Genomic DNA, 111,549 nt, shown 5'->3' with positions numbered 1-111,549 from the left:
TTCCCGAGCATGTCGGTGCGGCAGAACATCGCGTTCGGCCTCACGGTCCGGAAGGCTGGCAAGGCCGAGACCGACCGCCTCGTGCGCGCGATGGCCGACCAGGTCGAGCTGAGCGCGGCCCAGCTCGACAAGAACGTGGCCGAGCTCTCCGGCGGGCAGCAGCAGCGCGTCGCCATCGCGCGGGCGCTCGTGCTCGAGCCGCGGATCCTCCTGCTCGACGAGCCGCTCTCCAACCTCGACGCCAAGCTCCGCGTGCAGCTGCGCGACCAGCTGAAGGGCCTGCAGTCGCGCCTCGGCATCACGACCGTGTACGTGACGCACGACCAGGAGGAGGCGCTCACCATGAGCGACCGCATCGCGGTCTTCGACGCGGGGCGCATCGAGCAGGTCGGCACCCCGGAGGACATCTACGACCGGTCGGCCACCGAGTTCGTCGCGACCTTCGTCGGCGCCATCAACGCGCTCGGCCCCTCGACGGTCGCGCGCCTCCGTGACGCCGGGGCGACCGACCTCGACTCCTCGGGCCGCGCCTACGTCCGGCTCGAGCGCGTGTCGGTGGCCGCCCGTGACGCCGCCCCCGCGGATCCGCGCCGTGTGCGCATCGACGGGGTGGTCGCCGAGCGCACGTACCACGGCTCGTACAGCACCTACCGGGTCGACCTCGGGGACGATGCCGTCGAGGCGCTCGTCGCCGAGACGGGCGCGCCGCCGCTGGCGCCCGGGACCGAGGTCGCCGTGGGCATCGACCCGGCCGCGATCCTCCGGTACCGGTCGTAGCCGTGCGCACCCCCGTCCGCGCCCTGCTGCGCTCCCCCCTCGGCGTCGTGGTGCTCATCGCCGCGCTCTGGTTCGTCGTCACGTTCCTGGTGTTCCCGAACGCCAACCTGCTCGTCACGACCTTCTTCCCCGACGGCGCGTTCAGCGGCCGGGCGCTCGAGAAGCTCCTGAGCTCCGACCGGGCGATGCGCAGCGTCGGCAACAGCCTCCTGCTCGCGGTGACCCTCGCGATCACGGTCAACGTGGTCGGCATCTTCATCGTGCTGGTGACCGAGTACTTCGTGGTGCGCGGATCCCGCGTCCTCTGGCTCGGCTACGCCACGACGCTCATCTACGGCGGCATCGTGCTCGCGGCCGGCTACGACTTCATCTACGGCCGCTACGGGTTCGTGACCGCCCTCGCGCAGCGGGCGTTCCCCGACCTCGATCCCGACTGGTTCTCGGGGTACTTCGCGGTCGTCATCGTGATGACCTTCGCCACCACCACGAACCACATGCTCTTCCTCCGCTCGTCGCTCGCGGCGATCGACCACCAGACCATCGAGGCCGCCCGGAGCATGGGCGCGGGCACCGGGCGCATCCTCTTCCGCATCGTGCTGCCGGCGCTGCGGCCCATGATCTTCGCGGTCACCGTGCTCACGTTCCTCACCGGCCTCGGGGCGCTCACCGCCCCCCTGGTGCTCGGCGGCACGGGCTTCCAGACGGTGGCGCCGATGATCGTGACGTTCTCCAAGAGCACGAGCTCGCGCGACCTCGCGGCCCTGCTCGCGATCGTGCTCGGCGTCGCGACCATCGTGCTGCTGGCCATCATGAACCGCGTCGAGAAGTCGGGCGTGTACTTCTCGGTGGCCAAGGTAGCGACCCCACTGCAGAAGCAGCGCATCCGGAACCCGGTCGTGAACGGCGTCGTGCACGTCGTCGCGTACGCGCTGTTCGTGGTCTACGCGCTGCCGGTGATCCTCATCGTGCTGTTCTCGTTCCTCGACTCGAAGAGCGTGCAGACGGGCACCATCACGTGGGACTCGTTCACCCTGCGGAACTACGCGACCGTGCTCGGCTCCCCCGACGTGCTGCGCCCCTTCATCGTGAGCCTCGTCTACAGCGCGCTGGCCGCGGTGATCGTCGTGGCGGGCCTGCTGTTCGTGGCGCGCCTGATCCAGCGCAACCGCAACTGGGTCACCGCGACGCTGGAGTACCTGCTGCACATCCCGTGGATCCTCCCGACCATCCTCATCGCGCTCGCGCTCCTGCAGACCTTCGACCGGCCGCAGCCGCTCATCGGCGGGCAGGTCCTCACGGGCACGACGTGGCTGCTGCTCGTGGCGTACATCATCGTCAAGGTGCCGTTCACGCTGCGCCTGCTGAAGGCGGCGTTCGCGAGCGTGCCGCAGTCGTTGGAGGACGCGGCGCGGATCCTGGGCGCGAAGTCGCTCACGACGTTCCGGCGGGTGCTGGTGCCGCTCGTGATCCCCACGGTCGCCGCCATCACGGCGCTCAACTTCAACAGCCTGCTCGACGACTACGACGCGGCCGTGTTCCTCTACCAGCCGCTGTACGAGCCGCTCGGCATCGCCATCAAGGCCAGCACCGAGGGCGAGGCGAACCTCGACTCGACGGGCATCACGTTCGTCTACACGGTGCTGCTCATGATCATCATGGGGATCACGATGTACCTCGTGTACGGGCGCTCGGGCGGGCGGAAGCGGCGCCCAGGCCGCACCGGGTCGCCCGCGGTCGCGACCACGGCGCCGGCGCTCGCCACATCCGATCCGGGCGCGCCCGCCCCGGCGGCGCCGCGCACCCCGATCGGCTGACCCCGGACAGGCAGAAGGCCCCGTCCTGATGGACGGGGCCTTCTGCCTATCCGGACGGATCCGGTCCTCGACGAGCGTGGGACATGCGACGCGATGGTGGAGATGCGGGGAATCGAACCCCGGTCCACTGCTGTAATCCTGCGCCTTCTACGGGTGTATCCAGGAAAGGCGTCCTGCTCGGCCCCGGAACTTGCTCCTGGCATCTGATCCGACGGGCCCAGCCTCAGTTCGAGTCCCGCGCGGCCCTGAGGCACGACCGCGCAGCGAGCTCCCTAATCTGACGCCGACTTACCGGTTAGAGAGCATCACCGGGTCGACGGTCCTGTTAGTGCGCTCGCTTAGGCAGCGAGAGCGAAGGACGACTGCTTGTTATTGGCAGTTGTATTTTGCAGAGAGCGTTTACGAGATAGCCCTGCATCCTCGACCCGCTTCTCGCAGTCATTCAGGCAATGTCGAAACCGATCATCCCCATGAACGGCCCAGCGCCTCGAGAGGCGCCCGAGCCGGGTCGCATGTTCCACGCTGTCGAGTTGTCAATCGCCGGTCGCGTCGTACCCGACCAGCCCTCCATGTTACCCGACCGGAGACGTGCCCACCACCGGAAGGAGCTGTCCTACTCGCCGAGGCGACGGTGGGACGACATCGCCCGGTCCGCCTCGCGCTTGTCCTGGCGCTCGCGAAGCGTCTGGCGCTTGTCGTACTCCTTCTTGCCCTTCGCGATGGCGAGCTCGACCTTCGCGCGGCCGTCCACGAAGTAGAGCTGGAGCGGGACGACCGTGTACCCGCCCTCCTTCACCTTGGAGTGGATCTTGAGGATCTGCTCCTTGTGCAGGAGGAGCTTGCGCTTGCGGCGCACCGGGTGGTTGTTCCAGGTGCCCTGGTTGTACTCGGGGATGTGCACCGCGTCGAGCCACGCCTCGCCGGCGTCGACGAACGCGTAGCCGTCGACGAGCGAGGCCCGCCCCTGCCGGAGCGACTTGACCTCGGTGCCCGTGAGCACGAGGCCGGCCTCGTAGGTCGACTCGATGGTGTAGTCGTGGCGCGCCTTGCGGTTGGTCGCCACCACCTTCTCGCCACGTTCCCTGGGCACGGTGGACTCCTCGATGGTTCAGGTGGATCCGCCCGGATCCGGGCAGCCCATCAGCCTAGCGGAGGATCAGATCCGGAGATAGCGGCTGATCGCGAAGTTCGCGGAGACCGCCGCGAGCACGACGCCCACCCCCAGGAGGATCGGAACCACGAGCAGCGCGTCGTCCATGTTCACGAGCGATATCGACGTGAGCCGCGTGCTCAGGAACCCCTGGACGAAGAACTTCACGAGCGCCACCGTGGCCGCGCTCGCGAGCACCGACCCGATGAGCGCCGCGAACACGCCCTCGAGGATGAACGGGGTCTGGATGAAGCGGTTCGAGGCTCCGACCAGCCTCATGATGCCCAGCTCCCTTCTGCGCGAGAACGCGGACAGGCGGATCGTGGTGGCGATCAGCAGGGCGGCGGCGACGAGCATGAGCCCGGCGATCCCCACGGCCGTGAGGCTGGCCGCGTTGAGGATCGAGAAGATCTGGTCGAGGTACTGCCGTTGGTCCGTGACGTTCTCGACGCCCGCGAGGCCGGAGAGGCTGTCGCTCAGGATGTCGGACTTCGACGGGTCCTTGAGGTTCACCCAGAAGGCCTCGTTGAGGAACTCCGGCTGCACCAGCTCGGTGACGGGATCGCCCTTGAACTGCTCCTGGAAGTTCTTGTACGCCGTGTCCTGGTCCTCGAAGTAGTACTTGTCGATGAACGGGGCGAGCGTGTCGCTGTCGAGCTGCTGCTTGACCGCGTCGATCTGCTCCTGGGTGGCCTTGCCGTTGACGCAGGTCTCGCTCGGCACCGACGTGTCGGTGCAGAAGTCGATGGCGACCTGCGCACGGTCGTACCAGTAGTTCTTCATCTGGCCGATCTGCATCTGCAGCAGGACGGCGGCGCCCACGAACGTGAGCGAGATGAAGGTGACGAGCACGACCGAGACGACCATGCTGACGTTCCGACGGAGGCCGTTGCCGACCTCGGAGAGGACGAGTCCGAGTCTCATCGCGTGGGCCCCACATCCTGTGCGCCGGTGTCGTCCGGCGACTCTCCTCGGGCGCGGAGGCCCAGCTTCTCGGCCAGGCCGAGCTCGGCGAGCTCGGCGTCGTCGCGTCCGTCGGCGGGCGCGGAGCCCTCTCCATCGGACAGGTCCGGCAGGCGGATCACGCCGGTGCCCTCGGGCAGCCGTCGGATGGACCCGGTGCTCGGGGCCGCGGGGGCGGCACCTCCGCCGTTGCGCCTGCTCGGCGGGGTGGGCGCGGACCGCGGGCCGTCGTCGACGGGCGCGGCCTCGTCCCGGCCGACCGGGGCGGCAGGCGACGGCGCCGGCTCGACGGGCTCCGCGGGGACACGCTCGGGCACGCGCGACTCCGGGCGGGCAGGGGCTGCGTCGCGGCGCTCCTCCGGGGAGGGGGCGGGCTGCTCGCGCACCGGCTCGCGCTCGGGGACGGGATCCACGCGCGCGGCCTCGGCGAATGCCGACGGGGCGTAGGCCGGGGCCTCCGGGCGGGATCCGCGGTCGGAGTCCACCGGGCGGGACGACGGCGCCGTGCCCGCGGGCTCGGAGACGCGGTCGGGCGAGGTGGCGGGCACGATCGGCACGGCCTCCGGGGCGGCGGCGGTCACGGGCACGACAGCGGGCGCAGCGGGCGCGGTCACGGCGGCCGGAGGCACGGCGTCGTTCGCCGGCTTCCGCGGCGCCTTCCGCGCGGCCTTGGCCGCGGCGGCCTGACGGGTCTCCTCCTCCTTGGCGCGGGCCTTCTCGTCGGCGCGACGCTGCTTGTCGCGCTTGGCCTGCTCGCGACGCTCGGCGGCGTTCGCGGGCTCCGCCGGAGCGGTCGGGCGCACGGGTGCCGGGAGCGGCGCGGCGGGAACGAACACGGGAGTCGGCGCGGCCACGGGCGGGTGCTCGGGATTCACGCCCACGGGGTTCTCGGCCGTGCGGGGCAGGTCGATGGCGGAGGTCTGGTACTGCCCACCGACCTCGTCGCGGACGACCTCGCCGCCGATCAGCTCGATGACGCGCTTCTGCATCTGGTCGACGATGCCGGAGTCGTGGGTGGCCATGATCACCGTGGTGCCGTTGGCGTTGATCCGCTCGAGCACCTGCATGATGCCCGCGCTCGTCAGCGGGTCGAGGTTGCCCGTGGGCTCGTCGGCGAGGAGCACGGCGGGCTTGTTGACCACGGCGCGCGCGATGGCGACGCGCTGCTGCTCACCGCCGGAGAGCTCGTGCGGCAGGCGCTGCTCCTTGCCCTGGAGGCCCACCATGGCCAGCACGTCGGGGACGGCCTCCTGGATGAAGCCGCGCGACTTGCCGATCACCTGGAGGGTGAAGGCGACGTTGTCGAAGACCGACTTGTTCGGGAGCAGCCGGAAGTCCTGGAACACCACCCCCAGGCTGCGCCGGTAGTAGGGGACCTTGCGGCTCGACAGCTGGTTCAGCTGCTGGCCCAGGACGTGGATCGTCCCTTGCGTGGGCCGGTCCTCCTTGAGCACGAGACGCAGGAAGCTGGACTTGCCGGACCCGGATGCACCCACGAGGAAGACGAACTCCCCCCGGAGGATCTCGAGGTCGACGGAGCTCAGCGCCGGTCGGGGGTTGCCGGGATACACCTTGGATACGTGGTCGAACCTGATCATGTCGGTACGACCCTAGGCACCAGACCCTCCGAACGCCGCATCGACTCACCGCGGCGGACGGTCCCCCGGACTCTCTCAGGCGCGGTCGGGCGACTTCCGCCAGCGGATCCCCGCGGAGATGAAGCCGTCGAGGTCGCCGTCGAACACGTTGGACGGGTTGTTGACCTCGTGCTCCGTGCGGAGGTCCTTGACCATCTGGTAGGGCGCGAGCACGTAGCTGCGCATCTGGTCGCCCCAGCTCGCCGTGATGTTGCCGGCGAGCTCCTTCTTGGTGGCCGCCTCCTGCTCGCGCTGCACCAGGAGCAGGCGCGACTGCAGCACCCGGAGCGCGGCGGCCCGGTTCTGGATCTGGCTCTTCTCGTTCTGGCAGGTGACGACGATGCCGGTCGGGAGGTGGGTGATCCGCACCGCGGAGTCGGTCGTGTTGACGGACTGGCCGCCGGGGCCGGACGAGCGGAAGACGTCGACCCGCATGTCGTTCTCAGGGATCTCGATCGACTCGGTCTGCTCGATGAGCGGCACCACCTCGACCGCCGCGAAGGACGTCTGGCGCTTGCCCGCGGAGTTGAAGGGGCTCATGCGCACGAGGCGGTGCGTGCCGGCCTCGACGGAGAGCGTGCCGAAGGCGTAGGGCGCGTCGATCTCGAAGGTCGCCGACTTGATGCCCGCCTCCTCCGCGTACGAGGTGTCGAGCACGGTGGCCGAGTAGTCGTGCTGCTCGGCCCAGCGGAGGTACATGCGCATGAGCATCTCGGCGAAGTCGGCGGCGTCGACGCCGCCTGCGCCCGCGCGGATCGTCACGACCGCGGGCCGCGGGTCGAACTCGCCGTTGAGGAGCGTCTGCACCTCGAGCTCGTCCATGATCTTCGTGATCCCGGCGAGCTCGACGACCGCCTCCTCGGCGGACTCCTCGTCGTCCTTCGCCATCTCGACGAGCACGTCGAGGTCGTCGAGGCGGCGCTGCAGCTCGTCGATGCGCTTGAGGTCGGCCTGGCGGTGGCTCAGGTCGCTCGTGACCTTCTGGGCCTTCTCGGTGTCGTCCCAGAGGTCCGGCTCGCCCGCCTGGGCGCTCAGCTCCTCGACCTCCTGCTGCAGGCGCTCGACGCCGATCACCGAGCGGATGTTGGAGTAGGTGTCGCGCAATTCTGTGATCCGCGAAGAGAAGTCCTGGTCGATCATGGTGCCGCCCAGCCTACCGTCCGGGTCGCGGGCGACGTCCGGGCGGGGTCCCGCCCGCGCGTAGGCTCGGGGGCGATGTCGACCCCCGATGCCCCCTTCTCCCTCCGTGCGGTCGCGCTCCCGGCGCTCCTGCCCGCGCTCCTCTTCTCCATCGGCGAGGGGGCGATCATCCCCATCATCCCGATCGTGGCCGGCAGCCTCGGCGCCACCCTCGGCATCGCCGCGTTCATCGGCGGCATGATCATGCTCGGGGAGCTCGTGGGCGACATCCCGAGCGGATCCGTGGTGAGCCGCATCGGCGAGCGGACCGCCATGATCGGCGCGGCCTTCGTCTCCATCGGCGGCCTGGTGCTCTGCCTCCTCGCGCCGAACCCGCTCGTTCTCGGAGTGGGCGTCTTCCTCATCGGCGTCTCGACCGCGGTCTTCGCGCTCGCCCGCCACGCGTTCATGACGAGCTTCGTGCCGCAGGCGTTCCGCGCCCGCGCGCTCTCGACCCTCGGCGGCACCTTCCGTGCCGGGTACTTCGTGGGGCCGTTCCTCGCCGCCGGCGTGATCCACCTGACGGGCGCGTCGCAGTCGGCCTTCGTGATCCACATCGTCGCGTGCCTCGCGGCCGCCGTGACGCTGCTCGTGCTGCCCGACCCGATGGACGTCGTGCGGCGCAACCGCGCGGCCGACCTGCAGAGCGCCGCGCCCGCGACGGCCGGCGAGCCGCAGGTCGACGAGTCGGTGGCCGCGACCGCGGGCGCCGCTCCCCCGGCGCGTGAGTCGGCCGGCCTGGCGCGCACGCTGTGGCGCTTCAAGGGCGTGCTCGTGAAGCTCGGATCCGGCGCGGCGCTCATCGGCGCGATGCGCGCGGGCCGCGGCGTGCTCCTCCCCCTGTGGGCCGTGAGCATCGGCATCTCGGACGCGAACACGGCGCTCATCATCGGCATAGCGGGCGGCGTGGACTTCGCCCTCTTCTACGCGAGCGGCCAGATCATGGACCGCTTCGGCCGCCTCTGGAGCGCCGTGCCGTCGATGGTCGGGCTGGGCATCGGCTACCTCGTGCTCGCGCTCACCCCGGACGTGCCGACGAACGTGCAGTGGTTCATCGGCGTCGCCATGTTCATGTCGATCGCGAACGGCGTGGGCTCGGGGATCCTCATGACCCTCGGCGCCGACCTCGCCCCGCGTGAGGACCCGGCCCCCTTCCTGGGCGCCTGGCGCTTCACGGGTGACGCCGGCAGCGCCGCCTCCCCGCTCCTCATCGCCGCGCTCACCTCCGCCGCGTCGCTCGCCGTCGCCAGCGGCGTGATGGGCGTGCTCGGGCTCATCGGCGCCGGGATCCTCGTGCGGTACGTGCCGCGGTACGTGCCGCGGAAGCCGCGGCCGACCGCCTGACGCACCTCGTCGTCCGACCGCCCTCTACCGGCCTCCGGCGGGTCCGACCTGCGCGGCGCCCGGCCCGACCAGCACGCTGCGGGCCGTGCTGGTGACGTCGATGCGCACGCCGTCGGGGGCGAACAGGGAGGCCACGGGCGGGATCCACGTGGCGGACAGGGTGACGCGGGCGCTGCGTCCGTCCGGGGTCGTCGCGTCGTCGACGTGGAGGTCGTGGATGCCCGCCGTCGGCTCGTCGGCGAGGAACGCCGTGACCGTGGAGGCGACGCCGGCGTCCGTGAGGGGCGGGAGCGCGACGCCGTCGTCGCCGATCGCGGCAGACGCCCCGCCGGCACCGTCCACGTCGAACGACTCGGCGCCCGCCAGGGCGGCCGCGTCGGCGAGCGAGAAGAGCCGGACACGTTCGAGGTAGAGCGAGGACGCCGCCGAGACCATCAGGATCACCGCGAGGCCCAGCGCGCAGGACGCGATCACGAGCGGCAGGATCGAGCCGTCGTCCTGGGTCGGGACCGTCGACGCGAGCGACGCGCGCCCACGCGGCGCCCGCGCGCGTCCGCAGGTCATCGGCCGCCCCGTGCGAAGACCGAGACCCGCTCGTCCGCGTCGCCGTGCACCGCGACCGATCCGGGCGCGTCCGGCCCGGCGACGGGCGGCGCGAGAGGCAGCTCGGCCGCGACGCGCACGGAGACGTGGACGAGCGACCGCGGCGCGTGGCAGCGGGCCGGATCCGGCGTGCACGTGATGTCGAGGGCGATCCCGTCGGGGGCGATCCCCTGGTCGGCGAGCGCGACCTCGACGGCCGACCGCGCCTCCCGCCGGCCGGATGCGTCGTCGTCCGCGCGCACGAAGACGCGCGCGGCCTGTCGCGCCGCACCCTCCGTGCCGAGAGCCGCCCCCTGGATCGCGGACAGGGCGATCACGAGGTAGACGAGCGGGACGAGGAGGAGCACGCCCGCCGTGATGAACTCGAGCGCCGCCGAGCCCCGATCGTCATCCCAGGCGCTCCACGGCCGCATGGCCTGTCACCTCCAGCCCGCGGTCGACGCCCAGGAGGCCGACGAGGGGGAGCGTCGTCCGCACGGTCACGCTGACGACCGCGTGACCGAGCACCGTGCCGGTGCCCGCCGTCACGTCCTCCGCGTAGCGCGCTCCCACGGCCGTCGTGATCAGCTCACGCGTCCGCTCGACGCCGTCGGCGCGGGTGGCCCCCGCGAGCGCCGCCGTGCGCGCTCCTTCGGCGGCCGCGTCGAGCACGGTCGTCCGCACGTGCAGCGCCAGGGCGAGCTGGACCACCGACAGGGCGAGGACGACGAGGAGCGCGCCGACCATGACGAACTCGGCGGGTGCCGAGCCGCGGTCGTCGCGCATCAGAAGGACGTGACCCGGTCGATGGCCTGGGTGAACACGTTCTGCAGCAGGGGTCCGGCGACGCCCCACAGGATGATGACGAGCCCCGCCGTCATCAGCGTGATGAGCACCCAACCCGGCACGTCGCCGCGGTCGTCGTCCCACGGGGTGCCTGCTGCGGCGTCGGCGCCCAGCGCGCCTCGTTCGTCGGTCATGTCGTGCCTCTCGGTCGGTGTCGGATCGGGGTGGATGCTCGGCGCCTGGCTACAGCCCGAGCTGCAGGACGACGACGCCGGGGAACAGTGCGAAGACGATGGTGAGCGGCAGGATGAGGAACACCAGCGGCACGAGCATCCCCACCTCCTTGCGTCCGGCGCTCTCGAGGAGCTCGCGCTTGGCGATCTCGCGGGCGTCCTGCGCCTGCGCGCGGAGGACCTCGGCCAGCGGGGTGCCGCGCTCGAGTGATCCGGCGAGCTGGTCGACGAGGCGGGACACGGCGGGCATCGCGAGGCGCCTGGCGAGCTCGTCGAAGGAGCGGACGACGGGGATCCCGGTGCCGACGTCGGCGACCACACGCCCCAGCTCCCCCGCGAGCTCCCCCGAGCCGACGCGTCCCACGCGACGGAGGGCGTCGAGCAGGCCCTCCCCCGCGGCCAGGCTCAGCGCCAGGAACTCCAGCACGGTGGGCAGTTCCGCCTGGATCCGCGCGATCCGACGTCTCGCGCGCCGCTCGAGCGCGGTGTCGCAGGCGACGAGCCCCGCGATGGCAGCGACCACGGGCACGGCGACCAGCTGGGTCTGCGGCAGCCCTCCCGCCGCGACCGCGGCGCCGCCCACCAGAGCGGCGATCACGATTCCCGTCGCCGTGCCGAGGACGAGGCCGACGAGCTGACGCGACCGATGCCGCTCGACGTCCTCCGTCGAGCCGGACTGGCCGAGCAGCCGCTCGATCCGCTCGGTGCCGCCGAGCACGCGCGCGATTCCGCGCCGCAGCGGGATGACGGCCGGCGCTCCGAGCGTGCCGAGCACGGGCAGCGGGTGCACCGTGGTCAGGGCCAGGTGCCGACGCGCGCCCTCGGACACGTCGAGCACGTGCGGGGCCACGCGGTCCAGCAGGCGGGCGCGGCGGAGGCGGGGAACCGCGCCCATCATCGTCCAGAGGCCCACACCCGCGACGAGACCGAGCACGGCGCCCCAGGACTCGATCGACGTCACGCGAACCACCTCCGGTCCTCCGGCAGCCGCCCGAGGGCCAGCATCAGCCGGTACGCGACGGCGGACACGACGAGCCCGACGACGATCACGACGGTGCCCGCCGGGGTGTCGTACGCGGCGACCGCCTCCGACCGGGTGGAGAGCAGAGCCAGGATGATCCACGGGGCCGCGACGCCGAGCTTGGCGGCGTTGACGACCCAGGACTGCCGGGCCTCGGCCTCGCTGCGGATCGCGGCTTCCTCCCGGAGGAACCGGGCGAGCCCGCGGAGCACGTCCGGCAGCTGCGTGCCGCCGACCTCGCGCGCCATCCGCAGGGTCTCGAGGATGCGGTCGGCCGTCGGATCCGCCAGCTGGTCCTTGAGCTCGTCGAGCGCCACGGCGAAGCTGCCCGTCGTGCGGTGGACGGACGCGAACTCCCGGAAGGCGGGTCGCAGGACGGCGGGACCGGCGACGGCGAGCGACGCCACCGCGTCCGGCAGCCCCATGCCCGCGCGGACCGCGCTCACGAGGTGGTCCACGACGTCGGGCCATACCTCCCGATGAGCCCGCCGGCGGGACGTGGAGCGGGCGCCCACGACCGCCCACGGGAGCAGCAGGCCCGTCGCCGCAGCGGCCAGCGCGGCGCCGTCCACGCGGAGGAGCGCCTCCGTCAGCACGCCCGCGGCGAGCCCGACCAGCCCGGAGACGGCCAGGAACGAGCTGACGGAGACCCGGCTGAGGCCCGCGTGCGTGAGCCGGTCGTGGATCGAGGCGGTGGGTCCGCGTCCGCGCGCCGCCTCGTCGGGTGAGCTCGGCCACAGGCGCGGCGAGATCAGGAGCAGGAGGCCCGCGCCGAGCGCGAGCCCGAGCGCGACGCTCACGGGGCCCCCACCAGGACGCGCAGCGGATCGAGCCCGGCCGCGCGGAACTTCGCCAGGTGCGCGGGCTGCCCGCCCGTGGCGGTGAGGACCCCGTCCTCCAGCGTGAAGACGGAACTCGCCTCGATCACCATCCCGGCGTGGCGTCCGCCGGGGGCGAGGATCTCGACCACCCGGCGGGCGCCGGACGGCAGCACCTCCAGGTGCACGACGAGGTCGACGGAGGTCGCGACGGTCGGCACGACGAAGGCGGAATCGATGTTGCGGCCGGCCAGCAGCGGCAGGGTGCACAGCTTGACCAGCGCCTCGCGCGCGCTGTTGGCGTGGATCGAGCACATTCCCGGCACGCCCGAGTTGAGCGCGATGAGGAGGTCGAGGCACTCGGCCTCGCGCACCTCGCCGACGACGAGCCGGTCGGGCCGCATCCGGAGCGCCTCCTTGATGAGCCGCCGCAGCGTGATCTCACCCGAGCCCTCGAGGCTGGGCTGCCGGCACTGCATGGCCACGACGTCGCGGCCCGCCGGATCCAGCTCGAACGTCTCCTCGACCGTGACGATCCGGTCCGAGGCGCGCGCCGCGGACAGGAGGGCGTCGATCATCGTCGTCTTGCCGGTGTGCGTGGCGCCGCTGACGACGATGGACAGGCCCGCCCGTACGCTCATGCGCAGGAACTCCGCGGCCTGCAGCGGCAGGCTCCCGAGGGCCACGAGGTGGTCGAGGTCGCGGATCCGCCGGGAGAACTTGCGGATGTTGACGGCCCAGTGGCGGCGCGTGACGTCGGGGATGACCACGTGCAGGCGGGACCCGTCGGGCAGGGACGCGTCCACGAACGGCGTCGACAGGTCCACCCGACGGCCGGAGGACTGCAGCATGCGCTCGACGAGGTCGCGCACCTCCGCGTCGGTGAGGACGAGCGGTGTCAGCTCCGGGACGCCCGACCGCGCGACGAAGACGCGCGTGGGGGCGTTGATCCAGATCTCCTCGATCGAGTCGTCGTCGAGGAGGGGCTGCAGGGCGCCGAAGCCCGTGATGCGCGCGAGCACCTGCCGTTCGGTGGCCGCCTCGTCGTCGAGGAGCCGGGAGTCGGATCCGAGCGCCTGCTCCGCGAACCGCCTCACCTCCTCGCGCACGACGGCCGCGGTGCCTGTCGGACCGGCCGTCGCGCCCTCGTCCCGCAGGCGCTCGCGCACCCGGCCGGCGATGGTGTCGAGGGGTGTCCGCGTCTGCACCCGCACAGGATGCTGATCAGGCGGTCATCCCGCCGAGCCCGTCCACAGGCCGACGCGACGTCGTCGCCCCTCGGCCGTCAGTACCCCAGCTCCGCCTTCGCCGCCGCGTACGCCGCGCGCACCGCGGGCACGCCCGGCGCGTCGAAGACCTCGTCGCCCGCGAGGGGCCACTCGGGCACCGAGCCGGTGAGGATCCACGCGGCCTGCTTCGCGGCGCCGTCGGCGACGAACTCGCCCGCGTCCGGCACGTGGATCGGCACGCCGAAGATGGTCGGGGCGATCTCGCGAACGGCGCGGCTCCTCGCCCCGCCGCCGATGAGGAGAACGCGCTCGACCTCGACGCCCTGGCGCGTGATCGCGTCGAGGCCGTCGGCCAGGCCGCACAGCATGCCCTCGACGTGCGCGCGGGCCATGGTCGCGGGCGTCGAGTTGCGGAGGGTCATCCCATGGAGCGACGCGGTCGCGTCGGGCAGGTTCGGGGTGCGCTCGCCCTCGAAGTAGGGCAGGAGCACGAGGCCGTCGGATCCCGCGGGTGCCTCGAGCGCGAGCTCCGACAGCCGCGCGTGGTCGACGCCGAGGAGGCGCGCGCCGCCGTCGAGCACGCGGGCGGCGTTGAGGGTCGCGATGAGCGGCAGGAAGTTGCCCGTGGCGTCCGCGAAGCCCGCGACCGTGCCGGAGGGGTCGGTGGTGGGATCCGCCGTGACGGCGAACACCGTCCCGGACGTGCCGATCGAGACGACCACGTCGCCCGGCACCGCGCCGAGTCCGAGCGCGGCAGCCGCGTTGTCGCCCGCGCCGGGGCCGACGGGGATGCCCGCGGGGACGCCGGGGATCCCGTCGCCCGTGACGCCGGCGGACTCGCCGGGGCCGAGCACCCGCGGCAGGCCGACCACGCGGCCGAGCGCGCGCTCCAGCAGGTCGAGGCGGTACTCCCCCGTCACGCTCGACCAGTACGCGGTGCCGCTCGCGTCGGAGCGGTCGGTGGCGAGGGCGGCGAAGTCCGGGGATCCGACGCCGTGGCCGAGGAGGCGCCAGGTCAGCCAGTCGTGCGGGAGGGCGACGGCGGCGACTCGGGCGGCGTTCTCCGGCTCGGCGTCGCGCAGCCAGCGGAGCTTGGTGGCGGTGAAGGACGCGACCGGGACGACGCCCAGGGCGCTCGCCCAGGCGTCGGCGCCGAGCTCGTCTCGCAGGTCGGCGGCGGCCGGCGCGGATCGCGTGTCGTTCCAGAGGAGCGCGTCGCGCACGACCGCGCCCGACTCGTCGAGGCAGACCATGCCGTGCTGCTGGCCGCCGACCGAGATGGCGGCGACGTCGTCGAGCCCTCCCGCGTCGGCGATGGCGGCGAGGAGGGCGTCCCACCAGACGCGGGGATCCACCTCAGAACCGTCCGGGTGGGACGCGCGGCCGGAGCGCACGAGGGCGCCCGTGTCGAGGTCGCGGACGACCACCTTGCAGCTCTGCGTGGAGGAGTCGATGCCTGCTACGAGTGTCTTCGTTGTCACGATCAACATATTAGGGGGCGTCCTAAGCTGGTCGGGCACCCGCGGGAGTGGTGGAATCGGTAGACACGCAGGATTTAGGTTCCTGTGCTTTCGAGCGTGAGGGTTCAAGTCCCTTCTCCCGCACCCGACGAGGACCGCGCAGCGCGGGATCCGCCCGGCGACCGCGCTCCGACCCCCACCGAGGAGCACCCGTGGACGAACGCCTCCGCCTCTGGACCGAGCCGACCCCCGTGCACGCGGTCCCCCGCCTCGCCGAGGCGCTCGGGCTCGATCCGGAGCGGCTCCTCATGAAGCGCGACGACCTCATCGGCTGGGGCGGCGGCGGCAACAAGGCGAGGAAGCTCGAGCACTCGCTCGGCCGGGCCGTCGCACGCGGGGCCACCACCGTGGTCACCACGGGCGCCGCGCAGAGCAACCACGCGCGCATGACCGCGGCGGCCGGCGCATCGCTCGGCCTCGAGGTCGTGCTGGTGCTGGAGGGCCACGAGGTGGCGGAGCGCGGCAACGTGCTGCTCGACGGGCTGTTCGGCGCGCGCATCGTGTGGTCGGGCGACGAGGACGCGGAGTCACGCGCCGCGTCCGTGATCGGGGAGCTGGAGGCGACCGGGACGCGCACGCACCGCGTGGCGTTCGGCGGATCCGACGCGCACTCCGTGCAGGGCTTCGTCGACGCGGGACACGAGCTCACCGGGCAGGTCGGCGAGGTCGACCACGTCGTCGTCGCCCTCGGCTCCGGCGGCACGATGGCCGGGCTGGTCGAGGCGCTCGTGCTGGTGGCGCGGACGACGGGGATCCTCCTCGATCCCACCTACACGGCCCGCGCCGCGGCCGGGCTGGCGGCCGCGGTCCGCGATGGATCCATCCGCTCGGACGACCGGGTGGTGCTCTGGCACTCGGGCGGCGTCCCGGGGCTGTTCGGCCACGCCGACCTGGATGCCTGACCCGCGCCGCGCCCCTCGACCGGGGGTGTCCCGGACTCGGCGAGCTGACGGCCGCTCCCGATATCCTGGGCTCTGCCAGGTCGCTCCGCTCACGTCGCGACCCACCACGACTGGAGCCACCACGTGCATCCCCTGCTCTTCGACTTCCTCGACTCGACGACCCTCATCGAGTCGTTCGGGGGATTCGCCCTCATCGGGATCTGCCTCATCATCTTCGCCGAGACCGGCCTGCTCTTCGGGTTCCTCTTCCCCGGCGACACGCTCCTCGTCATCGCCGGGCTGACGCTCCCCGGGATCACCGGCATCGACATCTGGTGGGTCTGCCTCGCGATCGCCTTCTCCGCCTTCGCGGGCGGCGAGGTCGGCTACCTCATCGGGCACAAGGCGGGACCGCGGGTCTTCGAGCGCAAGGACTCGGGCATCTTCAGCCGCCAGAACGTCGTGCGCACCAACGCGTTCTTCGCGCGCTTCGGCGGGCTGGCCGTCATCGCGGCGCGCTTCGTGCCCATCGTCCGCACGTTCGCGCCCATCGCGGCGGGCGTCGGCCACATGGACTACCGGAAGTACTCCCTGTACAACGCGATCGGCGCCCTCATCTGGGGCGCGGGGCTCACCTTCCTGGGCCACCTGCTCAACGGCTTCCCGCCGATCCGCGACTTCGTCACGCACTACATCGACTACGTGCTCCTGGGCGCCGTGTTCATCACGGTGGTGCCCGCGGCGATCCACTTCCTCCGCGCGCGCAAGCACGCGCACGACGGGGAGGCGGCCGGCGTCTCGCCCGAGGACCTCGCGCTCACCCCGGAGGAGTTCGACCAGGATCCCTCGAACGACCCGCGGCGCTGAGCCGCTCTCGCGCCCTGATCCGCGGACGCCCGGTCGGCGGCCGGATCAGACGTGATGGCGGTGCTCGTGCCCGGCGTGCTCCTCGGGCTCCAGCTGGAAGGTGCTGTGCTCGACGTCGAAGTGGTCGTCGAGGCAGCCGGACAGCCGGTCGAGCAGCTCGCCGGTGCGGCCGTCGCGGAACACCTCCTGCTCCACGACGACGTGGGCGGTGAAGACGGGCGACCCCGAGGTGATGGCCCAGACGTGCACGTCGTGCACCGCGGTGACGCCGGGCGTCTCGAGCAGGTGCGCGCGGATCCGCTCCGGCTCGGTGCCCGCGGGGGTGGACTCGTTCAGCACGTGCACGACGTCCCGCAGCAGCACGGCCGCGCGCGGGACGATGAGCGCCGCGATCACGAGCGAGGCGATGGCGTCGGCGCGCCCGAAGCCGGTGACCGCGATCACGACGCCCGCGACGATGGTGGCGACGGAGCCGAAGGCGTCGCCGAGCACCTCGAGGTAGGCGCCGCGCATGTTGATCGAGCGCCCCGCTCCCCCGCGGAGCACCAGGAGCGCCGCGATGTTGGCGACCAGGCCGATGCCGGCGGCGAGGAGCATGACGCCGGGATCGACGTCGGGGCCCTCCGGCGCGAGCAGCCGCCGGAAGCCCTGCACCGCGACGTAGACGGCGACGCCCGCGAGGATCAGCCCGTTCACCAGGGCGCCGAGCACCTCGCCGCGCTGGAAGCCGAAGGTGTGCCGGTCGGTCGCGGGGCGCGCGGCGACGATGGTGGCGACCAGGGCGATGCCGAGTCCGAGCAGGTCGCTCGTCATGTGGCCCGCGTCCGCGAGGAGCGCGAGCGACCCGGAGACGAGCGCGCCGACGACCTCGACCACGAGGACAGTGGCGGTGATCGCGATGGCGGCGACGAGGCGGCGACGGTCGGTCGTGGCCGCGCCGTGGTCGTGCGATCCGGAGCCCATGCGTCCACCGTACGGGCCCGCTGCCATGCGGATCCAGCCGGGAGCGCAGTCGGGAACGACTCCCGCTCTCAGCAGCGCGGGGAGGGCGCCTCAGCCCTCCCCGAGGAGCTCCCGCCGGACGACCGGCATGATCGCGTCGAAGGCCAGCGCGCGGTGGCTCACCCGGTTCTTCTCGTCGGCGCTGAGGGCCGCCGCGCTCGCGCCGCCGGTGGCCGGGCGGAAGATCGGGTCGTAGCCGAAGCCGCCCTCGCCCACGACCTCGCGGAGCACCGATCCCTCCCAGACGCCGAGGGCCGTGCGCTCCACGAGGCCGCCCGGGCGCGGGACGACGAGGGCGGCGGCGCACGTGAAGCGCGCGCCGCGATGGGCGTCCGGCACGTCGCCCAGCTGCCAGAGCAGGAGCTCGAGGTTCTCGCGGCTGTCGCGCGCCGGGCCCGACCAGCGCGCCGAGAAGATGCCGGGCGATCCGCCCAGGATGTCGACGCCGATCCCCGAGTCGTCCGCGAGGGCCGCGTGCCCCGTGTGGATCGCGGCCGCGCGCGCCTTGATGAGCGCGTTCTCCTCGAACGTCGTACCGTCCTCCACGGGCTCCGGGCCGTCGTAGGCGACCAGGTCGATCCCGTCGAGGCGGGCACCGAGTATGCGGCGGAGCTCCTCGACCTTGTGGGCGTTGTGCGTGGCGAGGACGAGCGGGATCACGACCGGGGCCTCAGCGGCCGAGCGCCTGCGCCTGCAGCGCGGTGAGCGTGGTGCCGCCGCCGAGCGCGAGGTCGAGCAGGGCGTCGAGCTCGGCGCGGTCGAAGGGCGCGCCCTCCGCGGTGCCCTGGACCTCGACGAAGGATCCGCTGCCCGTCATCACGACGTTCATGTCGGTCTCGGCGCGCACGTCCTCGACGTACGCGAGGTCGAGCAGCGGCTTCCCGTCGACGATGCCGACGGAGACCGCGGCGACGCTGTCCTTGAGCGGCGTGGCGCGCTGCGCGATGAACTTGCGCTCGCGGCCCCACTCCAGCGCGTCGGCGAGGGCGACGTAGGCGCCCGTGATCGCCGCGGTCCGCGTGCCGCCGTCGGCCTGCAGCACGTCGCAGTCGATGACGATCGTGTTCTCGCCGAGGGCCTTCATGTCGACGACCGCGCGGAGGCTGCGGCCGATGAGGCGCGAGATCTCGTGCGTGCGGCCGCCGACCTTGCCCTTGACGGCCTCGCGGTCCATGCGCTCGTTCGTGGCCCGCGGGAGCATCGCGTACTCGGCGGTGACCCAGCCCTGGCCGCTGCCGGCCTTCCAGCGCGGCACGCGGTTCGTGAAGGACGCGGTGCAGAGGACGCGGGTGCGTCCGAAGGAGATGAGCGCGGAGCCCTCGGCCTGCTCGCTCCAGTTCCGCTCGATGGTGATCTCGCGCAGCTGGTCGGCCGTGCGGCCGTCGTGGCGGGGGGTGTCGTCGGTCATGTGCGGCCTCAGCTCGGGTCGGGGGTGGTCGGGGTGCCGTCGGCGGCGGGATGCGTCGCCGCATCCGGTCGGGGCGGTCGGGGAAGCTGGATGGCGCCGGTCTCGACGAGCTCGACGTGCGTGACGCCCGTGCCGAGCATGCGCCGCGCGAGCGTCTCGAAGTCGGACGCGCTGCCGCCGGTGGCCTCGTACCGGATCACGGGCGGCGCGTCGGAGCGGCGCTCGAGGCCCGCGGACACCAGCTCCCGGTAGACGTCCTTGGCGGTCTCGGTGTCGCTGGAGACGAGGGTGACGTCCGGGCCCATGAGCAGCGAGATCGCGCCCTCGAGGAACGGGTAGTGGGTGCAGCCGAGGACGAGCGTGTCGATGCCGGCCGCCCGGAGCGGCGCCAGGTACTCCTCCGCGGCCGCCATCAGCTCGGGACCCGAGGTCTCGCCGCGCTCCACGAACCCGACGAAGCGGGGCGCCTCCGCGGAGGTGAGCGCGAGGTGCGGGGCGGCGGCGAAGGCGTCGTCGTAGGCGCGGCTCGTGACGGTGGCGTGCGTGGCGATGACGCCCACGCGGTGGTTGCGGGTGACGCTGACGGCCGTGCGCACGGCCGGCTGGATCACCTCGACGACGGGGATGTCGTAGCGCTCGCGGGCGTCGCGGAGCATGGCCGCCGATGCCGTGTTGCACGCGATGACGAGCATCTTCACGCCGCGCTCGACGAGGTCGTCGAGGACCGCCAGCGCGTAGCGGCGGACGTCCGCGATGGGCTTGTCGCCGTAGGGCGTGTGCGCGGTGTCGCCGATGTAGATGATCGACTCCCGCGGCAGCAGGGTCGCGACCGCGCGGGCCACCGTGAGGCCGCCGACGCCGGAGTCGAAGATCCCGATCGGCGCGTCGCTCATCCCACCAGCCTACCGGCGGGCCCGGACGCCCCCGGAGCCGGCGGCCGACGCGCGGGCGTCACAGCGACCGCCGCGCGTCCTCCTGGGCGACGAGCTCCGGCAGGTCCTTCAGCCGCCCCAGCCCGGCGAGCGGCTGGGCCATGCGCGCGTTGCCGCGGAGCCGCTCCCGGTTGCGGTCGAGGAACCACCAGTAGCCCGCGGTGAACGGGCACGCCGTGGGGCCGACGCGCACCTTCGGGTCGAACGGGCAGCCGCCGCAGTGGTCCGACATGCGGTCGATGTAGGCGCCGCCTCCCGCGTAGGGCTTCGTCGCCATGCGCCCGCCGTCCGCGTGCAGCGCCATGCCGACCACGTTCGCCGGCATGACCCACGGCGTGCCGTCGACGAAGGAGTCGATGAACCAGTCGTTCATCGCGGCCGGGTCGTAGCCGCGCTGGAGCGCGAGGTTGCCGAGGATCATCAGCCGCTCGATGTGGTGCGCCCACCCGTGCGTGCGGACCTTGTCCACGACGTGGGAGAGGCACGCGGCCTCGATGCCCGACGGGTCGAGCTCCTGCAGCGCCGTCGGCACGCCCCGGTGCGCGTCGAGCCGGTTCTGGGAGGTGTAGTCGTCCTCGAAGGCCCAGTAGAGGTGCCAGACGTAGTCGCGCCAGCCCATGATCTGCCGCACGATGCCCTCGACGCTCTGGATGGGCGCCCGCCCGGCCGCGTGCTCCGCGACGATGCGCTCGATGACGTCCGCCGGATCCAGCACCCCCATGTTCATCGTGGCGCTCAGGAGCGAGTGCGCCATGGTCCAGTCGCCCGCGAGCGACGCGTCCTCGAACGGGCCGAAGTCGTTGAGCCGGCTGGCCACGAAGTCGTCGAGCGCGAGGCGCCCCTCCTCCGGCGTGACGGTGAAGCGCCTCGGCCCGTCCTCGCCGACGAAGCGCACGATGCCCTTCCGCTCCCACTCGTCGAGGTCGGCGCGGACCTCGGCGTCGATGTCGTCCTCCTCGGGCCACCACGGCTCGGGCAGGCCGAGCGTCGCCGCGCCCTTCGGCGGGCGCTCGCGGTTGTCGTGGTCGTAGTTCCAGCGGCCGCCGACCGGGTCGTCGCCGTCCATGAGGATGCCCGTGCGGGCGCGCGACCACCGGTAGAAGTCCTCCAGGACGAGCCGGTTCGAGGTGCGCCCCGCCATCCACTCGGCGAACTCCTGCTCGCTCGTGACGAAGCCGCGGCTCGGCAGCACCTCCGCCCCGATCTCCGCCACGAGCCGCCGGAGACCGCGGGACGTCGGGTCGATCACCTGGAGGTCGTCCCTGCCCTCGACGACCTCGCGGTAGTGGTCCACCTGGTGGAACTCGACGCGGTCGCCCAGCGCCCGCGCGCGGTGCCGGATGCCCGAGAGGATGAGATGCGCCTTCGCCCGGTGGTACGGCCGCCGGGCCAGCAGGCCCCGCGCCTCGATGAGCAGCATGGGCCCGCCGTCGTCGAAGTGGTCGCCCAGCTGGTCGGCCAGGATCCATCGCGTGCGCTCCATGGCACGAACCTAGGCCGGACCCCCGTCATCGTCCCGGCCCGTGCGCGATGCGGACGGCGACCGCGACAGGCGCCGCCCTAGGCTGGGCGGGTGCACCAGGCGACCTCCCTCCTCACCGACCGCTACGAGCTGACGATGCTCGACGCCGCGCTCAAGGCGGGCACCCACGACCGCGACTGCGTGTTCGAGTGCTTCGCCCGGCGCCTCCCGAGCGGCCGCCGCTTCGGCGTCGTCGCGGGCACCGGACGCCTCCTCGAGCTCATCCGGGACTTCCGCTTCGGCGACGCCGAGCTCGAGTACCTGCGGTCCGAGCGCGTCGTGGGCGAGGAGGCCCTGGCCTGGCTCGCCGACTACCGGTTCCGCGGCCGCATCACGGGCTACCGCGAGGGCGAGGTCTACTTCCCGGGCTCCCCGCTGCTCACGGTCGAGGCGCCCTTCGCCGACGGCGTGATCCTCGAGACCCTCGTGCTCAGCGTCCTCAACTACGACTCGGCGGTCGCGAGCGCCGCCGCGCGCATGGTGCAGGTCGCCGGCGGCCGGCCGCTCGCCGAGATGGGATCCCGACGCACGGGCGAGCGCTCGGCCGTCGCCGCCGCGCGCGCCGCCTTCATCGCGGGCTTCAGCGCCACATCGAACCTCGAGGCGGGCCGCACCTGGGGCGTGCCGACGATGGGCACGGCGGCCCACTCCTTCACGCTCCTGCACGACACCGAGGAGCAGGCGTTCCGCGCCCAGGTCGAGGCGCTCGGCGCCGGCACCACCCTGCTCGTCGACACCTACGACGTGCGTCAGGGCGTCGAGACCGCAGTCCGCGTGGCCGGCACCGGGCTCGGCGCCGTCCGGCTCGACTCGGGCGACCTGCCCGTGCTCGTCGGCGAGGTGCGCGCGCAGCTCGACGCGCTCGGCGCGACCGGCACGCGGATCACCGTCACGAACGACCTCGACGAGCACGGCATCGCGGGCCTCGCGGCCTCGCCGGTCGACTCGTACGGCGTCGGGACCTCGCTCGTCACCGGATCGGGTGCCCCCGCTGCCGGGATGGTCTTCAAGCTCGTGGCCCACCGCGACGCGGGCGGCGACGACGGCTGGGTGTCCGTCGCCAAGCGGAGCACCGGCAAGCAGAGCCGTGGCGGTCTGAAGGGCGCCGTGCGCCGACACGACGCGCAGGGCGTCGCCACGAGCGAGCTCGTCACCGTCGGGCCGCACCCGGCGCCGCTCCCCGGCGACCGCGACCTCCTCGTGACACTCGCGGAGGGCGGTGAGCCGGATCCGCGCTGGCTCGGTCCCGCGGGCACCTCGGCGGCCCGAGCGCACCACGCCCGCGTCGTGCGCGACCTCCCGGCGCAGGCGTTCCGCCTGCGCGCGGGAGACCCGGCGATCCCGACCGAGGAGGGCGTCACCGCCTGACGCGCATGATGCGCCCGACGGGCCCTACTCGGGCTTCATGGTCTCGTAGATGCGCTTGCAGTCGGGGCAGACCGGGAACTTCTCCGGGTCGCGACCGGGCAGCCACTTCTTCCCGCAGAGCGCCTTCACGGGCTTGCCGCTGATGGCGGACTCGAGGATCTTGTCCTTCTTCACGTAGTGCGAGAAGCGCTCGTGATCGCCGGGCTCGATCGTCTCCTGCTCGAGGAGCTCCTCGAGCTCGCGGTCGAGCGTGTCGGTGCCGCCGCCCTGGGCCGGCCGGCCGGGGTCCTGTTCGATGCTGAGGATGACCATCCCGTCAGTCTACTTTTCCGACGCGCGAGGGCCGGCGGCGCGAATCGCGCAGCTCAGTGGCGCTGCGCGAAGGCCAGGAGCTCGGGGCCGCGCCGCTCGAACACGCGGCCTCCGCCGACCACGCCGGCGAGGAGCGTGAGCACGCCGATGCCGAGGCCCACCACGAGCGACCAGAGCGGGTACGGGCCGCCGTGGACGAGTCCCATCCAGCCGAGCCAGACGCTGGGCAGCGCGAACACGACGGTCGCGAGGAACGTGAGCGTGGGCACCGTCGATCCGCCGGCGCTCACACTCTGCGGCGCGTGGAACGGGCTGTCCCCCGGACGCGACGCGGGATACGGGAAACGCGCGGAGAAGAGCGACGACAGGCCGACGCCCGCGAGCAGGACGCCGCCGCTGACCCCGATCACGGAGGGCAGGACGGCCGGGTCGCCGTACCCGAAGGCGCTGAGCGGGGCGCCGATCGCGACGAGCGGGATGCCGATGGCGAGCACGGGCACGAGGCGGCCCACGCGATCGGCGACGCCACGGATCCCCGACACGACGTGCAGCCACACCGCCGTGTGGTCGTGCGCGGTGTCGTTGTGCACGCTCCAGCCCAGGAAGAGCGCCATCACGGGCAGCGGCACCAGGGCGAGCACGTGCGCGTCGACGTCCACGATCACGAGCGGGATGAGGAGCACGAGCGGCAGCACCGGGATCAGCACGAGCGTGGCGCGGTAGCGCGGGTCCCGGATCCAGTACGTGACGCTCCGCGCGGCCACGGCCCCCGCGGGCGAGGCGCCGAAGCGGCCGAACCAGCCGAGGCCGGTCTGCGCGCGGCCGCCGCCGGTGCGATCCGGAGCGGTGAGGGCCCACGGCACGACGCGGATCCACAGGAGCGCGAGCAGCACGGCCGACGCGAGGGCGACCAGGAGCATGCCCGCCGCGCCGCCCGCATCGCCGGAGACGGCGGCGGCGGGAGCGGCCCAGGCGGCGCCGAGCGGCGTCCACGCGACGACGCCGAGCACGCCGCGCACCGGGCGGAGGCCGTCGTCGAGGAGGTCGGCCTGGGCCAGGGCGACGACCGCGGGCACGAGCAGCACGGCCACGAGCCCGGCCGCGAGGCCGGTCGCCTCGCGGGCGCGGCGCGTGCTGAGCAGCACGGAGGCCAGGACGGTGCTGATCCGGGCGACGAGCACGCACGTGACGACGGCCGCGCACGCCGCGATGACCGCGACGAGGGCGGTGAGCGGATCGCGGGCCCAGGTGATCACCGTGGTCAGCGCCACGACGACCAGGACGACGCCCGGGACGCTGACGACCGCGGCGACGCCGAGCGCCGACGCGAGTCGCCGGGGCTCGATGCCGTAGGGGGCGAACCGTCGCGGGTCCATGGCGTCCTGGGTCCCGAGCACGAGAGGAACGACGAGCGATCCGAGGACGACGAGGGCGCCACCGGCGACGACGACGTCCCGCGCGGCGGCGACGTCGGCGTCGCGGAGGCCCGCCAGCGCGCCGACCGCGAGCACCGTGACGAGGATCCCGTAGACGGCCGCGGCGACGAGCCCGAGGACCTGCCAGGGGCTGCGGCGGAAGGCGTTGGCGAGGAGGGCGAGCCTCAGTCGGAGAACGAGTGCAACCACGAGAACCCCTCCGCCGTGCGTCGACCGCCGGCGAGGGCGACGAAGCGCTCCTCGAGCGAGCGGCCCGCGCGGACCTCGTCCATGGTGCCCGCGGCGAGCACCCGGCCGTTGACGATGATCGCGACGTGGTCGCAGATGCGCTGGATGAAGTCCATGCCGTGGCTCGACAGCACGACCGTGCCGCCGTGCGCCACGTAGTCCTGCAGGATCTCGACCACGTTCGCCGCCGACACCGGGTCGACCGACTCGAACGGCTCGTCGAGGACGAGCATCCGCGGCGAGTGGATCATGGCGCACGCCAGCGCGACCTTCTTGGTCATGCCCGCCGAGTAGTCGGTGACGAGCCGGCCGACGGCGTCCTCGAGCCCGAACGCGGCGATGAGATCCGCCGACCGGCTGCGGATCTCCGCGTCGTCGAGTCCCCGGAGGGCGCCCGAGTAGTGCAGGAGCTGCGCGCCGGTGAGGCGGTCGAAGAGGCGGAGCCGGTCGGGGAGGACGCCGATGCTCCTCTTCGCGATGAGCGGCTCGCGCCAGACGTCGATCCCGTTGACGGTGACGGTGCCGGCATCCGGTCGGAGGAGCCCGGTGACCATGGACATGGTCGTCGTCTTGCCCGCGCCGTTGGGGCCGACGATGCCGTAGAACGAGCCCGCGCGGACGGTGAGCGCGATGTCGTCGACGGCGACCTTCTCGTCGAAGCGCTTGGTGAGCCCGTCGATGACCAGGACGTCCTCCCCCAGCTCGGGAGCGGCCGCGCGGTCGCCGCGGACGGACGGCGTGAGCGCGGTCTCCGCCATCCCGGCGAGACCGGGACGCGGCGAGCGCGGCGCGGTGAGGCTGTCGGTGCGGACCGTGACGGCGCGGGTGGACGCGGGTTCGGCCGGGGACGCGGGCTCGTCCGCGGGACGCTCCGGCGTGAGGGGCGTCGCTGCCGCATCGACCTCCTCGAGGACCTCAGCGTCGACCGGCGCCGGGGTGTCGCTGCCGGTCGGGGCGCCGTCGTCCGTCGCGGGCTCGGCTGACGGATCCGGCGCCGGGTCCTCCGCGGTCTCCGCGTGGGCGACCACGTCGGACGCGGATGCGGGGTGATCTGCCGGAGCGGGTTCGAGGGCGCTCGCCGCGTCCTCCTCCTCCGGAGCGGCGACCGGCTCGACGTCCGCGAGCGGCTCCGCGTCCAGGTCCGCTTCGGCCTCGGGCCCGGGCAAGGGCTCGGTCTCTGCTTCGGGCTCGGCCTCCGGCTCCGCCCGATCCTCGGACGCGGGCTCGGCGGACGCGGGCTCGGGTTCGGGCTCGGGCTCGGGCTCCGCGAACATCCCGCGGAGCTCCGACAGGCCGTCCTGGTCCGGCTGAGCCGGCACGGCATCGTCGTGGGACTCCGCTTCGGGAGCGGACGTGGTGCCCGAGCCGGCGGCGGGGACCGCCTCCGCGCTCCCGGCCGCGCGCTGCACGCGCGTGCGCCGCCGGACCCGTGGGGCACGGCCCGTCGTGGTCGACGCATCACCGCCGTCCTCGCCTGCTCCGCCGGAGGGCCGCGACGCGGCCGGCGCGACGGGAGCCGACTTCACGCGGGGTGGAGTAGGCGCGACGACCACGGCGGGCGCGGTCCGCGGGGACGGCGCGGTGGCGCGACGGGGTACGCGCTGACCGGGGCGCGGAGGCCGGGGCACCGCAGCCGCGACCGTCGTGGGCGCGTGCTCCTCGCCGGCTGCCGGTGTGTCCGCGGCCAGCTCCTCCGCCTCGGCGGACGAAGCGCGATCGGCGTGTTCCCGGGGCTCCATCGCGGAGTCGGACGTGGCGTCGGGGGAGGTCGTCTCGTCGGGGGCGTCGGTCACGGCCCCACGTTAGCAAGGCCATCCTCCGTGCCCCATGCGCCGTCCTCGGCGGCCCGGCCACGAGCCCGCGTGGACCCCGGCGGACGGGCCGGCAGCGCCGGCTCGGGGGCCCGGCGAGATCACGAAAGGGACACGACCCCGCCTCTCATCCCGCCCATTTCCCCACCTGCGGCCTACGATGGTGGAGGCATGACGGAGTGTCGAACAGGAATCCCGCGGGTGAAGTCCCGGAGAACCCTCGACGTCCGAGCGTTCCCGATCGCACTCGGCACCCCGCATCGAACGGAGAACACATGACCACGCAGGTAGTCATCCTGGCGGCAGGCATGGGCAGCCGTCTCGGGCGCAGCCTCCCCAAGCCCCTCACCGAGCTGAGCGACGGCCGCACGATCATGGCCCAGCAGTTCGACAACATCCGCTTCGGCCTCGGCGACGACGCCAAGGTCAGCATCGTCGTCGGCTACAAGCTCGACCACATCATCGACGCCTTCCCGGACGCCGAGTACATCTACAACGAGCAGTACGACCAGACGAACACGTCGAAGAGCCTGCTGCGCGCCCTCCGCGCCTCGGGCCCCGGCGGCGTCCTCTGGATGAACGGCGACGTCGTCTTCGATCCGATGATCCTCCGCCGCGCGGCCGCGATGATCGCGCGCGACCAGTCCTTCGTCACCGTCAACACGTCGCGCGTCTCCGACGAGGAGGTCAAGTACACGACCAGCCCCGAGGGGTACATCCGTGCACTGTCGAAGACGGTGAAGGGCGGCCTCGGGGAGGCCGTGGGCATCAATTACGTGTCGAAGGCCGACAAGCCCGTCCTCATCCGCCAGCTGAGCCGGGTCGCCGATCAGGACTACTTCGAGCGTGGAATAGAGTTGGCGATCGAGCAGGACTCCCTGCTCGTCGAACCGGTAGACATCTCCGACCTGTACGCGGTCGAGGTCGACTTCGCGGAGGACCTCGAGAGGGCCAACCTCTTCGTCTAGACCGCCTCGGGGATGCTGATGCAGAGGATCCCCGCCGTGCCCGATGCCGCCCTCCCCGGTCGCGCGTCCCGCACCCCCGCCGCCCGGTACCGCAGGTCGCTCTGGCTCCTCACCACGCGCGACCTCAAGGTCCGATACTCCACGAGCGCGCTCGGCTGGTTCTGGTCGATCCTCGACCCGCTCGTCATGTCGGGCATCTACTGGTTCGTCTTCACGATCGTGTTCTCGCGCGACGTGGGCGAGGAGCCGTACATCGTCTTCCTCCTCGCGGCCCTCCTGCCCTGGATGTGGTTCACGGGTGCGACGAGCGACTTCACCAAGGCCTTCAGCTCGCAGGCGAAGCTCGTGCGCTCCACGCGGATCCCCCGGAGCATCTGGGTGCTGCGGCTCGTGCTCGCGAAGGGGTTCGAGTTCATCGCGAGCCTGCCCGTGCTCGCCGTGTTCGCGATCGTCGCGGGCGCCCGCCTCGACGTCCACGTGCTGCTGTTCCCCCTCGCCGTGCTCATCCAGGCCGCGCTCCTCCTCGGCATCGGGTTGATCATCTCGCCGCTCGTCGTGTTCTTCCGCGACCTCGAGCGCGCCGTGAAGCTCGTGCTGCGCTTCCTCTTCTACGCCTCCCCCATCGTCTACTCGTCGAGCGACCTGCCCGGCGACCTGCACCCCTGGGCCGCGCTCAACCCCCTCACCGGCGTCTTCGGGCTCTATCGCGCGGCCTTCTTCCCCGCCGAGCTCGACTGGTACGCCGTGGGCGTGAGCGCGGCCATCTCCGCGGTGCTCGTCGGCGCCGGCGCCCTCGTCTTCCGCCGCTCCCTGCCCGCCGTCCTGAAGGAGATCTGATGGTCCCGTCGCCCCCGTCGCCGGACGCGCGCACCGTCCTCGCGGTCGAGGACGCCGGCATCCGCTTCCGCCGCAACCGCAAGGCGAGACGGAGCTTCAAGGACCTGTTCGCGGGATCCGCCCGGCGCGCGCGACCCGGCGAGTTCTGGGCGCTGCGCCATGTCTCCTTCGAGGTGCGCCAGGGCGAGGCGATCGGCGTGGTCGGCCGCAACGGGCAGGGCAAGTCGACGCTCCTCAAGCTCGTCGCCGAGGTGCTCATCGCCGACGAGGGGTCGATCGGCGTCCACGCGGGCGTCGCGCCGCTCATCGAGATCACGGGCGGATTCGTCAACGACCTCACGGTGCGCGACAACATCTACCTCACGGCGGGTCTGCACGGCATGTCCAAGGCCGAGATCGACGCCCGGTTCGACGAGATCATCGCCTTCGCCGAGATCCCCGACTTCGTCGACACCCCCTACAAGCACCTCTCGAGCGGGATGAAGGTGCGCATCGCCTTCGCCGTGATCTCGCGGCTCGACGAGCCGGTGCTCCTCGTCGACGAGGTCCTCGCCGTCGGTGACCGGGCGTTCCGCGAGAAGTGCTACCACCGGATCGAGGAGATGCTCGCGGAGGGACGCACGCTCTTCTTCGTCTCGCACAACGAACGCGACCTGCGCCGCTTCTGCACGCGGGGCCTGTACCTCGACAAGGGCGCCCTCGTCCTCGACGGCCCCATCGACCAGGTGATGGACGCCTACAACGCCGACCACAATCCGCCGGCTCCGACCGGCACCTAGGCCGTCGCCCTCCCCTCCTCCCCAACCCCGCCCTTCCACAGGCCGACGAGCCCGCACGTCGCACGCCGCCTCTACCGTGCACGCATGCTGCGTCCGGTCCCTCCCCTGCCCATCCGTCCCGATCCCGAGCCCGCGTATCGCGTGCCCTGGCACTTCGATCGCACGCTCGAGCGGCCGCGCTTCGCGCTCGTCAACGTCGGGGACGAGGTGCTGCACGCCATCTCGCTGCACCTGCTCGGTTCCGGCACGATGCTGTCGCGCGCTCCCGTCACCGTCCGGCCCGGGGAGCGCCTCTCCACCACCATCCGGGGCGACGACCTGGCGCTCGACACGATCCTCGTGGTGCGCTGGTTCCGGCCGGACGGAGGCGAGTACCTGTGGCGGGTCAGCTTCTGACGGGCGTGGTGCCGCGGCGGTCGCGCTCGCGCTCCAGCCGGATCAGCTCGGCGGGCGAGTCCCCGTCGTCCTGCGGCAGCATGTCGGCCGTGAGGCCCGTCACGAGCAGCCCCGCGTCCACGTCGAGCCCGCTCGCGATCTTGATGATGTTGCGCAGGCTCGGGTTCCGCTGGCCGCGCTCGATCTTCCCCAGCGCGGTCCAGTGGATGCCGGAGAGCTCCGCGAGCGTCTCCTGGCTGATGCCGATGCGCTGACGCTGCTCGCGGACTCGGGAGCCGAACTCGGCGGCGGCGTCGGAGACGGTGGTGACCATGGCACATGCTTATCCGCCACATGGAGGAATGACCAGAGCGCCGACGCCCCATGCGTTTGTGCCCGCGCCTGAACGGATAGGCACCGCTCGGACATCTCCGTCCGCTGGACGACGAGGGGACGAACGGCTCAGGCGCCGCGCGTAGGCTCGGAGCATGAAGGACGCCTCCGAGCTCGATCCCGCAGTGGCCACCGGCATCGATCGTCTCCTGTCCGTGCAGCGCCCCGTCGTGCTCGCTCACATCCGGTCGATCCGCGCCCGCCATCCGGAGGCCTCGCCCGACCGCATCATCGCGATCCTCGAGAAGCGCTTCCTGGCAGCCGTCACCGCCGGTGGAGCAGCGGTGGGCGCCAGCGCGGTCATCCCCGGTGTCGGCACGGGGGTCTCCCTCGCGCTCACGGGCGTCGAGACGGCCGGCTTCCTCGAGGCGAGCGCCCTGTTCGCGCAGTCGATCACCGAGGTGCACGGCATCACGGTCGACGATCCCGCCCGTGCCCGGGCACTGGTCATGACGATGATGCTCGGCGCACCGGGTGCGCAGGTCATCCAGCAGTTCACGGGCCAGTTCTCGGGACAGCCCGTGGACCGGAACGCCAACTGGGGCCGCGCCATCACCTCGGGGCTGCCCTCGTTCGCCATCGGCCCCATCGCCGATCGCATCAAGCGGGCCTTCCTCAAGCGCTTCGTCGTGAACCAGAGCGCGAGCGCCATCGGCCGTGCGGTGCCGTTCGGCATCGGCGCCATCATCGGCGGCGCCGGGAACCGGATGCTGGGCGGCAAGATCGTCGCGAGCTCGCGCCAGGCCTTCGGACCAGCTCCCGCCCACTTCCCCGACGAGCTCGCGGTGCCGGAGAGGAAGCCGCGCGTGATCCGCGTCGCCGAGAAGAAGGCCGCCAAGGGCTGAGCCTGCTCCGGCGCGCGGCGGGAGCATGAGTGCCCCGGGGCTCAGGCCTCTTCGTCCTCGTCGTCGACCTGCTCGTCGGACGGTGTGCTGTCGCCATCCCGCGCATGGAGCGCCGCATGACGCTCCCACTCCCCCATGAGCTGATCGATCGCGCCGTGGAAGCGGGCGGTCGCCGCTCCGGGCGAGGTGTCGCCGAAGTAGTGGCGGACCCACGCCGCGAGCCGCCGATCCGCGGCCGCGTCGTGCTGCAGCGCATCCAGCCGCGTGACGATGTCGCGCGCGTCGTCCACGGTCAGCCACTCGCAGTCGGACAGGTAGCCGTCGGTGTCGATCTGCGCCTCGGGACGCACGGGCCGGGTCACCAGGAGCGGACGCCCCGCGGCGAGGCGGTCGTAGACCATGGCGGAGATGTCGACGATGGCGAGGTCGGCCGCGGACAGCTGCCAGGCGAGCTCGCTCGAGCGGTCGACGACGTGCTGCGCCGACGGATCCTGCGCGTTCGCCCGCTCGAGCATGGTCGCGATCTCGCGGTTCGCGCGCGCGTACGCGGGATCCACGACGCCCGAACGCGGGTGCGGTCGGTAGACCAGACGGTGCCGTCCCGTGGCGATGAGATCGCGGACGAGCGGCACCCCGTGCGAGGCGATGGACCCGTACGCGGCGGCGGCGCGGTCGCCCTCCCATGTGGGCGCGTACAGCACGACCGTGCGGTCGTCGGGCGCGTACGGGAGAGCGCCGGAGTAGTGATCCGCCTGCGGGCGGCCGATGGGGATGGCCCGGCGGTCGAGGTCGTAGTCCCAGAGGACCTTGCCGAGCCGGGCCCGGGCGGCGTCCCCGGCGATGAGGCTGTAGTCGTAGGCCTTGAACTGGTTGGTCGTCATGTACATCTTGTCGGACTCGCCGTGGTTGACGAAGACGTGCCAGCGGCGCCCGTACCGCATCATCTGGAAGTTGCGGGTGTTCTGGTTGACGTAGAGGACGATGCGGATGTCCTGCTCCGCGATGACCCGTTCGAGGTCCGCGACGCGACGCACGTACTCGACCGGCAGCGGGCTCTCGTCGAGGAGCGCGTTCGCCCCGCTCGGGTGCCGGCTCAGGATGACGACGGGATGCGTGCGCGCCAGCTCGACGAGAGGCCGGTACCACTGTCGGATCTGGTACATGTTCACGGCCGAATCCGCGAAGTACACGGCGATGCGGTACTCGCCCTGCGGCGAGGGCGCCCGGAGCGCGAGCTTGCGCTGCAGGGTCCCGCGCGCACGGCGCTGCTGGACCAGCGAGCGGACAGCGCGCACGCCGAGGCGAGCGTCGTTCAGGAGACCCATGCCTCCACCGTAGCCAGCGCTCCGGCCGCCTCCGGACGAGCCCCGGTCGGGGGCGCGGAACGGTGTGCGATCGTGACCGAGCGGAGCGGCATCACGATCAGATGACGGGCGGCCGGCCCGCGCGCGCCATGCGGATGACGGTGCGCCACGACATCGGGCGACGCTTCCCGGGCGACGTCGACCACCCTTCGCGCCAGCCGCGCAGCCACGTGCCGAGGCCGTCGCGGTTCCGCGCGCTGCGGATCAGCTGCACGGCGGTCCACGAGCCGACGTACACGGGGATGAGGAGCAGCGGCAGGTTCCGGCGTGCGAGCCAGACCCGGTTGCGCGCCGTGAGGCGGTGGTACTCCGCGTGACGTGTGGGGGCGACGGCGGGGTGGTGCGCCACGAGGTCCCCCGCGTACCAGGCGCGGTGGCCCTGGTCCCAGATCCGCCAGGCCAGCTCGATCCCCTCGTGGGCGTAGAAGAACTCCCCCGCCCAGCCGCCGGCCGCCTCGAACGCGTCCCGGCGGACCACGACGGCGCCCTCCAGCACGGACATCACCGGGCTCGAACGCGCGGGATCGCCCTTGCGGATGCGCGGGATCCAGCGTCGCGGCGTGGCCGCTCCCGACGGATCGACGATGCGCGGCTGGATGAGCGCGACGTCGGCCGCGCCGCGCATCAGCTCCAGGCAGTCCGCGAGGAACGCGGCGCTCGGCACGGTCTCGTCGTCGTCGAGGAAGAACAGCGTCTCCCCGGTGACGAGCGGGACGCCCGCGTTGCGGCCCGCGGGGATGCCGAGGTTGTCGGGGAGGTGCAGCCCCCGCACGCCGTCCGGGAGCCCGAGGGGATCCCAGCCGTTGCCGACCACGACCACGTCCGTCGTCACGCCCTCCTGCCGCCGCACGGACGCGATCGCAGCGGCGAGCCCCTCGGGGCGACGACCCTGGCTCAGGATCACCACGCCCACGCGCGGCAGACCGGCCGTCACGCGGAGGTCAGTCGTCGGGAGGTGACGATCATCACGAAGTGCCCGATGAGGGCGAGCACGGCGAGGGGGACGAGCGCGACGAGCAGGACCCGGTCGGTCGCCGGCTGTCCCGCCACGAGGCCCACGAGCGCCACGGCGAAGACCACGATCGTGAGCTCGACGGAGTGGAACATGCGGTGGAACGGCAGGAAGCGCGCCGCCCGCCGGGCGACCGCGATGAGCGAGTGCTGCGACGCGACCGTGCCCGCGCCGACGGGCGCCTTCGGCAGGTCGGCCGACGCGCGCGCCACGCGCACCATGTCGTTCAGCGCCTTGTTCAGCACGATGACGAGCGCCAGGGCGAACGCGAGGGTCGTCCACGGCAGGTCGCCCGGTGCCTCGAACGGGTACGCGGCGGCGCGGATCCCGAGCGCCAGCGCGATCAGCGTCTCGGTGGAGTAGTGCCCCACGGCGTCGAGGAAGTGCCCGACCGGCGACGACGTGCGGCGCCAGCGCGCGACCTCGCCGTCGCAGCAGTCCACCAGCATCTGCAGCTGGCCGAGGACCAGCGCGAGGGCAGCCCCCGCGATGCCGGGGATCAGGAGCGCGGCTGCGGCGGCCCATCCCGTGAGGATCATGACGACGGTGACGCCGTTGGCGCTGATCCTGGTCCGCAGCAGCAGCCAGGTCAGGTACGGCGACAGGTCGCGCAGGTACAGGTGCGCCGTCCAGTGCTCGGCGTTGGCGCGGAGGCGCACCTCGGGCGGCTGCGTCACCCGCCGCAGCTCCGCGATGGAGGAGGGCAGACCGCGGTCGTCGGCGCCGTGAGCGGTGCTCATCGGCCCGTGTGCCCGTCGAGGTCGTCGGTGAGCTCGAGGAAGCCGAGCACGAATCCGGTTCCCCAGCTGAAGTGGATGGACGGCAGGACCGCGGCGAAGCGCAGCATCGTCGCCGCGCCGTCGCGGGACGCCACCGACACCGTGCTCACCAGCACGAAGCCGGCGTACACGCCCGGCACGACGAACGCGCCGACGAGGCGGCGCAGTCCCGGCATCCCGAGCGCGGCGCCGATGAGGCCCGCGGTGCCGAGGACGAGTCCCGCGGCCACCCCGGCGACGGCGATCGGCGGCACGAAGTACCTCACCGAGTTCTGCCGCGTGTAGCGGCGCGCGAGCTCACCACGCCAGAGCCCGGTGGCGAAGAACTGCCGGATGAGCGACCGGAACGTGGAGCGGGGACGATAGGTGACCTTCATGCGCGGCGTGAACCACACGAGGCCGCCCGTCTGCCGCAGGCGGCGATTGAGCTCCCAGTCCTGGCCGCGGCGCACGCCCTCGTCGAAGAGCCCGACCTCGACGAGCCGTTCACGACGGAAGGCGCCGAGGTACGCGGTCTCCGCCGGCCCCTCCTTGCCGCCCACGTGATGCGCGGTGCCGCCGAGCCCGACCCGGGCGCCGTACGCGCGAGCGACGGCCTTCTCGAACGGCGTCCTGCCCTCGGCCGACATCAGCCCGCCGACGTTGTCCGCGCCCGTGGCCTGCAGGGTCTCCACGGCGATGCGCGTGTAGTCGCGCGGCAGGAGCGAGTGCGCGTCGACGCGGATCACGACGGGGTGCCGCGTGGCGCGGATGGCGGCGTTGAGGCCGCCCGGCGTGGATCCCGTGGGGTTGTCGACGCTCGTGATGCGCGGATCGGCCCGCGCCATCTCGCGGACGACCTCGGTCGTGCCGTCGGTGCTCGGGCCGAGCGCCAGGACGACCTCGATGTCGCCGGCGTAGTCCTGCTGCATCATGCTGTCGACGGCGGCACGGACGTGAGCCGCCTCGTTGAGGATCGGCATGACGTACGAGACGGCGGGAAGATCGCCGGGACTGCCGGCGACGGGGTCGCGTCGCGGGTGGTGCGCCATCTGAGCCGATCTCTTGGGGAGGTGCGGCCGGGGCCTGTCGGGGGCCGAGCCTCGCAGGAGTTTACCAGCCTCCTCGATCCCCATCCGCCGGTCGCAGACCACGAGGGGCGGACCGGCGATCGCCGATCCGCCCCTCGAGAAGCGCCCGCCTACTGCTGCAGCGTGCCGAGCTTCACGTCGACCTGCTGCTTCTGTCCGCGGCGGATCACCGTCAGCTGCACGTCGCTGCCACCCGCGAGGGACCGCACCTGAGCCGTGAGGTCGCTCGCCTTGCTGATCGGGATGCTGCCGAAGGCGGTCACGATGTCGCCCTGCTTCAGCCCCGCAGAGGCCGCGGCCCCGCCGCTCTGGACCTCGGCGATGAAGGCGCCGCCGACCGGGGTCGAGGAGTCGCCTGCGGCGACGTCGCGGACGCTGGCCCCGAGGAGCCCGTGCGACGCCGTGCCGTTCTGGATGATCTCCTGTCCCACGCGCTTCGCCAGGTTCGACGGGATGGCGAATCCGACGCCGATGCTGCCGGCGGTGGAGCTGGTGCCGCCCGCGTTGGCGATGGCGACGTTGACGCCGATGAGCTTGCCGTCGCCGTCCAGGAGGGCGCCACCGGAGTTGCCGGGGTTGATGGCCGCGTCGGTCTGGATGACGGCGAGGTTGATCGTGGCCGCCTGGCCCTGGGCGCCGGAACCGCCCTGGCCGCCGGATCCTCCCTGGCCGCCGGAACCGCCCTGTCCGCCGGATCCTCCCTGGCCCTCGTTGCCGAAGGGCCAGAAGTTGAACGGCGTCTCATCGCTCTGGCTGCCGTCGCCCGGGGTCGTGGGGGCCGCCGAGGACGCCACCTGGATGCTCCGGTCGAGCGCGCTGACGATCCCGTCGGTGACGGTGCCGGAGAGACCGAGGGGGGCACCGATCGCGATGGCCGTGTCCCCCACGTTGAGCTTCGACGAGTCGGCGAACTCGATGGGGGTGAGGCCGCTCGCGTTGTCGAGCTTGATGACGGCGAGGTCGACCACGGGGTCCGTGCCGACGAGCTTCGCCGAGTACAGGGCGCCGTCCGCCGTCTTCACCTGGATGGTGCCGTCGCCGGTCTGACCGTCGAGCGTCACGACGTGCGTGTTCGTGAGGACGTAGCCGTCGCTGGAGAGGACCACACCCGAACCCGTGCCGCCGGCCTGCGCACCCGCCACCTCGATGGTGACGACGGATCCGGAGACCTTCGCGGCGACGGCGGTGATGGGAGTCGCGTTGTCCGGGTCGTTGACGGTGATGTTCGCGGGCGACTGGCTGACGGTCTCGGTCGACGCGTCGTCGTGCGCGATGGCCCAGGTGGTGAGCCCGCCGGCGGCACCGCCGATGAGGGCTCCGACCGCCAGCATGGCGACGAGAGGAAGGGCCTTGTTCGACTTCTTCGGGGGAGCTGCGGCGGCGGTGCCGGCCTGCTCGGATCCCGCGGCCGTGGTGCCCGTCAAGGGTGCGGTCGCCGCGTGGTCCGTCGTCGCGGCGGTTCCGTAGGCGAGGGTGTCCCGCTGATCCGGGCTCGCCGGCGCGGGGTGGGACGAGGCCGCGGGGCCTGCTGGCGCCGGCCAGTCGGATCCGTCGCTGTGCGCCTGGGGGGTGGGTGACGACGACGCCTCCGTCGAGGAGCCCTCGGCTCGGCCGGCGACCTCGCGGCCGCCCTCGTGCTCGTCGTCGCCGTGGCTTCTGTCGGTCATCGGTGGTGCTCCTCTCAGGTGCTGCCAGCATTCAGGTCGAGTCTGGGCGTTCCCTATGGCCGCCCTGACAGCGCCCGCTCGTCGCGCCATGGATTCCATCGGTCGCGCGGTGTCGGACACGCGTCGCTCGCATGCTGGCTCGAGCGTACGGGTCCACGGCGTGCCGCCGCGCTCGGTCACGCGATGTGACTCGTCGTCCGCGTCAGCGCGCCTTCTCGGATGGCGGTCATGGGCAGCCCGGTCCGGCGTCCCGCTCCCCGCACGCACCGCCCACCAGCACCGTCGACCCCTGCACCACACGGATGGTGACCGGACCCACCTGCACCGGCAACGTCCCCGCGACCTGCTGCCACCCACCCCCGTCGAACCGATAACTCGCCGAATACACGATCGTCAACCACACCCGCCGATCCCCGACGGACCCGTACACATGACTCGTGTCCGTCTGCGTGAAGTCCTGCTGACCCAACTCCCGCCACGACGCACCCGGCCCTTCCACCGTCGCACTCGTCCCATCACCGTGATCCCACACGAACGACACCGGCACGAACCGCACCTGCGCCGGCCGACCCAACAACACCCCGCCCACCACCTGCGCCGACGCGTCCGAGAACAGATTCACCGGAGCACCCACGACCGCCCACCCATTCGGCTGCGACCGGATCGACGCATCACGCGGCACGAACTGCGCCACATCCGCCAACGACACCCCCGGCACCGCCGCCACGACCGGCATCGGATCCACCGCCTTCGCCGGTGCCTTCGCCGGCGGCAAGAACGCATGCTGCCCATCCGAACACAGAGAACCACCAGACAGGCGCGCACTCGGGGTGCACGGCACATCCACGTCCGCAGCCATCCGACCCCGCGGCACCGGAGGCGGCGAGACGGGAGAATGCGCGACATGCGGCTCCACTGTCGCCGGAGCCTGCCCCGACCTATCTTCGGTGCTGGCCGAAGCCGGTCCGTCTGTGGTCGTCTCAGCTCGGAGTTCGACCTCCCCCTCTCCGACAGCACCAGATGAGCAGGCAGGCGAACGCGCGTATCCGATGCCGCAGTACCCGTCTGCCGCCTCGCTTCTCGAAGACGGGGCGAAGACGGTGAGCGCAACGGCGATGACGAGCAGCAGCGCGCATCTCACCCGCATGCGTGCGTGTCCTCGTTGCGGACGGAGTCGCTGATCCGCCAGGAACCGTCGGCGATCTTCACCGCCTTCATCTGCAGAGCCACGGCAGCCTCACGTTGCGGCGTCACGTCATTGCCATGTTCGTCCACCGTCCTCGTACCGCTGATGTCGAGGCAGGCCTGTGCAGTCATGTAGTCCGAACCCAGCGCGTCGGAGCCTCGATCTGTTACCCGGAAGCTACGAGACGTCGCTTTTCCGATCACCTTCTGGTGGTTGTCCGCACTGTATTTCAGCGAGTCCAGCTCACCTCGAAGGGCCGACCCCGTGAGCAACGGGGTCAAATCCGCCTCGGTCTCGCGGGTGAGATCGATTCCGACGTAGCGTGCGAACAGATCTTGGAACGCGGCCTCGTCCTGCTGCTCTTGGGTGAGCGACGGGGCCGGAGCGGGCGTGGGCGCGGGCTCCGATGACGACGCGCATCCGGCGAGCCACGGGCACGAGACGAGAACGGCCAGCGAGAGGACGAAGGATCCGCCTCGTCGATGCAACGGAATGCGCGGTCGCTCGTTCACAGTCGTCTCCCCCGGGCCGTACGGAACCCGCGCGGACAAGCGGACGCGAGAGCGCCGGGCATCGCGGGTGGACGAAAGGTAGCCGGGGTCGGGGGACGCGGACCCCATCGCTCCACATCACGAGGAGCCCGTCCGGAGCTGTCGCCTGTGCAGGAGCGACGGGCGCGGGATGATGGGCGCATGACGATTCCCGGCGCGTGGGTGCGAGCGGCGCGCGGAGCCATGCTGCTGACGCCGGATGGGATGCCGGGCACCACCGTCTTCGCCGAGATGAGCGCACTAGCGGCGGCGACCGGCGCGATCAACCTCGGTCAGGGTTTCCCGGACGAGGACGGACCTCGCGAGGTGCTCGACGCGGCCCGGGCCGCGATCTCGGCCGGCATGAACCAGTACCCGCCGGGCCGCGGCACCCCCGAGCTACGGTCGGCCATCGCCGCGCATCAGGCCCGCTTCTACGGTCTCGTCGCGGACTCGGACACCGAGGTCCTCGTCACCGCCGGCGCGACCGAGGCCATCGCCGCGACGCTCCTCGCCCTGGTCGAGGAGGGCGATGAGGTCGTGACGCTGGAGCCGTTCTACGACGCGTACGGAGCGCTCATCTCGCTCGCCCGCGGGATCCACCGGACCGTGCCCCTCCGCGCTCCCGACTTCCAACCCCGCCTCGACGACCTCCGCCGGGCGATCACCGACCGCACGCGCGTGATCCTCCTCAACGACCCGCACAACCCCACCGGGACCGTGCTCAGCCGCGAGGTGCGGGAGCTCGTGGTCGAGCTCGCGGTCGCGCACGACGCGGTGATCGTCACGGACGAGGTCTACGAGCACCTCGTGTTCGACGCGCCGCACGTGCCCGTCGCGACGCTGCCCGGAGCCCGGGAGCGCACGGTCACGATCTCCTCGGGCGGCAAGACGTTCCGCACCACCGGCTGGAAGATCGGCTGGCTCACGGCACCGGCGCCGCTCGTGTCGGCGATCCTCGCGGTGAAGCAGTTCCTGACCTTCGTGAACGGGGCTCCCTTCCAGCCCGCCATCGCGACGGGTCTCGCGCTCCCCGACGCGGTCTACGACGGGATCGCCGACGACCTGCGGCACAAGCGCGACGTCCTCGCAGCGGGGCTGACCGCCGCGGGGTTCCGGATCCACCTCCCGGCGGCCGGGTACTTCATCGTCGCGGACGCCGCTCCCCTCGGCTTCCCCGACGCCCGCGACCTGTGCCTGCGGCTCCCGGAGCTCGCCGGCGTCGTCGGCGTGCCGCTGTCCGCCTTCTGCCACGCGCCCCTCGCCGCAGAGCACGCGTCGCTGGTGCGGTTCGCGTTCTGCAAGCGGATCGACGTGCTCGAGGAGGCGGCCAGGCGGCTCGGCGCACTGGCGGTCGGGACCGCCTGAGCCGGCACCCTGGTACCAGCGTCTCCGTCGGACGGGGGACGGAGGGGGGACGCCGTCGCGACGGGCCCACCCCTAACGTGGCTTCCGCGGGCGCTGGGCCCGCACACCCACCCTGAGGAGGCAGCGCGCATGATCGTCGCTGAGAACCTGACCAAGCGCTACGGCGCGAAGACCGCCGTGGACGGCGTGAGCTTCACCGTCCAGCCGGGCATGGTGACCGGATTCCTCGGTCCGAACGGTGCCGGCAAGTCCACCACGATGCGCATGATCGTCGGGCTCGACAGCCCCACGTCCGGCTCGGTGACCGTCAACGGCCACCGCTACCGCGACCTCCAGGCCCCGCTCCACGAGGTCGGCGCGCTCCTCGACGCCAAGGCGGTGCACACGGGCCGCTCGGCCTTCAACCACCTGCTCGCCATGGCGGCCACCCACGGCATCCCGCGCTCGCGGGTGGACGAGGTCATCGAGATGACGGGCCTCCAGCCGGTCGCCAAGAAGCGCGTCGGCGGCTTCTCCCTCGGCATGGGGCAGCGCCTCGGGATCGCCGTGGCGCTCCTCGGGGACCCGCGCACGCTGATCCTCGACGAGCCCGTCAACGGCCTCGACCCCGAAGGCGTCATGTGGGTCCGCAACATCACCCGCTACCTCGCCGGCCAGGGCCGCACCGTGCTCCTCTCCTCGCACCTGATGAGCGAGATGGCGCAGACGGCCGACCACCTCATCGTCCTCGGGCGCGGTCGCGTCCTCGCCGACGCGCCCGTCGCGGCGGTGGTCGCCGGGGCCACGAGCGCCATCGTCCGCGTCCGCTCCCCGCACGCCGAGCAGCTCGGCCAGGCGGTGGCACGGCCCGACGTCGTGGTCACCAGCGTCGAGCGCGACGTCATCGAGATCACCGGGCTCTCGGCCGCGCAGGTGGGCGACGCGGCGATGTCCGCCGGTGTCGTGCTGCACGAGCTCACGCCCGTCACCGCGTCCCTCGAGGACGCCTACCTGTCGCTCACGCAGGGCGACGTCGAGTACCACAGCGCCGCAGTCGGCCAGACCGAGCAGGAGATCGCACGATGACCGCCACCAGCACGACCTACGCGCCCGCCCCGGTGACCACGGGTCGGCCCACGCTCCCCCGGCTGATGCGCTCCGAGTGGATCAAGCTCCGGACGCTGCGCTCCACCGTCTGGTGCTTCGCGCTCGTCTTCCTCCTCCTCGCCGGCTTCTCCGCGCTCTTCACGCCCTTCGTCGTCGACCAGCTGCGGGAGCAGCTGTCCCTCCCCGGCGTCCCCGCGACGGACCTGCTGCTCCAGGTGGGTCTCAGCGGCGTCACCCTGTCGATGCTCGTCGCGGGCGTGCTCGGCGTGCTGGTGATCAGCGGCGAGTACTCGACCGGCATGATCCGCTCGTCCTTCAGCGCCGCGCCCCGCCGGCTCGGCGTGATCGCGGCGAAGGCGATCATCTACACGATCGTCACCTTCGTCGTGACCGCCGTCGCGGTGGCCGCAGCGCTCCTCATCGCCCGCGGGTACTTCTCGTCGGCCGGTGCGCAGGTCGACATGCTGGACGGCGACTTCCTGCTCGCCGCCCTCGGCGCCGTGCTCTTCGTCGTGCTCATCGGCCTCATGGGCTTCGGCTTCGGCCTGCTGCTGCGCAACGGCGCCGCGGGCATCGGCGCCCTGGTCGGTCTCGTGCTCGTCGTCCCGATCATCGGACAGCTGCTCGGCGGCGTGCTCGACTGGGTCGCGAAGCTCGGCCCGTACTTCCCGCTCAGCGCGGGCGGCCGGCTCTACAGCATCGCCACCGGGGCCCCCGGCGAGCTCGAGTTCTGGCAGGCGCTGCTCGTCATGGTCGGGTGGGTCGCCGTCATCCTCGTGCCCGCCCTGATCCTCGCCCGCAAGCGGGACGCCTGATCGACACGGGCAGGAGGGCGCCGTCGGGCGCGGCGATGTCCGCCGCGCCCGACGGCGTCCGCCTGCCCACCCCTCCCGGCGCCATACGCGGATGGATGGCGCGGCACCCGCGGGTGGTCGACGGCGCCATCGCCATCCTCTTCACCCTGGTGTCGGTGAGCGCCGCCCCGGTGGTCGGCAGCAGATCCCCCGGCCTCCCGGGCGGCATCGCGCTGGCCGCCCTCAGCGTCCTGACGGGCGTCGCGCTCATGTTCCGGCGCAGCCGTCCCGTGGCGGTCCTGGCCGTCGCGAGCGCGGCCGCCGCCGCCGCGGCCCTCGTGTCCGGCAGCTTCGACGGCGGGGCCATCCCCATCGCGCTGTACGCGCTCGCCGTCTACGGGTCGTCCCGGCGCGCGTGGATCGGGTTGGGCGGCGTGGCCGTCGTCATCGCGGTCGTCACTCCCGCGACGGCCGGCCAGGGGCCCATGGCGCTGTCGATCGCGACCATGCTCCTCGTCAGCCTGATCCTCCCGCTCATCGCGACGCTCATCGGCACCAACGTGGGCGGGCGGAAGCGCTACGTCGAGGCGCTGCGGGACCTCGCGGTGCAGCTCGCCCGGGAGCGCGACCAGCAGGCGCGGCTCGCCACGGCGGCCGAGCGGACCCGCATCGCCCGCGAGATCCACGACATCGTCGCCCACGGGATCACCGTCATGGTGACGCTCGCCGACGGGGCGGCCGCGAGCGCCGTCGCCCGGCCGGAGCTCGCACGGGATGCCATCCGCGAGGTCGCCGAGACCGGTCGCACCTCCCTCTCCGAGATGCGCCGCATGCTCGGCGTCCTCGCCGAGGAGCCCGGCGCGGACGACGCCGCGACGCCCTCGCTCCGCGCACCGCAGCCCGGGCACGCCGACCTCCCCGCGCTCGTCGACTCGTTCCGCTCCACGGGCCTCCCGATCCGCTTCACGAGCACGGGCGGGCCGCCGGACGACCCGGGACGCCAGCTCGCCGTCTTCCGCGTCGTGCAGGAGTCGCTGACGAACGTGCTCCGCTACGCGCCGAACGCCGACCGCGTCGAGGTGCGCGTCGACCACCGGCCCGAGGAGATCGTCGTCGAGGTCACCGACGACGACCTCACGGGGCCCGTCGTGCCGCCCGTCCCCGGCAGCGGTCGCGGCCTCGTGGGGGTCGCCGAGCGCATGGCCGTGTACGGCGGCACCGCGACCGCCGGACGGCGCGAGAACGGCGGCTGGCGCGTCCTGGCCACCTTGCCCAGCGGGCTCCACGACGTCCGGCCGGGCGACGTGTCCCGAGCGCCGGATCCGACCGACAGCCCCCGCGACCAGGAGGACCGATGACCGACAGCAGCACCCCCGTCCGCGTGCTCATCGTGGACGACCAGGCGCTCGTGCGCATGGGCTTCCGCATGGTGCTCGACGCGGAGCCCGGGATCGAGGTGGTGGGCGAGGCCGCCGACGGTCGCGCGGCGGTGGAGCGCACGGGAGAGCTCGCGCCCGACATCGTGCTCATGGACGTGCGCATGCCCGGCATGGACGGGATCCAGGCCACCGCCGAGATCGTCGCGCGGCACCCCGCGACGCGCGTCATCGTGCTGACCACGTTCGACCTGGACGAGTACGCGTTCGCCGGGCTCCGCGCCGGAGCGAGCGGCTTCCTCGTGAAGGACACGCGGCCCGAGCACCTGATGGAGGCGATCCGCGCGGTCGCCGACGGCGACGCCGCCATCTCCCCGCGGGTGACGCGGCGCATGATCGAGCTGCTCGGCCCGACGATGCCCCCGACCGGCGGGGCGTCCGGCACCGGGGAGGGCGCCGCCGACCCGCGGCTGCGGCCGCTCACCGCGCGCGAGCTGGAGGTGCTCACGGCGCTGGCCGAGGGGCTCACCAACCAGGAGATCGCGGGGCGCCTGTACCTGTCGGAGTCGACGGTGAAGACGCACGTGGGCCGGGTGCTCGCGAAGCTCGAGGTGCGGGACCGTGTGCAGGCCGTGATCCTCGCGTACGACTGCGGGCTCGTGCGGCCCGGTGCGTGACGGCCGGCCGGCGGGGTCGCCGAGTGCCCGCGCGGCAGGAGAGGATGGATCCACCGGCCGCTCGCCGGGACGACCCCACGGGAGCGCGATGACCACCACCGCAGCCGACGCGCGCACCCAGCGTCCCCTGCCCGCCGCCCGCCGTGCGGCCGACCCGCCCGCGGGCGATCCCGGATCCGGCACGCGCACGGGCTCCGACACGAGCCTGCTCGAGCGCGCCGCGACGCCGCCGGTGTGGAGCTGCGTGGTCTGGAACGACCCCGTCAACCTCATGACGTACGTCTCGTACGTGTTCCGCAGCTACTTCGGCTTCAGCCGGGAGCGCGCCGACGAGCTGATGCTGCGCGTGCACGAGGACGGCCGGGCGGTCGTCGCCACGGGGATCCGCGAGGAGATCGAGCGGCACGTGCTCGCGATGCACGGCTACGGGCTGTGGGCCACGCTCGAGCGGGTGGAGGCATGAGGGCCTTCCACGCGCGGCCGGACGGCACGGTCGCCGCGCACCTCGAGCCGCACGAGGTCGCCATGCTGCGCGGCCTCCTCGGCGAGCTCCGCGGGATCCTGGACGAGGGCACCGCGCCCGGTGGCGCCACGGACGGCGCCGCCCCCTCCCCCGTCGTCGAGCGCCTGCTGCCCGACGCCTACCCGGACGATGCCGAGGCGTCCGCCGAGTTCCGGCGCTTCACGGCATCCGACCTCTCCGAGGCGAAGGCCGCGAACGCCACCGCCGTCGAGGCGACGCTCGCCGAGGCCGACGCGCGCGGGGCCGGCCGGCGGGGGCTCCTCGTGGTGCTGGATCCGACGGGTGCGCAGGCCTGGCTCCGCACCCTCAACGACCTCCGGCTCGCGATCTCGGTGCCGCTGCGGATCGACGAGGCCGACGGCTGGCGCGACCGCGCCCCCGAGGAGAGCGCGAGCCTGTACGACTGGCTGACGTTCGCGCAGGGATCGCTCATCGAGGCCGTCGACCGCTGAGCGTCGGCCGCGGACCGCCCCGCGCAGGGGCTCCGCGGCGGGCGTCGGCGAGCATGATGGAGGGGACCCGCGGATCAGCCGGCCCGACGGGTCCCGTCCGCAGGAGAGGAGCAGCATGCGCGTCGTCGTCATCGGAGCGACCGGGAACCTCGGCACCGGGGTGCTGCGCCGTCTCCACGCCGCGGGCGCCGAGATCGTGGGCGTCGCCCGGCGCATGCCCGACGCCTCCCTCGAGCCCTACTCCCAGGTCACCTGGCGTCTCGCCGACATCGGCGCGGCGGGCGCGGTCTCCGGGCTCGCGGCGACCATGCGCGGCGCCGACGCGGTGATCCACCTCGGGTGGGCGCTGCAGCCGAACCACCGCGAGCGCGTGATGCACCGCACCAACGTCATCGGCACCGCCCACGTGCTGGAGGCCGTCGCGCAGGCAGGAGTGCCGCAGGTGGTCGTCGCGTCGTCGGTGGGCGCCTACAGCCCCGCGCCCAAGGACCGGCCGCGCGACGAGACCTGGCCGACGGGTGGGATCCACACCTCCCACTACTCGCGCCACAAGGCCGAGAACGAGCGCGCCATGGACGCGTTCGCCGAGGCCCACCCCGAGATCGTGGTCACGCGCATGCGGCCGGGGCTCGTGATGCACGACGAGGCCGCCGCGGAGATCGCCGGGCTCTTCCTCGGGCGGTGGATCCCCACGCGCTGGCTGGGGCTCGCCACCCGCACCCCGGTGCTGCCGCTCCCGCGCGAGCTGGTGTCGCAGGTGGTGCACAACGAGGACGTGGCGGACGCGTTCTGGCGCGCGGTCGAGCGGCGGGCGCCGGGGGCGTTCAACGTGGCGGCGGATCCGGTCGTCGACGCCGCGCTCGTCGGCCGCCTGCTCGACGCGCGCGTCGTGACGGTACCGCTGCCCGCGCTGCGGGCGCTCGTCTCCGTGAGCTGGCGGCTGCGCGTGCAGCGGACGGATCCGGGCTGGATCGACATCGCCGCGAACGTGCCGGTGATGTCGACCGCCCGCGCCCGCGAGGTGCTGGGCTGGGCGCCGACGCACACGGCGGAGGAGGTGCTGTCCGAGTTCGGCCGCGCCTTCGTGCACCGCTCCGGGCGCGACGGCTCGGCGCCGCTCGCCGGATGAGCGAGGACGCCGACTTCGTCGCCGCGGCCCTCGAGCGCGAGGGCGCGTGGTACCGCGCCGACGCGGAGCGGGAGCGGCTGCGCTCCGACCTGGAGTTCGTGGGCGCGTCCGTCGGCGCCGTGCGCGGGACGGTGCGCGACCTCGGCCGGCGGCGGCCGGGCATGACGCGGGACGAGGCGGTCGCGCTCGCGTCCGAGCTCTGGGGATCGCGCGTCTACGAGCGGCGGCTCGCGGCGGTCGTGCTGCTGCAGGAGCACGTGGACGATCTCGACAACGGCGACCTCACGCGCATCGAGGGCTTCGTGCGGGACGCGCGGCTCCGGGCGCTCGTGGATCCGCTCGCCCTCGACGTCATCGGGCCGCTCGTCGAACGGCTGTGCGGCACCGCGCGCGCCCGGGCCGACCAGGCGCTCGACCGGTGGGCGGGCGAGCAGGACGTGTGGCTGCGCCGCGCCGCGCTGCTGGCGCCGCTGCGGCCGATCCGGGCGGGCGGCGGCGACTGGGACGGGTTCCTCCGCCGGGCGCGCACCGCGCAGGCGGGGCCGCGTGGCGGGCACGACGTCGTCCGCGAGGCGGTCGAGCGCGTGCGCGATGCGGCACGGGAGACGCGGCCCGATCTCGCGTGACCGCGGCCTCGCGACCGAGCGCGGGCGCCCTCGGACGCCGGCGTCCGCGCGGCCCTACTCCGCGGCGGGTGCGGGCGGATCCGTGCGGAAGCCGACCAGCCGGTGCGTGCCGTCGCAGTAGGGCTTGATCGACGAGACGCCGCAGCGGCAGAGCGCGACGGTGCTCCGTGTGCGCGGCACCGGGCGGCCGGCGGGATCCACGATCTCGAAGTCGCCGCGGACGAGGAGCGGTCCGTCGGGGTAGGCGATGATCCGCGCCGGCTCGGGTCCGGCCGGGCGGGCGGATGCGGGGGCGGGCTCCGCGGAGTCGCCCGCCGACGGCGCGCTCACGCCGCGTCCACGACGGCGGCCGTCGAACCCGCGCGCAGCGACGACCGGCCCGCCTGCCAGCTGGCCAGCACGTGCGCGCCGACCCAGCCCTCGACCTCGAGGCACGCGGCCGCGCCGAACAGGACGTCGTCGAGGAGCTCGGGCTCCGACTCCACGAGCCCACCGGCGAGGTCGTGCGCCGCGATCTGCTCGTGCACCGCGTCGGCCTCGACGTGCTCGTCGTAGTACCAGGCGACGTCGTCGCCGAAGCCGAGGCGGCGGATCCCGCTCGCGTACAGGCGGCTCGGCACGCTCGAGGTCATCTCGAACGCGGCGAGGTGGCCGACGATGGCGCCGCGGAGGCGCCGGTGCAGGCCGAACAGCGACATCGCGTTGGAGGACGCGAGCGTGATCGCGGGCACGTCGTCGAGGTAGGCGCCGTAGCGGTCGTCGAGGCCCGTGCCGCGGAGGGTCGCGCCGAAGATCGTCGCGTGGACGCGCTCGGGCCGGCCGCCGCCGTACTCGTCGGCCTGGATCTCCACGAGCGCGGCCTTGGCGCGACCCCGCAGGCGCGGGATCGCCCAGGAGTGCGGGTCGGCCTCGCCGAGCGTGTAGATCGACCGATGCACGAGGAACTCGCGGAGCTGCTCGATGGTGGCCTTCCGCGCGACGAACCGCGAGAGGGACGGCCCGGAGTCGGCCGAGGTGAGCGCGAACAGGGCCGCCGCGACGCCCGCCGCCGTCGGCTCGGGGCGCTCGGGGACGGGGACGCGCTCGCGGAGGGCGGCCTCGAACGCGCGCTCGAGGATCCCGCGCACGGCGATGAGCCGCGGGTCCCACTCGCGGTCGTCGTCGACGCCCTCGAGGCCCGCGTGGTGCAGCTCGTAGAGGCAGAAGAGGGCCAGCTGGACGTCGTCGTCCCGGACGACATCGTCCGTCGCGGCGAGCGCCTCGGCGGCGAGCGCCGCGAGATCGGGGGCGGAGGATCCCCCGGCGAGGTCGGCGAGGAGGGCCTTGCTGAGCGGGCCGCGCGCGGCGGGGAGGGGCGACGGGAGGGTGCGAGCCGCTTCGTGGGCGGTCGCGAGCAGATCGGTCATGGGTCCAGCCTGCTCCGGCCCGAGCGGGCACGGCCGGGCGTGTCGCCGTCTCCCCCGGGCAGCGGTAAGGCCTGGCTCGGGCGACGGGCGCGGCGCGACCGCCGTGCGCGCATCCGGGATACTGCGAAGAGGCCCGCGCCCGGCGGGCGACGGCCGGTGCGAGGAGGTGCCCATGCGACGCGGCACCAACCTGCCCGCCATCGGCGGCTACAACCGCACGGTGGTGCTCGACGCGGTGCGCCGCGCGGCCGAGGGCGCCAGCCGCTCCGAGATCGCCGAGCGCACGGGCCTCAGCGCGCAGACCGTCACCAACGTCGCGCGCCGCCTCGTCGACGAGGGGCTCGTGCGCGAGGGCGGCACCGTGATCCGCGGGCCCGGCAAGCCCCGTACGCTCCTGCACCTCGTGGCCGACGGCCGCTTCGCGGTGGGCGTCCACGTGGATCCCGCGGTCATCACCTCGGTGCTGCTCGACCTGGAGGGCACGGTGATCCGGCACGCGAGCAGCCCGACGCCCTCGGCGTCCCGCCCCGACGAGGTGGTGGCGCTCGTGGCCCGGCTCGTCGACGGGCTCATCGCCGACGCGGGGGTCGACCGTCAGGCCGTGCTCGGCGTGGGGCTCGCCGCGCCGGGGCCCATCGACGTGGGCGCGGGCCTCGTGCTGGATCCGCCGATGCTCCCCCGCTGGCGCCACGTGCCGCTGCGCTCGGCCCTCAGCACCGCGACCGGCCTGCCGGTGCTCCTGGAGAAGGATGTGACCGCGGCCGCCGTCGCGGAGCTGTGGTTCGGCCCCGGGGATCGCCGCCACCTCGCGTTCGTCTACTACGGCACGGGCTTCGGCACCGGCCTCGTGCTGGGCGGCGAGCCCGTCCGCGGCGCGAGCTCGAACGCCGGGGACTCCGGCCACATCATGGTCGCGTCGCGCGGCCGGCGCTGCACGTGCGGGCGCGTCGGCTGCGTGGGCGAGCTCATCACCCCGCACGCGCTCGTGCGGCAGGCCGTCGAGGGGGGCGTGCTCGGCGCGGGCGACGTGTCCGACGCGGCGCTCGCGGAGGCGGCGGCGAGCGGCGACGCGGTCGACATGCGGCTGATCGGCGAGGCCTTCCACGCGCTCGCGGCGCGCGCGGACGCGGAGGACGGGCCCGCCCGCCGGATCGTGGAGGCGGCGGCCCGGCACCTGGCGCGCGCCGTCGTGATCCAGGTGAACCTGCTCGACCTCGACGAGGTGGTCTGCGGGGGCCCCTTCTGGCACCCGATCGCGCGCCTCGTGCTGGAGACGCTGCCGGAGGAGGTGCGGCGGTCCCCCGCGCTCATCGCGAAGCACCCCGTCCGGGTGGTCGAGTCGGCCATCGGCGAGGACGTCGCCGCCGTGGGCGCCGCGTGCCTCGTGCTCGACAACGCCTTCTCGCCGCGCCCGTCGGCGATGCTCATCCGCGGCTAGCGACCGGCGGCCGGCGCCCGGACGCTCGCGGCCCCGCCCTGCCCGCCGCCGGATCGTGACCAGGATGTCTTGACATGGATTAGTCCATACGTTTGGCTAACCCTCGACGGGCGGCGAGGACGCCGACCGTCCGAGCCAGTGGAGCAAGGGAGCACCATGACGAACCGCCGGACCCACCCGAGGACACGAGCCCGCATCCTCCAGATCACGGCGGCGTCCGTCGCCGCCCTCCTCCTCGCCACCGGCTGCTCGGGCGGCGCGGGCGGCGGAGGCGACGGGAAGACCCTCAGGGTCGCGTACCAGAAGTTCGGGACCTTCACCCAGATGGACGACCACATGAAGGAGACCGCGACGACCTTCGAAGCCGCGAACCCCGGCATGAAGGTCGAGTTCGTGCCCATCGCGGCGCAGAACGACGACTACTTCACCAAGCTCGCGCTGATGAACCGCTCGGCCTCCACCGCCCCGGACGTGATGTACGAGGACACGTTCAAGGTGAAGTCCGACGCGGCCGCCGGCTACCTCCTCCCCCTCGACGACCAGGTCGCGAAGTGGGACGACTGGTCGAAGTTCTACGACTCCGCCAAGCAGGCGGGCGTCGGCGAGGACGGCAAGGTCTACGGGATCCCGATGGGCACCGACACGCGCGCCCTCTGGTACAACAAGGACCTCTTCCAGAAGGCCGGCCTCCCGGTCCCGTGGGAGCCGAAGACCTGGGACGACGTGCTCGACGCGGCGAAGACCATCAAGCAGAAGATGCCGGACGTGATCCCCCTCAACGTCTACTCGGGCAAGCCCCAGGGCGAGGGCGCGACCATGCAGGGCTTCGAGATGCTGCACTACGGCACCCCCACCGGCACCCTCTACGACGATGCGACGAGCAAGTGGATCACGGGCTCGCAGGGCTTCGAGGACTCGCTCGGCTTCATCCGCGACGTCTACCAGGGCGGCATCGGCCCGAAGCCCGAGGAGGCGCTCGACACCAACATCGGCACCATCGTCGCCGGCCAGTGGATCCCGCAGGGCAAGCTCGCCATCGACCTCGACGGCTCGTGGCTCAGCGGCACCTGGCTCGACACGGGCACCAACCCGTGGCCCGAGTGGAGCGACGTGATGGGCCAGGCGCCCATGCCCACGCAGGACGGCCAGGCCCCCGGCGCCGTGAGCATGTCGGGCGGCTGGACCCTCGCGGTCGGCGCCAAGACGAAAGCCCCCGACAAGGCGTTCGAGTTCATCGCCGACGCGCTCGACAAGGACGGCTCGAAGTCGTACGACATCGCGGCCAGCCAGATCGCGGTCCGCAGCGACGTCGCCGAGGATCCGGAGTACGTCGCCTCCAACCCGACGTTCGCGTTCTTCTCCTCCCTCGTCGACGACACGCACTTCCGCCCGGCGACCACCGACTACAGCCGCATCTCCAACGCGATCACCGTGGCGATGGAGTCGGTGATGACCGGCCAGCAGTCACCCGCCGAGGCCGCGGCCGCGTACGACCAGGCCGTCGTCGGCATCGTCGGCGACGACGGGACGCAGAAGGCGAAGGGCTGACGCGTGTCCACCATCGCCCCCGTGCCGGTCGGCCCCAACGCCGACGTGCGGAGCGCCGACCGGCGGGGCGCGGCGGGGTCGGGCCCGGGCTCGGCTGGTCCGTCGCCGGTCCGGCCGGGCCGGGCCCGCGCCCGCGCGCTCCGCACCGGCGCGCGCACCATCCCGCTGCTGCCCTCGATGGTCCTGCTCGCGCTGTTCCTCCTCGGCCCCGTGATCGCGAGCCTCTACGGCTCCTTCACGGACGCGTCCCTCACCGGGTACGCCGCCGGCGGTGCGCAGTTCATCGGCTTCGACAACTACACGGCGCTCTTCGCGGATCCCGACTTCCCGAAGTCGGTGCTCCTCACGCTCGCGTTCGTCTTCTTCTCGGCGGTCGTCGGGCAGAACGTCGTCGGCCTCGGGCTCGCGCTCCTCATGCGGCAGGGCAACCGGGTCATCCGGGCAATCGTCGGCACCTTCGTCATCGCCGCGTGGGTGCTGCCGGAGATCGTGGCCGCGTTCGCCGCCTACGCGTTCTTCAACGACACGGGCACGCTCAACACGATCCTCGGCTGGTTCGGCATCCCGGGCGCGAACTGGCTCTACGGGCTGCCGCTGCTGTCGGTGATCCTCGCGAACGTGTGGCGCGGATCCGCCTTCTCGATGCTCGTCTACGCGGCGGCCGTGCAGGAGGTGCCGCCGGAGATCACCGAGTCGGCCGAGGTGGACGGCGCGACCGGATGGCAGCGGCTCGTCTTCATCACGCTGCCGGTGATCCGCCGCAGCATCTCGACGAACCTGATGCTCACCACGCTGCAGACGCTGTCGGTCTTCACCCTCATCTTCGTCATGACGGGCGGCGGCCCCGGCACTTCCAGCTCGACCCTGCCGATCCTCGCCTACCAGGAGGCGTTCCAGTTCTCGCAGCTGGGCTTCGGCACCGCGATCGCGACGATCATGCTCCTCGTCGGAGCCGTGTTCAGCGTGATCTACATCAGGGCGCTCCGCCCGGAGGTGGACTGACCATGGCCGTGACCACGATGACGCCGACGACCACGCGGCCCGCCCGCGCGAGGCGGTCGGGTCGGCCGCCGGGCTCCCGCATGACCTCGCCGAGCGGCCGCGTGATGCGCGCCGTGGCGAACGGCGTCCTGGTGCTCGTCGCCCTGTGCTTCGCCGTGCCGCTCGTGTGGCTCCTGCTCGCGGCCTTCGATCCGTCCGCGACACTGTCGGCGAAGGTGCCGAGCGAGTTCACGCTGGAGAACTTCCAGGCCGTGCTCACGCCGGAGATCTCGTTCATCCCGCTGATGAACAGCCTCGTGCTCTCGGGCGGCTGCGCGATCGTGACGGTGGTGGTCGCGATCCTCGCGGCCTACCCGCTGTCGCGGTACCGGATGCGGATCACCAAGCCCTTCCTCTACGGGATCCTGTTCGGCACGTGCCTGCCCATCACCGCGATGATGGTGCCCGTCTACAGCCTCTTCGTCTCGCTCGACCTCATCGACTCGATCGGCGGCACGGTCTTCTTCCTCGCCGCCACGAGCCTGCCGATGGCGATCTGGATGGCGAAGAACTTCATGGACTCCGTGCCGATCTCCCTCGAGGAGGCGGCCTGGACGGACGGCGCGTCGATGATGCGCACGCTCACCCACATCGTCGTCCCGCTCATGCGGCCGGGGATCGCGGTGGTGTTCATCTTCGTGTTCATCCAGGCGTGGGGGAACTTCTTCGTGCCGTTCATCCTGCTGCTGAGCCCGGACAAGCAGCCGGCCGCCGTGAGCATCTTCAACTTCTTCGGCCAGTACGGCAGCGTGGCGTACGGACAGCTCGCGGCGTTCTCGCTCGTCTACTCGGTGCCCGTCATCGCGCTGTACGTGCTCGTCTCGCGCACGCTCGGCGGGTCGAACGCGCTCGCCGGCGCCGTGAAGGGCTGACTCGCCCGCGCATCCCCGCACCACCACCACCGCACCACCCGCCGCGCGGACGCCGACGCCCGCGCGGCGCACGCGGGAGACACCCGCCCGCGGTCCGCCGCGCCACCGACTGGAGACGACCATGCCCCCCACCACCGCGCTCGCCGAGGCCCGCATCGAGCGGTTCGTCCGCGACCGCCTCACCCCGAACATCCACCGTCGCCGGATCCCGCTCGCGATCGAGGCGTGGGACGCGCCCGGCGAGCCGGTGCCGTTCGCGGAGGCCGTGCGCCAGGACTACCGGCCGTTCGCGGTCGGCACGCCGTGGAGCCGGGCGTGGGGCACCACGTGGTTCCACGTCACCGGGACCGTGCCGGAGGACGCCGACGCCGAGGGGACCGCGCTCGAGGTGCTCGTCGACCTCGGCTTCAGCGACCGCCAGCCCGGGTTCCAGGCCGAGGGGCTCGTGCACCGGCCGGACGGCAGCGTCGTCAAGGCCATCGAGCCGTACAACGGCTACGTGCCGCTCGTGGGCGTCGGTGCCGGTACCGCGCCGGGCACGCACATCGACCTCTGGATCGAGGCGGCATCGAACCCCGACATCGGCGGCGACTCCTTCCACGGCGAGACGCCGCTCGGCGATCCGGCGACCGCGGGCGACGACCCCATCTACGCGCTCCGCACCCTGGACCTCGCCTGGCGCGACCTCGCCGTCTGGGAGCTCGACCGCGACGTCTGGACGCTGCAGGGGCTCATGGGCCAGCTGGATCCGGCGTCGTCGCGGCGCGCGGAGATCCTCGCGGCCCTCGAGCGCATGTGCGACGCGGTGGATCCCGACGACGTCGCCGGCACCGCCGCCGCCGGCCGGAGGGCGCTCGAGGCCGTGCTGGCCGCGCCCGCCCACGCGAGCGCCCACCGGGTCACCGCGGTCGGCCACGCGCACATCGACTCCGCCTGGCTCTGGCCCGTGCGCGAGACGCGCCGGAAGGTCGCGCGCACGTTCTCGAACGTGCTCGCGCTCATGGACGAGGATCCCGACTTCGTGTTCGCCGCCTCCAGCGCCCAGCAGTACGCGTGGCTGAAGGAGGACCACCCGGAGCTCTTCGAGCGGCTCCGCCAGCGCGTGGCCGAGGGCCGCTTCGTGCCCGTCGGCGGCATGTGGGTCGAGTCGGACACGAACATGCCGGGCGGCGAGGCGCTGGTGCGCCAGCTCGTGCAGGGCAAGCGCTTCTTCCTCGAGGAGTTCGGCATCGACGCCCGCGAGGTGTGGCTGCCCGACTCGTTCGGCTACACGGGCGCGCTGCCGCAGATCGTGCGGGGCGCGGGCGCGGAGTACTTCTTCACGCAGAAGCAGTCGTGGAACGAGACCAACACGATGCCGCACCACACCTTCCTCTGGGAGGGCATCGACGGCAGCCGGGTCTTCACGCACTTCCCGCCGGTGGACTCCTACAACTCCGACCTCTCCGGCGAGGACCTCGCGCGCGCCGAGCGGCAGCACGCCGAGAAGGCCGTGCACAACGCGTCCATCGTCCCGTTCGGCTGGGGCGACGGCGGCGGCGGGCCGACCCGCGAGATGGTCGCGGCGGCGCACCGCACGCGCGACCTCGAGGGGTCGCCGCGCGTGGAGCTCGGCACGCCGCTGGCGTTCTTCGACGCCGCGAAGGCCGAGATCCGGGATCCGCACGTGTGGTCGGGCGAGATGTACCTCGAGTTCCACCGCGGCACCTACACGTCGCAGGCGCGCACCAAGCAGGGCAACCGGCGCAGCGAGCATCTGCTGCGGGAGGCCGAGCTGTGGCTCGCGACCGCGGCCGTCCGCGACCTCGTCGCGTACCCGCACGACGAGCTCGACGCGCTCTGGCGCACGGTGCTGCTACTCCAGTTCCACGACATCCTGCCGGGCACCTCCATCGCCTGGGTGCACCAGGAGGCCGAGCGCGAGCACGCCCGCGTGCAGGGCCGGCTGCGGGAGCTCGTCGCCCAGGCGCAGGGCGCGCTCGCGGGATCCGGCGACCGGCGCATCGCGTTCAACGCGGCCCCCGTGGACGCGGAGGGCGTCGGCGCGCTGGCGGCCTCGGTCGTGGATCCCGCGCCCGGCTCCCCCGCGCCGGTCGCGGACGGCGACGGCTGGCTCCTCGACAACGGCCTCGTGCGCGCGCGGTTCGCTGCCGACGGCACGGTCTCCTCGCTCGTCGACGCCGCATCCGGTCGCGATCTCGTCGCCCCCGGCCAGCGCCTCGGCCTCCTGCAGCTGTTCCGCGACACCCCGAACCAGTGGGACGCGTGGGACATCGACGACGCCTACCGCCGCAACCGCACCGACCTCACCGACGTCGCATCGATCCGGATCGACGGCGCGGCCCTCGTGGTCGAGCGGGAGTTCGGCGCCTCGCGCGTCACGCAGACGTGGACGCTGCCGGCCGGCGAGCCGGAGCTGCAGGTGGTCACCGACGTCGACTGGCACGAGCGGCAGAAGCTCCTCAAGCTGGCCTTCCCGCTCGACGTGCACGCCGACCGCGCCGCATCCGAGGTGCAGTTCGGGCACGTGCAGCGCGTCACCCACGCGAACACGTCGTGGGAGACCGCGCGCTTCGAGACGGTCGCGCACCGCTGGGTGCACGTGGGCGAACCGGGCTTCGGGGTCGCCGTCGCGAACGACGCGACGTACGGGCACGACGTGACGCGGATCCCCCGCCCGGACGGCGGCAGCGCGACCCTCGTGCGCCAGTCCCTCCTGCGCGCGCCCGTGTTCCCCGACCCGCACGCCGACCAGGGCCGGCACGTCCTCCGCTCCGCGGTGCGCGTCGCGCCGGACGTGCTCGACGCCGCCGACGCGGGCTACCGGCTCAACCTCCCGGTGCGCGAGATCCGGGGCGACCACGGCGTCGCGCCGCTCGTCACCTCCTCGAACGCCGCCGTCGTGATCGAGGCGGTCAAGTTCGCCGAGGACCGCTCGGGCGACGTCGTCGTGCGGATCTACGAGGCCCGCGGCGGCAGGGAGCGGGCGGTCGTGCGGGTGGATGCGGCAGCCGGCCTCGGCGACGCGGTCCGCACCGACCTGCTCGAGCGGCCCCTGGACGGCCAGGACGCGCAGGCGTCGGTCGACGGCGTCGAGCTGACGCTGCGGCCGTTCGAGATCGCGACCCTGCGGTTCGGGCGGCGCTGATCGAGCGGCACGCGGCGGGGCGCCGGGTCAGTCGACCGCGGGCAGCCCCGCCGCCTCGCGCGCGATGCGCGCGGCCTCCGCGTGCTCGGCCCTCCAGAACGCGGCGTCGCCGTCGGGCAGGTTGCCGTTCTCGACGCGCAGCCCCGCGGCTCCGTCGACGAGCTCGCGCAGGATGTCCGCGTGCCCCGCGTGCCGGTTGAGCTCGGCGATGAGGTGCACCGCGATCCGCTGCACCGTCACGATCCCGGCCTCCCCCGGCCACCACGGCACGCGACCCACGGTGTCGAGCGGCAACGCCAGCAGGGTCGCCTCGGAGTGCGCGCCGACGCGCGCGGAGAGGCCCAGGATGTCGGCGCGCGACTCGTCCGCCGTCGCGCGCATGTCGGCGTTCGGCGGCGCGTCCTCCTCCATCCACGGCAGCTGCTCGGGGAACGGCCGGCCGAAGACGAACCCGAGGTAGCCGGCCTCCACGCCCGCCGCGTGCTTCACGAGTCCCAGCAGGTTGGATCCCGTGGGCACGAGCGGGCGCCGCACGTCGTGCTCGCCGAGGCCGTCGAGCTTCCAGACGAGGGCCTCCCGCGCGAGGCGGAGGTGGCGGATGAGGTCGTCGCGCACGGCGTCGTCGCCGCGATGGGACGGGATCGCGGAGGAGGGCTGCGCTGCGGTCATGCCGCGAGCCTCCCAGGCGTGCCCGACGTGCGTCCAGACCCGATGCGCTCTCCGCCACCTGGACGGGGGTCATCTCCCGGACGGGCCCGGCCCGGATGCCCGGGAGGATGGACGAGGGCAGATGCCCGACGAGAGGGCAGCATGACCACCGACGACACGACCGTCCATCACCCCCCGGCGGCGCCCGCGGATGCGGATCCGGGCCATGGCACGCGCGAGCTGCTCGCGGCAGGCGGTCGCGCGTTCGCCGGATGGATCATCGAGGTCGTCACGCCGAGGCGCCGCGGGCTGGCCCTCTGCGGCGCTCTGGTGGTCGGCGTCGGCACGGCCCTGCTGCTCCGCTCCCTCCTCCTCGACGCGGATGACGCGGACGTCGACGAGACCGCCGTCGCGGCAGCCCTCGGCATCGTGCTCGGTGCCCTCGCGGGCGCGATCCCCCTCACCGCGTGGCTGGCGCGCGCCTCGCGTCGCATCGGCTCCGCCACCGGCGCCCACCCGCACTGGAGGGACGCCGCGCTCCTGGAGCGGTCCGTCGACCGTCGGGGCCGCGTCGCACTCGCGCCGGGCACGGCGGCGCGAGTGGCCGTCGAGTCCCGTCGCGCCATCGCCTCCAGCGCGGTGGGCGTGCCGGTGTCCGCGATCCTGCTCGTCGCGCTGCTCGTCGCGACCCCTGTCCTGCTGTCCGCCGGGATGGCCGTCATCCAGATGCTCCTCGTGCCCTTCTATGCGGTGATGTCGGCCTCGACCCTCGTCGTGCAGGCGCGAGCAGCAGGTGCGATGGCCCTCCTCCGCGACGCCGCCGACGCGGAGCTCGCCCTCCCGGAGGCGGAGCGCACGCAGGCCCCCTTCCGTCGATCCGCCGCACGGCAGCGGGCTGCCCTGACCCCGGCGTCCAGCGGTTTCCCCCACCCGGGTAATACCCTGGTGGGATGAAGGCGCTCCAGTACACCCGCATCGGATCCCACCCCGAGGTCGTCGAGATCGAGAAGCCCGTCCCCGGGCCCGGTCAGGTCCTCCTCCGCGTCACGGCCGCCGGCGTGTGCCACTCGGACGAGTACGTGATGGGCCTCTCGGAAGAGGAGTACCGCGCCGCCGGCTACCCCCTCCCCCTCACGCTCGGCCACGAGGGCGCCGGCGTCGTCGAGGAGCTGGGCGCGGGCGTCGAGCACCTCGCCGTCGGCGACGCCGTCGCGGTCTACGGCCCGTGGGGCTGCGGCCGCTGCCACGCGTGCGCCGAGGGCCGCGAGAACTACTGCGCCAACGCCGCCGCCGAGGGCATCCAGCCTCCCGGGCTCGGTGCCCCCGGCGCCATGGCCGAGTACATGATCGTCGACGACCCGCGCCACCTCGTGCCGCTCGGCGACCTCGACCCCGTCGCCAACGTCTCCCTCACCGACGCCGGCCTCACCCCGTACCACGCCATCAAGACGTCCCTGCCGAAGCTCGGCGCGGGCACCTTCGCCGTCGTCATCGGCACGGGAGGGCTCGGACACGTAGGGATCCAGATCCTCCGCGCCCTCAGCGGCGCCACCGTGATCGCCCTCGACGTGAACGAGGAGAAGCTCGAGCTCGCCCGCCACGTCGGCGCGCACCACACGGTGATCAGCGACCGGGACGCCGCCGCCGGCATCCGCGCGATCACCGGGGGCCGCGGCGTGCAGGCCGTCTTCGACTTCGTGGGCGCGGACCCGACCATGGCGACGGCCCTCCACGTGGTCGAGCCCGCGGGCGACGTGACGATCGTCGGCATCGGCGGCGGAACGGTCGAGGTCGGCTTCGGGACCATCGCGTTCGACGCCGCCGTGCGGATCCCCTACTGGGGCAGCCGCTCCGAGCTGATCGAGGTGCTCGACCTCGCGCGCTCCGGCCAGGTGACCGTCGAGACGCAGCGGTACGCGCTGGAGGACGGGCCGGACGCCTACGCCGCGCTCGCGGCGGGCACCGTGCGGGGTCGCGCGGTCATCGTCCCGTAGCTCCCCAGCAGCTCGTAACCCGCGGCTTCTCGGGGCGATGTGCGTCGTCGACAGCGACACGCCGTCCGCGCTGTGAGTATCCCTGGTGCGATGGCGCCGGCGCCATGACAGGCTGGGCCGTGGTTGCCCCAGAACCCGGCGCCGCGTCGCATCCCCGTGTGACGACGACAGACAGCGGCCCGCCGAGGCGTTCCGCTCCACCTGGCCGAGAGGCCACGGACGAACGAGCTGACCATGACTGACACCACCGCAGCCCCCCGGATCGTGCTGACCCGACCCAAGCGCGGAGGCGGGGCCAACCCCACCACCGAGTACTCGGGACTCCTCAACACCGTCCGCGACGCCGGTCTCCTCAACCGCCGCGTCGGCTTCTACGTGCTCATGTTCGCCGGCATCACCGCCGCCCTGGTGGGCCTCGGCGTCGGCTTCGTGCTCCTCGGCGACAGCTGGTTCCAGCTCCTCATCGCCGCGGGCCTCGGCATCATCTTCACCCAGTTCGCCTTCCTCGCCCACGAGGCCTCGCACCGCCAGGTGTTCGAGTCCGGCAAGGCCAACGACATCGCGGGCCGCACGCTCGCCAACCTCTTCGTCGGCATCAGCTACTCCTGGTGGATGACCAAGCACTCGCGCCACCACGCCAACCCCAACGTCATGGGCAAGGACCCGGACATCGAGCGCGACGTCATCTCCTTCACCACCGAGGACGCCGCCCGCGCGAAGGGCGTCTACGGCTGGTTCACCCGCCACCAGGGCTACGCGTTCTTCCCCATCCTCATGTTCGAGGGCCTCAACCTGCACGTGCACGGCTTCCGCACCGTCTTCGGCCGCGGCAAGGTCGACAAGCGCTGGCTCGAGATCTCGATGCTCTCCACGCGCATCATCGCGTACCTCGCGGTCGTCTTCTTCTTCCTCCCCCTCGGCATGGCGTTCGCGTTCGTCGGCGTCCAGCTCGCGGTCTTCGGCGTCTACATGGGCGCCTCGTTCGCCCCGAACCACAAGGGCATGCCCGTGCTGCCGAAGGACTCGAAGGTCGACTTCCTCCGACGCCAGGTGCTCACCTCGCGCAACATCAAGAGCACGTGGCTGACCGACCTCTACATGGGCGGCCTCAACTACCAGATCGAGCACCACCTCTTCCCGAACATGCCGCGCCCGGCGCTGAAGAAGGCGCAGATCATCGCGAAGGAGTACTGCGCGACGCACAACATCCCGTACACGGAGACCACGCTGCTGGCCTCGTACGGCATCGTCATCGCGTACCTCAACCGCGTGGGCCTCTCAGCCGGAGGCGACCCGTTCGACTGCCCCGCATCGGCGGCCTTCGGACGCTGATCCGGGCTCTCCGCACGACCCGACGCCTCCCGCTCGCGCCGCCCACCCGGGCCGCGACCGGGAGGCGTCGTCGTGCGGGCCGCCTGTCGCGGGCTCCCGCGTGCCCCGGTACGTCGCGGGCTAGCGCCTGCCCCAGTCCCACGACGGGGCGCTGAGGAGACCCTGGCCCCGCAGCACGGTCTCGCCGAGCGGCTTCTCCAGCACGAGCTCGCCCGCCTCGGCGTGCTCGGACACGGCCGCGGCCAGACCCGGCGCATGCGTGACCACCAGGATCTGCACGTGCTGCGACGCGGCCGCGATGAGCTCGCCCAGGGCGGGGAGCAGATCCCGGTGCAGGCTCGTCTCCGGCTCGTTCAGCACCATGAGCTCGGGCGGCTCCGTGGTGAGCAGGGCCGCCGTGAGCATGAGCATCCGCAGCGTGCCGTCGGAGAGCTCGGCGGCGTCGAGCACGCGCAGGATGCCCGGCTGCCGCAGCCCGAGCGACAGGACGCCGTCCTGGGAGCGGACCACGATGGTCGACCCGGGGAACGCGCGGTCGACGAGCGCGTCGAGCGCGTCGCCGTCCCCCCACTCCCGGATGGTCTGCACGGCGGCCGCGAGGTCCGAGCCGTCGCTCGCGAGGACGGGCGTGCGCGTGCCGACGCGTGGCCGACGGGCGGGCGCATCGACGTCGGTGCGGAGGTGGTCGTAGAAGCGCCAGCCGCTCATGCGCCGCCGCAGGATCATCGACTCCGGGCTGGTGACCGCGTCGGCCACCTCGCTGAGGACGCTGAGGTGCGGCGGCACCAGCGCCGGCACGTGCATCCACTCGCCGGCCTCGTCGCGGACGCGCACGTCCTGCCAGCGGCGCTCCAGCACGAGCGAGCGGGGACGCGCGACGGGCCCGCTGAACAGCAGCTCGCGCTTGATCTCCGGATCGCGGGCGAACATGCTGGCACGCGGGTCCCGCTGCGGGATGCCGAGGTCGACGAGGTAGCCGAGCTCGTCGCCCGCGAAGCCGAGCCGGAGGGCGATCGGGTCCTTCCGCTTGGTGCCCTGCACCTCGTGGTCGCCATCGCGCATCGCCCTGCTGAGCCCCTCGGGCCCGGCCCAGAGCACGGCCTCGAGCCCGCCCTCGCGGGCGAGCGCCCCGACGGCCCCGCCCTGCGCCATCTCGGCGATGAGGCGGAGCGCCCGGTACACGTTCGACTTGCCGCTGCCGTTGACGCCCGTGACGACGTCTAGACCGGTGAGCGGCAGCGCCAGGTCGCGGACGGACCGGTAGCCGGAGACGGCGAGGGTGCGGATCATGCCGCGACCCTCCCACGCACCGCCGACACGCGCCTGCGCGGCCGACCGACGGGGATCAGGAGTCCTGCGGCACCCGGACGGTCAGGCCGCCGGGGAGGACCTGGATCTTGAAGCCGATGGCGCGGCCGAAGGGATCGCCGTCGAGCTCGATGTCCTCCTCCTTCTCGAGACGGACCACGACCTCCTCGGCGGTGCGGTACTCGAGCGCGCGCACCTCCTTCTCCGGGCCCATCAGGCGGCGGCCCGCGGCGGTGCGGCGGACGACGCCGTTCTCCCACGCGACCTTGACCCAGATCTGGATCCAGCCGAACAGGCCCTCGGGGCGCATGAGCACGACGTCGAGGATGCCGTCGTCGACCGCGGCGTCCGGCAGCAGCAGGATGTTGGCGGGCAGCGATCCGCAGTTGCCGACGATGAGCGTGTGCGCGCGGCGGCGGTGCACGCTGCGGCCGTCGAGGCGGTAGCGCAGGCGGAGCTGGTCGCGGTCGCGCAGGGCCTTGAAGATCGCGTCGACGTAGGCGAGCCAGCCGACCCGCTTCTTCAGCTCCGAGTCGGTGTTCGCGAGCATCTTCGCGTCGATGCCGACGCCCGCCATGACGACGAACACGTGCTTGTCGCGGGACTCGTCCTCGCGGAGGATCTCGATCGACGCGAGGTCGACGGTGCGGTCGTGCCCGGAGAACGCGGCCTCCAGGGAGTGCTCGACGTCGTTGAGGGTGAGCTTGAGGTTGCGGGCCAGCAGGTTGCCGGTGCCGGAGGGCAGCAGGCCGAGCGAGACGCCGGATCCCGACATCCCCTCGGCGACCGCACGGACCGTGCCGTCGCCGCCGGCCGCGATGACCATGTCGACGTCGTGCGACAGGGCCTCCTCTGCGGCGCCCTTGCCCGGGTCGTCCTCGCTGGTCTCGAACCAGAGGGTCTCCTGCCAGCCGGCCGAGCCCGCCGCGTGCGCGACCTTGGTCCGCAGCGACGGGAGGTCGACCTTGATGGGGTTGTAGACGATGGCGGCCCGGCGGCCCGACCCGTCGGTGGGCGCGGGCGATGGTGCGGAGGCGGGGGTGGAGGTCGTCATCATGGTCACCCTACCGACGCGGGCGGCCGGCGAGGGGTCCGGGAGCCCCCGCGTGCTCCCGGTGTCCGGGAGACGACGATGCCGACCCGTGCGCGGGGCGCGGGTCGGCATCGTCATCGGGATCCGGTCGTCAGGAGCGCCGGGCCTCGTCCTCGTCGCCGAGGGGCTCGCGGACCTCCGTCTCGTCCGGCTCGACGGGGTCGACCGAGAGCTGGAAGTGGTCGCCGTGCTGCTCGACGCCGTTGACGACGGCGTCGCGCATCATCTCGACCGCGACCTGGCGGCGCACGATGAGCGGATCCGTGCGCAGCTCCTTCCAGAGCGCGTAGCAGGCCACGAGCATCACGATCACGAACGGCAGCGAGGCCACGACCGTGAGGTTCTGCAGGCCGGTGAGGGCCTCCGTGCCGCCCCCGCCGATGGCGAGCATGATGGCCGCGACCGCGCCCATCACGACGCCCCAGAAGATGACGACCTTGCGGCTCGGGTGGAGCGCGCCGCGCTGCGACAGCGTCCCCATCACGATCGACGCCGAGTCGGCGCCCGAGACGAAGAAGATCGCCACGAGCACCATCACGAGGACGGTGCTGACGCTGGCCAGCGGGTAGTGGTTGAGCAGCTGGAACAGCGTGTTGTCGCTGACCACGGCGCCGTCGACGGTCATGTCGCCGTCGGTCTGCTGCGCGTGGATGGCGGATCCGCCGAAGATCGAGAACCAGATGAGGGCCACGATGCTGGGCGCGAGGAGCACGCCGACGACGAACTCGCGGATGGTGCGGCCGCGGCTGATGCGCGCGATGAACATGCCGACGAACGGCGTCCACGAGATCCACCAGGCCCAGTAGAAGACGGTCCAGCTGGAGAGCCAGGCGCTCATCTCGTCGCCGCCGGTCGCCGCGGTGCGCGACGCCATCTCGGTCATGTCGCCGAGGTACGCGCCGAGCGTGGCGGGGATGAGGTTCAGGATGAGGAGCGTCGGGCCGACGACGAACACGAACACCGCCAGCACGACGGCCAGCACCATGTTGATGTTCGACAGCCACTGGATGCCGCGGGCGATGCCCGAGACGGCCGAGAAGATGAACGCGATCGTGAGCACGACGATGATGCCGATGAGCAGCGGTGCCGTGGCCTCGTCCACCCAGCCGTTGAACTCCAGGCCCGCGCCGATCTGCGTCGCGCCGATGCCGAGCGAGGCCGCCGAGCCGAAGAGCGTGGCGAAGATCGCGAGCATGTCGATGACGCGGCCGGCCCAGCCCTCCGTGCGCTTCGTGCCGAGCAGCGGCTGGAAGATGGAGGAGAAGAGCTGCTTGCGTCCCTTGCGGAACGTTCCGTAGCCGATGGCGATGCCGGCGACCGCGTAGATCGCCCACGGGTGCAGGCCCCAGTGGAACATCGCGGTGGCCATGGCGGTGCGGATCGCCGCCTCCGACTCCGGCTGCGTGGTGCCGGGCGGCGGGGTGACGAAGAAGCTGAGCGGCTCGGCCGCGCCGAAGAACATCAGGCCGATGCCCATGCCCGCGCTGAACATCATCGCGATCCACGAGACCGTCTTGAACTGCGGCTTCTCGTCGTCGGCGCCCAGCTTGATGCGTCCGTAGCGGCTCGCGGCCAGCCAGATCACGAAGATGACGAAGAAGCTCGCGGCCAGCACGAACAGCCAGCCGGTCTGGTTGATGACCCAGCTCTGCGCGGTGCCGGAGATCGTCGCGAGGCCGTCGGTGCTCACGATGCCCCAGACGACGAAGCCGACCGCGAGGACGGCCGTGACGCCGAAGACGAGGCGGTCGATCTTCGGGTGCTCGGGCTCGTACAGGTCGACGGACCCGGTGAACCTGGCCTCGAGGAGACGGTGGTCGGAGTGGTCGCGGCGCGGCGGCCGGGTCCCGCCGGGACCCGATCTGCGCTTCGGGACCAGACGGTCGAGGAGGCGTTCTGCGGACGTGCGCGTGGAGTTCATGGAGGGGATGGGCTCCTGTGGGCTCGTGTTCATGGGCGTCGCCCGCAGGGGTCCCGCGAGCGACCGGCCGAGTCTAGGCGGCGGGCCCGGATTCTGCCGATTCGCCCGTCGGCCTTGCCATCGGCTATGGGGAGGGCTAGGAGTCGGCCTCGTCGCGGGCCCGCGGGACGGTCGCGACCACGCGCGTCCCGTGGCCGAGGCGGCTCGCGATGCGCACGTGCCCGCCGTGCGCCATGACGGTCCGCTCGGCGATCGAGAGGCCGAGCCCGATCCCGGGGACGGCGCCGTCCCGGGCGGACTGCGCGCGGAAGAAGCGGTCGAAGACGTGGCGCTGGTCCTCCTCGCTGAGGCCGACGCCCGTGTCGACCACGGAGATCACGGCGTCGTCCCCCTCTCCGGCGAGGACGACGTCGATCCGGCCGGACGGCGTGAAGAGGAGCGCGTTGGCGACGAGCGCCTCGACGACCTGCGTCAGCCGGTCCGCGTCGCCGTCCAGGGTGATGCCGGGCTCGAGCCGCGCCTCGAGCACCAGTCCGCGCTCGGCCGCGCGCACGGCGGCCGGCCGCACGACGGCGTCGACCAGGGCCGTCAGGTCGACGGGTCCGCGACGGAGGGCCGGCGCGTGGTCGGCGCCCTCGAGGAGCGAGCCGATGATGCTCGACAGCTGCGCCACGTTCCGCTGGATCACCGTGAGCTCCTCCTGGATGCCCAGCTCCACGGGATCGTGCAGCTCGTCGAGGAGGTCGAGGTAGCCGACGATGCTGGTGAGCGGCGTCCGCAGCTCGTGCGAGACCGTCGCAAGGAACTCGTCGCGCACCTGCACGGCCTGGGCGAGGTCGGTGACGTCGTAGGCGCCGAGCACCGTGCCCGCCAGCTGGCCGGGGCGGCGGCCGATCGGCCGGACGGAGAGCACGAGGGCGCGCTGGTTGCCGGGCTCCCCCACCCAGTAGACGGGGCCGTGCACCTTGTCGGCGTAGACGGCCTCGAGCAGGACCTTGCCCTCGCGGGCGACGGGCGTGACGCGGTCGGATCCGTAGACGGAGGTCGCCATGCCCGTCTCGTGGTCGTAGCCCGCGATCTCGAGCAGCGTGCGGACCGCCGCGTTGCGGATCACGGGCCGGTCGTCGGCGTCGAAGAAGACGATGCCCACGTCGACGGCATCCGCGACGTCCCGGATGGTCGCGGTCTGCTCGCGTGACTCGGCGAGGAGCCGCGCCTGGGCCTCGGTGGCCTCCGCGAGCTCGCGCTGGTCCCGGCGCTGCGTGACCGCGGCCTGGGCCGCCGCCGCGACCAGCAGGGCGGTGAGGAGGAGACCGCCGACGAGGTCGGCCCAGCCGGCGCTCGTCGCGGGGAGGCCGCCGTCGCGGAGGACGGGGAAGACGGTGATCGCGAGCGCGCCCGCGACGGCCACGGGGACGCCGCCCGACGGGAAGCCGAACACGAGCCAGAGGAGGGGGAAGATCACGAGCAGCGACGCGGCGGGCAGGGAGACGACCGTCGCGTCGCGGATGAACGCCACCGCGAGCAGGTCGAGCGCGGGCACGGCGATGAGGACGACCGACGGCATCCGGGTGGACGCGACCACGACGGCCAGCACGGAGCCGACCAGCACCATGCCGATGGCCGTCGCATAGAAGGGGTCGCGCTCGACGGCCGGCTCGACCAGGGCGACGATGACGGCGACCACGGCGCAGCTGAGGAGGAAGGGGATCTGCGCGCGGGTGGATCCGCGCCGACGCCGGTCGTCCGCGGACCACCGGGAGGCGAGGTGCGGAGGGGTCATGCCTGCTCCTCCTCCATCCGCCGTCGGGGGACGCCGTGGAACGAGCCTAGACCGGGCGGCCCGCGCAGCCCCGCTGGCGCCCCGGTGCGGCTCCGGCCGGGTCGTCCTCGGACAGCCGCCTGGGCCCTTGAGCCGATGCCGGGTCGGGCTTGCGGGAAAGCTCGGGGGGACTTGCGGATCCCCAGCGGGTGGCTTGAGACCGCTCCGTCAGAGTGATGCATGTCGAAGGAACACCGGGACGACACCGCGGGAGCGCCGCTGAGGCGCCGAAGCAGGACCGGAGACGACCGGCGGGACACCCACCCGCCGCCTCCCCACGAGCATGCGCGGCACACCGCGCGAAGAACAGGAAACCCCATGAACAAGATCGTCTCCGGTGCCGTCGCAGGTGCAGCGGGAATCGTCCTCCTCCTCGGCGGCGCCGGCAGCTTCGCGCTGTGGAACGCCAACGCCACCGTCGCGGCCTCCAGCGTCTCCTCCGGCAACCTGGCCATCGCGGCCGACACCGCGGGCGTCTGGACCGACATCACCAACGGCGGCAGCAAGGTCATCGACCCCGCCACCTACCGCATCGTCCCGGGCAACGTGCTCCAGTACACGAGCGCGCTGACCGTCACGGCGACCGGCGACTCGCTCGCCGCGGACCTCACCTACAACCCCGTCTCCATCACCGGCGACCCGGCGCTCAAGGCGGCCATCACCACGAAGCTCGACGTCACCTCGACCGACGCCAGCATCACCCCCGCCAGCGCCGCGAACACCTTCACGGTCAAGCCCTCGACGGCCGCCTCCAAGGTGAACGTCGTCCTCACGGTGACCTTCCCCTCCACCGCGACGACCGGCCAGAACGGCTCGCTCTCCTTCGACAAGCTCGCCTTCACGCTCACGCAGCGCGCGATCTAGTCCCGCGTCTCCCCTCCCCGCGGTGACGTCGCCCGCGGGGAGGGGGCTCCACCGCATCCCCCGCACGACCCGCATCACGAACCACCCGACACGAACCGGAGCGACACGACATGAGCACGAGGCAGGCACCCGCCCCCCGTCCCGCTCATGGCCGTCGCTCCTCCTCGGCGCGTCCCGCCCGCGGCCGCCGCTCGGCGCAGCCCGCGCGACGCAGCCCCCTCCGCGCCGCCTGGCTCACCACCGGCCTCCTCGCCGCGGTCGTCGTCGCCTCCCTCGCCGCCACCGGCGGCAGCTACGCCCTCTGGAACGGAACCGCGAAGGCCGCCCCGTCCGGCGTCACGAGCGGATCCAGCGGACTCGTCATCACCCAGCAGTCCGCCCTCGACGTGACGCAGCTGCTCCCCGGCGACGGCACCGTCGGCGCCTTCACCGCGAAGAACACCGGCACGGTAGCCTTGGACGTGGCCATCTCCACGCAAGGCACCTCGTCGAACTCGGCCTTCCCGGGCGAGCTGTCGCTGCGCCTCGGACCCGTCGCGACGACGGCCGACTGCGTGCACGGCGCCACGACCTTCTCCGGCCGTCCCGGCCAGCTGCACACGCCCTCCGGGTTCGTCCGCATCCAGCCCGGCGCCTCGTCGGTCGTCTGCACCGAGGTCGTGCTCGACAAGGACGCGCCGCAGTCCGTCCAGGGCTCCACCGCGCAGCTCGCGTTCACGCTCGTCGGCACCCAGGTGCAGCCGTGAGCCGCACCCGGCGTCGCCTCGGACGCGCGCACGCGGCGCTCCTCGTGGGCCTCACCGTGCTCCTCGTCGGGATCGGCGCCACCGCCGGCCACGCGCTCTGGGCGTCGACGACCTCCACGAGGACGAACGTCGCGAGCGCCACCGTCGCCGTGACGGAGACCGGCTTCGACCGTCTCGCGGGCGAGCTCACCTCGAAGAGCCCCAGCCGCACCGCGGCCGTCGTCGTCACGAACACGGGATCCACCCGCGCCGCCTGGACCGGCACCATGACGGCGCCCACCTCCACGACGAACGACCAGTACTTCGCGCGCAACGTGCGCGTCGTCGCCTGGACCGCCGTCGGATCCGGCTGCACGGCCTCCACGGCCGTCGGGCCGGACGCCTCCACCGCCAACTGGGTGGTCCCGCCCACCCTCTCCGGCACGCTGTCCGCGGGCGCCGCGGTCACCTGGTGCGTGCGCACCACCGCGACCGCGTTCCCGTCGGGATCCGCCTCCGTCACGGCCACGCTCACGACCGTGCTGGGATCCGGCAGCTGGACCGGCCGCGACACCGCGACCGCGACGCAGACGACCCCGGGGCCCGCCGTCACGGGTGGGTTCCGATGCGAGCCCACCGACGGGAACTGGTACGTCTTCGTCGCCTGGGACACCTCGGTCGCGCCCTCCTCCTCGAACTACGGCGTGATGGTCAACGGCACGCGCATCGCCACGTCGCAGGGCTCGTACGGCAAGGCCGCCATCACGCGCGACCAGGTGCCGTCCACGCTCGCGGCCGACGGCACGGTGCCCGTCTCCGTCGACCTCCTCGACGGCAACGGCGCGAAGGTGCGCCAAGTCGCGAACGGCACGGTCGTCGCCTTCCAGCAGAGCGGCGCGCGCGGCTTCCGCTGCTCATGACCATGACCCGCCTCCTCCCCCGCCGCGCACGGCACGGCGACGCCCTCGGGCGCCCCGCGGACGACCTCGCCCCCGTCGAGCTCGAGGCCGGCACCCGGCCCCGCGGCGGCGTCCGGCAGCTCGCCCGCTCGGCGGCCGTGGGGCTCAGCGTCGGGATCCTGCTGCTCGTCATCGGGCTCGCGGCCGTGCTGCTCGTGGTGCCGAAGGTGTCGGGATCCGTGCCGCTGACGATCCTCACGCAGTCGATGGAGCCGACGCTCCCGCCGGGGACGCTCATCGTGGTGCGGCCCGTGGATCCGGACACGCTGGAGATCGGCGACGTCGCGACGTACCAGATCCGCTCGGGCGACCCCGCGGTCATCACGCACCGGATCACCGCCATCGCGTCCGCCTCGGACGGCACGCGCTCCTTCACCTTCCAGGGCGACAACAACGCCTCGCCCGACTCGCTGCCCGTGACGCCGGGACAGATCCAGGGCGAGGTCTGGTACTCGGTGCCGCTCGTCGGCTGGGCGAACCAGGCCGTGAACGGGCAGGCCCGCAGCTGGATCATCCCGGCGGCGGCGGTCGCGCTGCTCTGCTACGCCGCGGTCACGATCATCACGGGCGCGGTGCAGACCCGACGCCGGCGCACCGCCTCGGCCGCGGCGGACGTCGTGGCCGAGGGCGACCACGTGCACTCCGACGCGATGGCCGAGGGCGTCGCCGAGGCCGCCCGCGCGGACCCCTCGCACCCGGGTGTCGACGGCGTCCCGCCGTCCGCAGATGCCCGACGCCGACGCGGGCGCCACCGCGGCTGACCGCCGGTCCGACCCGGCGGGCGATCCGCCCCAGCACGGACGACGACGGCCCGGCCGCTCCCCGCGAGGGGACCGGCCGGGCCGCGCGTCGTGCCGCGTCGCGGGTCAGCGCCCGGAGCGGCGCTTGCTGTATACGTCGAAGGCGACCGCGAGGAGCAGCACCAGGCCCTTGATGACCTGCTGCCACGCCGCGTCGACCGACAGGATCGACAGGCCCTGGTTGAGCACGCCCATCACGAGGCCGCCGATGACCGCGCCGACCACCGTGCCGACACCGCCCTGCACGGCAGCACCGCCGATGAACACCGCGGCGATCGCGTCGAGCTCGAAGCTCTGACCGGCCGAGGCCACCGCGGATCCGGCGCGCGCCGTGCTGACGACGCCCGCGAGCCCGGCGAGCAGGCCCATGTTCACGAAGATGAAGAAGTTGACCCACCGGGTCTTCACGCCCGACATCATCGCGGCGAACAGGTTGCCGCCCATCGCGTACACGTGCCGGCCGAAGACCGTGCGCGTGAGGAGGAACGAGTAGAGCAGCACGAGCGTCGCCAGGATGATCAGGATGATCGGCGTCCCGCGGTTGTACGCCAGCAGGTAGCAGAGGTACATGATCGCGAAGACGGCGATGGCGGTGCGGATCCAGAACGAGACGCCCCGCTCGCGCGGCAGCTCGAGCTTGCGGAGCGTGGCGCGGGTGCGCAGCTGCTGCACCACGAGCGCGACCGACACGAGCGCGCCGATCCCGAGCGTGAGGAGGTCGGGCGCGCCCGTGGTCGGCAGGTTGCCGGATCCGATGGAGTTGAACTCGGCCGGGAGCCCCGAGATCGTGCCGCCCGTGAGGAGCACGAGCGCGACGCCGCGGAACACGAGCATGCCCGCGAGCGTGACGATGAACGCCGGGATCCCGACGAACGCCACCCAGAAGCCCTGCCACGCGCCGATCAGCGCGCCGACCACGAGCGACAGGACGACCGCGGTCCCCCACGGCAGCCCCCACTCGTTCATGCTGAGCGCGGCCACGGCGCCGACGGTCGCGACGACCGAGCCCACCGACAGGTCGATGTGGCCCGCGATGATCACGATGACCATGCCCATCGCGAGGATCAGCACGTACGCGTTCTGCTGGATGAGGTTCGCGACGTTGCCCGGGTAGAGCAGCCGCCCCTCGGTGAGGACCTGGAACAGCAGGATGATCACGGCCAGCGCCGCGAGGATCCCGTACTGGCGGAGGTCGATCCGGCGGCGCGGGCGCTTCTTGATCCCGTCCGGCGTGGGCACGTTCGGCGCGGTGGCCTGCTCGGGCATGACGGTCACTGGTCGACTCCTGACTTCCGGCTGGCGGTCATGTGCCGCATCAGCTCCTCCTGTGTCGCGTCGGCCCGGGAGACCTCGGCGGTGAGCCGCCCCTCGGCGATCGTGTAGATCCGGTCCGAGAGGCCGATGAGCTCGGGCAGCTCGGAGGAGATGACGATGACCGCCTTCCCCTCGGCCGCGAGCTGGTTGATGATGCTGTAGATCTCGTACTTCGCCCCCACGTCGATGCCGCGCGTGGGCTCGTCGAGGATGAGGACGTCGGGACCCGAGTAGATCCACTTGCTGAGCACGACCTTCTGCTGGTTGCCGCCGGACAGCTTGCCGACGACCCCCGAGACGTCGGGCGTCTTGATGTTCATCCTCTTGCGGTAGTCGTCGGCGACCGCGTACTCGCGGTGCCGGTCGATCACGCCGAGCTTGACGAGCTTGGAGAGCGCCGCGGCCGAGACGTTGACCGTGATGCTGCCGATGAGGTTGAGCCCGTAGCGCTTGCGGTCCTCCGTCGCGTACGCGATGCCGTTCTTGATGGCCTCGCTCACGGTGCGGGTGCGGATCTCCTTGCCGTCCTTGAAGATCCGGCCGGTGATCCCGGTGCCGTACGAGCGCCCGAAGATGCTCATCGCGAGCTCGGTGCGGCCCGCGCCCATGAGGCCGGCGAACCCGACGACCTCGCCCGCGCGGACGGTGAAGGACGCGTCGTCGACGACGACCCGGTCGACGTCCACGGGGTGGTGCACGGTCCAGCCCTCGACGCGGAGCTTCTCCTCGCCGATGCGCGGATCCCGCGGCGGGAACTGCGCGTCGAGCGGCCGGCCGACCATCGCGCGGATGATGCGCGTCTCGATCTCGTCGGAGTCGGTGACGGGGAACGTCTCGATGGTCTTGCCGTCGCGGATGACGGTGACGTCGTCCGCGATGGCCCGGATCTCGTTGAGCTTGTGGCTGATGATGATGCTCGTGATGCCGTCGTCGCGCAGCAGGCGGATGAGGCCGAGCAGGTGCGCCGAGTCGTCGTCGTTGAGCGCGGCGGTCGGCTCGTCGAGGATGAGGAGCTTCACCTCCTTGGAGAGCGCCTTCGCGATCTCCACGAGCTGCTGCTTGCCGACGCCGAGCTCGAGCACGCGCGTCGCCGGGTTCTCGTCGAGCCCCACGCGCTTCAGCAGCTTGACGGCCTCGAGGTTCGTCCTGTTCCAGTCGATGACGCCGCCGCGCGACATCTCGTTGCCGAGGAAGATGTTCTCCGCGATGGAGAGGTAGGGGCTGAGCGCGAGCTCCTGGTGGATGATGACCACCCCGTCGCGCTCGCTGTCGTTGATGGATCCGTAGCGGACCTCGCGGCCGTCGATCGTGATGGTGCCCTCGTACGAGCCGTGCGGGTACACGCCGCTGAGCACCTTCATCAGCGTCGACTTGCCCGCGCCGTTCTCGCCGCAGATGGCGTGCACCTCGCCGCGGCGGACGGTGACGTCCACGCCGTCGAGGGCGCGCACGCCCGTGAACTCCTTGACGATGCCGGTCATCTGCAGGATGACGTCGTCCATTGCTGCTCCTGGTTCCCGTTCGGGTCGGCGGTGCGTGCCGGGAGGGGCGCACCGGGTGGAGACGGATGCGCGGCCGACGGGCGCCCGGCGTGGTGCCGGGCGCCCGTCGGCCGCGGGTCGGGCTACAGGCCGACGTCGGACGCCTTGAGGAATCCGGAGTCGATGAGCACGGACTGCACGTCGTCCTTGACGACCACCTGCGGGTCGAGGAGGAACGACGGGACGACCTTCTTGCCGTTGTCGTACGACTTCGTGTCGTTGACCGTGACCTCGTCGCCCTTCACGATCTCGCCGATCATCTTCTGGACCTGGTCGCCGAGCGCCCGGGTGTCCTTCCAGACGGTCATGGACTGCTTGTCCTGGAGGATCGCCTGCACGTTCGCCTTGTCGGCGTCCTGGCCGGTGATGACGGGCCAGTCGGCGCCGGGCGCGTAGCCGGCGCTCGCGAGCGACGCCTCGATGCCGAGCGCGAGGCTGTCGTTGGGCGAGAGGACGACCTGGACCTTCTGGCCGCCCGTGTAGAACGACTGCAGGCGGTTGTCCATCTCGGCCTGCGCGTCGTCGGATCCCCAGCCGAGGATGCCGATGGCCTGCCAGTCGGCGCTCGTGGCGGGCGACTTGCCCGAGGGCACGGTCAGCTTGCCGCTCGCGACGTAGGGCTGGAGGACGTCCCACGCGCCGCCGAAGAAGAAGCCGGCGTTGTTGTCGTCGGGGCTGCCGGCGAAGGGCTCCATGGTGATGGGGCCGGTCGCGGTGTCCAGCTTCAGCTGGTCCTTGATGAACTCGCCCTGGAGCTGGCCGACCTTGTAGTTGTCGAAGGTGGCGTAGTAGTCGACGGCCTCGGTGCCGTTGATGAGGCGGTCGTAGGCGATGACGGTGACGCCCTGGCTCTTCGCGTCCTCGAGGGCCGGGCCGAGCGTCTTGCCGTCGACGGCCGCGACCACGAGGATCTTGGCGCCGCCCGCGACCTGGTTCTGGATCTGGCTGATCTGGGCGTCGGTCTTGTTGTCGGCGTATTGGAGGTCGACGGTGCAGTCGTCGCCCTCGAGCTTGGTCTTGAGGCCCTCGCCGTCGTTGATCCAGCGCTCGAGGCTGCGGGTCGGCATCGAGATGCCGACGTTGCACTCGGTGCCGGCCGCGGCGTCGCCGCCGGAGCCTGCGCCGGTGTTCGTGGCGCCCTGCGGCGCGCAGGCGGTCATGCCGACGGCGACGCCGGCGAGGAGGAGGAGGGAGCTGATCTGTCGTGCGTGTCGTCCGGATGCCATGGCGGCGGGTCCTCTCGGTGGCCCGTCCGGGTCGTGCGGGCACCGGGCGGTCGCGTCGTCGCGAGGGCCGTGGTGCTCCGACGCGTCCTCGGGTCGGGTGCTGGTGCGGTGAGTGCTGGTGGTGGTGCGGGTTCGGTGCGGGGCGACCACCGGCGGAGCGGCCGGGTCGCGGCGGTCCGTGCGTTTGTCGTCGGTCAGAACTTATCCATTTCCGCAGCCGCCGATACGGCATGCCGCAGACGTTATCCAAGCGTTACCGCCGGTGGCCCGCGGACGGGGGCGGCGCGGGCGTGCGGCGGCGGGAGCGCGGTCGGATCGCGGAGCGGACAGGCGCTCGCGCCCGGCCGGGACGTGGCGTAGACCGGGGTGATGACGACGTCCCGCCTCCCGGGTTCGTGGCGTCCTGATCCGCCGCGGGCGGCGTCAGCGCGGGGTCGTGCGGGCGGCGGGCGGCAGCAGGCCGAGCTCCATCGCGAGCGTGACCGCGCGGGTCCGGTCGCCGACGCCGAGCTTCTCGAACACGTGCAGCAGGTGCGTCTTGACGGTCGCGGGCGTCACGTGCAGCTCGAGGGCGATGCGCGCGTTGGTGCGGCCGGCGGCCACGAGCGCGAGCACCTCGGTCTCGCGCGGGCTGAGGGTCGGCGTCGGCAGGGCGGGCTCCGCGGCCGGGCGCGCCACCTGGCGGACCAGCGCGGCGGCGATCGCGGGCGCGAGCGCGACCTCGCCCCGGGCCACCGCGCGGACGCCGGCGAGGATCTCCTCCTCGGGCGCCGCCTTCAGCAGGTAGCCGCTCGCGCCCGCCTCGATGGCCGTGAGGATGCTCGCATCGGTCTCGTAGGTCGTGAGCACGAGGACGCGCACGTCCGGCGTCTCCTCGCGGATCCGCGCCGTGGCGCCGACGCCGTCGAGGCCGGGCATGCGGAGGTCCATGAGGACCACGTCCGGGCGCTCGGCGCGGGCGAGCGCGACCGCCGCCTCGCCGTCGGCCGCCTGGCCGACCACGTCGATGTCGTCGGCGGAGGCGAGGAGCGCGGCGAGCCCGCCGCGGACGACGGGGTGGTCGTCGACGACGGCGACGCGGATGGCGGGCGTCATGCGCGGGCCCGCGCGGGGATCGGGGCCGGGGCCGGGGCCGCGGCCGGGGCCCGCGCGGTCCCCGGGTCGGCTCCGGCCGGATCCGCGTGGGCCGCCGCGGGCGTCGCGTGCGCCGGGATGCGCGCCGTGAGCCGCGTGCCGTCGGGGCCGCTGGCGACGTCGAGGCGTCCGCCGGCCGCGTCCAGCCGGCGGCGCATGCCGTCGAGGCCGTACCCGCCGGAGGCGCGCGCCGGGTCGAACCCGCGGCCGTCGTCGCGGATCGCGAGCACGACGTCGGCGCCGTCGCGGTGCAGGACCAGCTCGACCGCCGCGGCGGCCGCGTGACGGCGGACGTTCGCGAGGCCCTCCTGCGCGCAGCGGAGCAGGACGACCTCGGCGTCGCGATCGACGGATCCGACGCCCGCGTCCGCGCGCACCTCGACGGGGATGCCGGCCTCCCGCTCCAGGCGCGCGCCCAGCCGGGCGAGGGCCGCCCCCAGGCCGTCCGTCAGCTCGACGGGCGCGGTGGCGGCGACGATCGCGCGGGTCTGGGTGAGCGCGTCCCGCGCGCCCTCCTCGAGCTGGGCGAGGGTGGCCTCCGTCGCGTCCGTCTCGCCGCCGCGGAGCTCCCGCCGACCGCGCTGGGCGAGCATCACGAGGCCCGTGAGGTCCTGCGCGACCGTGTCGTGGATGTCGGCCGAGAGGCGCTCCCTCTCGCGCGCGGCTCCCGCCTCGCGGCCGAGCTCCTCGACCTGCGCCTGCGCCGCGCGGAGCCCCTCCAGCAGATGCAGGCGCTCGTGGCTGAGGTCGGCGATGCGCGTGATCCAGAGCCCGAGGGCGATGCTCCCGCCGAGGCTCAGCCCCTGCGACACCGCCATGGTCGGGATCGCGCCGGGCAGGTCGCCGAAGCTGATCACGAACCCCACGGCGACGGATCCGGTGAGCACGAGGGTCCCGATCACCGCGTCGCGCACGCGGTCCAGCAGCAGCCAGACGAGCGGGCACAGCACGCACTGCACGACGGCGAACGACGACAGGCTCGCGACGCCCCAGGTGGCCGCCGGGATGACGAGCGCGAGGAAGACGAGCGCGGACGGCAGCGGGGGCACGGGCTCGGCCTTGGCCGTCGTCGCCGCCGCGGAGGCCTCGAGCGCGCGGCGGCCCAACAGCAGGTAGAGGGCGGACATCGCCGCGATCGACGCCCACGCGCCCCAGCCCGCGTCGCGCCCGGCGCCGATCGTCAGCACGACCAGCAGCGCCATCGTCACCGCGAAGCCGACGTGGACGGTGCGGGTGGGGATCATCCCCTGAGCCTGCCATCCCGTCCGCTCGTCGCGCACGATCAGGAGTCCCGACGGATCCAGCGGAAGGTGGCGACCGCGGCGATCGTGCCGCCGACCAGCCAGATCGCGAGGACGAGCGCGACGCCCGCGAGGTCCCACGTGCCGCCGCGCTCGACGGAGGCGAGCGCGTCCGGCAGGAACACGGCGCGCATGCCCTGCGCCATCCACTTCAGCGGCAGGAAGGCCGCGACGTCCTGCAGCCAGGTCGGCAGCATCGTGAACGTCAGGTAGACGCCGCTGATGAACTGCAGCACGAGCACGATCGGCGTGATGACGGCCGTGGCCGAGGCCCCGGAGCGCGGGATGCGGCTGAGCGCGATGCCGAGCACGGCCGACGACGTGATCCCGAGCGCGTACACCCACGCGAACGTGGCCCAGCGGCCGGCGTCCGTCGGCAGCTCCACGCCGAACGCGAAGCGCGCGACGAGCAGCAGCACGACCACCTGCAGCAGCGAGGTGACGATCACCTGCCCGCCCTTGCCGATGAAGTACGAGAGCACGGGCAGCGGGGATCCGGCGAGCCGCTTGAGCGTGCCGTCGCTGCGCTCCATCGCGATGTCGACCGCGAGGTTCTGCACGCCCGAGAGGAGGATGCCCGCGGCGATCATGCCCGGCAGGTAGTAGGCCGCGGCGCTCACGCCGCCGGATCCGTCGGGCGCGGTGCCGAGGTTGCCGGACGAGCCGAAGGCCACCGAGAAGATCGACAGCATGATGACCGGGAACAGGAACGTGAAGATGATCGTGTCGGTCTGGCGGAAGTAGCGGCGCACCTCGTAGCGGACGCGGTGGATCCCGAGCGGGAGGACGCCGGGCAGGGCGATGGCGCGGTCCGCGACGGGACGCGCGGGGCGGACGGCGGTCATGCCGCCACCTCCTCGGCGGTCGCCGGGACGGCGGAGGGGGTCGCGGCGCCGGGCGCGTCCGGGGTGCCCGCCTCGGCGAGCAGCCCGAGGTACACGTCCTCGAGGCTCGGCCGCACGATGCGGAGGTCGCGTGGCTCGCCGCCGGGGGTCGCCTGGGACAGGCGGGACACGAAGGCGCCGGGGGTCCGGGTGCGCTCGTCGTGGGATCCGTCGTCGTCGTGCCAGAGCACGCGCGGGATCCGCGCCTCCTCTCCCCCGATCTCGTCGAGCCGGCCGATCGCGACCAGGCTGCCGCCCGCGATCACCCCGGCCCGGTCGCCCAGCTGGGCCGCCTCGTCGAGGTAGTGCGTGGTGAGGAGGATGGTCGTCCCCTCCGCCTTGAGCTCGCGGATGAGGTCCCAGAACCGGTGCCGGGCCTCGGGGTCGAAGCCCGTGGTCGGCTCGTCGAGGAAGAGCAGCTCGGGCCGGCCGATGATGCCGAGGGCGACGTCCACCCGGCGGCGCTGGCCGCCCGAGAGCGCCCGCAGCAGCGTGCCGGCCTTCTCGGTGAGGCCCACGGCCTCGATCGTGGCGTCGACGTCCCGCGGTCGCGGGTACATCCGGGCGAAGTGCGCGACCTGCTCGCGCACCGTCATCGCGCCGCTCTCGGAGCTGGACTGGAGCACCATGCCGATGCGGGCGCGCCAGGCGCGGCCGCCCGTCGCGGGGTCGATGCCGAGCACGGACGCGGATCCGCCGCTGCGGAGCCGGTACCCCTCGAGGATCTCGATGGTCGTCGACTTGCCCGCGCCGTTCGGCCCGAGGAGCGCGAACGTCTCGCCGCGGTGGATGTCGAAGGAGACGCCCCGGAGGGCGGTGGTCGTGCCGTACGTCTTCTCGAGGTCGCGCACGCGGACGTGCTCCTCGACGGCTGCTGTGGTCATGGGTCCAGCCTCACGCGCGCCGGCCGCGAGCGGAACGGCCGAGCGGTCGATCCACGGCATCGGCCGATCGGTGGATGCCGCCGCCCGCGCCGGACGACGGCACCCGACGGATCAGCGCGGGATGAGCCCCTCCGCGCGGTAGCGCTCGAACAGCCCGAGGAAGCTGTCGAGCGTGCGGTGGTGCGTGGGGAAGCCGGCGAGCCGGCTCTTGCTGATGTCGGTGACCACCTCGATGTCGCGGCCGAGGTCCGCGTCGGTGTGCCACCACGACGCGATGCGGTTGAGGTCCGACTCGGCCAGCCCGGCCTCGCGGGCGATGCGCGCCCACTCGTCCTCGTAGCCGGCCATCTGCTGCTCGAGCGGACGCGGCGCGTCCTGGAAGCCGACGGGCTCGACGCCGAAGTACGCGGCGAGGCGGGGCCACATCCAGCGCCAGCGGAACACGTCGCCGTTGACGACGTTGAACGCCTCGTCGCGGCCCGCCTCGGTCGTGGACGCCCAGATCATCTGGTCGGCGAGGACGGTCGCGTCGGTGACGTCGGTGAGCCCGTCCCACTGGGTCGCGCTGCCCGGGAAGACGAAGGGCAGGCCGAGGTCGCGGCAGAGGGATCCGTAGACCGCGAGGGTCAGCCCCATGTTCATCTGGTTGCCGACCGCGTGCCCGATGACCGTGTGCGAGCGGTGCACCGACCACGCGAAGCCCTGGCGCTCCGCGGCGGCGAACAGCTCGTCCTCCTGCGCGTAGGAGAAGTTCGGGGCCTCGAGGCGCTCCTCCTCCTCGTGGAAGGGGGTGTCGGGCATCTTGCCCTGCCCGTACGCCTCGAACGGGCCGAGGTAGTGCTTGAGTCCGGTGACGAGCGCGGCGTGCTCGACGGGCGCGCCGTCGAGGGCGGCCAGGAGGTCGCGCACCATGCCGCCGTTGACGTCGATGTTCTCCTGCTCGGTCGCCTGGCGCGACCACGCCGTGAAGAACACGTGCGTGGGCTGCTCCCCGGCGAGCGCGCGGCGGAGGTCGTCGGCGGAACGGAGGTCGGCGCTGATCCAGCGCACGCCCGGGCGGTCGGCGCCGGCGCGGCGGCTGAGGGCGAGCACGTCCCAGCCCTCGGCGGTGAGCTGGTCGACCAGCGCGGATCCGCTGATGCCGGTGGCGCCGACCACGAGGGCCGTGCGGCCGGTGCCGTCGGAGCACGGGGACGCGGCGGGGGCGGACGTGCGGGCGGGGGTGTCGGGGTTCTCGGTCATCCCCTGCCCCAACGACGAGGAGCCGCCCGGGCATTCCGGGCGGCTCCTCGCGGGGGTGTCGGGCGGATCAGGCGGGGTGCGGCCCGTCGACCTCGGCGTCGGCCTCGCCGTCGACGCCGTCGCGGCCGGTGGAGATCGCCTGCGTCGCGGCGGGGTCCGCGGGGCCGTCGCCGAGTCCCGCGTCGGCGGTGCGGCGCTCGAGGTCGGCGGCCATGGCCTCGGATCCGCTGTCGCGGTGGTCGTAGGCGACCTGCTCGGCGAGCCCGGCGCGCTTCTCGTCCGCGGTGGCCTCGCCGGCGCCGTCCATGATGGGCTGGTCCTGCTCGTGGGTGCTCATGGTCCGACGGTACGCCGTCGCGCCGAGCCCCAGAACCGCCGCGCGCTTGTCGGCTCGCCCGCCACCTGCCACGCTCCAGGCACACCACCACGCGAGGGAGCGGACATGACCGACAGCGGTTTCTCCAAGGACGAGCGCGACGCGATGAAGCAGCGCGCCCGCGAGCTGCGCGAGGAGGCCAAGGCGCAGAAGGCCGCCGACAAGCAGGCCGCCGCGCTGCAGGGCGTGCTCGACGCGTTCGCCGCGATGCCGCCCGAGGAGCGCGCGATCGCCGAGTGGCTGCACGGCATCGTGCTCGAGCACGCGCCCGACCTCGCGCCCAAGACCTGGTACGGCTTCCCGGCCTACGCGGACGCCGACGGCAAGCCGGTCGTGTTCTTCCAGCCGGGCTCGAAGTTCGGGACGCGGTACTCGACGCTCGGCTTCCAGGATCCGGCGCGCCTCGACGAGGGCACGATGTGGCCGACGTCCTACGCGCTGACCGCGGTGGACCCCGCGAACGAGGAGCGCGTGGCGGAGCTGGTGCGGCGGGCCGTCGGCGGCTGAACGGGCGGCGACGGGACTGCCGTCAGCTCGGCTCCCACAGCTCGATCCGGGAGCCCTCGGGATCCGTCACCCAGGAGAAGCGTCCGACGCCGGGCATGTCCTCGATGCCGGGCGCGACCTCCACACCCGCGGCGGCGAGGCCGTCCAGGTCGCTCACGCGGAGGTCCAGCATCAGCCGCTGCTCCGGCGCCCCCGACGGCGGCGCCGTGCGCGCTGCGGCCGCGACGACGGTGGGGCCCGCCTCCTGCTCCCACACGCCCTGCGCGTCGAGGTCGAGCCCGAGCACGTCCCGGTACCACGCGGTGAGCGCGACGGGGTCGTCCGCGCGGAAGAGCAGACCGCCGATGCCGAGGATGCGTCCCATGCGCTCATTCTGGGCCGCCCGGAGCCTCGGGGGAAGGGCGCCGGCGCGCGCTCGCCCATCCGTCCCCCGGACGCGGACACGGACGGAGTGGAGCGACCCGCGTCACCTCGCCCCCTTCACTCATGACATGTCATCTCTCGATGCGTCATCGGTCCATCCCGTCCTCCCGACCATCGTCGGCGTCCCCTGCTTCTCGGGAGCGCCGTGGGAGTTCGGTCCGCTTCGGGCGCTGGCCGCGTACCCGCTCCGCACGCTCGCGCTCCCGAACGACGCGCGCTCCGTCGAGGAGGCCGCGGACGCCCTCGAGGACCTCGTGCGCGACCTGCCCGGGTACGTGCTCGTCGGCGACTCCTTCGGCGCCGTCGTGAGCCTCGCCCTCGCGCTGCGTCGACCGCGGGGGTTGGCCGGGCTCGTGCTCTCGGGCGGCTTCGCGGCGGATCCGACCCCCGCCTGGAAGACGCGCGCGGCGTCGCTCGCGCGGCACGTGCCGCGCGGCGTCTACGAGCAGGGCGTGCTCCGCTTCCACGCCGCCCAGCTCGCCTCGCGGTGGGACGTGGCAGCACCGCACCCGCTCACGCGACGCGACTACCGCGAGCTGTTCCGCGCCCACACGCCCGCCGCCGCGCACTCGGCCCGCGTCGGCGCGGTCGTCGGGTTCGACGTGCGCGCGCGGCTGCACCGGATCTCCGTGCCGACGCTCCTCCTCACGCCCGAGGACGACCGGCTCGTCGGGCCCGCCGCGGCCACGGCCCTCCGCGACGGGCTGCCGCACGCCCACGAGCAGGTGATCCCCCGCACCGGCCACATGCTCCGCTTCACGCACCCCGAGCAGTACGCGGACGCGGTGGACGCGTTCATGCGGTCCGAGGTCGGCGTCGGCGTCGGCGTCGGCGTGACGGCGGGCACCGCGTGAGCCCCGCCGAGGAGCTCCGCTACCTGATCCTGGGGGCTCAGCGCGAGGGCGCCCGCGCGTACGCGGCGGCGCTCGCACACACGGGGCTGACGCCGGCGCAGGCGGAGGCGGTCGTCGTGCTCGACGAGGCGCCCGGGATCAGCCTGGCCGCACTCGGCGCGCGGCTCGTGTGCGAGGCCGGCTCGCCGAGCCGCCTCGTCGACGCGCTCGTGCGCCGCGGCCTCGTGCACCGCGACCCGGATCCGCGCAGCCGCCGCAGCGTCGTCCTCCGCCTGACCGCGGAGGGCTCGCGCCGCGTGGCGGAGGTGCGCGCTGCCGAGGCCGCGGTGCACGAGGCGATCACGGACTCGCTCGATGAGGACGCGATGCACGGCGCCATCACGGCGCTCCGCCGCCTCCTCGACCGGCGGCCGACCCTCGACGCCCTGACGCTGCGGCGTGAGGATCGCGCGTCCACGCGCCGCTGACGGACACCCGCGAAGTGGGGGTGCGCCGCCCGCGTAATGGGGGTGCGGCAGCCGGCCGATCGAACTGGAGGGAGCCCTCCGCGCTGCGAGGCTTCCCGCATGACCGCACCTGACCAGCCGGGACACCCGTCCCCGGACCCGCACCAGCCCCCGCCTCCCAGCCCCTACGGGCCGCCCGCCCCCGCCGGCACGGCCACCATGCCGCCGCCCCCGCCGCCCTACGGCGTGCGTCCGAAGGGCCTCGCGATCGCCGCGCTGGTCGTCGGCATCGTCGCCTTCCTCTCGGGTCTCGCCCCCTTCTTCGGGCTGATCGCGGGAGCCGCGGCCGTGGTGCTCGGGATCCTCGCCCTCCGTCGCGCGCAGAGCAAGGGCATGGCGACCACCGGCCTGTCGCTCGGCGCCGTCGCTGCCGTCACCTCGCTGGTCGTCACCCTCGTCTTCGCGGCCGCCCTCGGCACCGCGGGCAGCTCGTCGGACACGGCCCAGGTCGCGGAGCCCTCCGCCGAGGCCGAGGCGAAGGCCCTGCCGACCGCCGCACCCGAGACCGTCGAGCCGACCGCCGAGGAGACGACCGCTCCGGCGGAGCCGGCCGCCCCCGCCGTCCCGGCCGAGAGCGCGACCGCGCTCATCAAGGCCGAGACCTACGCGAACGGCCTCGACATGAGCAAGGCCGCCCTCTACGACCAGCTCACGAGCGAGTACGGCGAGCAGTTCACGCCGGAGGCCGCGCAGTACGCCGTGGACAACGTCCAGGCCGACTGGAACGCCAACGCGCTCGCGAAGGCGAAGACGTACCGGGAGATGGCGGCGATGTCGCCCGCTGCGATCCGAGATCAGCTCACGAGCGAGTACGGCGAGAAGTTCACCGCGGAGGAGGCGGACTACGCCATCGCGCACCTCGACGACTGACGCGTGAGCGCGGAGGAGGGGAGGTGGCGGCGACGCCACCTCCCCTCCTCCGTCCCCCGGGAATGATCCGCCCTCCCATGCGTTTGCATGGACATGGCCCGGCCGGGCCGCGCGGAAGGAGCGCCTCATGACCGCCAGCACCCAGGGACTGCATCACGTGACCGCCATCGGCGGCGACCCGCAGCGGAACGTCGACTTCTACGTGCGCGCGATGGGCCTCCGGCTCGTCAAGCGCACCGTGAACTTCGACAGTCCCGGCAGCTACCACCTCTACTACGGCGACACCGAGGGCCGCCCGGGATCCCTCCTCACCTTCTTCCCGTGGAAGGGCGTGCCGGCGGGCCGCGTCGGCGCGGGACAGTCCACGACGACCGCGTTCTCCGTGCCCGCGGGCAGCCTCGGCTGGTGGGCCGAGCACCTCAGCGCCAACGGCGTCGCGTCGTCGATCTCGTCGACCGGATCCGAGGAGGAGCGCCTCTCCCTCCGCGACCCCGACGGCCTGCAGATCGACCTCGTGGCCTCCTCCGTCGTCGACCCGCGCGCCCCGTGGGACTCGGCCGACGTCCCCGCCGAGCACGCGATCCGCGGCCAGCACTCCTCGGTGCTCACCGTGCGGGATCCTGCCGGCACCGCCTCCGTCCTCACCGACGACCTCGGGCTCCGGCTGGTGGACGAGCGCGACGGCCGCTTCCGCTTCGCCGCGGGCGACGGCGGGCCCGGCGCGATCGTCGACCTCGTCGCCGACCCGGGCGCACAGCAGGGCCTCACGGCCGGCGGCACCGTGCACCACGTCGCGTTCCGCGTGCCCGGCCGCGTCGAGCAGCAGGCGTGGCGCGACGAGCTGGCGGATCGCGGGCACCAGGTGACGCAGATCCTCGACCGGCAGTACTTCACCTCCATCTACTTCCGCGAGCCCGGCGGCGTGCTGTTCGAGATCGCGACGGACACCCCCGGCTTCGACATCGACGAGCCGCTGCTCGAGCTCGGCCGCAGCCTCCGCCTCCCGCCGTGGCTCGAGCCCAGCCGCGCGGACATCGAGGCCGCGGTGCCGCCGCTCCGCATGCCCGACGAGGAGGCCGCCTCGGCCGAGGGACCCGCCGCGTGAGCGCGCTCCTCGACGCGACGCCGCACGAGTTCCAGCGGGGCGCGGACACCGGGCCCGTGATCCTCGGCCTCCACGGCACGGGCGCCGACGAGCGGCAGGGCCTCGAGCTCGCGCGGCTCCTCGCGCCCGGGCAGCCCGTGCTGGCACCGCGCGGGAGCGTGCGCGAGGGATCCGCCGCCCGCTGGTTCCGCCGCCACGCGGAGGGCGTCTTCGACGTGGACGACGTGGTCGCGCGGGCGGCCGAGCTCGCCGACCTGGTCGCCGAGGCCCGGTCGGCCTACGCCATCGACGGGCGCGCGATCCTCGCGGTCGGATTCTCGAACGGGGCGAACATGGCGCTGGCGACCACGCTGCTGCACCCGTGGGCGCTGCCCGAGACGATCGCCTTCTCCGCGCGCTGGCCGCTCGGCGACCGGGCGCCGGCCGCCGACCTGGCGGGCACGCGCATCACGCTCCTCAACGGCGACGCCGACGCCATGGCGCCGCTCGTCGACGTGGAGCGGACGGTGCGCGAGGCCGTCGCCCTCGGGTCCGACGTCGTGTCGCGCGTGCGGCCCGGCGGGCACGGGCTCGACGCGCGGGACCTGGACGCGGCCCGCGCGCGGATCCGCACCGGCTGACCGCGCCGCGGCCCGACCCGCCCCGGCGACCCGCACGACTCCCCCCTGGGGACGAGGCGCGGGGGCCGTCAGGAGGACGCGCGGGCGCGCGCGGTCGGCGAGCCTGGGGTCACCGCCCGCCCGGGCGCTGAGATCAGGAGGATCCCGTGCCCGTGTCCGTCTCCCCCACCACCGCCCCCGTCCGACCCGTCGCGGCCGTCGACGGTGCCCTGCTCCCGGGCGATCCGGCCTGCGTCGCCTTCGCGGGCAGCGCCGACGGCTTCCGCCATGCGGGCACGCGCAGCCTCGAGGTCGACCTCGCCCCGCTCCTCGCCGCGGCCCTGGCCGCCTGACGCCCGTCGACACGCCCCTGATTGGGGGTGCGGGAGACGGCCCGGCCGGGCGTGCGGGCTTCCCGGCCGGCCCGAGCGCCGCCTAACCTGGGCCGAGGAGCAGTTCCCCCACCTGGGGAACGCTCTCTTGAGGAGCACCATGTCGTCGACCCCGCCGCCCGCGTCCCCGACGTCGGTCACCCCGTCGTCCGATGAGCCCGGCTGGTTCGGCGACGGCGAGGGCAACCAGCGCTTCTGGGACGGCACCCGCTGGACGTCGCTCGTCTCCAGCCGCCGCGTCTTCCCCGGCCGGGCGTCCTCGACGCCCGAGCCCAAGCTGATCTCCGAGTCGCCTCTGCCCGAGGACTACGCGCCCGCTGCGGCACCGCTCGACCCGCCCGCGGGATCCGCCGTCGACGCGTCCGTGGACGCCCCTCTCGGCGCACCCCTCGCACCGCCCACGGGCGCTCCCGTCGCGCCGCCCGCGGGCTACCCGATGGCACCGCCCACCGGCGCCCCCGTCGCTCCTCCCACCGGCCTGCCGATGGAGCCCCCGCCCGGTGCGCCGCAGGACGCCCCGGCCCCCGCTCCGCGCACCTCGTCCGTGGCCGGCAGCTTCGCGCCGCCGCGCCCAGCGACGAGCGCCGCCTCCGCCCCGGTCCCGCGCGCCGCCGCCACCGCGCCGGCCCTGCGCGGCCGCAGCACCTGGCCGTGGGCCGCGCTCGCGGTCGCCGCGGTGCTGGTCGTGGCCGCCGCCCTCATCGCCGGGATCCCCGGCCTCCTCATCGCGCTCGGCGTCGTCGCGCTCGTGGCGGGCCTCGTCCCGCTGATCCGCAGCGGTGCCGCCTGGATCCCGGGCGTCCGCACGCGGGCGACCGGCGGCGTCGCGGCCGGTCTCGCCCTCCTGCTCATCGCGGGCGGCGCGGTCGCCTCCGTCCTCCCCTCGGCGCGCGACGACGTCGCGGACTCCGACACCATCGAGATCTCCGACTCCCGTCCGGTGCCGAACGCGACGGATCCGGCCAACCCGCTCCCGGTCTCGGCCGACGGCCTGGTCGAGATGGTGGACGTGACGCGCATGAGCGGGGCCGACGCGGGTGACACGCTCGCCGCGTCCGGCTTTGGCATCGCGTTCGCGGGCTCCGGCGGCGGCGCGTTCGTCCGCCAGGACGTCGGCATCGTCGCCAGCCAGGATCCGGCCCCCGGCACGCGCGTCGCGCCCGGCACGGTGGTGACCCTCACGCTCGCCACCCCCGCCCCGGACCGCATCGCGCTCCCGGTCGTCCCGAAGGCGCCGAACATCCCGTCACGACCCGGCACGCGACCCGGCACGGGGACGTTCACCCCGGGTGGTGGAGGCGGCACCGGCACCGGGGGCGGCGGCAGCACGGGCGGCGGCACCGGCACCGGCAGCGGCGGGACCGGCAGCGACCCGGTGCCGACGACCGATCCCCAGCCGACGACGGACCCGGTGCCGACGACCGACCCGGTGCCGACGACCGATCCCGTGGACCCCGCGCCCACCGATCCGCCCGCGACCACCGATCCCGTGGACCCTGCGCCCACCGATCCGCCCACGACCACGGATCCGGTCGACCCCGGCCCCGACCCGAGTCCCGCTCCGACCGACGCCCCGAGCGACCCGACCCCGGAGGGCTAGGCCTCCGTCCCCGCTGCGGCCGACGCATCGCCCGGCTCGGCGGATCCGGCGAGGACCCCCGTCCCCGTCGTCCGCAGGTGCGCCCGCTGCCCGTCGCGGTCGAGGATCGTGAGGATCTCGACGACCCCGCGGTGGGCGCCGATCGCGTGCGGCACCATGGTCGAGAACTCGGCCGCGTCGCCCGCCTCCACCAGGATCGTCCGCTCCCCCAGCTGCAGCCGGGCCGTCCCGGACAGGACGGTGAACCAGTCCCGGCCGGGGTGCACGCCGAGCTCGTCCACCGGGACGGGGCGCGTCGGCGTCATGCGCATCTTCGCCACGAACGGGCCCGACCCGCTGGCCCCGCCGCGCGAGAGGATCCACGTCGTGCGCCCCGCCTGCGCGTCCTCCTGCGGGCGGATCACCACGTCGGCGTCGTCGCCCGACTCGATGAGCGCGTCGAGCGACGTCTCGAGGGCCCGGGCGATGGGCACGAGCTGGTCGAGCGCGATGCGCCGGTGACCCGTCTCGATGCGGCTGAGCGTCGACGGGCTGAGGAAGCACCGTGCGGCGAGCACGTCGAGCGACCAGCCGCGGGCCTCACGGAGGCTGCGGATGCGCTGGCGGATGAGGGCGTCGAGATCGGGCTCTTGCGTCATGGGCAAGATCGTATGCGTTTGGAGCAGGAGTGCGCCACCCTGGATCCATGACCCACGCGCACCACGCCCACGCCCACGCCCACGCCGCCGACGACCCCTCGCTCGCCCGCATGCTCGACCTCGACGCGCGGGTCCTGCACCGCCATCAGCTCGAGCTGACCGCCTGGGTCCGCCGCCTCGCACGTGACACCCCCGGCCGCGTGGTCGTCGACCTCGGCGCGGGGACCGGCACCGGCACGGTCGCGCTCGCGCGGCGCTGCGAGCGGGCCGTGGTGCACGCCGTCGACGCGAGCCCCGCCATGCTCGACCGGGTCGCGGAGCGCGCCGTCGTCGACGGGCTCGCCGACCGGATCCGCCCCGTGCACGCCGACCTCGACGCGGGCTGGCCCGCGCTGCCGCCGGCCGACGTGGTGGGGGCGTCGCTGATGCTGCACGAGGTCGCCGACCCCGCGAGGCTCCTCGCGCGCGTCCACGACGGCCTGGCGCCGGGTGGGATCCTCGTCGTCGTCGAGATGGACGGCCCGCCCCGCTTCCTGCCCGACCGGCTCGATCCCGCCCTCGTCCGCCCCGGCCTCGCCGACCGCCTCGACGACGCGGTCACGCACGGCGGCACGGGCGGCCCGTCGCACCCGGACTGGGCGCCGTGGCTGCGGGACGCCGGCCTCGTCGACGTCACGACGCGCGCGTTCCGCATCGATCCTGACCCCGCGGATCCGATCGCCGCCGCCGCGACGCTCCCCTATGCCCGCGCGTGGCTGGCCCGCGTGCGCGAGCGCGCGGCCGACCGGCTCGACGCCGCCGACCGCGCCGCCCTCGACGCGCTCCTCGACGACGACGGCCCGCACGCCCTGGCGCGGACCCCCGACCTGCGGCTGCGCGGATCCCGCACGGCGTACGTCGGGCGCCGCCCCCGGTGACCCGGCCTGTCCGCCGATCCGCCCGCCGTGGGGCCCGGGGCGCCCCCGACCCCCTACCGTTGAGGCATGAGCACTGACGACACCGCATCCACCCCCGACGCGGACGCCGCCCCCCGCACGACCTTCAGCGACCTCGGTCTCTCCGACCAGGTGCTGAAGGCACTCAAGGACGTGGGCTACGAGACGCCCTCCGCGATCCAGGCGGCCACGATCCCCTCCCTCCTCTCCGGCCGCGACGTCCTCGGCGTCGCCCAGACCGGCACGGGCAAGACGGCCGCGTTCGCGCTGCCGATCCTCTCCAACCTCGACGTCTCGCAGAAGACCCCGCAGGCCCTCGTGCTCGCGCCCACCCGCGAGCTCGCGCTCCAGGTGTGCGAGGCGTTCGAGCGCTACGCGTCCGGCATGCGCGGCGTGCACGTGCTGCCCGTCTACGGAGGCCAGGGCTACGGCGTGCAGCTGTCGGCGCTGCGTCGCGGCGTGCACGTGGTCGTCGGCACCCCCGGCCGGATCATGGACCACCTCGACAAGGGCACCCTCGACCTCTCGCAGCTGAAGTTCCTCGTGCTCGACGAAGCCGACGAGATGCTCAAGATGGGCTTCGCGGAGGACGTGGAGACGATCCTCGCGGACACCCCGAAGTCGAAGCAGATCGCGCTGTTCTCGGCGACCATGCCCGCGCAGATCCGTCGCATCTCGGGCAAGTACCTGCAGGACCCCGAGGAGATCACGGTCAAGAACAAGACCACGACCTCGGCGAACACCACGCAGCGCTACCTGATGGTGTCGTACCCGCAGAAGGTCGACGCCCTCACGCGCATCCTCGAGACCGAGAACTTCGAGGGCATGATCGTGTTCGTCCGCACCAAGAACGAGACGGAGACGCTCGCCGAGAAGCTCCGCGCCCGCGGGTACGCGGCCGCCGCCATCTCCGGCGACGTCGCGCAGGCCCAGCGCGAGCGCACGGTCGAGCAGCTGAAGTCCGGCAAGCTCGACATCCTCGTCGCGACCGACGTCGCGGCCCGCGGGCTCGACGTCGACCGGATCAGCCACGTCGTCAACTACGACATCCCCATCGACACCGAGTCGTACGTGCACCGCATCGGCCGCACGGGACGCGCGGGACGCAGCGGCGCGGCGATCAGCTTCGTCACGCCCCGCGAGCGTCGTCTCCTCACCGCCATCGAGCGGGCCACGCGCCAGCCGCTCACCGAGATGCGCATGCCGAGCGCGGAGGACGTGAACGTCACGCGCCTCTCCCGCTTCGACGACGCCATCACCGCGGCCCTCGCCGACCGCGAGCGCCTCGACGCCTTCCGCGACATCGTGGGCCACTACGTGAACCACCACGACGTCGTCGAGTCCGACGTGGCCGCCGCGCTCGCGATCGTGGCGCAGGGCGACACCCCGCTGCTGCTCTCGGCCGACGACCTCCGTCCGCCGCGCGTCGAGCGCGAGCGCCGCGACGACCGCCCGTCCCGCGACGGCGACGACCGCGGCGAGCGTCGCGCCCGTCCCGCGCGCGGCAGCGGCAACATGGCGACGTACCGCATCGACGTCGGCCGCCGCCACCGCGTGGAGCCCCGCCAGATCGTGGGCGCGCTCGCCAACGAGGGCGGCTTCAGCCGCGAGGACTTCGGCCACATCGACATCCGCCCCGACTTCTCGCTCGTCGAGCTGCCGGTCGGCCTGTCGCAGGACAAGCTCGACAAGCTCGCGAGCACGGTCATCAACGGCCGCCCGATCGACATCCGCCCCGACCGCGGCGGCCCCCGTGCCGCCGAGCGCGGTGCGGCGCCCGAGCGTCGGGGTCGCAAGCCCCGCGACTGATCCGCGTCCCACGACGACGGCCCGTCCCCTTCCCGAGGGGGCGGGCCGTCGTCGTGCGGGTTTCGCCCTCGATCCTGTCGGCGGGCGTCGCTCTCAGCGGTCCGGCCTCGGACGCTGGACGCGGCGCACGAGGACGTAGACGATGGCGATCCCCGCTGCCGCGAAGCAGAGGCCCCGGCCGCGCAGGTCCTCGAAGTCCGAGCTCGCGAGCAGGATGATCCCCGCGACCTCGAGCCCCGAGGTGATCACGAGGGTCGCGGTGAACAGGATGCGGTGTCGCGTCGTCATGCCGATCGGATCCCGTCCATCGCGCGACGGCCGGGCGCCGTCGAGGGAGATGATGGCGCACTGCCCGCCACCCGCGTCCGCGCACTCCCCCGCGTGCACGTCGTCGCGGCCACGGATCGATGACCGGGCCCTCCGGTACCGTGGCGCGATGGATCCCGTGACCCTCCGCACCCCGCGTCTCGTCCTCCGTCCTCCCGCGCTCGAGGACGTCGACGCCATCGCGGCCGCGTGCCAGGACCCGGCGATCCAGCGCTACGTGCCCGTCCCCGTGCCGTACGCGCGCGAGGATGCGGTCTCCTACGTCTCCGGCTTCTGCGCCGACGGCTGGGCCTCGGGCGAGCGCCTCACCTGGGCCGTGCTCGAGGGTGGTGAGCCCGTCGGCACCGTGGGGCTGCACGACATCGCGGACGGCGCTGCCGAGATCGGGTACTGGCTGGCGCCGGGAGCACGCGGCCGCGGGATCATGCGCGAGGCGGCCGCTGCGGTCGTCGATCACGGGTTCGACGCGGCGACGGGGCTCGGCGTCGCCCGGATCGGGTGGCGCGCGTACGGCGGGAACACCGGATCCGCCGCCGTCGCCCGCGCGCTCGGCTTCCGCTTCGAGGGGGTCGCCCGCCTCGGCGCCCTGGGTCGCGACGGCCGCGAGGACGACTGGCTCGCGGGGCTCCTCGCGACCGACGACCGCACGCCACCGCCGTGGCCGGTGCTCGCGTGACGACCGGCCTCCTCGGGCGCGATGTCGCGGTCACGACCGCCGACGGACGCCGCCTTCGCGCGATGGTCGCGGGTGACGGCGACGACCTCGTGGTCCTGGAGGCCGGTCTCGGCGGCAGCGGGCTCACGTGGGGGCTCGTGCACGGGATCCTCGCCCGCACCCACCGCGTCGTCGCGTACGACCGCGCGGGGCTCGGCGGCAGCGACCCGGATCCCGCGCCCCGCGACCTCGACCGGCTCGCCGACGACCTGGAGGCGGTGATCGCCGCGTTCCCGCATCGCCGGCTGGTGCTCGCCGGGCACAGCTGGGGCGGTCCGATCGTGCGCGTGGCGGCGGCGCGGCGGATCGCGCGCGGGCTGCCGACCGCGGGTGTCGTGCTGGTGGACCCGAGCGACGAGCGTGCCCGCGCCTACGCGACGCGCGCCGTGCGGGCCGCCTTCGGCGTGCAGGCGGCGCTCCTCGTCCCGCTCGCGCGGCTCGGGCTGCTGCGCCGGCTGCACCGGGTCGCCCTCGCCGGCCTTCCGACCCCGCTCCTGACCGCCGCCGCCGACGCCGCCGGCTCCGTGCGGGCGGCACGCGCCACGGCCGCCGAGCAGCGGCACCTCCTGCCGGGCCTCGCCGCGATGCCGGCGCTGCTCGGCTCCGCCGATGCGCTCCCGGGCGTGCCGGTCCGCGTGATCTCCGGCACGTCCGACGGCCCGCTCACCCGCGGCCAGCGGCGCGACCTCGTGCGCGCGCACCGGGAGTCCGCGGGCGCAGCCGAGCAGGGCGCGTGGATCCCGGCCCCGCGGTCGGAGCACATGGTGCCCGTCACGGACCCGGAGGTGGTCGCCGCCGCGGTCACCGCCCTGCTCTGACGTCGCCGCGCCGGAGTCAGCCGCGCACGCGCCGCAGCTCCAGCACGCCCGGGATCAGCTGCCGGGTCGGGATCCGCCCGCGCGCGAAGTCGCCCCACACCTGCCGCACCCGGCGGGCGTCGCGCTGGATCCCGGCCCAGTCCGCCCCCGCGAGCAGGCCAGCGCCGCGCCACGCCTCCTCGTCGCCGAACAGGAGCGGGAGGTCCACGGTGTGCGCGGCGCCGAAGGGGCTGCCGGGCGCCGACCAGCGGATCACGTAGCGGTGCGCCGTGCCGCCGGCGCGCGCGTGGCGGCGGGCGAAGCGACGACCCGGGACGCCGTAGACGATGCCCGTGACCGCGGCGACGGCCGCACGCCGCACGAGCGGGCCGACCACCGGCAGGCGCGTCAGGCGCGCGAGCCACGGGATCCCCGGCAGGAACAGCCGCGCCTCCTCGGCCGTGCTGCCGATGAGCACGTCCACGCCGGGCGCGGCGCGATCCCACGCCGCGTCGATGTCGGACTCGGGCGGCAGCGGCGCGTGCCCGTACTGCGTGCCGAACGGCATCGCGCCGGGGAGCCCGAACGGCGCGGCGGCGCGCTCGACCTCGGCCTGCCGCGCGAGCACCTCCGCCACGGGCATCTCGGCAGTGAGCCCGCGGGACGCGCGCGCCATCGCGGCGGCCATGCGGCGCCGGCCCCGTGAGATGCCGAGCGGCGCGCTCTGCACGATCGCCCGCCGGAACAGGCCCGCGGCCGCGGGCACGGCCATCAGGTGCGCGACCGCGTCCCCGCCCGCCGACTGCCCGAACGCGGTGACGCGATCCGGGTCCCCGCCGAAGGCGCGGATGTTGCGCGCGACCCAGTGGAGCGCCTCGAGCTGGTCGAGGAGGCCGAGGTTCGCCGGCCGGTCGCGCCCGTCCCCGAGGTAGCCGAGGAGCCCGAGCCGGTAGGTGACCGTGACGACCACGACGCGCTGCTCGGCGACGAGCGGCGCCGGATCCATGATCGGCACGTCCCCCGCGCCCGACACGTAGGAGCCGCCGTGGATCCACACCATCACCGGCAGCGCGTCGTCGGGCGCCGCGTCGCGCGGCATCGTCACGGAGACGCGCAGGCAGTCCTCGTCGACGGCGAGGTCGGAGAAGCTCCCGAGCACCGCGTCGAGCTCCTCCATGGGCGGCTGCGGGCACGCGGGCGCCCACGCCGTGGCGTCGCGCGGCGCCGTCCAGTCGGGGTGCGGCACCGGCGGCATGAAGCGGTCGGCCATGGCGTACGGGATGCCGGTCGCGCGGACGACGTCGCCGTCCGCCCAGCCGACGACGGGGCCGCAGGGCGGCGTGAAGGCGGTCATCTTGTCGACGTTACCGTTCGGGAGGCGTTCGCCGGCAGGCCCGCGGAGGCCCCGGATCCCGGTGCTACCGTGACGCCATGCCCCGCCTGATCGACCACGCCCGCCGCGAGGACGAGCTCGCCGAGGCGGTCTGGCGGGTCATCCGCCGCGAGGGCGCGAGCGGCGTCTCCGTCCGCACGGTCGCGGCCGAGGCGGGCCTCTCGACGGGATCCCTGCGCCACAGCTTCCCCAGCCGCATCGACCTCGTGGCCCACGCGACCGGGCTGGTGGCCCGGCGGATCGACGCGCGCATCCGGGCGCGGCGCGCCGACCCGGACGCCCGACGCCGGGCCGTGCGCATCCTCGCGGAGCACCTGCCGCTGGACGACGCGCGCCGCGCCGAGGTCGAGGTCACCGCGGCGCTCCTCGCGGATGCCGCCTCGCACCCGCGGCTGCGCGAGGTGCGCGCCGCCGCGCACGCGGCCGCGCGGGAGACGTGCCTCGAGCAGCTCGCTCAGCTGCGGGCGGCCGGCCTGCTGCGACCCGACGCGGATCCCGACGCGGAGGCCGACCACCTGCAGGCGCTGCTCGCGGGCCTCGCGCTGCAGCTGCTCGTCGACGAGCCGGACGCGGCCCGCAGCGCCCGCGCGCTGGGCGTGCTCGAGCGGCACATCGATGCGCTCGTCGCCCGCCGCGTCGAACGGCGCGCGTCCGTGGACGCCTAGCGCGCCGCCGGGCCGCCCGCGACGCCGCTGAGACGGCCGCGCAGCTCCTCGACGCGCGCCCGGATGTCGTCGCGCACGAGCCGCATCCGCTCCATGCCGTCGATGCCGCGCGCGGAGGGCTCGTCCGTGATCCACGTCTCGACCGCGACGTCCTGGTCGCCGTCCACGTGCGCCTCCGCGCCGAGCACGACCACGAGGTCGGCCTCGCGCACCATATCGTCGGTGAGCGGCTTCGGGCGCTCGCCCGCGACGTCGATGCCGAGCTCGGCGAGCGACTCCACGGCGAGCGCGTTCAGCGAGGATCCGGGATCCGTGCCCGCCGACGTGACGACGACGGCGTCGCCCGCCGCGTGGCGCATGAGGGCCGCCGCGAGCTGGGACTTGCCGCCGTTGCGGGCGCAGACGAAGACGACGTGCGGGATGCGCTCGGCCATGGGACCTCCGGTCGGGACGTCGCCCGCGGGCGGGCGTCCCGTCGATCCTGGCAGACCCGCGCGCCCGGTCCTCGACATCGGTACAGCCAGTGCTGTACCGTCATCGCATGCCCGCCCTCGCTCCCCGTCTCGACGTCATGACCCGGCTCGGCCGGGCGCTCGCGGATCCGACCCGGGCGCGGATCCTCATGGAGCTGCTCGACGGCCCCGCCTACCCCGCGCTCCTCGCCGACGCCCTCGGCCTCACGCGCCAGAACGTGTCCAACCACCTCGCCTGTCTGCGCGGCTGCGGAATCGTGCGCACGGTGGCCGAGGGGCGCAGCCAGCGCTACGAGATCCGGGACCCGCGCATCGCCCGCGGCCTCGGCGCGCTCGTGGAGGTCGTGCTCGCGGTGGACGACGACCGGGCGTGCGCGGACCCCGCGCTCTGCGACCCCGGCTGCTGCGCGGTGGACGCGTGAGCGCGCCGGCGGCGACGCCCGGCCTCACGGTCGCGCGCCGAGACGTCCTGCGCCGCCGCATCCGCGGGATCGTCGCGGGCACCATCGCGTGGAACGCGGTCGAGGCCGTGGTCGCCCTCACAGCCGGCGCCGCGGCGTCCTCGACCGCGCTCGTCGCCTTCGGGCTCGACTCGATCGTGGAGGTGCTCGCCGCATCCGCCGTCGCGTGGCAGTTCTCCGCGCCGGATCCGGAGACGCGCGAGCGCACGGCCCTGCGGCTCATCGCGGTGTCGTTCCTCGGGCTCGCGGCCTACGTCAGCGTGGACGCCGTGCTCGCGCTGGCAGGCGGATCGGCGGCACGGCCCAGCACCACGGGCATCGTGCTCGCGGCGCTGAGCCTCGCCGTGATGCCGGCGCTCAGCCTGCTCGAGCGGCGCACCGGCACCGAGCTCGGCTCCGCGAGCGCGGTCGCCGACTCGCGGCAGACCCTCGTGTGCGCCTGGCTCTCCGCGGCGCTCCTCGTCGGGCTGCTGCTCGACGCGGGGCTCGGCTGGTGGTGGGCGGATCCGGTCGCCGGGCTCGTCATCGCGGCGTTCGCCGTCCGCGAGGGCGTCGAGGCGTGGCGCGGCGACGCGTGCACCGTGCCCGTCGCCGCGCTCACGGGCGAGCGCGCGCAGGACGACGCCTACCGCTGACGCCGAGAGGGGCGGCCGGGCATCGCGCCCGGCCGCCGCTCCCTCACCGGGACAGCTGCACGGCTCCCGTCGCCCGCTGGTACGCGGCGAAGTACTTGTCGCCCATCGCCCGCGCGCCGGCGGCGGTGTAGTGGATCGAGTCCTCGGCCCTGCTGTACCCCGACGCTCCCGGGATGTACGACACGTTCGCCCGCAGCGCGGGCATGCCCTGCTGCGCGGTGTCGATGCCCTGGCGCAGCGACGACACGTTCAGCCACTCGGGCACCATGCCGCCGATGAGGAACGGCACCGCGCCGTACCGCGTGTTCAGCCGGTCGACGAGGTCGAGCAGCATCGACTGGTAGCCGGCCGCGTTCGTGCGGGTCGCGTCCGACTCGCCCTGGGCCCAGACGACCGCGACGAGCCGGTTGTCGGGATCCTGCGCGAGCGCCGCGTCGATCTGCCCGAGCGCGCGCGTGAACAGGTTGATGCGCGACCGGGTGTCCGCCGGGTTCCAGGCGTAGGTGCCGTCGCCCGTCATCGACGTGGACGCCATCGCGGCGGGGACGAGCAGCACCTTCCGGCCCGGGCGGGCGTCGGCGAGCAGGTGCCGGCCGAGCTCCATCCCGGGGCCGACGGCCTGCACGCCTCCGGAGGTCGTCCAGGTCGTCACGTGGCTCAGCGAGTCCTCGGCGGGGATGATCTGCCCGGCCTTGGCGCCGCTGCCGGCGAGCTGGTCGAGCCCGGGCACGCTGACGTCGACGGACGGATCCCACCCCGTGCCGACGCCCTGCGCGTTCGACTGGCCGAGGATCACGACGACGTCGTAGCCCTCCCCCGTCGAGGCGATCTGGCGCGGGACGGAGGTGCGGGATGTCGGCGCGTAGCCGTCGGCCCGCCCGGTGACGGTCACGGTGATCTGCGACCCGGCGTCGCGCGGAGCCGGCACGTAGGTCGACGCGGTGCGGCCGGGCACCACGACGCCGTTGCGCTGCCACACGTAGATGAGCGTGGTCGCCTCGGGGGTCCAGGCCGGCGTCTCGGCCGTGAGGGTGGATCCGACGGACGCGTCACCCGTGATCGTCGGGGTCGGCGCATCCGTGAACGGCTGGTCGTCGGGCGACGGCGCGGGCTCGGCGGGCGGGACGTCGAGGGCGTCGACCGCGGCGGCGGTCGGATCGCTCGTGCGGCTCGTCGCCTTGTAGCCGGAGCGCGTGCCCGTGACGGTCACGGTGATCCGCGACCCGGCGTCCGTGCGGCGCACGGTGTAGGTCGCGTCGGTCGCGCCGAGCACCGTGACGCCGTCCCGGGCCCACGCGTAGGAGTAGGCGGTGGCCTCGGGAGTCCACGCGGGCGTCTCCACCCGCAGGGGGCTGCCGGCGACCGGCGACCCCTGGATCACGGGCGCCGTCGTCGCCTCGAACGGGATGGCCGGCGCGGGCGGCGGCGGCGTGACGGGCGTCGCGACGACGGCGACGGGATCGCTCGTCACGGTCTGCGTGATGTAGCCCGTCTTCGTGCCGGTGACGGCGACGGAGATGCCCGTGCCGACGTCACCCGCCACCACGCGGTAGCTCGGACCGGTCTGGTCCGGGATCACGACGCCGTCGCGCAGCCACGCGTAGGAGAAGGACGGCCACGGCGACCAGGTGCCGGACTTGGCGTTCAGCGTGTAGTCCACGCGACCGAGGCCCGTGATCGACGGGGTGCCCACGGTCGGGAACGCGACGTCGGGGGCGGGCGTCGGGTCGGGCGTGGGCACGGTGGGCTCCGGCGTCGACTCGGGCAGCGGCACGAGGAGGCCGTCGCTCGCGAGGGACTGCGTGACGTAGCCGGTCTTCGTGCCGGTGACGATCACGGCGATGGTGGTGCCCTGGTCGCCCTCCTGCACGCGGTACGTGACGGCGGTCTGGCCGTCGATCGCGACGCCGTCCCGGGTCCACTGGTAGGAGAAGGCCGGCCAGGGGGTCCAGACGCCAGCGCGCGCGGACAGCGTGAAGCCGACGCGGGCGGTCCCGGCGATGGTCGGGGTGGCGGCGGCCGAGAACGCGGCGTCCTCGGTCGGGGCGGTGGGATCCGGGGTCGGGACGGGCGTCGTCGCGGTCGGCGTCGGCGTCGGCGTGCCCGGCGTCGCCGTGGGCGTGGGGGTCGGCGCGGGCGTGCCCGGCGTCGCCGTGGGGGTCGGCGCGGGCGTGGTCGGCGCCGGGGTGGGCGTCGGCGTGCTGGCGGCGGGGACCTGGAGCTCGGCGCTCGTCAGGGACTGCGTCGCGTAGCCGGTCTTCGTGCCGGTGACGGTGACGCTGATGCGGGATCCCGCGTCCCCGGCCTGCACGCGGTACGTCACGCCGGCCTGCCCGGCGATGAGGACGCCGTCGCGGAGCCACGCGTAGGAGAACGTGGGCCACGGGGTCCACACCCCGGCGCGCGCGGACAGCGTGAAGCCGACGCGCGCGGTACCGGCGATCGTCGGCGTCGCGGCCGCGCTGAAGGGCGCGGCGGCGGGCGTCGTCGGCTCGGGGGTGGGTGCGGTCGTGGGGATCGGGGTCGGAGCCTGCGTCGGCGCGACCGTCGGCGTCGGCGTCGGCGTCGGCGTGGGCGCCTGCGTCGGCGCGACCGTGGGGGTCGGCGTGGGGACGGTCGTCGGCGTCGTGGTCGGAGCCACCGTCGGCGCCGCGCCCGGCACCGTCACCGCGTCGCTCGTCCGAGGCGTCGTCGAATACCCGGTCTTCGTGCCGGTGACCGTCACGGCGAGCGCCGCGCCGCGGTCCGCATCGGTGACGCGGTAGGTGACGCCGGTCTGCCCGGCGATGAGCACGCCGTCCCGGGTCCAGGAGTAGGAGAAGGTCGGCCACGGGGTCCAGGTTCCGGACCGTGCGGTGAGCGTGAAGCCCACCTGCGGGGATCCGGCGATGGTGGGCGTCGGGGCAGCCGTGAACGGCGCGACGACGGGCGTCGGCACGGCCGCGGTCGGCGCGCTGGTCTGGGTGGTCGTGTCGTAGCCGGAGCGGCTGCCCGTGACGGCGACCGTGATGACGGACCCCGCGTCGGCGGCGCGCACCGTGTACGCGGTGCTCGTCTGCCCGCTCACGGGCACGCCGTCGACGAGCCACGCGTACGTGCTGCTGGTCGCGGTCGGGGTCCAGCGCGCCGTGGTGGCGAGGAGGCGCTGGCCGATGACGGCCTTGCCGGTGATGACCGGCGCAGGCGTCGCGGTGAACGGCGCGGCGGCCGCGGTGGCCTGCAGCAGGCGCATCATCGACGCGGTGGTCGGCGCACCGTCGGTCGCGGCCGGCTGCACGACGCCCGTGCCGGGCGCGATGACGCGCGCGGACGACGCGGCGGTGCCCGCCGTCGCGGCCTCGGCCGGAACCGCGGACGGCTCGACGGCGACGAGCAGAGTCACCCCGAGGCTGAGCCCCGTGATGGCGGCGATGAGACGTGCGCGTGCGCGTGCGGATGCGGTGCGCATCCCCCGTGTCGAGGCACGGCGGACGGCAGAGTGGTGCTCCCCCAATTGATCCCCCCAGATCGTCGAGGTGAATTCCACCTCATGCGGAAATGCTTGCACATCGCGGCGGTGATGCGTGACACGTGTCCGGTGAGGACCCCACGCACGCCCGCCTCACAGGCGATGCACATGCCACGTGCACGACGGACGTCCCCCACACGCGGTCTCCCGCGCCAGCGCACGGTGCCCGCCGCCGACGCCCGCCCACAGCTCCCGCCCGAAGGCGCCGCGTACCGTGGAGGGCGACCTGCCCCGCCCGTCGGATCCCCGTGGATCCCCCTGCCCCGGAAGGCCCCATGACCGACGCCCCGCACCCCGACGCCGCCCCGCCCGCCGAGCCAGGGGCCCGCCCCGCGGCTCCGTCCTCCGCCGCCACCGCATCCGCATCCGCCCCCGCTCCGGCCGCCGGGTTCGCGGCGCTCGTCCACGGCACGCGCGACCGCTCCGACCGCCCGTCCCGCCTCGGCCGCCTCTTCGCCGTCGTCGCGGTGGTCGAGGCGGTCACGTGGACCGGCCTCCTGGTGGGCATGTTCCTCAAGTACGTGACGCAGACGACCGAGCTCGGCGTCTACGTCTTCGGTCGCCTGCACGGCGCCGCGTTCGTCCTCTACGTGATCGTCACGGCCGTCGCCGCGATCCGCCTGCGCTGGGGCTGGAAGCCCGCGCTCCTCGCGGGCGTCGCCGCGATCCCGCCGCTCGCGACGCTGCCGCTCGAGGTCGGGCTGCGTCGTCGGGGATACCTGCGGCAGCCGGCCGACGCGGTCGACGTCGGAACGAGCCGGACCCCTGCCGCAGCGGCGTCGCCCGACGCCGCGACCTCGCGGCGCTGACCGCCGCGGATCGCCGCCCGCCTCCTGTTCAGACCCCGGTGTAGCGCCCCGGGCGGTGGTTGAGCGCGAGCACCAGGTTGAGCAGCACCGCGCCGAGCGCCGACATCACGACGCCGCCGAGGGACACGACCGTGAGGCCGAGCAGGATCACGATCACGTCGAGGATCATCTGCGCGTACCCGGCCCGGAAGCCGAGCCGCTCCTGCACGATGAGCGCGACGATGTTGAAGCCGCCGAGGCTGGATCCGTGGCGGAACACCACGAGCAGCCCGATGCCCACGAGCAGGTTCCCCGCGAGCACGCCGTAGACGGGCTGCAGGGCCAGGCTCGTGACCATGGCCGGGTGCAGCGTCGAGAACAGCGACACGAGCGCGACCGAGACGGCCGTGCGGATCGTGAACCGCCACCCCTTCTTCCACACGGCGAGCGCGAAGAACGGCGCGTTGACCACGAAGAACAGCACCCCGAACGGCAGCACGCCCGTGTAGCTCAGCAGCAGGGCGAGACCCGCGGTGCCACCCGTGACCGCGCCGGCGTCGCGCAGCAGGAACAGCCCGAACGACGCGACGAACGTGCCGGTGAGGATCCCCAGCACGTCCTCGAAGACCGAGTGCGGGATCCCCGCGGTCGTCGGCTCGCCGGGGGCGACGACGGGCGGCGCGGGTAGGGGCTCGGACGCGGAAGCGGTCATGGCGGTCTCCGGGGTGGGGGGACGGGATCCGCGCGGGCGGTCGTGCCGCGTTCCGCGCAGGGACCAGCATGGCGGATCGGCGGGGTCCCCCGGCGCGGCGTGCCGCCCCCACCGGCCCGGTGCTGCGGTCTCAGCCGAAGGGCTCCGCGGATGGGCCCACGTCGAAGAACGCCACGGGCCCCTTCCTCTGTCGACCGGTGATCGAGCCGAACGACAGGCGCTGCCACCGCGTCAGGCGCTCCCACGAGCGGTCGGACTGCCGGACGAACCACGCCCTGGCCTCCTCCCACGCCTCGGGGGACGCGTCCCACCGGACGTCGAGCGCGGTGGTGACGACGTCGATGAGACCGCCCTCGGGGCCGGGCAGGAACCCCGAGTCGGGCATGATCACCATCCAGTCGTCATCGCCGTCGCCGTACCGCAGCTCCGCGGGGAGCATCAGGCGGTAGGCGTCGGGACCGAGCTCGTCGTCCCCGTTCATGGTCCGCGCCAGGACCCACGGGTGCGGGTATCCGGGCAGCCGGATGCGCCCGGCGATCCCGGCTGGCAGCCAGTCCTCGTATGGCGGGACGGCGGCATTTCGGAGGAAGGAACGGGGAGCGTACGGCTCCACCTCGGCCGTCATCCCCCCGCCCGTGCCCGTGCGGCGGCGAGCCGCTCGGAGCGCGAGGGATCGCGCAGCGGCTCGCCGTCGTCGTCCACGAGCTGCCCGGGCGCCGCGCACGCGTCCAGGGGGGCGATGCGGCGGGCCCGGGGCGGGGCGGTGTCCGCTCGGCCGATCACCGGGATCCGGAGCCGCGACGCCAGGACGTGCGCGCCGCGCGCGAGCCGACGACGGCGGGTGCTGCGGCGGACGGTGTCGACGACGTCCACCGCCACCTGCACGGCGTCGGTCTGCCACTGCATGGAGAGCGCCAGCGGGAAGGACAGCAGGTGCTCGCGCACGTCGGCGAAGTCGCGCAGGCCGCGGAATCCGCCGAGGACCTCCCGCGGGATCTCCCGCATGCGGTACGCCGACTGCTCCGGCCACTCCCGGCGGCAGGAGGCGGCGTTCCGGACGGCGGTCTCGAGCGCGGTCACGTCGTCCGACAGCTCGTCGAGCTCGTCGGGCTCGGCGGTCCACAGGGCCCAGCGGGCCCGCCACGGCAGGAGGCGGAACGATCCGCTCACCCACATGGACGACACGGTGCCGTCGTCGTCGATCCACATGGTGCGCTCTCCCGGGTCAGCGACATGCGCTGTCGTCGAGCGGGCCGGCCTCGGAGGGAGGACGCCCCGGGAGGCACGGCCTCCGCGAGCGTACGGAGCGGGCGGTGGATCGCGGGCGCCGATCGCACAGGCGGGCGCTCGTCATCCGACGCGTCCGACGCGCCGTCAGTCCGCGAAGATCGCCCCCACCGGCTCGCGCTTCTCGGCCTGGAAGCGGTCCTCCGCGCGGCCGAGCGCCCAGTAGGCGGAGAGCGAGAGGGCACGCCGGTCGATGCCCCAGCCGTCCTGCAGCAGCGCGCGCAGCTCCTTCATCGCGCCGCGCTCGCCGTGCGCGAAGACCTCGACCTCGCCGCCCGGCCGCGGGAGGGCGCGGGCAGCGTCGACGAGGAGCGCGCCCGGCACCGCGTCGGGCGTGCGGGAGCGGTGGATCCAGCGCAGCTCGAGACCGGCGGGATGCGCGAGCGGCAGCTCGTCGGCGGGACCCTCCACCTCGAGGAGGGCGACGCCCGTCGCGTCCGCGGGCATCGCGGCGAGCGCGGCGGCGATCGCGGGCACGGCCGAGTCGTCGCCGATCAGCAGCCGCGTCACCGCGGGGTCCTCGCTCGGCCGGAACAGGCCGCCGGGGCCGCTCGCCGCGAGCACGTCGCCGGGCTGCGCCGACGCCGCCCAGGGGCCCGCGAGCCCGTCGTCGCCGTGCACCACGAAGTCGATGGCGCACGTGCCCGCGACCGGATCCGCGTGGCGCAGCGTGTAGGTCCGCACCGCGGGCAGCGCCTCGGCCGGCAGCGTGTCGCGGAGGGCGGGCAGGTCGAACGGCGGGACGAGCCCGGATCCCGGCTGCGGCAGCATCAGCTTCACGTAGGCGTCGGTCGCGGCGAGCCGCTCGGGGACCGCCTGCTCCAGCAGAGCGCGCGTCCCCTCCCCGCCGAGGTGCACCCGGACGAGGTGCGGGCTGAGGCGCTCCGTGCGGGTCACCTCGAGGACGTGCTGGGCGCGCGCGGCGCGGACGGGACGGTCGGGGACGAGAGGGGCGAGCAAGGCGGGCAGGGCGGCGGGTGCGGCGGAGTCGGTCATCGAGGATCCATCCTCCGCTCCCCCGCGGCCCCGGGCAACGTGGAGGCGCGGCGCGGCGCGTGCCGACACGGGCCGGGACCCCGGCTGCGCGTGCGCCTACACTGGCCGCGTGGTCGACATCGTCGTCACGGGGCTAAGCGCCAACTCCGTGCCGTACATCGAGGCCCTCGAGCGTCAGCGTGCCCTGCATGCCGACGTCGTCGCGGGCCGGGCGCAGGACACCGTCATCCTCCTCGAGCATCCCAGCGTGTACACCGCGGGGAGGCGCACCGAGCCGGAGGACAGGCCGCGCGACGGCACGCCGGTGATCGACGTCGACCGCGGCGGCCGCATCACCTGGCACGGGCCGGGCCAGCTGGTCGGCTACCCGATCGTGCGGCTGCCGGAGCCCCTCGACGTCGTGGCCCACGTGCGCCGCCTCGAGGACGCGCTCATCGCCCTCCTCGCCGACCTCGAGATCGCGTCGTGCCGCGTCGACGGCCGCTCGGGCGTCTGGATCCGCGGAACCGCCCCCGACGGCAGCCCGCGCGACGAGAAGGTCGCCGCCATCGGCGTCCGCGTCGCCGAGCGCGTCACGATGCACGGCTTCGCGCTCAACTGCAGCAACGCGTTCGACGCCTACGACCGCATCGTCCCGTGCGGGATCCGCGACGCCGGCGTCACCTCGATCAGCCGCGCCCTCGGCCGCACGGTCACCCCGGCCGACGTGGTCCCCCTCCTCCGCCCGCACCTCGTGCGCGCCCTCTCCTCGAACGGATCCGCCATGCCCTCCACCGCTCCCCACTCCCCTGTCACCGGAGCACGCGCATGAGCGCCGCCGCTCCCGACGGGCGCCGCATGCTCCGCCTCGAGGTGCGGAACGCCGAGACCCCGATCGAGAAGAAGCCGGGGTGGATCAAGACCACGGCGCGCATGGGGCCCGAGTACCAGGCGCTCCAGCAGCTCGTGAAGACGGAGGACCTGCACACCGTGTGCCAGGAGGCCGCCTGCCCGAACATCTACGAGTGCTGGGAGGACCGGGAGGCGACGTTCCTCATCGGCGGATCCCAGTGCACGCGCCGCTGCGACTTCTGCCAGATCGACACCGGCAAGCCCGCCGACTACGACACCGACGAGCCGCGCCGCGTCGCCGACTCGGTGCGCCGCATGGGCCTCCGCTACGCGACCGTGACGGGCGTCGCGCGCGACGACCTGCCCGACGAGGGCGCGTGGCTGCACGCCGAGACCGTGCGGCGGATCCACGCCGACAACCCGGGCACGGGCGTCGAGATCCTCGCGACCGACTTCTCGGGGAACCCCGACCTGCTGGCCGAGGTCTTCTCCTCGCGCCCGGAGGTCTTCGCGCACAACGTGGAGACGGTGCCGCGCATCTTCAAGCGGATCCGCCCGGCGTTCCGGTACGAGCGCTCGCTCGACGTGATCACCCAGGGCCGGGACGCGGGCCTCATCACCAAGTCGAACCTCATCCTCGGCATGGGCGAGACGCGCGAGGAGGTGTCCGAGGCGCTCGTCGACCTGCGCGGCGCGGGCTGCGACATCATCACCGTCACGCAGTACCTGCGTCCGAGCCCGCGGCACCTGCCCGTCGCGCGCTGGGTGCGGCCGGAGGAGTTCGTGGAGATCAAGGAGGAGGCCGAGGCGATCGGGTTCCTCGGCGTGCTCGCGGGCCCGCTCGTGCGCTCGTCGTACCGCGCGGGCCGGCTGTGGGCGCAGTCGATGGCCGCCAAGGGCCGGGCGCTGCCCGCTGGGCTCGAGCACCTCGCCGATCCGACGCGCGGGTTCGCGCAGGCCGTCGGCTGACGCCCGGCGATCCCTCCCCGGCCGCGGACCTGTCGGGTCGCTGACGAACGGGCCGCTCCCGGGTCCGCGGCCAGGTGCGCGGCCTATCGTCGGAGGCACCGCGCACACCCCACAGCAAGGAGCTCGACATGGCCGCATCGTCCCCCACCGCAGGATCCGCGTTCGGCGACGCCGCCGACGGCGTGTGGCAGGCGATGGAGTCGCTCCGCGCCCGCTTCGAGAAGCGCGACGGCGCCCCAGCCGGGCACGGGGCCGGCGCCCACGACATGCGCCACGCGGTCCTCGCGCTGCTCACGGAGGAGCCCATGCACGGCTACCGCGTCATCCACGAGATCGAGGAGCGCAGCGCCGGCGCCTGGACCCCGAACGCCGGGGCCGTCTACCCGACGCTCCAGCTCCTCGCCGACGAGGGCCTCATCGCCGCGGAGACCACCGACGGACGGAAGGTCTACGCGCTCACCGAGGCGGGCCGCGCCGCGGTCGCCCGGGACGGCATCACCGCGCCGTGGGACCGCTCCGACGGCGCGCACGGCCACGAGGGGAACGACCGCCACGACCGATCCGCCCTGCCGAAGGCCGGCCTGTCGCTCGCCCAGGCGGCGGCGCAGGTGCAGCGCACCGGCACGCCCGCGCAGGTCGCCGAGGCCGTCGCCGAGCTCGACGCGGCCCGCCGCCGCCTCTACGCGATCCTCGCCCGGGAGTGACCTCGGCCACGGCCGGCGCCGCGCCCGGGGCGCATCCCGAGGCCGACGCCCCGGAGACGCGCGCCCGCTACCGCCGCATCCTCCGCTTCGCCGCCTGGAACCTCGCGGTCACGTGGTGGTACGAGCTCTTCCTCCCCCGCGTCGGCCTCCGCGGCATCGCGGACCGCACCCGCACCCGGCGCATGAAGCTGTTCGCCCGCCGCTTCCGCGTGCTCGCGGTCGAGCTCGGCGGCCTCATGATCAAGGTCGGCCAGTTCATGTCGTCGCGCCTGGACGTCCTGCCGCCCGAGATCACGGCCGAGCTCGAGGACCTGCAGGACGAGGTGCCCGCCGTCCCGTTCCCTGAGATCCGCGCCCTCGCGGAGCGCGAGCTGGGCATGCCGCTCGCCGACGCGTTCGCGTGGGTCGATGAGACGCCCGTCGCGGCCGCATCGCTCGGCCAGGCGCACCGCGCCATCCTCGGCCCCGTCGACTCCGCCGACACGGGCCTCACGGGCGCGGTCATCAAGGTGCAGCGGCCGGGCATCGACGACGTCGTCCGCATCGACCTCGCCGCGCTCCGCCGCATCGGCGGCTGGCTCACGCACGTGCGCCTCGTGTCCGACCGCGTGGACGCGCCCGCGCTCGTGGAGGAGTTCGCCGAGACGAGCCTCGAGGAGATCGACTACCTGCACGAGGCCCGCAGCTCCGCCCGCTTCCAGGGGATGTTCGCCTCCGACGAGCGCGTGGCCGTGCCCGAGATCGTCTGGGAGCGCAGCACCCGGCGCGTGCTCACGCTCGAGGACGTCACCGCGATCAAGATCACCGACCACGCGGGGCTCCTCGCCGCCGGCATCGACCCGGTGGAGGTCGCGCCCGTCTTCGCCGCCGTCATGTTCGACCAGCTCTTCGCCGACGGCTTCTTCCACGCGGATCCGCACCCCGGCAACGTCTTCGTCACGCCCGTCACGGACGGCTCCGTCGAGCAGGGCTGGACCCTCACCTTCATCGACTTCGGGATGATGGGCGAGGTCCCGCCGAGCACCCGCAGGGGCCTGCGCAAGATGCTCATCGCCGCCGCATCGCGCGACGGGAAGGGCCTCGTCGACGCGGCCCGCGACATCGGCGTGCTGCTGCCTTCGGCGGACACCACGCAGCTCGAGCTCGCCATGACCCGGCTCTTCGCCCGCTTCGGCGGCCTGGGCTTCGCGGAGCTGCGCGAGGTGGATCCCCGGGAGTTCCGTGCCTTCGCGAACGAGTTCCAGGAGGTCGTGCGCACGCTGCCGTTCCAGCTCCCGGACGACTTCCTGCTCATCATCCGGGCCATGTCGCTGACGTCGGGCGTGTGCAGCGCGCTGGATCCGGCGTTCAACCTCTGGGATTCCGTCGAGCCGTACGCGCAGCGCCTCATCCGCGAGGAGCGCGGCAACGTCGTGCGCGACCTCGGAACGCGCGTCTCGGACACCGCCGGCACGCTGGCACGCCTCCCCGGCCGCCTCGACGCGCTGCTCACGCGCATCGACGACGGCGCCCTCCCCATCAGCGATCCCACGCTCGAGCGTCGTGTCGGCGCCCTGGAGCGCACCCTGCGCCGCGCGATCTCGGCGCTCGTCTTCGCCGGCCTCCTCGCCGGCGGCGTCCTCCTCCGCCCGGACGACGAGGTGCTCGGCACGGTGCTGCTCGTCGTCTCGGTCATCCCGCTGGCGCAGGCCCTCCTCCCGGGCCGCCGCGGGCGCTGAGCGGGCCCGCGCCGTCGTCCCTGCTCGCCGACCGCTCCGCTACCCCGCGATGAGGGCCGTCAGCCCGTCGAGCGCCAGGGCCGCGTCGGCACCGTCCACCCGCTGCGCCACGACCGGACCGCGTGCCACGACCTCGAGCATCCGGGCGAGGTCCTCCAGGTGTCGCGAGCCGCCCGCCCGATCCAGGGCCTCGCCCACGACGCATCCGAGCGACGGTCCCCCGGCGGCCTGCCCGGAGCGGCGGCGCACCTCGAGCCGCCGCCAGCACTCGTCCGCGGGCACGTCGAGCATCGCGTGGATCACGTGTCCGCCCGCGTCGCGGGCGTGCGTCGCGAACTCCGCCAGCTCGTCGGCGTCGGGGAAGAGCTGCGGCATGACGACCGTGCCGCCGTCCCCCACCACGCTCCGCACGATCGCCTGTGCCACGGGCCGGACGATGCGACCGGCGCCCGCGAAGTCCTCCGACCACCCCCCGACGGACGTGCGGAGGACGTCGACGTCGAGGAGGAACCACCCCGGGTGAGCCTCGACCAGCCGCCGGGCCAGGGTCGACTTGCCGCTCCCCGGCAGGCCGTTGATGAACACCGCCGCACCCGTCCGCTGCACGCCGACCTCCGAGCCGCTCGTCGCGAGCACCGGAGCGGGACCGCCAGGAGACCCTACGTCGTCCCGTCCCGACGTGATCGCCCCGCTCCACGAGCCGGTCCCGGCCAGGACGGACCGGGAGACGTCTCGTCGATCCCGCGCCCCGGCGGGCGATCCCCGACCGCGAGGGCAGCCGCCTCCGAGGAGCACGCCCGGGTGAGACGCTCGGTGAACGCAGAAGGCCCGGTCTCCAGGAGACCGGGCCTTCATCTTGTTGCGGGGGCAGGATTTGAACCTACGACCTCTGGGTTATGAGCCCAGCGAGCTACCGAACTGCTCCACCCCGCGCTACGAGGAATACATTACCAGACCTCCGGGGTGCTCATGACCACCCGGGCGGCACGGGCCCGGCGCCGCCCGGCCGGATCCGCTCCCCGCACGAGGACGGCCCCGGGGGCACCCGCGTCGCGGGGCCGCCGGGGCCGTCCTGATGAGGAGCAGGGCTACTGCTTCTGGCTCAGCTCGTACGCGCGCTGCACGGCCTCGGTGAACCGCTGGTCCGCCTGCGCAGCGGCCACGAGGTCGCCGGACGCGTACGCGGCCTGCCGCTCCTGCAGCGCCGTGTTGGCCGCGTCGAGCGCCGCCTGCACGTCCTGCGCGGGAGCCGCGGGCGAGGTCGTCGGACTCGGCGTGGGCGTGGATCCCGTGCCCCCGTCTGTCCCGCCGTCGGTGGACCCGTCTCCCGTTCCGCCGTCGACCGGCGTCGTGGGCACGACGTCCTCGTCACCGGCGGTGGCTCCCGAGTCGCCCCCGAAGATGCTGTCGAGCGCGGCGTCGAGCGTGTCCTCGAACGCGATCTTGTCGCCGAACGCCACCAGCACCTTGCGGAGCAGCGGGTAGCTCGTGTCGCCCGTGGAGCGCACGTACACGGGCTGCACGTACAGCAGCCCGCCGCCGACCGGCAGGGTCAGCAGGTTGCCGCGCACGACGCTCGTGCGCCCGCCGCGCTCCAGCAGGTTCAGCTGGTTCGCCACGTTCGTGTCCGAGTTGAAGTTGTTCTGGATCTGCGTCGGCGCCGGGATGGTGTCGTCGTTCGGCAGCGTCAGCAGACGCAGCTTCCCGTAGTCCGGCGCCTTCTGACCCGCCGTGCTCCCCGCATCCGAGTCGACCCCGAGGTAGCCCGTGAGCACGCTCCGGGAGGTGTCCTGCGTGGCCGGGGGGATGAAGGTCGAGTACAGCGAGAACCTCGGGGCGTCCTGGCCCGGCATCTGCATGGTCAGGTAGTACGGCGGCTGGAGGCTCGCCGGCGTGCCCGCCTCGGTGGTGGCCGTCGGGTCGTTCGGCGTGGTCCAGAGGTCCTGGTTCGAGTAGATCGAGCCGGGATCGGTCACGTGGTACTTGCCGAGCACCGCGCGCTGGACCTTGAACATGTCGGCCGGGAAGCGCAGGTGGCTCATGAGCTCGCCCGAGATGTCCGCGATCGGCTTGAGGGTCGAGGGGAACACCTTCTGCCACGTCTTGAGGATCGGGTCGTCGGTGTCCCACGCGTAGAGCGTGACCTTGCCGTCGTACGCGTCGACCGTGGCCTTGACCGAGTTGCGGATGTAGTTGATCCGGTCCGTCGGCACGAGCGGCTGGGTCTGCTGCGAGTCGGCGATGAGGCGGCTCATGTCGTTGTGCTGCGAGTACGGGTACTGGTCGCTCGTCGTGTAGCCGTCGACGATCCACACCACGCGGCCGTCGACCACGCTGGGGTACGGGTCCTTGTCGACCGTGAGGTACGGCGCGACCTTGCCCACGCGCTCCGCCGGGTCGCGGTCGTAGAGGATCTGCGACTGGTCGTTGATCTGGTTGGCCAGGAAGATCTGCTCCGACTGGAACTTGAGCGCGTAGATCAGGCGCTTGAAGACGTTGTCGACCTTCGGCCCGCCGTCGCCCTGGAACGTCGTGTAGGTCTCGTCGGCGCCGTCGACGCCGGACGGGTAGTCCAGCTCCACCTTGTCGCCCGACTCGGGTCCGCCGACGATCGAGTAGTCCGGCGAGTTCTCGCCGAAGTACACGCGCGGCTCGAAGTCACCCAGGTCGCCCGACGCGGGGATGCCCGACTCGAGGAACACGGGCTGCCCGTCGGAGGTGCGCTGCGTGCCGTACGCCGCGACGAGCGAGTAGCCGTGCGTGTAGACGAGGTGCTGGTTGACCCACGATGTGCCCGTGTTGGTGGGGCTCAGCTCGCGGACCGCGACCACCGTGTCCTGCACACGACCGTCGATCTGGTACCGGTCGACGTCGAGGTTGTCGCCGAACTGGTAGTACTGCCGGAACTGCTGCAGCTGGCTGAACGCGTCGCCCACGACAGCGGGGTCGAGGATGCGGATGTTCGCGGTGGTCGCGGCGTCCTCGCGGAGCGCGCCGGGCGTCGTGTCCGTGGTCGCGTCGTAGGGGATCTCCTCGATGTCCGCCAGGCCGTAGGCCTGCCGCGTCGCCTCGATGTTGCGCTCGTAGAACGGCGACTCGAGCGAGCGCTCGTTGGGCTCGACCTGGAAGCGCTGCATGATGGCCGGGTAGGCCGTGCCGACGAGGATGCTGGCCACGATGAGCCCCGCGGTGCCGATGATGGGCAGGCGCCAACGGCCGATGGCCGCGGTGATGAGGAACAGCACCGCCACGACGATGGAGATGCCCGCGAGGATCGTCCGTCCCGGGATGACCGCGTTGACGTCGGAGTACGCGGCACCGGTGAACAGCCCGCCGTTGGCCGTGTTGACCACCGAGGAGTACTGGTCGAGCCAGATGCTCACGCCCTGCAGCAGGAAGTAGACGCCCGCGGTGATCGCGATCTGGATGCGGGAGCTCTTCGAGATGCGCACCTCGCGGCCCGAGAACCGCACGGCGCCGTAGAGGTAGCTCGTGGCGAGCACTCCGAGCATGGAGATGATGACCACGGCCGAGGCGAAGCCGACGACGGCGTGGTAGAAGGGCAGCTCGAACAGGTAGAACGACGTGTCGAGCTGGAACTGCGGATCCACCGTGCCGGAGGGCGTGCGGTTCAGCCAGAGCAGCGTGCGCTGCCAGCCGCTCGACGCGGAGACGCCCGCGAACAGGCCGAACACCGCGGGGATGGCGAACATCGCGAGGCGGCGCAGCGGCTCGATGACCTGCTGGTAGCGGTCGAGCTGGGAGTTGAGCTTCGCGTAGACGGGCCGCGAGCGGTACGCGACCTGGATGCTCACGAACACCGGGATCGCCATGGCGAGGAACCCGATGAGGAACAGGGCGATGCCCGCGCCCCACTGCGTGAGGAGCACGCCGAGGTAGCCCAGCTGGTCGTACCAGAGGACGTCGGCGTAGAAGCCGGCGAAGATGAAGAACGCGATCACGAGGGCGGCGATGATGGCCGCGGTGATGGCGAGGGGGGCTCGGCTCCGTCTGGCGGGCCGGGCGGATGTGCTTGTCACGTGTGTGCCTCAGAGTCGGGGACAGCGGAGTCCTCATCCTAGGCGGGGCTGTTGCCAGGGACCTGCGAGCGATCGGACGTCCTCGTCTGGTAAGGGCGCCCTCGCGACGACCCGGCCGGGGGCCGTCTCAGCAGGTCGGGAGCGCGTCCAGGTCGCCGTCCGTCGAGATGGCCTTCAGCGCCGTGAGCGAGTCGTCGAGCTTCGAGACGGCGAAGACGCGGAGGCCGTCGGGCACGTGCCCCCGCACCTCGTCGCAGTTGTCGGCGGGCGCCAGGAAGTACCGGGCTCCCGCGCGCTCGGCGCCGAAGAGCTTCTGGCGGATGCCGCCGATGGGGCCGACGTCGCCCCCCGCGTCGATCGTGCCCGTGCCCGCGATGGACTTGCCTCCGGTGAGCGAGCCCTCCTCGAGCTTGTCCATGATCCCCAGCGCGAACATCATGCCGGCGCTCGGACCGCCGACGTCGTCGAGCTGGATGTCGACCTCGAACGGGAACTCGTACGAGGTGGAGGTGACGACGCCGATGACGGGGCGGCCGTCGCGCTCCGCCGGCGTGACCTCGACCGTGCTGTCCTGCCCGTCGCGCGTGATCCCGAAGGACAGCGCCGTGGTCGTGCCGGCCGCGGCGACGCGCGCCTGCAGGTCGGCGAGGTCGACCACGTCGGCGCCGTCGACCGTGCGGATCGCGTCGCCCGCGCGGAGGGGGCCGTCGGCCGGGGATCCGTCGACGACGCTCTGGACCTGGAGGGTGCGCGGCACGTCGATGCCGAGCTCAGTCAGGGCCGCGGCGACGGCGTCCTGCTGCGAGTCCGTCATC

At 73.4% G+C, this 111,549-nt stretch carries 109 protein-coding genes, 2 tRNA genes and 1 other RNA gene (2 of these 112 cut by a window edge); 53 read left to right on the top strand and 59 right to left on the bottom strand.

From position 1 onward, the window contains the following. A protein-coding gene (locus tag ITJ40_RS06505) for an ABC transporter ATP-binding protein (RefSeq protein WP_194666273.1) crosses the window boundary here: on the top strand, positions 1-777 show its 3' portion. It extends 252 nt beyond the left edge of the window; only the last 777 of its 1,029 coding nucleotides appear in the window; its start codon lies off the left edge, out of view; its stop codon occupies positions 775-777. A 2-nt stretch (positions 778-779) separates the two neighbouring features. Then, complete coding sequence (locus ITJ40_RS06500) at positions 780-2,591, top strand: iron ABC transporter permease (protein ID WP_194666272.1); 1,812 nt, start codon at positions 780-782, stop codon at positions 2,589-2,591. 94 nt (positions 2,592-2,685) lie between these two features. Here ITJ40_RS06500 and ssrA read toward each other — a convergent pair. From ssrA to prfB, 5 genes are all read right to left on the bottom strand, one after another. Further along, positions 2,686-3,061, bottom strand: a transfer-messenger RNA (tmRNA) gene (gene ssrA, locus ITJ40_RS06495). A 143-nt stretch (positions 3,062-3,204) separates the two neighbouring features. Next, positions 3,205-3,681, bottom strand: coding sequence for an SsrA-binding protein SmpB (gene smpB, locus ITJ40_RS06490; protein ID WP_012037997.1), 477 nt, complete (start codon positions 3,679-3,681; stop codon positions 3,205-3,207). Between the two features lie 66 nt (positions 3,682-3,747). Then, positions 3,748-4,665, bottom strand: coding sequence for a permease-like cell division protein FtsX (gene ftsX, locus ITJ40_RS06485; protein ID WP_194666271.1), 918 nt, complete (start codon positions 4,663-4,665; stop codon positions 3,748-3,750). Next, complete coding sequence (gene ftsE, locus ITJ40_RS17420) at positions 4,662-6,302, bottom strand: cell division ATP-binding protein FtsE (protein WP_194666270.1); 1,641 nt, start codon at positions 6,300-6,302, stop codon at positions 4,662-4,664. Before ftsE ends, ftsX begins: the two co-directional genes overlap by 4 nt. A 75-nt stretch (positions 6,303-6,377) precedes the next feature. Further along, positions 6,378-7,481: a peptide chain release factor 2 gene (gene prfB / locus ITJ40_RS06475; protein WP_086520513.1), complete on the bottom strand. Its 1,104-nt coding sequence runs from the start codon at positions 7,479-7,481 to the stop codon at positions 6,378-6,380. 75 nt (positions 7,482-7,556) lie between these two features. Here prfB and ITJ40_RS06470 point away from each other — a divergent pair, with 75 nt between their 5' ends. Continuing rightward, complete coding sequence (locus tag ITJ40_RS06470; RefSeq protein WP_194666269.1) at positions 7,557-8,864, top strand: MFS transporter; 1,308 nt, start codon at positions 7,557-7,559, stop codon at positions 8,862-8,864. Positions 8,865-8,888: 24 nt separating this feature from the next. On the opposite strand, the gene ITJ40_RS06465 is transcribed toward ITJ40_RS06470, so the two are convergent. The 8 genes from ITJ40_RS06465 to xylB form a co-directional block, all read right to left on the bottom strand. Further along, positions 8,889-9,428 carry a pilus assembly protein TadG-related protein gene (locus ITJ40_RS06465; RefSeq protein WP_194666268.1) on the bottom strand — a complete coding sequence of 180 codons (540 nt, stop codon included), beginning with the start codon at positions 9,426-9,428 and terminating at the stop codon, positions 8,889-8,891. After that, positions 9,425-9,880, bottom strand: a complete 456-nt coding sequence (locus ITJ40_RS06460; protein WP_194666267.1) for a hypothetical protein — start codon at positions 9,878-9,880, stop codon at positions 9,425-9,427. The genes ITJ40_RS06465 and ITJ40_RS06460 overlap by 4 nt, the downstream gene beginning before the upstream one ends. After that, positions 9,855-10,232, bottom strand: coding sequence for a TadE/TadG family type IV pilus assembly protein (locus tag ITJ40_RS06455; protein WP_194666266.1), 378 nt, complete (start codon positions 10,230-10,232; stop codon positions 9,855-9,857). The genes ITJ40_RS06460 and ITJ40_RS06455 overlap by 26 nt, the downstream gene beginning before the upstream one ends. After that, positions 10,232-10,426: a hypothetical protein gene (locus ITJ40_RS06450; RefSeq protein ID WP_194666265.1), complete on the bottom strand. Its 195-nt coding sequence runs from the start codon at positions 10,424-10,426 to the stop codon at positions 10,232-10,234. Before ITJ40_RS06450 ends, ITJ40_RS06455 begins: the two co-directional genes overlap by 1 nt. A 49-nt stretch (positions 10,427-10,475) precedes the next feature. Then, entirely contained in the window at positions 10,476-11,426 is a 951-nt protein-coding gene (locus ITJ40_RS06445; RefSeq protein ID WP_194666264.1) for a type II secretion system F family protein, read from the bottom strand. Further along, positions 11,423-12,286 (bottom strand): type II secretion system F family protein, encoded by an 864-nt coding sequence (locus ITJ40_RS06440; RefSeq protein ID WP_194666263.1) that lies wholly within the window; start codon positions 12,284-12,286, stop codon positions 11,423-11,425. The genes ITJ40_RS06445 and ITJ40_RS06440 overlap by 4 nt, the downstream gene beginning before the upstream one ends. Further along, the gene (locus ITJ40_RS06435; protein WP_194666262.1) at positions 12,283-13,518 is read right to left on the bottom strand and encodes an ATPase, T2SS/T4P/T4SS family; all 1,236 of its coding nucleotides are present in this window, start codon (positions 13,516-13,518) and stop codon (positions 12,283-12,285) included. Before ITJ40_RS06435 ends, ITJ40_RS06440 begins: the two co-directional genes overlap by 4 nt. A gap of 71 nt (positions 13,519-13,589) precedes the next feature. Next, positions 13,590-15,023: a xylulokinase gene (xylB, locus tag ITJ40_RS06430; protein WP_194666261.1), complete on the bottom strand. Its 1,434-nt coding sequence runs from the start codon at positions 15,021-15,023 to the stop codon at positions 13,590-13,592. A 32-nt stretch (positions 15,024-15,055) separates the two neighbouring features. Between xylB and ITJ40_RS06425 the strand changes: the two genes are divergently transcribed. From ITJ40_RS06425 to ITJ40_RS06415, 3 genes are all read left to right on the top strand, one after another. Then, a tRNA-Leu gene (locus ITJ40_RS06425) sits at positions 15,056-15,137 on the top strand. 68 nt (positions 15,138-15,205) lie between these two features. Further along, complete coding sequence (locus tag ITJ40_RS06420; RefSeq protein WP_194666260.1) at positions 15,206-15,955, top strand: pyridoxal-phosphate dependent enzyme; 750 nt, start codon at positions 15,206-15,208, stop codon at positions 15,953-15,955. Positions 15,956-16,078: 123 nt separating this feature from the next. After that, positions 16,079-16,801 (top strand): VTT domain-containing protein, encoded by a 723-nt coding sequence (locus tag ITJ40_RS06415; RefSeq protein ID WP_194666259.1) that lies wholly within the window; start codon positions 16,079-16,081, stop codon positions 16,799-16,801. Between the two features lie 45 nt (positions 16,802-16,846). Here ITJ40_RS06415 and ITJ40_RS06410 read toward each other — a convergent pair whose 3' ends face one another. From ITJ40_RS06410 to ITJ40_RS06390, 5 genes are all read right to left on the bottom strand, one after another. Next, on the bottom strand, positions 16,847-17,764 hold the full coding sequence (locus ITJ40_RS06410) for a cation diffusion facilitator family transporter (protein ID WP_194666258.1): 918 nt from the start codon (positions 17,762-17,764) through the stop codon (positions 16,847-16,849). A 90-nt stretch (positions 17,765-17,854) separates the two neighbouring features. Beyond that, the gene (locus ITJ40_RS06405) at positions 17,855-18,463 is read right to left on the bottom strand and encodes a non-canonical purine NTP pyrophosphatase (RefSeq protein ID WP_194666257.1); all 609 of its coding nucleotides are present in this window, start codon (positions 18,461-18,463) and stop codon (positions 17,855-17,857) included. Between the two features lie 10 nt (positions 18,464-18,473). Further along, complete coding sequence (gene rph / locus ITJ40_RS06400) at positions 18,474-19,211, bottom strand: ribonuclease PH (protein WP_043587413.1); 738 nt, start codon at positions 19,209-19,211, stop codon at positions 18,474-18,476. Between the two features lie 8 nt (positions 19,212-19,219). Beyond that, the gene (gene murI / locus ITJ40_RS06395; RefSeq protein WP_194666256.1) at positions 19,220-20,104 is read right to left on the bottom strand and encodes a glutamate racemase; all 885 of its coding nucleotides are present in this window, start codon (positions 20,102-20,104) and stop codon (positions 19,220-19,222) included. 58 nt (positions 20,105-20,162) lie between these two features. After that, positions 20,163-21,626 (bottom strand): cryptochrome/photolyase family protein, encoded by a 1,464-nt coding sequence (locus ITJ40_RS06390; RefSeq protein WP_194666255.1) that lies wholly within the window; start codon positions 21,624-21,626, stop codon positions 20,163-20,165. Positions 21,627-21,716: 90 nt separating this feature from the next. On the opposite strand from ITJ40_RS06390, the gene ITJ40_RS06385 reads away from it, so the two are divergent. Continuing rightward, on the top strand, positions 21,717-23,033 hold the full coding sequence (locus ITJ40_RS06385; protein ID WP_194666254.1) for a nicotinate phosphoribosyltransferase: 1,317 nt from the start codon (positions 21,717-21,719) through the stop codon (positions 23,031-23,033). A 24-nt stretch (positions 23,034-23,057) separates the two neighbouring features. Here ITJ40_RS06385 and ITJ40_RS06380 read toward each other — a convergent pair whose 3' ends face one another. Genes ITJ40_RS06380 through ITJ40_RS17005 form a run of 3 tightly spaced genes read right to left on the bottom strand, consistent with a single transcriptional unit; the run spans position 23,058 to position 26,802 of the window. Beyond that, positions 23,058-23,345 (bottom strand): DUF3039 domain-containing protein, encoded by a 288-nt coding sequence (locus tag ITJ40_RS06380; RefSeq protein WP_194666253.1) that lies wholly within the window; start codon positions 23,343-23,345, stop codon positions 23,058-23,060. A gap of 53 nt (positions 23,346-23,398) precedes the next feature. After that, positions 23,399-24,970 (bottom strand): ABC transporter permease, encoded by a 1,572-nt coding sequence (locus ITJ40_RS06375; RefSeq protein ID WP_194666252.1) that lies wholly within the window; start codon positions 24,968-24,970, stop codon positions 23,399-23,401. Next, the gene (locus ITJ40_RS17005; protein WP_370532001.1) at positions 24,946-26,802 is read right to left on the bottom strand and encodes an ATP-binding cassette domain-containing protein; all 1,857 of its coding nucleotides are present in this window, start codon (positions 26,800-26,802) and stop codon (positions 24,946-24,948) included. The genes ITJ40_RS06375 and ITJ40_RS17005 overlap by 25 nt, the downstream gene beginning before the upstream one ends. A 293-nt stretch (positions 26,803-27,095) precedes the next feature. Here ITJ40_RS17005 and ITJ40_RS06365 point away from each other — a divergent pair, with 293 nt between their 5' ends. From ITJ40_RS06365 to ITJ40_RS06350, 4 genes are all read left to right on the top strand, one after another. Next, positions 27,096-27,788 carry an NTP transferase domain-containing protein gene (locus ITJ40_RS06365; protein ID WP_194666251.1) on the top strand — a complete coding sequence of 231 codons (693 nt, stop codon included), beginning with the start codon at positions 27,096-27,098 and terminating at the stop codon, positions 27,786-27,788. 18 nt (positions 27,789-27,806) lie between these two features. Next, the gene (locus ITJ40_RS06360; protein ID WP_194666250.1) at positions 27,807-28,625 is read left to right on the top strand and encodes an ABC transporter permease; all 819 of its coding nucleotides are present in this window, start codon (positions 27,807-27,809) and stop codon (positions 28,623-28,625) included. Beyond that, positions 28,625-29,404, top strand: a complete 780-nt coding sequence (locus ITJ40_RS06355) for an ABC transporter ATP-binding protein (RefSeq protein WP_194666249.1) — start codon at positions 28,625-28,627, stop codon at positions 29,402-29,404. Before ITJ40_RS06360 ends, ITJ40_RS06355 begins: the two co-directional genes overlap by 1 nt. A gap of 84 nt (positions 29,405-29,488) precedes the next feature. After that, positions 29,489-29,800, top strand: a complete 312-nt coding sequence (locus ITJ40_RS06350) for a hypothetical protein (RefSeq protein WP_194666248.1) — start codon at positions 29,489-29,491, stop codon at positions 29,798-29,800. Here the strand turns inward: ITJ40_RS06350 and ITJ40_RS06345 are convergent. Next, on the bottom strand, positions 29,790-30,113 hold the full coding sequence (locus ITJ40_RS06345; RefSeq protein WP_012299425.1) for a helix-turn-helix domain-containing protein: 324 nt from the start codon (positions 30,111-30,113) through the stop codon (positions 29,790-29,792). The two genes, ITJ40_RS06350 and ITJ40_RS06345, sit on opposite strands and share 11 nt — an antisense overlap. A 154-nt stretch (positions 30,114-30,267) precedes the next feature. Here ITJ40_RS06345 and ITJ40_RS06340 point away from each other — a divergent pair, with 154 nt between their 5' ends. Then, the gene (locus ITJ40_RS06340) at positions 30,268-31,017 is read left to right on the top strand and encodes a hypothetical protein (protein ID WP_194666247.1); all 750 of its coding nucleotides are present in this window, start codon (positions 30,268-30,270) and stop codon (positions 31,015-31,017) included. Between the two features lie 41 nt (positions 31,018-31,058). Here ITJ40_RS06340 and ITJ40_RS06335 read toward each other — a convergent pair whose 3' ends face one another. The 7 genes from ITJ40_RS06335 to ITJ40_RS06305 form a co-directional block, all read right to left on the bottom strand. Then, positions 31,059-32,342 (bottom strand): hypothetical protein, encoded by a 1,284-nt coding sequence (locus ITJ40_RS06335; RefSeq protein WP_194666246.1) that lies wholly within the window; start codon positions 32,340-32,342, stop codon positions 31,059-31,061. 97 nt (positions 32,343-32,439) lie between these two features. Then, a complete protein-coding gene (locus ITJ40_RS06330) occupies positions 32,440-33,315 on the bottom strand; it encodes a glycosyltransferase (RefSeq protein ID WP_194666245.1) in 876 nt (291 codons plus the stop codon). Next, on the bottom strand, positions 33,312-34,133 hold the full coding sequence (locus ITJ40_RS06325) for a CDP-alcohol phosphatidyltransferase family protein (RefSeq protein WP_194666244.1): 822 nt from the start codon (positions 34,131-34,133) through the stop codon (positions 33,312-33,314). The genes ITJ40_RS06330 and ITJ40_RS06325 overlap by 4 nt, the downstream gene beginning before the upstream one ends. Continuing rightward, complete coding sequence (locus ITJ40_RS06320; protein ID WP_194666243.1) at positions 34,130-35,203, bottom strand: glycosyltransferase family 2 protein; 1,074 nt, start codon at positions 35,201-35,203, stop codon at positions 34,130-34,132. Before ITJ40_RS06320 ends, ITJ40_RS06325 begins: the two co-directional genes overlap by 4 nt. A 149-nt stretch (positions 35,204-35,352) precedes the next feature. Next, complete coding sequence (locus tag ITJ40_RS06315; protein WP_194666242.1) at positions 35,353-36,909, bottom strand: S1C family serine protease; 1,557 nt, start codon at positions 36,907-36,909, stop codon at positions 35,353-35,355. A 226-nt stretch (positions 36,910-37,135) separates the two neighbouring features. Next, a complete protein-coding gene (locus ITJ40_RS17000) occupies positions 37,136-37,684 on the bottom strand; it encodes a hypothetical protein (protein WP_228511842.1) in 549 nt (182 codons plus the stop codon). Between the two features lie 362 nt (positions 37,685-38,046). Beyond that, positions 38,047-38,607: a hypothetical protein gene (locus ITJ40_RS06305; protein ID WP_194666240.1), complete on the bottom strand. Its 561-nt coding sequence runs from the start codon at positions 38,605-38,607 to the stop codon at positions 38,047-38,049. Positions 38,608-38,787: 180 nt separating this feature from the next. On the opposite strand from ITJ40_RS06305, the gene ITJ40_RS06300 reads away from it, so the two are divergent. The 9 genes from ITJ40_RS06300 (at position 38,788) to ITJ40_RS06260 (ending at position 46,656) form a co-directional block, all read left to right on the top strand. After that, on the top strand, positions 38,788-39,993 hold the full coding sequence (locus ITJ40_RS06300; protein WP_194666239.1) for an aminotransferase class I/II-fold pyridoxal phosphate-dependent enzyme: 1,206 nt from the start codon (positions 38,788-38,790) through the stop codon (positions 39,991-39,993). A gap of 129 nt (positions 39,994-40,122) precedes the next feature. Further along, positions 40,123-41,058: an ABC transporter ATP-binding protein gene (locus tag ITJ40_RS06295; RefSeq protein ID WP_194666238.1), complete on the top strand. Its 936-nt coding sequence runs from the start codon at positions 40,123-40,125 to the stop codon at positions 41,056-41,058. Then, a complete protein-coding gene (locus ITJ40_RS06290) occupies positions 41,055-41,894 on the top strand; it encodes an ABC transporter permease subunit (protein ID WP_194666237.1) in 840 nt (279 codons plus the stop codon). The genes ITJ40_RS06295 and ITJ40_RS06290 overlap by 4 nt, the downstream gene beginning before the upstream one ends. Positions 41,895-41,989: 95 nt before the next feature. Next, entirely contained in the window at positions 41,990-43,231 is a 1,242-nt protein-coding gene (locus ITJ40_RS06285) for a sensor histidine kinase (protein WP_194666236.1), read from the top strand. After that, positions 43,228-43,926 (top strand): response regulator transcription factor, encoded by a 699-nt coding sequence (locus ITJ40_RS06280; RefSeq protein ID WP_194666235.1) that lies wholly within the window; start codon positions 43,228-43,230, stop codon positions 43,924-43,926. Before ITJ40_RS06285 ends, ITJ40_RS06280 begins: the two co-directional genes overlap by 4 nt. Positions 43,927-44,014: 88 nt before the next feature. After that, positions 44,015-44,389 (top strand): ATP-dependent Clp protease adapter ClpS, encoded by a 375-nt coding sequence (clpS, locus tag ITJ40_RS06275; RefSeq protein ID WP_194666234.1) that lies wholly within the window; start codon positions 44,015-44,017, stop codon positions 44,387-44,389. Continuing rightward, positions 44,386-44,901 (top strand): DUF2017 family protein, encoded by a 516-nt coding sequence (locus ITJ40_RS06270; protein ID WP_194666233.1) that lies wholly within the window; start codon positions 44,386-44,388, stop codon positions 44,899-44,901. Before clpS ends, ITJ40_RS06270 begins: the two co-directional genes overlap by 4 nt. Positions 44,902-45,016: 115 nt before the next feature. Next, the gene (locus tag ITJ40_RS06265; protein ID WP_194666232.1) at positions 45,017-46,030 is read left to right on the top strand and encodes an NAD-dependent epimerase/dehydratase family protein; all 1,014 of its coding nucleotides are present in this window, start codon (positions 45,017-45,019) and stop codon (positions 46,028-46,030) included. Next, positions 46,027-46,656 carry a DNA alkylation repair protein gene (locus ITJ40_RS06260; RefSeq protein WP_194666231.1) on the top strand — a complete coding sequence of 210 codons (630 nt, stop codon included), beginning with the start codon at positions 46,027-46,029 and terminating at the stop codon, positions 46,654-46,656. Before ITJ40_RS06265 ends, ITJ40_RS06260 begins: the two co-directional genes overlap by 4 nt. Before the next feature lie 54 nt (positions 46,657-46,710). Here the strand turns inward: ITJ40_RS06260 and ITJ40_RS06255 are convergent, their stop codons facing one another. Then, a complete protein-coding gene (locus ITJ40_RS06255; protein WP_194666230.1) occupies positions 46,711-46,986 on the bottom strand; it encodes a CDGSH iron-sulfur domain-containing protein in 276 nt (91 codons plus the stop codon). Next, positions 46,983-48,062 (bottom strand): iron-containing redox enzyme family protein, encoded by a 1,080-nt coding sequence (locus ITJ40_RS06250; RefSeq protein WP_194666229.1) that lies wholly within the window; start codon positions 48,060-48,062, stop codon positions 46,983-46,985. Before ITJ40_RS06250 ends, ITJ40_RS06255 begins: the two co-directional genes overlap by 4 nt. 172 nt (positions 48,063-48,234) lie before the next feature. On the opposite strand from ITJ40_RS06250, the gene ITJ40_RS06245 reads away from it, so the two are divergent. From ITJ40_RS06245 to ITJ40_RS06225, 5 genes are all read left to right on the top strand, one after another. Next, positions 48,235-49,500 carry an ROK family protein gene (locus ITJ40_RS06245; protein WP_194666228.1) on the top strand — a complete coding sequence of 422 codons (1,266 nt, stop codon included), beginning with the start codon at positions 48,235-48,237 and terminating at the stop codon, positions 49,498-49,500. Positions 49,501-49,656: 156 nt separating this feature from the next. After that, positions 49,657-51,048, top strand: coding sequence for an extracellular solute-binding protein (locus ITJ40_RS06240; RefSeq protein ID WP_194666227.1), 1,392 nt, complete (start codon positions 49,657-49,659; stop codon positions 51,046-51,048). A 3-nt stretch (positions 51,049-51,051) separates the two neighbouring features. Then, positions 51,052-52,050, top strand: a complete 999-nt coding sequence (locus tag ITJ40_RS06235) for a carbohydrate ABC transporter permease (protein ID WP_194666226.1) — start codon at positions 51,052-51,054, stop codon at positions 52,048-52,050. Positions 52,051-52,052: 2 nt separating this feature from the next. Further along, entirely contained in the window at positions 52,053-52,961 is a 909-nt protein-coding gene (locus ITJ40_RS06230) for a carbohydrate ABC transporter permease (protein WP_370532000.1), read from the top strand. 121 nt (positions 52,962-53,082) lie between these two features. Then, the gene (locus ITJ40_RS06225; protein ID WP_194666225.1) at positions 53,083-56,109 is read left to right on the top strand and encodes a glycoside hydrolase family 38 C-terminal domain-containing protein; all 3,027 of its coding nucleotides are present in this window, start codon (positions 53,083-53,085) and stop codon (positions 56,107-56,109) included. Between the two features lie 27 nt (positions 56,110-56,136). Here the strand turns inward: ITJ40_RS06225 and ITJ40_RS06220 are convergent, their stop codons facing one another. Continuing rightward, entirely contained in the window at positions 56,137-56,778 is a 642-nt protein-coding gene (locus tag ITJ40_RS06220; RefSeq protein ID WP_194666224.1) for a DinB family protein, read from the bottom strand. Positions 56,779-56,919: 141 nt separating this feature from the next. Here ITJ40_RS06220 and ITJ40_RS06215 point away from each other — a divergent pair, with 141 nt between their 5' ends. The 3 genes from ITJ40_RS06215 to ITJ40_RS06205 all read left to right on the top strand — a co-directional run bounded on the left by ITJ40_RS06215 (position 56,920) and on the right by ITJ40_RS06205 (position 60,083). After that, positions 56,920-57,711: a hypothetical protein gene (locus ITJ40_RS06215; protein ID WP_228511838.1), complete on the top strand. Its 792-nt coding sequence runs from the start codon at positions 56,920-56,922 to the stop codon at positions 57,709-57,711. Further along, positions 57,708-58,751 carry an NAD(P)-dependent alcohol dehydrogenase gene (locus tag ITJ40_RS06210; protein WP_194666223.1) on the top strand — a complete coding sequence of 348 codons (1,044 nt, stop codon included), beginning with the start codon at positions 57,708-57,710 and terminating at the stop codon, positions 58,749-58,751. The genes ITJ40_RS06215 and ITJ40_RS06210 overlap by 4 nt, the downstream gene beginning before the upstream one ends. A gap of 234 nt (positions 58,752-58,985) precedes the next feature. Beyond that, positions 58,986-60,083, top strand: coding sequence for an acyl-CoA desaturase (locus ITJ40_RS06205; protein ID WP_194666222.1), 1,098 nt, complete (start codon positions 58,986-58,988; stop codon positions 60,081-60,083). A 120-nt stretch (positions 60,084-60,203) separates the two neighbouring features. Here ITJ40_RS06205 and ITJ40_RS06200 read toward each other — a convergent pair whose 3' ends face one another. From ITJ40_RS06200 to ITJ40_RS06185, 4 genes are all read right to left on the bottom strand, one after another. Further along, the gene (locus ITJ40_RS06200; protein ID WP_194666221.1) at positions 60,204-61,373 is read right to left on the bottom strand and encodes an AAA family ATPase; all 1,170 of its coding nucleotides are present in this window, start codon (positions 61,371-61,373) and stop codon (positions 60,204-60,206) included. A 55-nt stretch (positions 61,374-61,428) separates the two neighbouring features. Then, positions 61,429-62,445, bottom strand: a complete 1,017-nt coding sequence (locus tag ITJ40_RS06195; RefSeq protein WP_194666220.1) for a diacylglycerol kinase family protein — start codon at positions 62,443-62,445, stop codon at positions 61,429-61,431. 130 nt (positions 62,446-62,575) lie between these two features. After that, complete coding sequence (locus tag ITJ40_RS06190; protein WP_194666962.1) at positions 62,576-64,405, bottom strand: BCCT family transporter; 1,830 nt, start codon at positions 64,403-64,405, stop codon at positions 62,576-62,578. A gap of 136 nt (positions 64,406-64,541) precedes the next feature. Continuing rightward, positions 64,542-66,188 carry a cell wall metabolism sensor histidine kinase WalK gene (locus tag ITJ40_RS06185; RefSeq protein WP_194666219.1) on the bottom strand — a complete coding sequence of 549 codons (1,647 nt, stop codon included), beginning with the start codon at positions 66,186-66,188 and terminating at the stop codon, positions 64,542-64,544. Positions 66,189-66,545: 357 nt separating this feature from the next. Between ITJ40_RS06185 and ITJ40_RS06180 the strand changes: the two genes are divergently transcribed. From ITJ40_RS06180 to ITJ40_RS06165, 4 genes are all read left to right on the top strand, one after another. Further along, positions 66,546-67,091 carry an alternate-type signal peptide domain-containing protein gene (locus ITJ40_RS06180; RefSeq protein WP_194666218.1) on the top strand — a complete coding sequence of 182 codons (546 nt, stop codon included), beginning with the start codon at positions 66,546-66,548 and terminating at the stop codon, positions 67,089-67,091. Between the two features lie 110 nt (positions 67,092-67,201). Next, the gene (locus ITJ40_RS06175) at positions 67,202-67,837 is read left to right on the top strand and encodes a TasA family protein (protein WP_194666217.1); all 636 of its coding nucleotides are present in this window, start codon (positions 67,202-67,204) and stop codon (positions 67,835-67,837) included. Next, a complete protein-coding gene (locus tag ITJ40_RS06170; protein ID WP_194666216.1) occupies positions 67,834-68,736 on the top strand; it encodes a hypothetical protein in 903 nt (300 codons plus the stop codon). The genes ITJ40_RS06175 and ITJ40_RS06170 overlap by 4 nt, the downstream gene beginning before the upstream one ends. Then, complete coding sequence (locus ITJ40_RS06165) at positions 68,733-69,536, top strand: signal peptidase I (RefSeq protein WP_228511836.1); 804 nt, start codon at positions 68,733-68,735, stop codon at positions 69,534-69,536. Before ITJ40_RS06170 ends, ITJ40_RS06165 begins: the two co-directional genes overlap by 4 nt. Positions 69,537-69,641: 105 nt before the next feature. Here ITJ40_RS06165 and mmsB read toward each other — a convergent pair whose 3' ends face one another. The 9 genes from mmsB to ITJ40_RS06120 form a co-directional block, all read right to left on the bottom strand. Further along, a complete protein-coding gene (gene mmsB / locus ITJ40_RS06160) occupies positions 69,642-70,850 on the bottom strand; it encodes a multiple monosaccharide ABC transporter permease (protein ID WP_194666214.1) in 1,209 nt (402 codons plus the stop codon). Beyond that, positions 70,847-72,391, bottom strand: coding sequence for a multiple monosaccharide ABC transporter ATP-binding protein (gene mmsA, locus ITJ40_RS06155; RefSeq protein ID WP_194666213.1), 1,545 nt, complete (start codon positions 72,389-72,391; stop codon positions 70,847-70,849). The genes mmsB and mmsA overlap by 4 nt, the downstream gene beginning before the upstream one ends. 122 nt (positions 72,392-72,513) lie before the next feature. Next, positions 72,514-73,656, bottom strand: a complete 1,143-nt coding sequence (locus tag ITJ40_RS06150) for a sugar-binding protein (protein ID WP_194666212.1) — start codon at positions 73,654-73,656, stop codon at positions 72,514-72,516. A 423-nt stretch (positions 73,657-74,079) separates the two neighbouring features. Continuing rightward, positions 74,080-74,751 (bottom strand): response regulator transcription factor, encoded by a 672-nt coding sequence (locus tag ITJ40_RS06145; RefSeq protein WP_194666211.1) that lies wholly within the window; start codon positions 74,749-74,751, stop codon positions 74,080-74,082. After that, positions 74,748-76,034: a sensor histidine kinase gene (locus ITJ40_RS06140; protein WP_228511834.1), complete on the bottom strand. Its 1,287-nt coding sequence runs from the start codon at positions 76,032-76,034 to the stop codon at positions 74,748-74,750. The genes ITJ40_RS06145 and ITJ40_RS06140 overlap by 4 nt, the downstream gene beginning before the upstream one ends. Positions 76,035-76,072: 38 nt before the next feature. After that, positions 76,073-76,936: an ABC transporter permease gene (locus ITJ40_RS06135; protein WP_194666209.1), complete on the bottom strand. Its 864-nt coding sequence runs from the start codon at positions 76,934-76,936 to the stop codon at positions 76,073-76,075. After that, complete coding sequence (locus tag ITJ40_RS06130) at positions 76,933-77,859, bottom strand: ABC transporter ATP-binding protein (RefSeq protein ID WP_194666208.1); 927 nt, start codon at positions 77,857-77,859, stop codon at positions 76,933-76,935. The genes ITJ40_RS06135 and ITJ40_RS06130 overlap by 4 nt, the downstream gene beginning before the upstream one ends. A gap of 111 nt (positions 77,860-77,970) precedes the next feature. After that, the gene (locus ITJ40_RS06125) at positions 77,971-79,101 is read right to left on the bottom strand and encodes an SDR family oxidoreductase (protein WP_194666207.1); all 1,131 of its coding nucleotides are present in this window, start codon (positions 79,099-79,101) and stop codon (positions 77,971-77,973) included. A gap of 67 nt (positions 79,102-79,168) precedes the next feature. Next, complete coding sequence (locus ITJ40_RS06120; RefSeq protein ID WP_194666206.1) at positions 79,169-79,438, bottom strand: hypothetical protein; 270 nt, start codon at positions 79,436-79,438, stop codon at positions 79,169-79,171. A gap of 105 nt (positions 79,439-79,543) precedes the next feature. Between ITJ40_RS06120 and ITJ40_RS06115 the strand changes: the two genes are divergently transcribed. Then, the gene (locus ITJ40_RS06115; RefSeq protein WP_012037921.1) at positions 79,544-79,984 is read left to right on the top strand and encodes an iron chaperone; all 441 of its coding nucleotides are present in this window, start codon (positions 79,544-79,546) and stop codon (positions 79,982-79,984) included. 22 nt (positions 79,985-80,006) lie between these two features. Here the strand turns inward: ITJ40_RS06115 and ITJ40_RS06110 are convergent, their stop codons facing one another. Then, on the bottom strand, positions 80,007-80,348 hold the full coding sequence (locus ITJ40_RS06110; protein WP_194666205.1) for a VOC family protein: 342 nt from the start codon (positions 80,346-80,348) through the stop codon (positions 80,007-80,009). 127 nt (positions 80,349-80,475) lie between these two features. On the opposite strand from ITJ40_RS06110, the gene ITJ40_RS06105 reads away from it, so the two are divergent. The 7 genes from ITJ40_RS06105 (at position 80,476) to ITJ40_RS06075 (ending at position 86,333) form a co-directional block, all read left to right on the top strand. Next, on the top strand, positions 80,476-81,261 hold the full coding sequence (locus tag ITJ40_RS06105; RefSeq protein WP_194666204.1) for an alpha/beta fold hydrolase: 786 nt from the start codon (positions 80,476-80,478) through the stop codon (positions 81,259-81,261). Next, complete coding sequence (locus ITJ40_RS06100) at positions 81,258-81,728, top strand: winged helix DNA-binding protein (RefSeq protein WP_194666203.1); 471 nt, start codon at positions 81,258-81,260, stop codon at positions 81,726-81,728. Before ITJ40_RS06105 ends, ITJ40_RS06100 begins: the two co-directional genes overlap by 4 nt. Positions 81,729-81,827: 99 nt before the next feature. Then, positions 81,828-82,637 (top strand): Ltp family lipoprotein, encoded by an 810-nt coding sequence (locus ITJ40_RS06095; RefSeq protein WP_194666202.1) that lies wholly within the window; start codon positions 81,828-81,830, stop codon positions 82,635-82,637. A gap of 127 nt (positions 82,638-82,764) precedes the next feature. Next, positions 82,765-83,742, top strand: coding sequence for a ring-cleaving dioxygenase (locus tag ITJ40_RS06090; RefSeq protein ID WP_194666201.1), 978 nt, complete (start codon positions 82,765-82,767; stop codon positions 83,740-83,742). Next, entirely contained in the window at positions 83,739-84,362 is a 624-nt protein-coding gene (locus ITJ40_RS06085; protein ID WP_194666200.1) for a carboxylesterase, read from the top strand. The genes ITJ40_RS06090 and ITJ40_RS06085 overlap by 4 nt, the downstream gene beginning before the upstream one ends. Positions 84,363-84,514: 152 nt before the next feature. After that, a complete protein-coding gene (locus tag ITJ40_RS06080) occupies positions 84,515-84,694 on the top strand; it encodes a hypothetical protein (protein WP_194666199.1) in 180 nt (59 codons plus the stop codon). 139 nt (positions 84,695-84,833) lie between these two features. Then, positions 84,834-86,333, top strand: coding sequence for a PASTA domain-containing protein (locus ITJ40_RS06075; RefSeq protein WP_194666198.1), 1,500 nt, complete (start codon positions 84,834-84,836; stop codon positions 86,331-86,333). On the opposite strand, the gene ITJ40_RS06070 is transcribed toward ITJ40_RS06075, so the two are convergent. Next, positions 86,330-86,971, bottom strand: coding sequence for a helix-turn-helix domain-containing protein (locus ITJ40_RS06070; RefSeq protein ID WP_194666197.1), 642 nt, complete (start codon positions 86,969-86,971; stop codon positions 86,330-86,332). The two genes, ITJ40_RS06075 and ITJ40_RS06070, sit on opposite strands and share 4 nt — an antisense overlap. A gap of 47 nt (positions 86,972-87,018) precedes the next feature. On the opposite strand from ITJ40_RS06070, the gene ITJ40_RS06065 reads away from it, so the two are divergent. Next, entirely contained in the window at positions 87,019-87,888 is an 870-nt protein-coding gene (locus ITJ40_RS06065) for a trans-aconitate 2-methyltransferase (protein WP_194666196.1), read from the top strand. Between the two features lie 66 nt (positions 87,889-87,954). Further along, on the top strand, positions 87,955-89,715 hold the full coding sequence (locus ITJ40_RS06060) for a DEAD/DEAH box helicase (protein WP_194666195.1): 1,761 nt from the start codon (positions 87,955-87,957) through the stop codon (positions 89,713-89,715). Between the two features lie 93 nt (positions 89,716-89,808). Here the strand turns inward: ITJ40_RS06060 and ITJ40_RS06055 are convergent, their stop codons facing one another. Then, a complete protein-coding gene (locus tag ITJ40_RS06055; protein WP_194666194.1) occupies positions 89,809-90,003 on the bottom strand; it encodes a hypothetical protein in 195 nt (64 codons plus the stop codon). Positions 90,004-90,151: 148 nt separating this feature from the next. On the opposite strand from ITJ40_RS06055, the gene ITJ40_RS06050 reads away from it, so the two are divergent. Beyond that, positions 90,152-90,718, top strand: coding sequence for a GNAT family N-acetyltransferase (locus ITJ40_RS06050; RefSeq protein WP_194666193.1), 567 nt, complete (start codon positions 90,152-90,154; stop codon positions 90,716-90,718). Further along, positions 90,715-91,575, top strand: a complete 861-nt coding sequence (locus ITJ40_RS06045) for an alpha/beta fold hydrolase (protein WP_370531999.1) — start codon at positions 90,715-90,717, stop codon at positions 91,573-91,575. Before ITJ40_RS06050 ends, ITJ40_RS06045 begins: the two co-directional genes overlap by 4 nt. A 16-nt stretch (positions 91,576-91,591) precedes the next feature. Here ITJ40_RS06045 and ITJ40_RS06040 read toward each other — a convergent pair whose 3' ends face one another. Continuing rightward, positions 91,592-92,908 carry a carboxylesterase family protein gene (locus tag ITJ40_RS06040; RefSeq protein ID WP_194666191.1) on the bottom strand — a complete coding sequence of 439 codons (1,317 nt, stop codon included), beginning with the start codon at positions 92,906-92,908 and terminating at the stop codon, positions 91,592-91,594. 77 nt (positions 92,909-92,985) lie between these two features. Here ITJ40_RS06040 and ITJ40_RS06035 point away from each other — a divergent pair, with 77 nt between their 5' ends. Next, entirely contained in the window at positions 92,986-93,612 is a 627-nt protein-coding gene (locus tag ITJ40_RS06035) for a TetR/AcrR family transcriptional regulator (protein WP_194666190.1), read from the top strand. On the opposite strand, the gene ITJ40_RS06030 is transcribed toward ITJ40_RS06035, so the two are convergent. After that, positions 93,609-94,046: a low molecular weight phosphatase family protein gene (locus tag ITJ40_RS06030; RefSeq protein ID WP_194666189.1), complete on the bottom strand. Its 438-nt coding sequence runs from the start codon at positions 94,044-94,046 to the stop codon at positions 93,609-93,611. The genes ITJ40_RS06035 and ITJ40_RS06030 overlap by 4 nt on opposite strands. A 107-nt stretch (positions 94,047-94,153) precedes the next feature. Here ITJ40_RS06030 and ITJ40_RS06025 point away from each other — a divergent pair, with 107 nt between their 5' ends. Continuing rightward, positions 94,154-94,507, top strand: a complete 354-nt coding sequence (locus ITJ40_RS06025; protein WP_194666188.1) for a helix-turn-helix transcriptional regulator — start codon at positions 94,154-94,156, stop codon at positions 94,505-94,507. After that, entirely contained in the window at positions 94,504-95,181 is a 678-nt protein-coding gene (locus ITJ40_RS06020; protein WP_194666187.1) for a cation transporter, read from the top strand. The genes ITJ40_RS06025 and ITJ40_RS06020 overlap by 4 nt, the downstream gene beginning before the upstream one ends. 43 nt (positions 95,182-95,224) lie before the next feature. On the opposite strand, the gene ITJ40_RS06015 is transcribed toward ITJ40_RS06020, so the two are convergent. Further along, on the bottom strand, positions 95,225-98,629 hold the full coding sequence (locus tag ITJ40_RS06015) for a sialate O-acetylesterase (protein ID WP_228511832.1): 3,405 nt from the start codon (positions 98,627-98,629) through the stop codon (positions 95,225-95,227). Between the two features lie 335 nt (positions 98,630-98,964). Here ITJ40_RS06015 and ITJ40_RS16995 point away from each other — a divergent pair, with 335 nt between their 5' ends. Further along, a complete protein-coding gene (locus ITJ40_RS16995) occupies positions 98,965-99,498 on the top strand; it encodes a DUF3817 domain-containing protein (protein ID WP_228511830.1) in 534 nt (177 codons plus the stop codon). Positions 99,499-99,526: 28 nt separating this feature from the next. On the opposite strand, the gene ITJ40_RS06005 is transcribed toward ITJ40_RS16995, so the two are convergent. The 4 genes from ITJ40_RS06005 to ITJ40_RS05990 form a co-directional block, all read right to left on the bottom strand. Further along, a complete protein-coding gene (locus ITJ40_RS06005) occupies positions 99,527-100,189 on the bottom strand; it encodes a YitT family protein (protein ID WP_194666186.1) in 663 nt (220 codons plus the stop codon). A 130-nt stretch (positions 100,190-100,319) separates the two neighbouring features. After that, a complete protein-coding gene (locus tag ITJ40_RS06000; protein WP_194666185.1) occupies positions 100,320-100,814 on the bottom strand; it encodes a hypothetical protein in 495 nt (164 codons plus the stop codon). After that, the gene (locus ITJ40_RS05995) at positions 100,811-101,398 is read right to left on the bottom strand and encodes a hypothetical protein (protein WP_194666184.1); all 588 of its coding nucleotides are present in this window, start codon (positions 101,396-101,398) and stop codon (positions 100,811-100,813) included. Before ITJ40_RS05995 ends, ITJ40_RS06000 begins: the two co-directional genes overlap by 4 nt. A gap of 165 nt (positions 101,399-101,563) precedes the next feature. Then, positions 101,564-102,472: a siderophore-interacting protein gene (locus ITJ40_RS05990; RefSeq protein ID WP_194666183.1), complete on the bottom strand. Its 909-nt coding sequence runs from the start codon at positions 102,470-102,472 to the stop codon at positions 101,564-101,566. Between the two features lie 109 nt (positions 102,473-102,581). Between ITJ40_RS05990 and lipB the strand changes: the two genes are divergently transcribed. The 4 genes from lipB to ITJ40_RS05970 all read left to right on the top strand — a co-directional run bounded on the left by lipB (position 102,582) and on the right by ITJ40_RS05970 (position 106,694). Then, entirely contained in the window at positions 102,582-103,283 is a 702-nt protein-coding gene (gene lipB, locus ITJ40_RS05985; protein WP_194666182.1) for a lipoyl(octanoyl) transferase LipB, read from the top strand. Next, positions 103,280-104,272 (top strand): lipoyl synthase, encoded by a 993-nt coding sequence (gene lipA / locus ITJ40_RS05980; protein ID WP_194666181.1) that lies wholly within the window; start codon positions 103,280-103,282, stop codon positions 104,270-104,272. Before lipB ends, lipA begins: the two co-directional genes overlap by 4 nt. Before the next feature lie 128 nt (positions 104,273-104,400). After that, a complete protein-coding gene (locus ITJ40_RS05975; RefSeq protein WP_194666180.1) occupies positions 104,401-104,976 on the top strand; it encodes a PadR family transcriptional regulator in 576 nt (191 codons plus the stop codon). Further along, positions 104,973-106,694 carry an AarF/UbiB family protein gene (locus tag ITJ40_RS05970; protein ID WP_194666179.1) on the top strand — a complete coding sequence of 574 codons (1,722 nt, stop codon included), beginning with the start codon at positions 104,973-104,975 and terminating at the stop codon, positions 106,692-106,694. Before ITJ40_RS05975 ends, ITJ40_RS05970 begins: the two co-directional genes overlap by 4 nt. Positions 106,695-106,733: 39 nt before the next feature. Here ITJ40_RS05970 and ITJ40_RS05965 read toward each other — a convergent pair whose 3' ends face one another. The 4 genes from ITJ40_RS05965 to ITJ40_RS05950 form a co-directional block, all read right to left on the bottom strand. Next, positions 106,734-107,300: an ATP-binding protein gene (locus tag ITJ40_RS05965; protein ID WP_194666178.1), complete on the bottom strand. Its 567-nt coding sequence runs from the start codon at positions 107,298-107,300 to the stop codon at positions 106,734-106,736. Between the two features lie 253 nt (positions 107,301-107,553). Then, positions 107,554-107,627: transfer RNA gene (locus ITJ40_RS05960), tRNA-Met, on the bottom strand. A gap of 155 nt (positions 107,628-107,782) precedes the next feature. After that, positions 107,783-110,734, bottom strand: coding sequence for a UPF0182 family protein (locus ITJ40_RS05955; RefSeq protein ID WP_194666177.1), 2,952 nt, complete (start codon positions 110,732-110,734; stop codon positions 107,783-107,785). 127 nt (positions 110,735-110,861) lie between these two features. Continuing rightward, a protein-coding gene (locus ITJ40_RS05950) for a PDZ domain-containing protein (protein ID WP_194666176.1) crosses the window boundary here: on the bottom strand, positions 110,862-111,549 show its 3' portion. 404 nt of this gene lie beyond the right edge of the window; 688 of the gene's 1,092 nt are visible here — the last part of the coding sequence; its start codon lies beyond the right edge, outside the window; its stop codon occupies positions 110,862-110,864.

It is taken from the genome of Clavibacter sp. VKM Ac-2872 (assembly GCF_015351105.1).
Lineage (GTDB): Bacteria > Actinomycetota > Actinomycetes > Actinomycetales > Microbacteriaceae > Clavibacter.
This window is presented reverse-complemented; position numbering and strand designations above follow the sequence as displayed.

Coding starts and splice junctions, on each gene's coding strand:
- ITJ40_RS06070 (WP_194666197.1), bottom strand. CDS start 86,971: ATGACGCAAGAGCCCGATCTCGACGCCCTCATCCGCCAGCGCATCCGC.
- ITJ40_RS06200 (WP_194666221.1), bottom strand. CDS start 61,373: ATGATCCGCACCCTCGCCGTCTCCGGCTACCGGTCCGTCCGCGACCTG.
- ITJ40_RS06165 (WP_228511836.1), top strand. CDS start 68,733: ATGACCATGACCCGCCTCCTCCCCCGCCGCGCACGGCACGGCGACGCC.
- ITJ40_RS06195 (WP_194666220.1), bottom strand. CDS start 62,445: ATGACGACCTCCACCCCCGCCTCCGCACCATCGCCCGCGCCCACCGAC.
- ITJ40_RS06055 (WP_194666194.1), bottom strand. CDS start 90,003: ATGACGACGCGACACCGCATCCTGTTCACCGCGACCCTCGTGATCACC.
- ftsX (WP_194666271.1), bottom strand. CDS start 4,665: ATGAGACTCGGACTCGTCCTCTCCGAGGTCGGCAACGGCCTCCGTCGG.
- rph (WP_043587413.1), bottom strand. CDS start 19,211: ATGACCGACGACACCCCCCGCCACGACGGCCGCACGGCCGACCAGCTG.
- ITJ40_RS06320 (WP_194666243.1), bottom strand. CDS start 35,203: ATGGCGCACCACCCGCGACGCGACCCCGTCGCCGGCAGTCCCGGCGAT.
- ftsE (WP_194666270.1), bottom strand. CDS start 6,302: ATGATCAGGTTCGACCACGTATCCAAGGTGTATCCCGGCAACCCCCGA.
- ITJ40_RS06325 (WP_194666244.1), bottom strand. CDS start 34,133: ATGAGCACCGCTCACGGCGCCGACGACCGCGGTCTGCCCTCCTCCATC.
- ITJ40_RS06285 (WP_194666236.1), top strand. CDS start 41,990: ATGGCGCGGCACCCGCGGGTGGTCGACGGCGCCATCGCCATCCTCTTC.
- ITJ40_RS06315 (WP_194666242.1), bottom strand. CDS start 36,909: ATGACCGACAGAAGCCACGGCGACGACGAGCACGAGGGCGGCCGCGAG.
- ITJ40_RS05975 (WP_194666180.1), top strand. CDS start 104,401: ATGGCCGCATCGTCCCCCACCGCAGGATCCGCGTTCGGCGACGCCGCC.
- ITJ40_RS05990 (WP_194666183.1), bottom strand. CDS start 102,472: ATGACCGACTCCGCCGCACCCGCCGCCCTGCCCGCCTTGCTCGCCCCT.
- ITJ40_RS06350 (WP_194666248.1), top strand. CDS start 29,489: ATGCTGCGTCCGGTCCCTCCCCTGCCCATCCGTCCCGATCCCGAGCCC.
- ITJ40_RS06260 (WP_194666231.1), top strand. CDS start 46,027: ATGAGCGAGGACGCCGACTTCGTCGCCGCGGCCCTCGAGCGCGAGGGC.
- ITJ40_RS06295 (WP_194666238.1), top strand. CDS start 40,123: ATGATCGTCGCTGAGAACCTGACCAAGCGCTACGGCGCGAAGACCGCC.
- ITJ40_RS06225 (WP_194666225.1), top strand. CDS start 53,083: ATGCCCCCCACCACCGCGCTCGCCGAGGCCCGCATCGAGCGGTTCGTC.
- ITJ40_RS06135 (WP_194666209.1), bottom strand. CDS start 76,936: ATGACCGCCGTCCGCCCCGCGCGTCCCGTCGCGGACCGCGCCATCGCC.
- ITJ40_RS06360 (WP_194666250.1), top strand. CDS start 27,807: ATGCAGAGGATCCCCGCCGTGCCCGATGCCGCCCTCCCCGGTCGCGCG.
- ITJ40_RS06105 (WP_194666204.1), top strand. CDS start 80,476: ATGTCATCTCTCGATGCGTCATCGGTCCATCCCGTCCTCCCGACCATC.
- ITJ40_RS06090 (WP_194666201.1), top strand. CDS start 82,765: ATGACCGCCAGCACCCAGGGACTGCATCACGTGACCGCCATCGGCGGC.
- ITJ40_RS06460 (WP_194666267.1), bottom strand. CDS start 9,880: ATGCGGCCGTGGAGCGCCTGGGATGACGATCGGGGCTCGGCGGCGCTC.
- ITJ40_RS06035 (WP_194666190.1), top strand. CDS start 92,986: ATGCCCCGCCTGATCGACCACGCCCGCCGCGAGGACGAGCTCGCCGAG.
- ITJ40_RS06075 (WP_194666198.1), top strand. CDS start 84,834: ATGTCGTCGACCCCGCCGCCCGCGTCCCCGACGTCGGTCACCCCGTCG.
- ITJ40_RS06455 (WP_194666266.1), bottom strand. CDS start 10,232: ATGCGCGACGACCGCGGCTCGGCACCCGCCGAGTTCGTCATGGTCGGC.
- ITJ40_RS06465 (WP_194666268.1), bottom strand. CDS start 9,428: ATGACCTGCGGACGCGCGCGGGCGCCGCGTGGGCGCGCGTCGCTCGCG.
- ITJ40_RS06150 (WP_194666212.1), bottom strand. CDS start 73,656: ATGGCATCCGGACGACACGCACGACAGATCAGCTCCCTCCTCCTCCTC.
- ITJ40_RS06145 (WP_194666211.1), bottom strand. CDS start 74,751: ATGACGCCCGCCATCCGCGTCGCCGTCGTCGACGACCACCCCGTCGTC.
- mmsA (WP_194666213.1), bottom strand. CDS start 72,391: ATGGACGACGTCATCCTGCAGATGACCGGCATCGTCAAGGAGTTCACG.
- ITJ40_RS06450 (WP_194666265.1), bottom strand. CDS start 10,426: ATGACCGACGAACGAGGCGCGCTGGGCGCCGACGCCGCAGCAGGCACC.
- ITJ40_RS05995 (WP_194666184.1), bottom strand. CDS start 101,398: ATGTGGATCGACGACGACGGCACCGTGTCGTCCATGTGGGTGAGCGGA.
- murI (WP_194666256.1), bottom strand. CDS start 20,104: ATGAGCGACGCGCCGATCGGGATCTTCGACTCCGGCGTCGGCGGCCTC.
- ITJ40_RS06180 (WP_194666218.1), top strand. CDS start 66,546: ATGAACAAGATCGTCTCCGGTGCCGTCGCAGGTGCAGCGGGAATCGTC.
- ITJ40_RS06345 (WP_012299425.1), bottom strand. CDS start 30,113: ATGGTCACCACCGTCTCCGACGCCGCCGCCGAGTTCGGCTCCCGAGTC.
- ITJ40_RS06005 (WP_194666186.1), bottom strand. CDS start 100,189: ATGACCGCTTCCGCGTCCGAGCCCCTACCCGCGCCGCCCGTCGTCGCC.
- ITJ40_RS06175 (WP_194666217.1), top strand. CDS start 67,202: ATGAGCACGAGGCAGGCACCCGCCCCCCGTCCCGCTCATGGCCGTCGC.
- ITJ40_RS16995 (WP_228511830.1), top strand. CDS start 98,965: ATGACCGACGCCCCGCACCCCGACGCCGCCCCGCCCGCCGAGCCAGGG.
- ITJ40_RS06025 (WP_194666188.1), top strand. CDS start 94,154: ATGCCCGCCCTCGCTCCCCGTCTCGACGTCATGACCCGGCTCGGCCGG.
- ITJ40_RS06390 (WP_194666255.1), bottom strand. CDS start 21,626: ATGGAGCGCACGCGATGGATCCTGGCCGACCAGCTGGGCGACCACTTC.
- ITJ40_RS06410 (WP_194666258.1), bottom strand. CDS start 17,764: ATGGGCTCCGGATCGCACGACCACGGCGCGGCCACGACCGACCGTCGC.
- ITJ40_RS06190 (WP_194666962.1), bottom strand. CDS start 64,405: ATGAACTCCACGCGCACGTCCGCAGAACGCCTCCTCGACCGTCTGGTC.
- ITJ40_RS06130 (WP_194666208.1), bottom strand. CDS start 77,859: ATGACCACAGCAGCCGTCGAGGAGCACGTCCGCGTGCGCGACCTCGAG.
- ITJ40_RS06290 (WP_194666237.1), top strand. CDS start 41,055: ATGACCGCCACCAGCACGACCTACGCGCCCGCCCCGGTGACCACGGGT.
- ITJ40_RS06250 (WP_194666229.1), bottom strand. CDS start 48,062: ATGACCGATCTGCTCGCGACCGCCCACGAAGCGGCTCGCACCCTCCCG.
- ITJ40_RS06215 (WP_228511838.1), top strand. CDS start 56,920: ATGACCACCGACGACACGACCGTCCATCACCCCCCGGCGGCGCCCGCG.
- prfB (WP_086520513.1), bottom strand. CDS start 7,481: ATGATCGACCAGGACTTCTCTTCGCGGATCACAGAATTGCGCGACACC.
- ITJ40_RS06355 (WP_194666249.1), top strand. CDS start 28,625: ATGGTCCCGTCGCCCCCGTCGCCGGACGCGCGCACCGTCCTCGCGGTC.
- ITJ40_RS06380 (WP_194666253.1), bottom strand. CDS start 23,345: ATGGTCATCCTCAGCATCGAACAGGACCCCGGCCGGCCGGCCCAGGGC.
- ITJ40_RS06120 (WP_194666206.1), bottom strand. CDS start 79,438: ATGAGCACCCACGAGCAGGACCAGCCCATCATGGACGGCGCCGGCGAG.
- ITJ40_RS06060 (WP_194666195.1), top strand. CDS start 87,955: ATGAGCACTGACGACACCGCATCCACCCCCGACGCGGACGCCGCCCCC.
- ITJ40_RS06270 (WP_194666233.1), top strand. CDS start 44,386: ATGAGGGCCTTCCACGCGCGGCCGGACGGCACGGTCGCCGCGCACCTC.
- ITJ40_RS06095 (WP_194666202.1), top strand. CDS start 81,828: ATGACCGCACCTGACCAGCCGGGACACCCGTCCCCGGACCCGCACCAG.
- ITJ40_RS06015 (WP_228511832.1), bottom strand. CDS start 98,629: ATGCGCACCGCATCCGCACGCGCACGCGCACGTCTCATCGCCGCCATC.
- ITJ40_RS06050 (WP_194666193.1), top strand. CDS start 90,152: ATGGATCCCGTGACCCTCCGCACCCCGCGTCTCGTCCTCCGTCCTCCC.
- ITJ40_RS06030 (WP_194666189.1), bottom strand. CDS start 94,046: ATGGCCGAGCGCATCCCGCACGTCGTCTTCGTCTGCGCCCGCAACGGC.
- ITJ40_RS06245 (WP_194666228.1), top strand. CDS start 48,235: ATGCGACGCGGCACCAACCTGCCCGCCATCGGCGGCTACAACCGCACG.
- ITJ40_RS06125 (WP_194666207.1), bottom strand. CDS start 79,101: ATGACCGAGAACCCCGACACCCCCGCCCGCACGTCCGCCCCCGCCGCG.
- ITJ40_RS06140 (WP_228511834.1), bottom strand. CDS start 76,034: ATGATCCCCACCCGCACCGTCCACGTCGGCTTCGCGGTGACGATGGCG.
- ITJ40_RS06210 (WP_194666223.1), top strand. CDS start 57,708: ATGAAGGCGCTCCAGTACACCCGCATCGGATCCCACCCCGAGGTCGTC.
- lipA (WP_194666181.1), top strand. CDS start 103,280: ATGAGCGCCGCCGCTCCCGACGGGCGCCGCATGCTCCGCCTCGAGGTG.
- ITJ40_RS06065 (WP_194666196.1), top strand. CDS start 87,019: ATGACCCACGCGCACCACGCCCACGCCCACGCCCACGCCGCCGACGAC.
- xylB (WP_194666261.1), bottom strand. CDS start 15,023: ATGTTGATCGTGACAACGAAGACACTCGTAGCAGGCATCGACTCCTCC.
- ITJ40_RS06230 (WP_370532000.1), top strand. CDS start 52,053: ATGGCCGTGACCACGATGACGCCGACGACCACGCGGCCCGCCCGCGCG.
- ITJ40_RS06470 (WP_194666269.1), top strand. CDS start 7,557: ATGTCGACCCCCGATGCCCCCTTCTCCCTCCGTGCGGTCGCGCTCCCG.
- clpS (WP_194666234.1), top strand. CDS start 44,015: ATGACCACCACCGCAGCCGACGCGCGCACCCAGCGTCCCCTGCCCGCC.
- ITJ40_RS06220 (WP_194666224.1), bottom strand. CDS start 56,778: ATGACCGCAGCGCAGCCCTCCTCCGCGATCCCGTCCCATCGCGGCGAC.
- ITJ40_RS06040 (WP_194666191.1), bottom strand. CDS start 92,908: ATGACCGCCTTCACGCCGCCCTGCGGCCCCGTCGTCGGCTGGGCGGAC.
- ITJ40_RS06000 (WP_194666185.1), bottom strand. CDS start 100,814: ATGACGGCCGAGGTGGAGCCGTACGCTCCCCGTTCCTTCCTCCGAAAT.
- ITJ40_RS06240 (WP_194666227.1), top strand. CDS start 49,657: ATGACGAACCGCCGGACCCACCCGAGGACACGAGCCCGCATCCTCCAG.
- ITJ40_RS06300 (WP_194666239.1), top strand. CDS start 38,788: ATGACGATTCCCGGCGCGTGGGTGCGAGCGGCGCGCGGAGCCATGCTG.
- ITJ40_RS06265 (WP_194666232.1), top strand. CDS start 45,017: ATGCGCGTCGTCGTCATCGGAGCGACCGGGAACCTCGGCACCGGGGTG.
- ITJ40_RS06115 (WP_012037921.1), top strand. CDS start 79,544: ATGACCGACAGCGGTTTCTCCAAGGACGAGCGCGACGCGATGAAGCAG.
- ITJ40_RS06205 (WP_194666222.1), top strand. CDS start 58,986: ATGACTGACACCACCGCAGCCCCCCGGATCGTGCTGACCCGACCCAAG.
- ITJ40_RS06335 (WP_194666246.1), bottom strand. CDS start 32,342: ATGGGTCTCCTGAACGACGCTCGCCTCGGCGTGCGCGCTGTCCGCTCG.
- ITJ40_RS06280 (WP_194666235.1), top strand. CDS start 43,228: ATGACCGACAGCAGCACCCCCGTCCGCGTGCTCATCGTGGACGACCAG.
- ITJ40_RS06110 (WP_194666205.1), bottom strand. CDS start 80,348: ATGGGACGCATCCTCGGCATCGGCGGTCTGCTCTTCCGCGCGGACGAC.
- ITJ40_RS06340 (WP_194666247.1), top strand. CDS start 30,268: ATGAAGGACGCCTCCGAGCTCGATCCCGCAGTGGCCACCGGCATCGAT.
- ITJ40_RS06185 (WP_194666219.1), bottom strand. CDS start 66,188: ATGACCCCTCCGCACCTCGCCTCCCGGTGGTCCGCGGACGACCGGCGT.
- ITJ40_RS06365 (WP_194666251.1), top strand. CDS start 27,096: ATGACCACGCAGGTAGTCATCCTGGCGGCAGGCATGGGCAGCCGTCTC.